This is a genomic window from Streptomyces sp. NPDC030798, assembly GCF_055572275.1.
This window is the reverse complement of record NZ_JBVIDR010000013.1, coordinates 112,944-228,286: the sequence shown is the minus strand read 5'-3', so window position 1 is coordinate 228,286 and position 115,343 is coordinate 112,944. Positions and strand designations below refer to the sequence as shown.

Here is a 115,343-nt window from a genome sequence, read left to right as displayed (position 1 = left end):
CCGCCGAAAGCGGGAACGAGGGCGAGGTCCGGGCCGCTGAGGCGGCGGACGGCGCCGAGGAGACGGAGAGCGAGGGCGACAGCGCCGCGGAGGGCGCGGTCGCCGTGCAGGAGGGTGCCGACACCCAGGGCGGTGCCGGCGGCACGCCGGAGCCCACGGGTGCCGGCGCGCAGGACGGCACGTCCGGGGACGGTGCGGCACCGAGCACGCCGGCCGGCGGCCAGGACGCGGCGCCGCCCGCCTGGACTCCCCCGCCCGCGCCGCACAACGGGGTGCCGCCGCTGCCCCCGTCGTACCATCCCGCCGCCCCCGCCCCGGCGGCCCAGTGGCCCGCGCAGGGGGCGCCGCAGCAGCCGGGGCCGATGCCCGGGCAGCCGCAGCCGGCCGCTGTGCAGGGGCCCGGGGGCGTGCCCGGGCAGCAGCCGCCGTTCCAGCCGCAGGCGCCGCAGCCCGCGCCTGCCGCGTGGAACCAGAACCAGACCGGGGCTCCCGGGCAGCAGGGCCAGACCGGCCAGACCGGCCCGGGCCAGGCTCCGGGAGCGCCCGGTGTGCCGGGACCGGCGGCGGGGCAGCCCATGCCTGCCGCCCCGCAGGTACCGCAGCCTCAGCCCAACGGCCCGATGCCGCACAGTGGTTACGGCTTCCCGCCGAACAACCAGGGCGCTCCCGTCCCGCAGCCCGGCGGCTACGGCTTCCCGCCCACCAACCAGGGCGCTCCCGTCCCGCAGCCCGGCGGCTACGGCTTCCCGCAGCCGGAGCAGCAGGCGGGCCCCAACGGCCCGACGCCGCCCAGTGGTTACGGCTTCCCACCCAGCAACCAGGGCGCCCCCGTCCCCCAGCCCGGCGGCTACGGCTTCCCGCCGAACGCCCCGGCCGCCCCCGTCCCCCAGCCCGGCGGCTACGGCTTCCCCCAGCCGGGGCAGCCGCCCGTCGCCGAGGGTGGGCCGGAAGGGCAGGCGCCGCCGGCGGCCGTCGATCCGCGGGCCGGTGCCGCCTGGCCGCAGCCCATACAGCACGACCAGCGGCAGCCCACCAACCCGGGCGCCGCGCCGCTCGGTTACACCGCGGCCGTGGAGCTGTCCTCGGACCGGCTGCTCAACAACAAGAAGCAGAAGGCGAAGAGCGGCCGGCCCGCCGCCGCCGCGTCCCGGTTCAAGCTGGGCGGGAAGAAGGAAGAGGCCGAGCGACAGCGGAAGCTGGAGCTGATCCGCACGCCGGTGCTGTCGTGCTACCGGATCGCGGTCATCAGCCTCAAGGGCGGTGTCGGCAAGACGACCACCACCACCGCCCTCGGCTCGACCCTCGCCTCCGAGCGGCAGGACAAGATCCTCGCCATCGACGCGAACCCGGACGCCGGCACCCTCGGGCGCCGCGTGCGCCGGGAGACCGGGGCCACCATCCGTGACCTCGTCCAGGCGATCCCGTACCTCAACTCCTACATGGACATCCGGCGGTTCACCTCCCAGGCTCCCTCCGGTCTGGAGATCATCGCCAACGACGTGGACCCCGCCGTCTCGACCACGTTCAACGACGAGGACTACCGGCGCGCCATCGACGTGCTGGGCCGGCAGTACCCGGTCATCCTCACCGACTCGGGCACGGGTCTTCTGTACAGCGCCATGCGCGGGGTGCTCGACCTCGCCGACCAGCTCATCATCATCTCCACGCCGTCGGTCGACGGCGCGAGCAGCGCCAGCACGACGCTGGACTGGCTGTCCGCGCACGGGTACGCCGACCTCGTCTCCCGGTCGATCACGGTGATCTCCGGGGTCCGCGAGACCGGCAAGATGATCAAGGTCGAGGACATCGTGTCCCACTTCGAGACCCGCTGCCGCGGGGTGATCGTGGTGCCGTTCGACGAGCATCTGGCCGCCGGTGCCGAGGTCGACCTCGACATGATGCGGCCGAAGGTGCGGGAGGCGTACTTCAACCTCGCGGCCATGGTCGCCGAGGACTTCGTACGGCACCAGCAGTCGCACGGGCTGTGGACCAGCGACGGCAACCCGCCCCCGGTCGCCGCCCCGCCGATGCCGGGCCGGCAGATGCCGGGTCAGCCCATGCCGGGTCAGCCCATGCCGGGTCAGCCGTATCCGCAGCAGGGTCCGGGGCAGCCGTATCCGCAGCAGGCTCCGGGACAGCCGTACCCGCAGCAAGGTCCGGGACAGCCGTTGTACGGCCAGGGGCAGCAGCAGCCCCATCCGCCGCAGCAGCCGGGACAGCCCTACCCGCAGGGCGTTCCCGGTCAGCAGCCGCAGCAGTCCCCGCAGGCGCAGCAGGCGCAGCAGCCCTATCCGCCGCAGCCCGGTTATCCGCAGTTCGGGCAGCCCCCGGCCCAGCCCCCGCAGGCTCCCCAGGAGCAGCCGCAGGGACAGCCGCCGGCGCAGCCTCCGCAGGCTCCGCCGCAGCAGTAGGACGGCAGGCAGCACACGCGAGGGCGGCCGGTGCGAGGAGCACCGGCCGCCCTTGCGTGTCGTACCCGGGGGGGCAGAAGGGAGGGACCTACTCCTCCGCCGCCACGATCTCGCGGCACCGCTTCACGTCCTCGGCGATCTGCTCCAGCAGCGCCTCGAGCGTCTCGAACTTCGCCTGGCCGCGTACGAAGGCCAGGAAGTCCACGGCGACGTGCAGGCCGTACAGGTCGAGGCCGACGCGGTCGATGGCGTACGCCTCCACCGTGCGCTCGGTGCCGTCGAACTGGGGGTTGGTGCCCACCGAGATCGCCGCCGGCATCGCCTCGCCCTGCGCGTGCAGATAGCCGGCGTAGACGCCGTCGGCGGGGATCGCGGTGTGCGGGAGCGTCTCGACGTTGGCCGTCGGGAAGCCCATCTCGCGGCCGCGCTGGGCCCCGCGGACGACCACGCCCTCCACCCGGTGCGGGCGGCCCAGGATCTCGCGCGCCCCGGCCACGTCTCCCTCGCCCACCAGGCGGCGGGTCAGCGTCGAGGAGAACGGCTCGCCGCCGCCTGCCTCGCCGGTGACGTACAGGTCGACGACCTCGACCTCGAAGTCGTAGATCTTGCCCTGCTCGGCGAGGAACTCCACGTTGCCGGCCGCCTTGTGGCCGAAGCGGAAGTTCGGGCCCTCGACGACCGCCTTGGCGTGCAGCTTGTCCACCAGCACCTTGACGACGAACTCGGCCGGCGACAGCTTCGAGAACTCGGTCGTGAAGGGGAGGACGAGGACCGCGTCGACGCCCAGACCGGCCATCAGCTCGGCGCGGCGGTGATGCGGCGCGAGCAGGGGCGGGTGGCTGCCGGGGCGGACGACCTCGCTGGGGTGCGGGTCGAAGGTGACGACGACGGCCGGTACGCCCAGCTCGCGGGCGCGGTCCACGGCGTGCTTGATGATCAGCTGGTGGCCGCGGTGGACGCCGTCGTAGGAACCGATGGTGACGACGCTGCGCCCCCAGTCCTGGGGGATGTCCTCCAAGCCACGCCAGCGCTGCACTGTGACCGCTCCTCGAACCCGTGTCCGTGTCTACCGTTGACCTCTTGTGCAGGTCTAAGGGTGCCATGCCGGGTGCCCCGGCCCCGCATCGGCATGGAGGCTGTGACCGGGCGCACGTCTCCTGGAGCCGGCCGGCTCAGGCGGGTACGCGGGCTCCCGCCAGATTCTCGATCATGCGGCGGGCGCTGGGGCCCACCACGGCCGCCCACTCCCCCGGGTTCTCGCTCAGCCAGCGGGACACCCGGGCGGCGAAGCCGGGCACGTGGCGGGCCAGGTCGACCAGGCCCCAGTCGAAGCGGGTGGCTCCCTCGGGAGTGCGGACGAGGAGGAGGCCGGTGCGGCGGACCAGGTCGTGGAGTTCCGCCTCCCGGTCTGCGGCGTCGGCTGCCGTCTTCTGTTCCGCCTCCGGGTCGTCTGCCTGCTGCGCCGCCGCGCGCAGGACCGCGTCGAGGACGGCCGGGTCCTGTTCGTGGGTGAGCAGGAAGTCCAGCAGTTCGCGGCGCAGGGGGCGGGACGCGGGGGCGCCGGGGGTCGCGAGGACCGTTGCCAGGGCCGCGCGGACCGGTTCCGGGCCGCCGTCGAGGAGGCCGGTGACGAGGGGGCGGAGTACGGAACGGGCGGCGGGGCCCTGGTCGAGGCGGCGGTCGACGTACGCGGCCACGTGACCGGCGGTGTCCGGCCGTAGCCCCACCGCCTCCCGTACGAGGGCGGCGATGCGGCAGGCGAGGGCCGGGCCGGTGACACCGGCGAGCGTGCGCAGCGCCTCGCCGGCGTCCGGGCCGCCGGCGAGGAGGCGGGCGCGGAAGGCGTCCAGGACCGGATCGGGGTGGGTGGTCAGCGCCGGGACGAGGGCCGCGGGCGGGAACCGCGGGTCGCCGGCGGAGAAGTGGCGCAGGGCCTCGGTGAGATACCGGTCCCGGGTCTGCGGGTCCCGGACGAGGAGGGCGAGGGCGCCGCCGTGCAGGGTGCAGTCTGCGGGGCGGGCGAGCAGGGCGAGGGCGGCGTAGCGCAGCAGCTCGCGGTCGGCCGCCGAGCGGACGTGGGGAGCGGCGCGCAGGCCGAACGCCACGGCGGCCACCCGGCGTGCGGGCCGCTCGTCGTGCGCCCAGCGGTCCACGGCCCGGCACACGGCCGACGGCTCGTCCTCGGCGAGCACGGCCAGCAGTTCGTCGGCCCTCGGGTGCGCGCTCTGCACGAGCACCTCGGTGAGATCGTCCAGCGCCCCGTGCCGATGCGTGTGCAGCAGCGCCTGCGCGGCGGTCGCCACGGTGGCGTCGGGGGTCGCGGGCAACGGCCGCTCGTCGTCGAACCACTGGACGAGCCGCGGCTGTACGACCCCGGGCTCGGCGGCGAGCAACCGCGCCACGGCGTCCAGATACCGCTCACCGCTCGCGGCCGTCACGGCGGGAGGGAGAGCGCGGACCGAGGCCGCGCCCGCATCGGCGGCAGGGCCGACCGAGGCCGCACCCCCACCAAGCCCGACGGAGTCGCCCGGGGCCGCACCCGCCCACGCACCAGAGCCGCCCCGGGCCGCACCCGCCCACGCACCAGAGCCGCCCCGGGCCGCACCCGCACCCCCACCAAGCCCGACGGAATCACCCGGGGTCACGCCCACGCCCGCAACGACGTCACCGGGGGCACCTGGGGCCGTGCCCTCGTCGCCCCGGGCAAACGGTGCTCCGGAAGTCCGGTCCGCGTCGTCGGCCGAGCCGGATCGGCACTGGTCCTCAGCGAATCCGTCCGCTGCCGCGGGTCCGGAGGAACCCGCGTCGCCCCAGGCCGCGCGCTCGCCCCGCGCCGTGCGTCCGGTGATCCCCCTGCGGTCTCCGGTCCCGGACGTCTCCTGGGGTGCGCCGTCCGCCAGGACCAGTTCCTGGAGCAGGGCGAAGCGGTCGGTCTGCGGGACCGGGAGGGACAGCCAGAAGGCGGGGCAGAGTTCGGCCGGTACGGGCCGCTGGTCGCGGCGCCAGGTGACGATGTGGGCGGCGAGGAGGCGCAGGACCTCGGTGTACGGCGTCGCGTCCGGGACCTCGAGAAGGGTCGCGGTGACGAGGTGGGCGGCCCACCAGGAGGTGGTGTCCAGGTCCAGGGCGTCCACCAACTCGCGCAGGCGCAGGGAGAGTTCGAGGGGGCCTTGCTGGCGGGCGAGGAGGAGCAGGGACTGGACGACCGGGCCCGCGCGGTGGTGCGGGACGGGGAGCGGCTCGGATTCCCGGGCGGTGCGGGGGCGGTGGACGAGGGCGTCCAGGGCCTCGTCCAGGTCGAGGTGCATGCCCTGGATCCAGTCGGCCAGTTCCTCGTGCGCGAAGCGGTAGCCGGAGCCCGCAGGGACCAGCAGGCCCTCGGCGAGGACGGCGGAGGCCCAGCCGGAACCGCCGCCGAGGCGGGCCGGGGCCGGACCCCAGGGGAACACCGCCTCGAAGGACTCCCGGTCCAGCTCCCCCTGCCCGGGGCCGAGGCTGCGCCGCGCGGCCTCGTGCACCTGTCCGGCCACGCGTGCCGCGAGCCGTCGTACGGCCGTACCGCGCAGCCCGTTCTCGGCGGCCAGGCGGACCGCGACGCGCAGGCACATCAGGTCGAGATGGGCGGCGAAGACCTCGTGCCGGTCGACGGGACCGGTGGGCGGGGCGTCGTCCTGGAGGGCGGTGCGGACCTCGCCGAGCAGGCGCAGGGTGAGCGGGTGCCGGGCGTCGCGGCCGGTGAGGGCGCCGTCGGGGATGCCGTGGGCGGCACGGGCCCGGCAAGCCTCCTCCGGGGTGAAGTCGTCCAGCCGTACGCAGGGCGCGGCGGCCCCGTCCTCCGGGGTGCGGAACCCGGCGCCGGCCCGCTCCCAGTACTCCTCCCGGCAGGCCACCACCAGCCGGGCCCCGGTCTCCCGCAGCCACTCCGCGGTTGCCCTGGTCCACTCGGGCAGCCGCTGGTCGAGCGCCGGCGGCATCTCCTCGGCACCGTCGAGCAGAAGCAGCAGCGGGCGGCCGGCCCGGTCGGCGAGGCGGGCCACGCGCTCGGGGGTGAGATCGCCGAGGTCGGCGGGGTGCACGGAGCGGGTGGCGGCGATGATGCGGGCGGCTCGGAGCAGCGTGCGCCGGGCGGCGTCGGCCACGGAGGCGTCGCCGTCCCGCAGGTCGGCGCCGCGCAGCCACAGGGTGGGGGCGGGCCGCTCGGCCCGGTGCCGGCGGGCGGCGAGGGCCGCGAGCTCGGTCGTACGGCCGCTGCCCGGAGCGCCGACGAGGCCGAGCGCCCTTCGGTGCCCTGCGGTGAAGGCGGTCAACTCCCGTACGGCCTGCGCGCGTTCGACCGGCTCCACGGGGCCGTCGGGCGGGCCGTCCTGGCCCACCGAGGTCGCGGTCAGCTCCAGGAGGCCGGCCAGGTTGAGGTCGGCGCCGTACGCGGGCACCGTGGCCGCGTTGCGGGCGAGCAGCTCGGCCAGCGGGCCCTTGGCCGGGCGCAGGGGCACCGCGAAGCCGGTGTCGCGCCGGTCGGTGTGCAGGGCGGTGCCGAGGACGCCGAGGACGGCGCCGGTGCGCGCGTCGAGCACCGGTCCCCCGGCGGCCCCGCCGCCGAGCCGGAGCGCGTCCTGGCCCGCCGTGCCGATGGCCAGCTCGAGGGCGTCCTCGATGAGGTGGAAGCGGTCGGTGGCGGTGTACGTCACCTGGGTGGCGGCCAGCACCCGCGCCTCGCGCCAGCAGCCGGCGGCGAGCCGGACGTAGCTGCCGGCCTCGATGCGGTCCCGGACGGTCAGCGGCAGCGGTGCCACGCCGAGGCCCTCGGTGCGGACCAGCGCCAGGTCGTGCGCGGGCAGCGGCGTCACGGCAGCGCCGTCGACCACGCACGTACGGTCCGGCGCGGCGTGCAGCACCAGCCGGGCGAGCCCGTCGACGGCCTCGTGGCTGGTGAGGAGCGTGCCGTCGTGATCGGCGAGGAAACCGACACCGCGCGGGCGTCCGGCCAGGTCGCGGATCTGGACGAGGGTCTCGGTGCGGGCGGCCGTGCGGGTGGCCGGCGGTTCCGTGGAAGCGGAGGCGGTGGCCCGGGGGCCGTGCAGTCCGGTCAGATCGCCGAAGACCGACCGGGTGCGGCCGAAGACGCTGGTGCGCGGTGCCTCGCCGCTCCGCTCCGCCATGGCCCTGCCTCCCCGCCCGTACACACGTGCCCTCGATTCGACGGTAGGGGCGTGATGATCAGCGGGACAGGGCGTGGGAGGAAAGCGCCCCCTTCCGCTCCCCCGGTTCACTCCGAGCGCCTGCCCGGTCGGGTGAATAGGCGGGGGCGGCTGGATACACCCTAGGGGTGGGGGAACCGAGGGGGGACCGTGGAGCGGCGGACAACGGCAGTACCCCGTGGCCGCCGCTCCACGGGCAGCGCCCTGAGGCAGTGCCTCGGGGCGGGGTGCCGTGCGGCGCGGTGCTCCTCGGGTCGGTGCGGTCAGCCGAAGACGGCCAGGCTCTTGGCCTTGCCCTTGTGGTGCTCGACCAGCGCGAGGAAGCGGCCCTCGGGGCCGAACACGGCGACGGGGCCGGCGCCCGCGTATCCGTCGGGCATCTCCAGCCGGACGCCGTTGAGCAGCAGCCGGGAGCGCCGGTCGTCCACCTCCCAGCGGGGGAACGCGGCGGCGGCCGCCTCGGCGACCGGCATCACCGTCAGCTCCTCCTGCAACTGGTCCAGCGTCTTGGCGGAGTCCAGCTTGTACGGCCCGACGCGCGTCCTGCGCAGCGCGGTGAGGTGGCCGCCGACGCCCAGGTCGGCGCCCAGGTCGCGGGCGAGGGCGCGGATGTAGGTGCCGGAGGAGCAGACCACCGAGACGATCAGGTCGAGCACGGCGGTGCCGTCCTCGGCGACGGCGTCCCGGACGTCGTAGACGGTGAAGGAGGACACGGTGACCGGCCGGGCCGGGATCTCGAAGTCCTCGCCGTCCCGCGCCCGCTTGTACGACCGCACACCATTGATCTTGATGGCGCTGACCTTGGACGGCACCTGCATGATGTCGCCGGTCAGCTTGGCGATGCCGGCGTCGATGGCGTCCCGGGTCACCTTGGCGGCGTCGGTGGAGGAGGTGATCTCCCCCTCGGCGTCGTCGGTGATCGTGTTCTGGCCCAGGCGGATGGTGCCCAGGTATTCCTTCTCGGTCAGGGCCAGGTGGCCGAGGAGTTTCGTGGCCCGCTCCACGCCGAGCACGAGGACCCCGGTCGCCATCGGGTCCAGGGTGCCGGCGTGGCCGACGCGGCGGGTGCGGGCGATGCCGCGCATCTTCGCGACCACGTCGTGCGAAGTGAAGCCCGACGGCTTGTCGACGATGACGAGGCCGTCGGGCGTGGTGTGCTTCTGCGTCATGCGGTGGCGTCGCCGTCCGTCTCGGTCGTCTCGTCCGCCTCGTCGTCGGCCGGCTTGCGGTACGGGTCGGCGCCGCCCGCGTACGTCGCCCCGGCGGAGGCCTCGCGGACCTGCGCGTCGGACTGCCGTGCCTTGTCGAGGAGGTCCTCGATGGTCCGGGCGGTGTCCGGGAGGGCGTCCGCGACGAAGGTGAGGGTCGGCGTGAACTTCACGCCGGCCGCGCGGCCGACCTCGGAGCGCAGGATGCCCTTGGCGCTCTCCAGGCCCGCTGCGGCGGCCTTCCGCTCCTCGTCGTCGCCGTAGACCGTGTAGAAGACGGTCGCCTCCCGCAGGTCACCCGTGACCCGGGTGTCCGTGATGGTGACGTGCGAGCCGAGCCGCGGGTCCTTGATCCCGCGCTGCAGCTTCTGGGCCACCACCTCCCGGATGAGGTCCGCCAGCCTTTTCGCCCGCGCGTTGTCGGCCACTGGTCCGTCTCCCGTTCTTGTCTCTTCTTGCGTTCTGTGGTCTGGTCGGCGTCAGTCGTCTTCGCCGTGGAAGCGGCGTCGGACCGACAGCAGCTCCACTTCGGGGCGGCCGGCGACCAGCCGTTCGCACCGGTCGAGTACGTCGGTGAGGTGCGCCGCGTCGCCGGAGACCATGGCGAGGCCGATGACGGCTCGCCGATGGAGGTCCATGTGGTCCACCTCCGCCGCGCTCACCGCGTACTTGCGCTGGAGTTCGGCGACGATCGGGCGGACGACGGAGCGCTTCTCCTTCAGCGAGTGGACATCGCCGAGGAGGAGGTCGAAGGACAGAGTCCCCACGTACATGTGTGTAGCCGGTTCACCCGCCGGTACGGGATCGATGGCCCCTTCAGCCGTGCGGCCGGGGTCATCAAGAACGGTACCGCGTACCTGCCGGAGGCTCGACAGGGTTTCCCGGCCCCGTGCACCGCCCGGGAACGGGGCGCCGGCCGGCGGAACGCATGTTCCGCCGGCCGGCGTCAGCCAGGGCTTACGCCCGCGGCTTCTCGCGCATCTCGTACGTCGCGATGACGTCGTCGACCTTGATGTCGTTGAAGTTGCCGAGGTTGATACCGCCCTCGAACCCTTCGCGGATCTCGGTGACGTCGTCCTTGAAGCGACGCAGGCCCTCGATGGTGAGGTTCTCCGCGACCACCTTGCCGTCGCGGATGAGGCGGGCCTTGGTGTTGCGGCGCACCTCGCCGGACCGGATGAGGACACCGGCGATGTTGCCCAGCTTGGACGACTTGAAGACCTCGCGGATCTCCGCCGTACCGAGCTCGACCTCCTCGAACTCCGGCTTGAGCATGCCCTTGAGGGCCGCCTCGATCTCCTCGATCGCCTGGTAGATGACCGAGTAGTACCGGACGTCCACACCCTCGCGCTCGGCCATCTGCGCCGCGCGGCCGGCCGCGCGGACGTTGAAGCCGATCACGATGGCGTCGGAACCCATCGCCAGGTCGATGTCGGACTCCGTGACCGCACCGACGCCGCGGTGCAGGACGCGGATGTCGACCTCTTCGCCGACGTCCAGCTGGAGCAGGGACGACTCGAGCGCCTCGACGGAACCAGAAGCGTCACCCTTGATGATGAGGTTGAGCTGCTGGACCTCGCCGGCCTTGAGCACCTTGTCCAGGTCCTCCAGCGAGACACGGCGCGTGCGCTTGGCGAACGCGGCGTTGCGCTCGCGGGCGGCGCGCTTCTCGGCGATCTGACGGGCCGTACGGTCCTCGTCGACCACCAGGAAGTTGTCGCCCGCACCCGGGACGTTGGTCAGGCCCAGGACCTGGACCGGCGTCGACGGGCCGGCCTCGGCGACGTTGTTGCCGTTGTCGTCGAGCATGGCGCGCACGCGGCCGTAGGCGTCGCCCACCACCATCGTGTCGCCGACCCGCAGGGTGCCGCGCTGGACGAGGACCGTCGCCACGGCACCGCGGCCGCGGTCGAGGCGGGACTCGATCGAGATGCCCTGCGCGTCCTGGGCCGGGTTGGCCCGCAGGTCGAGCGAGGCGTCCGCCGTGAGGATCACGGCCTCCAGCAGCGAGTCGATGTGCAGACCCTGCTTGGCGGAGATGTCGACGAACATCGTGTCGCCGCCGTACTCCTCGGCCACCAGGCCGTACTCGGTCAGCTGACCGCGCACCTTGGTCGGGTCGGCACCCTCGACGTCGATCTTGTTGACCGCGACGACGATCGGCACGTCGGCCGCCTTGGCGTGGTTGAGCGCCTCGACCGTCTGCGGCATGACGCCGTCGTTGGCCGCGACGACCAGGATCGCGATGTCGGTCGACTTCGCACCACGGGCACGCATGGCGGTGAACGCCTCGTGACCCGGGGTGTCGATGAAGGTGATCTTGCGCTCTTCGTCGTTGACCTCGGTCGACACCTGGTAGGCACCGATGTGCTGGGTGATGCCGCCAGCCTCGCCCGCGATGACGTTCGTCTTGCGGATCGCGTCGAGCAGGCGGGTCTTGCCGTGGTCGACGTGACCCATGACGGTGACCACCGGCGGACGGACGACCAGGTCCTCCTCGGAGCCCTCGTCCTCGCCGAACTCGATGTCGAAGGACTCGAGCAGCTCGCGGTCCTCCTCCTCGGGGCTGACGATCTGAACCGTGTAGTTCATCTCGCCGGCGAGGATCTCCAGCGTCTCGTCGGAGACGGACTGGGTCGCGGTGACCATCTCGCCGAGGTTCATCATGACCGCGACGAGGGACGCCGGGTTGGCGTTGATCTTCTCCGCGAAGTCGGTGAGCGACGCGCCGCGGGAGAGACGGATGGTCTCGCCGTTGCCGCGCGGCAGCATCACGCCGCCGACGCTCGGGGCCTGCATGGCCTCGTACTCCTGGCGCCTCTGCCGCTTCGACTTGCGGCCACGACGCGCGGGACCACCGGGACGGCCGAAGGCACCCTGCGTGCCACCGCGGCCACCGGGACCGCCGGGACGGCCGCCGAAGCCGGGACGGCCACCGCCGCCACCGCCGGGACCACCGGGACGGCCGGCGAAGCCGCCGCCACCGCCGCCGGGACCACCGGGACGGCCGGCGAAGCCGCCGCCGCCACCGCCGCCGGGACGACCGGCGAAGCCGCCACCCGGGCGACCGCCGCCGCCACCGGGACGACCGCCGCCACCGGGACCACGGCCACCGGGGCCACCGCCGCCGGGACGCGGGCCGGCAGCCGGACGCTGCGGCATCATGCCGGGGTTCGGACGCGGACCGGCCGGGCCGGGACGCGGGCCGCCCTGCGGGCGGGGCATGCCGGCCGGGCTCGGACGCGGACCGCCCGGAGCCTGCGGACGCGGACCGCCGCCCTGCTGGCCGGGGGCCTGCGGACGGGGACCGGCGCCGGGGCCACCGGGGCCGCCGGGACGCGGGCCGCCCTGCGGGCGCGGGGCCTGCGGGCGGGCCATGCCGGTGGAGCCACCGGAGGTGAAGGGGTTGTTGCCCGGGCGCGGACCGGCCGGACGGGCACCCGGACGCGGGGCCTGGCCACCGGGACGCGGACCGCCCTGGCCCGGACGGGCCGCCTGGCCCTGACCGGGACCGGCCGGACGGCCGCCGCCGGGCTTGGGAGCACCCGGACGGGCGCCGGGACGCGGACCCTGAGCGGCCGGAGCCTGCGGGGTCTGCGCGGCCGGGGCCGGCGGAGCGGTGAACTCCGGGGCGGCCGGGGCCGGACGCGGCGCGGGCTTGGGACCCGGCACCGGACGCGGGCCCGGGGCCGGCGCGGGCGCCGAGGGAGCCGACGGGGCGGGCTGCTGGGCCGCCGGAGTCGGAGGCTTGGGAGCCGGCGGCCGCGGGGCAGCCGGACGTGCCGCCTGCGCCGGAGAGGGCGCGCCGGGCTTGGGGGCGGCCTTGCGCGGGGCGGGCCGGCCTGCGGACTTGCCGTTGCCGCCGCCCTGGAAGGCGTCGGTCAGCTTGCGTACTACGGGCGCTTCGATGGTCGAAGACGCCGAACGGACGAATTCACCGAGTTCCTGGAGCTTGGCCATGACGACCTTGCTCTCGACACCGAACTCCTTGGCGAGTTCGTAGACCCGGACCTTAGCCACTTCGCTCCTTTGAGGTCCGGGTTGAAGCCGGACCGTCGCTAGTTCATGGGCGTACTCATCGCGTACTCATCGAGTGCTCATCGCAATCTCGACCTGCTTTCGACTCGCGAGGTACCAGGGCCGCACGGGGGCTTCCGCGCGGCACGTCTTACGGTGTTGCCTGCTCAGCAACGGTTGTCTGCTCGACAACTGTTGTCTGCTCGACGTATCGGCGCAACGCCTTTGTGTCGAGCGCTCCCGGGGCGCGCAGTGCCCGCGAGAACGCCCGGCGGCGTACCGCCTGGTCGAGACAGACCAGGGCGGGGTGCACATAGGCACCCCGGCCGGGCAGCGTACCGCGAGGATCGGGGACGCACGCGTCCTCGCTCCGCACGATCCGCAGCAGATCGTTCTTGGCCGCCCGCTCCCGGCATCCCACACAGGTGCGCTCAGGGCATGCTCGGGCGTGCGTCCGGCCAGACACGGTTAAGTCTACCTCCCCGCACCGACCTCACCCCTTCGGGGCAAAGATCGAACGACTGTTGTCGTAATTCAAGCGGCCTGCGGCCTGGATCTATTCCCCGGCCCGGTCGCCCGGTCACTCGGCGTGACCGGCGTCGGCTAGTCGGCCTGCTCGGTGTCCGGCCGGATGTCGATCCGCCAGCCGGTGAGCCGGGCGGCGAGGCGGGCGTTCTGGCCCTCCTTGCCGATGGCGAGCGACAACTGGTAGTCCGGCACGGTCACCCGGGCGGACCGGGCGGCCAGGTCCACGACCTCGACCTTGTTCACCCGGGCGGGTGACAGCGCGTTCGCCACCATCTCGGCCGGGTCGTCCGACCAGTCGACGATGTCGATCTTCTCGCCGTTCAGCTCGCCCATGACGTTGCGCACCCGGCCGCCCATGGGACCGATGCAGGCTCCCTTGGCGTTCAGGCCCGAACGGGTGGACCGCACGGCGATCTTGGTGCGGTGACCGGCCTCACGGGCGATCGCCGCGATCTCCACCGACCCGTCGGCGATCTCCGGCACCTCCAGGGCGAAGAGCTTCTTCACCAGGTTCGGGTGCGTGCGCGAGAGGGTGACGGAGGGGCCGCGGACGCCCTTGGCGACCCGGACGACGTACGACCGCAGCCGCATGCCGTGCGGGTAGGTCTCGCCCGGCACCTGCTCCTGCACCGGCAGGATGGCCTCGAGCTTGCCGATGTCGACGAGCACGTTCTTCGGGTCGCGACCCTGCTGGACCACACCGGTGACGATGTCGCCCTCGCGCCCGGCGTACTCGCCGAGCGTGGCGTCGTCCTCGGCGTCGCGCAGCCGCTGCAGGATGACCTGCTTGGCGGTGGTGGCGGCGATCCGGCCGAAGCCGGAGGGGGTGTCGTCGAACTCGCGGGGCTCCTGGCCCTCCTCGAGGTCCTCGGGGTCCTCCTTCGCCCACACGGTCACGTGCCCGGTCTCCCGGTTGAGTTCCACGCGCGCGTGGCGACGGCTTCCCTCGGTGCGGTGGTACGCGATGAGGAGGGCCGACTCGATCGCCTCGACCAGCAGGTCGAAGGAGATCTCCTTCTCCCGGACCAAGCCCCGCAGGGCGCTCATGTCGATGTCCACGGCTACGCCTCCTCCTCTTCCTTCATGTTCTTCGTGTCCGCCTTGTCCTTGCGGTTGAACTCGACCTGCACGCGCGCCCTGGCGATCTGGGGGAAGTCGAGTCTGCGGGTCGTGGCCCTGCGGCCCTTCACCCCGGGGACCTCGACGTCGATGCCGTCCTCGTCGACCTGCAGGATCCGGGCGACCAGGTCGCCGCCCTCGGTGAGTTGGAACCTCACCAGCCGGTCGGTGGCGCGCACGAAATGCCGGTGCTCGGTGAGGAGGCGCTCCGCGCCGGGGGTTCCGACCTCCAGGTCGTACGCGCCCTCGCCCATCGCGTTGGTCTCGTCGAGCTTCGCCGAGAGCGCGCGGCTCACATCGGCGATGGCATCCAGATCGGCTCCGGTGTCGGAGTCGACGACCACGCGCAGCACCCGCTTGCGTCCGACGGAGTCGACGGCGATCTCCTCGAGATCCAGCCCCTGGGAGGTGACGAGCGGTTCCAGCAGCTCTCGCAGCCTCTCGCTCTGGGTGGTGCTCATCCGGGTGACTCCTCGGCCGCGTGTGCTGTTGTGGGATGGGTCGCGTGTCTGGTCAAAGGGTATCCGGTCGCGGGGAGTGTTGCCGTCCACCTGTGTACGCGCGGTGCCGGTGAGTGGCGTCGGGACGGGGCGCGGGTACGGTGATCACGGGCTGCCCGCCTTTTCGTCCGCCCGCCCTTCCTGTCGTACGAGTTCCCCGAGGACGTCTGCAGTGCCGTACCCCCCGCCGCCGCGTACCCCCTCGGGGCCGCGCAGAAGATCCCTGCTCGCCTCCGCCGCCGGGTCCGCCCTGCTGGCGGGCTGCTCGGCCGGACCGGACTCCGCGAGCAGCGGCGGCAGCCCGTCGGTGACCGCGCGGGCACGCGCGCGTGCGGCCGAGGACAGCGCCAACCTGCTGGAGCGCTACGACACCGTGCTCGCCGCCCATCCGGCGCTGGCCGAGCGGCTGAAGCCGCTGCGGGCGCAGGTCGCGGCCCATGTGACGGCCTTCGGGGGGCGTTCGGCCACGGCGTCGCCGTCCGCGCCGGCGTCGGCCGCCCGCGGCGGGCCGTCCTCGTGGGCCACGGCGCCGCCGGCCGGGTCGGAACCGTCGAAGTCGGCTGCTGCCACGGGTCCCGCGGCCGAGAAGGACGCGCTCACCTCTCTCGCCGCGGCCGAGCGGGCCCTCGCCGACCGGCGGGCCAAGGCCCTGCTGGACGTGCCGGGCGAGCTGGCGCGGCTGATGGCCTCGGTGGCGGCGGCCGGGGCGGCGCACGCGTACCTGCTGACCGAGGGGGCCCGATGAGCACCCGGGGGCCCGGGAAGCCCGGGACGACGGGAGCGCCGGTGAAGGCCGAGCTGACCGCGCTGCAGGCGGCGCTGGCGGCGGAGCACGCGGCGGTGTACGGGTACGGCGTCGTCGGCGGGCGGATCGGTGGGCGGCGGCAGGCCGAGGCGCGGGCGGCCTACGACGCGCACCGGGCGCGGCGGGACGCGCTGGCGCGGGAGGTGCGCGATCTGGGCGGCGAGCCGGTCGCCGCGAGCGCCGCCTACGCGCTGCCGTTCCCGGTGCCGGACGCGACCGCCGCGGTACGGCTGGCCGCCCGGCTCGAGGAGCGGGTGGCCGGGGTGTACTCGGACCTGGTGCGCGCGGCGACCGGCGCGCGGCGCGCCGCGGCCGCGGCGGCGCTGCGCGAGGCGGCGGTCCGGGCGGTGCGCTGGAGCGGGGAGAGCGTAGCCTTCCCTGGGCTCGCCGAGCGGGCCGGCGACGAAGCGGGCGCGGCCGGACCGGACACCTCGGCGACTCCGACGACGTGACCGCGCGGTGGGCCGCACGGTGGGCCCGCGACGAGAAGACGGCACGTCCAGGGCCGGGAAGAAGGGAACGACTCGCGCATGGCTTTCGAACCGCCCCAGCGACTGGTGCGGGCGCTCGGTGAGACGGCGCCGGCCGGTGACGACTGGCTGGCGCGGCTGCCCTTGGCGGCCGAACGTGCGGTGGCCCGGCGCGAGTTGACGGTGGAGCGGGTCCAGGTGCCGGGCGGCCGCAGCAGCCTGGTGGTGCTGGTCCGGCGGGCCGACGGCACCCCGGCGGTGCTGAAACTGGCCCCGCCCCGGGCCCGGCCCGAGAGCGAACGGGCGGCACTGGCGCACTGGGGCGGCCTGGGCGCCGTACAGCTCCTGGAGGCCGACGCGGAGGAGGGTGTGCTGCTGCTGGAGCGGCTGCATCCCGATGTGTCGGTGCGCTCGCTGCCCGAGGCGAAGGCACTGCTGGAGGCGGCGGGGACGCTGCGCCGGCTGTGGGTCGAGCCGCCCTCCGGGCATCCCTTCGAGACGGTGGCCGAGCGGACCGGGCGGCAGGCGGAGGCGATGCGGGCGGGCGCGCGGACCGCGCCCGAGACGGCACCCCTGGTGAACGCGGCGCTGGCGGCCCGCGAGGAGCTGCTGGCCGCGCCGCCCGAGCACCGGCTGCTGCACGGCACGTTCCGGCAGAGCAAGGTGCTGGCCGGGGAGCGGACGCCGTGGCTCGCGGTGGGTCCGGATCCGGTGGCCGGCGAGTGCGCGTTCGACCTGGCGCGGCTCGTCCGGGACCGGGTCGAGGACCTGATCGCGGCGCCGTCCGGGGCGGCGGTCACCCGGCGCCGGATCAAGCGGCTGGCCGACTCGCTGGACGTGAACCTGGAGCGGCTGCGCGGCTGGACGCTGTTCCGGGCGGTGGAGTCGGGCGTGCGGGCCCTGCGCGTGGGACGGGACAAGGATGCGGAACTGCTGCTGGAGTTCGCCGGGTGGCTGTGAGCGCGTGATCGCCGAACGGGCCGGGCGGCCGTCGACACGATCCCGGGCATGACCGCGGACGAGCGAACAGAACAGGCCTTGCACCGCTACGAGCGCGCCGTCTTCGGGGGCGACAGCGGCGCGCTGGAGCCCGCGCACGAAGGACGGCACTGCCCGAGGGGTGTGGTGTCACACCCCTCGGGGAACGGTCGGTGCCCCGCCGGAGGCCGAACGGCCGGAGTGCCGGCGAGGCGGAGAGCTGTCAGGCCGTCAGGCGGGCGATCGCTTCCTCGACCGTCAGCTCCTCGCGCCGGCCCGTCCTGCGGTCCTTCAGCTCCAGCACGCCCTCGCCGGAGCGGCGGCCGGCCACCAGGATCTGCGGGACGCCGATCAGCTCGGCGTCGGTGAACTTCACGCCCGGGGAGACGCCCGCCCGGTCGTCGACCAGGACGCGGACACCGGCCGCCGCCAGCTTCTCGGAGACGTCGAGCGCCACCTCGGTCTGCAGCGCCTTGCCGGCGGCGACGACGTGCACGTCGGCCGGGGCGACCTCCTTGGGCCAGCACAGGCCCTGCTCGTCGGCGCTCTGCTCGGCGAGGGCCGCGACCGCGCGGGAGACGCCGATGCCGTAGGAGCCCATGGTGACGCGGACCGGCTTGCCGTTCTGGCCGAGGACGTCGAGCTTGAGGGCGTCGGCGTACTTGCGGCCGAGCTGGAAGATGTGGCCGATCTCGATGGCACGGTCCAGCTTCAGGCCGGTGCCGCACTTCGGGCAGGGGTCGCCCTCCTGCACCACCACGACGTCCACGTACTCGTCGACCTCGAAGTCACGGCCCGCGACGACGTTCTTGGCGTGCGTGTGCTCCTTGTTGGCGCCGGTGATCCACGCGGTGCCGGGGGCCACGCGCGGGTCGGCGATGTACTTCACCTTCTCGCCCAGGCCCTGCGGGCCGACGTAGCCGCGGACCAGGTCGGGGCGGCCGACGAAGTCCTCGGCGGTGACCAGTTCGACGGCGGCCGGGGCGAAGTGCGCCTCGACCTTGCCCAGGTCGACCTCGCGGTCGCCGGGCACGCCGACGGCGACGATCTCACCGTCCACCTTGACCAGCAGGTTCTTCAGCGTGGCGGAGGCCGGGACGCCGAGGGAGGCGGCCAGGGTCTCGATGGTCGGGGTGTCCGGGGTGGGGATCTCCTCGAGGGCGGGGACACCGGAGCCGTCGACGGGCTCGAGCTCGTAGGTGATCGCCTCGGTGTTGGCGGCGAAGTCGCAGTTCGGGCAGTCCGCGAAGACGTCCTCGCCGGCCTCGGCCGGGGCCAGGAACTCCTCGGACTTGGAGCCGCCCATGGCACCGGCGGTGGCCGCGCAGATGCGGTAGTCGAGGCCGAGGCGCTCGAAGACGCGCTGGTAGGCCTGGCGGTGCAGGGCGTAGGACCGCCCGAGGCCGTCGTCGTCCAGGTCGAAGGAGTAGGAGTCCTTCATCAGGAACTCGCGGCCGCGCAGGATGCCGGCCCGGGGGCGGGCCTCGTCACGGAACTTGGTCTGGATCTGGTAGAGGATCACCGGCAGGTCCTTGTAGGACGTGCACTGGTCCTTGACCAGCAGGGTGAAGATCTCCTCGTGGGTGGGGCCGAGGAGGTAGTCGCCGCCCTTGCGGTCCTTCAGCCGGAACAGCTCCTGGCCGTACTCGTCCCAGCGGCCGGTGGCCTCGTAGGGCTCGCGGGGCAGCAGGGCGGGCAGCGAGACCTCCTGGGCGCCGATGGCGTCCATCTCCTCGCGGACGATCCGCTCCACGTTGGCGAGGACCTTCTTGCCGAGGGGCAGCCAGGACCAGATGCCGGCGGCGGTGCGGCGGACGTAGCCCGCGCGGACGAGCAGCTTGTGGCTGAGGACCTCGGCGTCCGCCGGGTCGTCGCGCAGCGTCTTCACCATCAACTGGGACATGCGCTGGACCGGTGCGTTCGCCATGGCTCGTACTCCTGCCGGGATTAGGTGATGGCATGGAGGTTAGCCGGGCAGGCTGCGGGGGCGGAAATCGGTTATGCCGCTCGCCTACGTGCGGCGCAGCGGAAGGGGGGCGCCCATGACGGCGTACGGCCGCGGGGCGCTCGGGAAGTGGACCTGGCGGGCGAGGTCGACATAGCCGAGGGAGTGGTAGAGGCCGCGGGCGGGGCTGTCGGTGTCGATCGCGGAGAGGATCGAGCGGGGTTCGGCGGCGCCGTCGGTGATGCCGGTGATCAGGGCGCGGCCGATGCCCCGGTTCTGGTGGTCGGGGTGGACGTGCAGCTCGGTGATGACGAAGGAGTCGTCGAGCCAGAAGGCGTTGCCGTTGGCACGCAGATAGGGCTCGACGACGGTCGACCACCAGTGGGTACGGCTGTTGGGCATGCCGTAGACGAAGCCGGCGAGCCGGCCGTCGGAGGTGAGCGCGCCCAGGGCGCGGGCGCCGGGGTACTGCATGTGGCGCTGGACGATCTGCCTGCGTACGGCGACCTCTTCGGGGCCGAGTCCGAAGGCGACGGCTTGGACGGCGAGGGCCTCGTCGACGTGGGCCGACAAGTCCAGGGGGCCGATCACGAGGTCCATGCGGGGAGCGTACAGCCGATCACCCGATCCGTGCGGGGAGAGTGCGGGGCCTCAGAAGAGGATGCTCATGAAGGCGCCCACCTCGTGGAACCCCACCCTCTGGTACGTCCTGCGCGCCGCCGTGTTGAAGTCGTTGACGTACAGGCTGACCACCGGCGCCACGTCGGCCAGGGCGTAGCGCAGCACCGCCGCCATGCCGGGTGCCGCCAGGCCCCTGCCCCGGTACTCGGGGGCCACCCACACGCCCTGGATCTGGCAGGCCTGGCTGGTGGCCGCGCCGATCTCCGCCTTGAAGACGACCTTGCCCCGGTCGTCGAGGCGGGCGAAGGAGCGGCCGGAGCCGACGAGTTCGGCGACCCGGGCCTGGTAGAGCAGCCCGCCGTCGCCCGCCAGCGGCGAGACGCCCACCTCCTCGGTGAACATCGCCACGCACGCCGGCATGATCGTCTCCATCTCGTCCTTGCGGATGCGGCGGACGTAAGGATCCGGGGCGATGTCGGCGGGCATGCGGTCGGTGACCATGAGGGGCTGGTGGGCGCGGACCTCGCGGGCCGGTCCCCAGTGGGGTTCGAGCAGCCGCCACAGCTCGGCGGTCGGCCCGGCGGGCCCGACGACGGAGGAGCAGCGGCGGCCGGCCCTTCGCGCCCGGTCCGCGAAGGCCCGTACGGCGCGCGGGGTGGCGCAGATCGGCACGAGATTGGCGCCCGCGTAGCACAGGGAGGTGAGCATGCCGTCCTCGTACCAGCCCCACATCTCGCCGCCGAGCCGCCACGGGTCGAGGCCGGCCACCTGGACGCGGGAGGTCACGAAGGCGTTCGCGACCGGCTCGCGGTCGAGGACGGCGAGCGCGGCGTCAAGGTCGCTCGGTTCGAGCACCCGTGAGGTGGTCTGGGTCAACACTGCGGGGGGCCTCACGCTGGGGTTCTGCTGATCTCCGCACTGTACCCGCGGAATCCGGGCGGCGCCGCCCCCGGTGCGGGGCCGCGAAGGGGACGCGGACGGAGCGCCGTGCGGACGAGCGGCGCCCCGCTGAAGGTAAAAATGTCATGAAAGCTATTTTTTCGGGCTCCGTCGGGAAACCGGTGGGTGCGAGACCGGCACACCGGGCGGCCGTCCGGTACGACGACGAGGGCGTGAGGCCATGAGTGGGTCGGGCGCGAACCGGGAGCCCAGGTTCCCGGACGCCGTCCTGCACGACCTGGGCACCGGGGTCCTCACCATCGACCTCGCCGGCCGCATCACCTACGTCAACCCGTGGGCCGAGGAGGTACTGGGCCGGGCGGCCGAGGACATGATCGGCCAGGACTCGCACGACCTGCTGCACCGCCGCCCCGACGGCCGCCCGGTGCCGCGCGAGGGGTGCATGATGCGGGCCCCGCTGCGCGACAACCGGTCCGTGGAGCAGGGCAGCGAGGAGTATTTCCTGCGCGCCGACGGCACCACCGTGCCGATCATCTGGTCGACCACTCCGCTGCGCATGGAGGGTCGCCCGGCCGGGGTGGTGATCGTCTTCAGCGATTTCAGCCTGCACCGGGAGGCCGAGCAGCGGACGGCGGCCCGCACGGCCGAGCTGGAGGCGATGACGAACCGGCTGAACCTGGTGGCGGACGTCTCGTCGGTGCTGATGTCGGCGCTGAACCCCCTCAGCCAGCTCCGCCGACTGCTGCGGATGCTGGTCCCGGAGCTGGGCGACTGGGCCGCGGTGGCCCTGTGCTCGGACCGGACCGGGGCACTGGAGCGGATCGCCGTGCGCTGTCCCGCGCATCCGCACCGGGCGCGCCGGCTGCAGGGGCCGCTGCCGCCGCTGCCGTCCCGGGTGCGCCCGGCGGTGGCGAAGGCCATGGGCGGTGACAAGCCGGTGCTGCTGACCGCCGAGGCGCTGCGCGACCCCGACGCCCCGCTCGCCGCGACCCACGGCATGCTCTTCGAGCGGCTCGGCGGGCATTCGGCCGTGGTGGCGCCGCTGGGGGCGCGCCGGCACCACTACGGGATGCTGACCGTGGGGCGCACCGTGGACTCCCCCGCGTTCACCGACGCCGAGATCCGGCTGCTGTCCGACATCGGCCGGCGGGTGGCGCTGGTGCTGGACAACGCCCGGCTCTACGAGGAGCAGCGCAACGTCGCCGCGACCATGCAGCGCCAGCTGCTGGCCCCGCTGCCGCAGGTGGACCATCTGCGGATGGCGGCCCGCTATCTGCCCGCGCAGAGCGCGATGGAGATCGGCGGCGACTGGTACGACGCCTTCCTGCTCGGCGACGGGACCATGGCCCTGGTGATCGGGGACGTGGTGGGCCACGACCTGAAGGCCGCCGCGCACATGGCCGAGGTGCGCAACATGCTGCGCGGGCTGGCCTGGGTGCACCGGGAGCCGCCGAGTGTGATCATGCGCCGGCTGGACGAGGCGGTGACGCACACCAGCGACGCGCCGATGGCGACGGTCCTCTTCGCCCGGGTCGAGGGCCCCGAGGGCGGGCCCTGGCGGCTGCACTGGGTGAACGCCGGGCATCCGCCGCCGCTGCTGGTGACGAGCGACGGGGACGCCCGGTTCCTGACCGGCGGGCACGGTCCGCTGATCGGCATGAGCGCCACCCTGCACCTGGGTCTGAGCTGGCCGGACGCGTACGAGGAGCTGCCTGCCGAGAGCACCCTGCTGCTCTACACCGACGGTCTCGTGGAGAGCCGGGACCGGCCGATCGACGTGGGCATGGCCAAGCTGCGCCACCATGCGGAGGTGCTGGCACGCCGGCCGGGCGACACGACGGTGGACGACTACTGCGACGAACTGCTCAAGCGCATCGAGCCGAGCGGTGACGACGTGGCGCTGCTGGCGCTGCGCCTGCCGGAGTCCGGTCAGGGTGCCCCCGGCGACCACAGCCCGCCACCGCCACCGCAGGCCCCCTACAGCCCGGCGGCCCCGGACCGCGCCGCCCCCGGCTCGGTCCAGGAGGACGCACCGGTGGAGGACCCGACGCATCGGGAGGCGTGAGCCGGGAGTCGGGAGACGAGCCTGGGCTCCGACGCCCGAGCCCGGTGGTGCTCCGCCCGCGGCCCTCGGCCGCGGGCTCGAAACCGACGGCTCAGCCCGCGACCGACACGGTGGGCTCGCCGGAGGCGGTGCCCTCGGCCTCCATCTGGGCGGCGAGCTTCATGGCCTCCTCGATGAGGGTCTCCACGATCTTCGACTCGGGGACGGTCTTGATGACCTCGCCCTTGACGAAGATCTGGCCCTTGCCGTTGCCGGAGGCGACGCCGAGGTCCGCCTCGCGGGCCTCGCCGGGGCCGTTGACGACACAACCCATGACGGCGACCCGCAGCGGGACCTCCATGCCGGTCAGGCCCGCGGTGACCTCCTCGGCGAGCTTGTAGACGTCGACCTGGGCGCGGCCGCAGGACGGGCAGGAGACGATCTCCAGGCCACGCTGGCGCAGACCCAGCGACTGCAGGATCTGCAGCCCGACCTTGACCTCCTCGACGGGCGGCGCGGAGAGGGAGACGCGGATGGTGTCGCCGATGCCCTGGGAGAGCAGGGCGCCGAAGGCGACGGCGGACTTGATGGTGCCCTGGAACGCCGGCCCGGCCTCGGTGACACCGAGGTGGAGCGGGTAGTCGCACTGCTCGGCGAGCTGACGGTAGGCCTCGATCATGACGACCGGGTCGTTGTGCTTGACGGAGATCTTGATGTCCCGGAAGTCGTGCTCCTCGAAGAGCGACGCCTCCCACAGCGCCGACTCGACCAGGGCCTCCGGGGTGGCCTTGCCGTACTTCTGCAGCAGTCGCCTGTCCAGGGAGCCCGCGTTGACGCCGATGCGGATCGGGGTGCCGTGGTCCTTGGCGGCGCGCGCGATCTCCTTCACCTTGTCGTCGAACTGCTTGATGTTGCCGGGGTTGACGCGGACGGCGGCGCAGCCGGCCTCGATGGCGGCGAAGACGTACTTGGGCTGGAAGTGGATGTCGGCGATGACCGGGATCTGGGACTTCTTCGCGATGGTCGCCAGCGCGTCGGCGTCGTCCTGGGTCGGGCAGGCGACCCGGACGATCTGGCAGCCGGACGCGGTCAGTTCGGCGATCTGCTGGAGGGTGGAGCCGATGTCGGACGTACGGGTCGTGGTCATCGACTGCACCGACACGGGCGCGTCCCCGCCGACCGCCACGGACCCGACCTGGATCTGCCGGCTCTTCCGGCGCTCGGCGAGCTTGGTCGGAACGGACGGCATGCCGAGAGAAATCGCAGTCATCTGCTGTGCAACCCCAAGTCGTGGATCAAGGTCCGGCCCCATGAACGGCGGGCTCCAGGCTTCGAGATTACGGCACGGGTCCCGGCGCGGGCACATCCCACCCGGCAAACCCACCCGATGGAAGGCGGCCCGGAACAGGGTGTCCCGGGCCGCCGTGAACGCGGGGTGGCTAGGAGATTTTCACCGGGTTGACCACGTCCGCGATCAGGACGAGAACGGTGAAGCAGACGAAGATTCCCGCCACCACGTACGCCACCGGCATCAGCTTGGCCACGTCGAACGGACCGGGGTCCGGGCGGCGCATGACACGGGCCACGGCGCGGCGCAGCGACTCCCAGAGGGCGCCCGCGATGTGACCGCCGTCGAGGGGCAGCAGCGGGAGCATGTTGAACAGGAACAGGGAGAGGTTGAAGCCGGCCAGGACGAAGACGAACATGGCCAGCTGCTGCGAGGCGGGGATGTCCAGGGTGGCGATCTCGCCGGTGACCCGGGCCGCGCCGACGATGCCCATCGGGGAGTCCGGCTCGCGCGGGCCGTTGCCGAAGGCAGCGTCCCACAGGGCCGGGATCTTGCCGGGCAGGGCGACGAGGGAGTCGACGGCGTCGCCGACCCGGTCGGACATCCAGGTCACCGACTCGCCGAAGTCCTGCCGTTCGACGCCGGTCGCGGCACTGAAGCCGAGGAAGCCGGCCTTGACGTACTTGCCCTCGACGTAGTTGTCGCTCGAGTCCTTCTTGGCGACCTGGTTGGTGGCGATCGTGGCGTGCAGGGTGAGCTGCCGGCCGCCGCGCTCGACCACGATCGGGACGTTCTTGCCCGCGCTGTCGCGGATGAGGTCGGACAGCGTGTTCCAGTCCTTGGTCGGCCTGCCGTCGAAGGAGACGATCTTGTCGCCGTTCTTGATGCCGGCGGCCGCGGCCGGGGACGCGGGGTCGGACTTCTTGCAGCTGTCGCGGTGCTCGCTCTGCGCGATGACGCAGGGCGACACCGAGGCGACCGTGGTGGTCTGCTGCTGGATGCCGAAGCCCATCAGCACGGTCAGGAACAGGGCGATCGCGAGCACCAGGTTCATGAAGGGGCCCGCGAACATGACGATGACCCGCTTCCACGGCTTGCGCGTGTAGAACATGCGCGTCTCGTCGCCGGGCTTGAGCTCCTCGAAGGCGGCCGAGCGGGCGTCCTCGATCATGCCGCGCCACGGGGAGGTGGAGCGGGCGGAGACCCGGCCGGCCTCGTCGGGCGGGAACATGCCGATCATGCGGATGTAGCCGCCGAGCGGGACGGCCTTGATGCCGTACTCGGTCTCGCCCTTGTGCCGCGACCAGATGGTCGGGCCGAAGCCGACCATGTACTGCGGGACGCGGATGCCGAAGAGCTTGGCCGTGGACAGGTGCCCCAGCTCGTGCCACGCGATCGAGACGAGCAGGCCGACCACGAAGACCACTATGCCGAGGATGAACATCAAGGTCGTCATGCACGCGCCTCCGCGGTCGCCGTCGTGGCTGTCAGTTCCCGGGCCCGGGCCCGCGCCCAGGTCTCCGCTTCGAGGACGTCCGACACGGTGAGTGAAGTTCCCGTGACGGGGGTGCCGTGCTCCTCCACCACCCGGGTGACGGTCTCCATGATGCCGTTGAAGGGCAGTGCGCCGCTGCGGAAGGCCTCGACGCACTCCTCGTTGGCCGCATTGAACACCGCCGGGGCGGTGCCCGCGAGCTGCCCCACGTGCCGGGCGAGGTTCACCGAGGGGAAGGCCTCGTTGTCCAGTGGGAAGAACTCCCAGGTGGAAGCCTTGCTCCAGTCGAAAGCGGGCGCCGCGTCCGGAACCCGTTCGGGCCAACCCAGACCGATGGCGATGGGCCCGCGCATGTCGGGGGGCGTCGCCTGGGCGATCGTGGATCCGTCGGTGAACTCAACCATCGAGTGAACATACGACTGGGGATGCACGACCACCTCAATGCGGTCGAAGGGAATGTCGTACAGCAGGTGTGCCTCGATGACTTCCAGGCCCTTGTTGACGAGGGTCGCCGAGTTGATCGTGATGACCGGTCCCATGGCCCAGGTGGGGTGGGCGAGGGCGTCCTCGACGGTGACGTTCGCCAGCTCCTGCTTCGTACGGCCGCGGAACGGGCCGCCGGAGGCGGTCACCACCAGCTTGCGCACGTCCGCGCGGGTGCCCGAGGCGAGGGCCTGGAAGAGGGCGGCGTGCTCGGAGTCGACCGGGATGATCTGGCCGGGCTTGGCGAGCGCCTTCACCAGCGGGCCGCCGACGATCAGCGACTCCTTGTTGGCGAGCGCGAGGGTGCGGCCCGCCTCCAGGGCGGCGAGGGTCGGGGCGAGGCCGATGGAGCCGGTGATGCCGTTGAGCACCGTGTGACAGTCGGAGGCGGCGAGCCGGGTGGCCGCGTCCGGTCCGGCGAGGATCTCGGGGAGCGGCTGCCCGGCGCCGTAGCGCTCGGCCAGTGCCTCGCGCAGGGCCGGTACGGCGTCCTCGCGGGCGACCGCCACGGTCGGGACCCGCAGCCGGTGCGCCTGCTCGGCGAGCAGGGCCGGGCGGCCGCCGTTCGCGGAGAGGGCGGTGACCCGGAAGCGGCCGGGGTGGCGCAGCACCAGGTCGATGGCCTGGGTTCCGATGGACCCGGTGGAGCCGAGGATCACCACGTCCTTGGGGCCGTCGCCCGCGAGGGGGTCGTACACGAGGTGCGGGTCGGCGAGGGGTACGGGGCTGGCGGGACTGTCGGTCATCCCCCCATTGTCGCGTGCGACGGCCATGCTCCGAACAGCGCGTCCCCCTACGCCCCCGAGGGGCGGTGGCATCCTCGCCGGGCTCCGGGAGCGGCCGGCGCGTGTCCGCGCTCGGCCGGTCCCGGAGGGGAACCCCTATGCCCCGAAGGGGCGGCGGGCGTTTTCGTGGTTGCTGGGGCCCGGGGTGGCGTCGGCGATCCAGGGGCCCTCGGTCGAGGGGTCGAGGATGCCGTCCTCCAGCCATTCATAGGCGCCGCCGAGTACGCCCTTGACGACCTTGCGGTCCAGCTCGTCCGTGTTGGTCCACAGCCGGCCGAAGAGTTCCTCGACGCGGATGCGGGCCTGGTGGCAGAAGGCGTCGGCCAGTTGGTAGGCCTCGCGGCCGTGCTGTCCCTCGCTGCGCAGCCGCTCGGCGCGCACGCAGGCCGCGCTCATCGCGAACAGTTCGGCGCCGATGTCGACGATCCGGCCGAGGAAGCCCTGCTTGGTCTCCATCCGGCCCTGCCAGCGGGACATGGCGTAGAAGGTGGAGCGGGCCAGCTTGCGGGCGTGCCGCTCGACGTAGCGCAGATGCCCGGAGAGGTCGACCTCGTGCCGGAACTCGGCGTAGGCGGTGGGAAGTTGGCCCGGTCCGGCGACGAGTTTCGGCAGCCACTTGGCGTAGAAGACGCCCGCGTTCGCGCCCGCCCTCGCCTTGTCGGACAGGGGCTTGTCGGGGTCGATGAGGTCCCCGGCGACGGAGAGGTGCGCGTCGACGGCCTCGCGGGCGATGAGGAGGTGCATGATCTCCGTGGAGCCCTCGAAGATGCGGTTGATGCGCAGGTCGCGCAGCATCTGCTCGGCCGGTACGCCCCGCTCGCCGCGCGCCCTGAGGGACTCGGCGGTCTCGTAGCCGCGGCCGCCGCGGATCTGGACCAGTTCGTCGGCCATCAGCCAGGCCATCTCGGAGCCGTAGAGCTTGGCGAGGGCGGCCTCGATGCGGATGTCGTTGCGGTCCTCGTCGGCCATCTGGGAGGACAGATCGACGACGGCCTCCAGGGCGAAGGTGGTCGCCGCGATGAAGCTGATCTTGGCGCCGACGGCCTCGTGGAGGGCCACGGGCTTGCCCCACTGCTCCCGCTCGGCCGCCCACTGGCGGGCGATCCTCAGGCTCCACTTGCCGGAGCCGGCGCACATCGCGGGCAGCGACAGGCGGCCGGTGTTGAGGGTGGTGAGGGCGATCTTCAGGCCGGCGCCCTCGGGGCCGATCCGGTTGGCGGCGGGCACCCGGACCTGGTGGAAGCGGGTGACGCCGTTCTCGATGCCGCGCAGACCCATGAAGGCGTTGCGGTGCTCCACGGTGATGCCCTCGGAGGCGGCCTCGACGACGAACGCGGTGATGCCGCCCTTGTGGCCCTCGGACTTCGGCACGCGGGCCATGACGACGAGGAGGTCGGCGACCACGCCGTTGGTGGTCCACAGTTTCACCCCGTCGAGGACGTAGTCGTCGCCGTCGGGCACGGCCGTCGTCGCCAGGCGGGCCGGGTCGGAGCCGACGTCGGGCTCGGTGAGCAGGAAGGCGGAGATGTCGGTGCGGGCGCAGCGGGGCAGGAAGGTGTCCTTCTGCTCCTGGGTGCCGAAGAGTTTCAGCGGCTGCGGTACGCCGATCGACTGATGGGCGGAGAGCAGGGCGCCGACGGCGGGGCTCGCGGAGCCGACCAGGGCGAGGGCCTTGTTGTAGTACAGCTGGGTGAGGCCGAGGCCGCCGTACTTGGGGTCGATCTTCATGCCGAGGGCGCCGAGTTCCTTCAGGCCCGCGACGACCTCGTCGGGGATGCGGGCCTCGCGCTCGATGCGGGCGGAGTCGATGGTGCTCTCGCAGAAGGCGCGCAGTTTGGTGAGGAACTCCTCGCCGCGGCGCACGGCTTCGGCGTCCGGGAGCGGGTGGGGGTGGATGAGATCGAGCCGGAAGCGGCCGAGGAAGAGTTCCTTGGCGAAGCTGGGCTTGTGCCAGTCCTGCTGCCGGGCGGCCTCCGCCACCCGGCGTGCCTCGCGCTCGGTGACGGTGGTGCGTGGGGTGGTGGTGGCGGACATGGAGGCTCACCTCGCCGCGAAGAGGGATGATGCGGACCGTTCGTTACCGACCAGTGCTACTGGATCGTTGGTACCCGAAACGGGCCGACCCCACCACCCCTCGCGCGTCCGATCGGCCGAAAGCCCGCCGTCGACGCGCCCGGCGGAGCCCTTGAGCCACTGGAGGAAAAGCTGTCGAAGCGCTTCGACAGGCTATGGACACCCACCCGCGCTGGGGCTACTGTCAATACACCCTCACTCGCCCTTGTCAGCAATGCGCAGTGTCGAAGCGCTTCACAAAGCTTGGAGAGCTGGATGGTCACCCTCGCCGAGGTCGCCCAGCACGCCGGAGTCTCGGCGAGCACGGTGAGCTATGTCCTCAGCGGCAAGCGGTCCATCTCCGCCACCACCCGGCAGCGGGTCGAGCAGAGCATCCGGGAGCTCGGCTACCACCCGAACGCGGGCGCCCGCGCCCTGGCGAGCAGCCGTTCGAACATCATCGCGCTGGTGGTCCCGCTGCGCACCGACATGTACGTGCCGGTGATGATGGAGATCGCCATCGCGGTGGCCACCACGGCCCGTACGCACGGGTACGACGTGCTGCTGCTCACCGGTGAGGAGGGTCCCGACGCGGTGCGCCGGGTCACCGGCAGCGGGCTGGCCGACGCGATGATCGTGATGGACGTCGAGCTCCAGGACGAGCGGCTGCCGCTGCTGCGCGGCAGCCGCCGGCCGTCCGTGCTGATCGGTCTGCCCACCGACACCTCCGGCCTGACCTGCGTCGATCTTGACTGGGCGGCGACGGGCGCGCTGTGTGTGGAGCACCTGGCGGGGCTCGGCCACCGGGACATCGCCGTCGTCGGCGAGGCCCCGGCCGTCTACGAGCGGCACACCGGCTTCGCCGAGCGCACCCTGGACGGGCTGCGCGCCCGCGCGCGGGAGGCGGGCGTCCGGGTGCTGCACCGCCCCTGCGAGGGCGGGTACGACGCGATGGCCGTCACGCTGGCCCGGATCCTCGACGAGCGCCCGGGGACCACGGGGTTCGTCGTGCAGAACGAGTCGGCGGTGGAGCCGCTGCTCGCGCTGCTGCGCCAGCAGGGCCGGGCGGTGCCCGAGGACGTGTCGGTGGTCGCGATCTGCCCGGACCAGGTCGCGGTGCAGGCCTCGGTGCGGCTGACCTCGGTCGCCATCCCGGCGCAGGAGATGGGCCGGCACGCCGTGGAGCACCTGGTGGCCAAGCTGGACGGGCGAGGCGGCGACGAGGTCGTGCTGCTCGCGCCCGAGCTGACGGTACGGGCGAGTTCCGGGCCGGCGCCCGCCGCGTCCTGACGGCTCCTCCGGCCCACCGTGCCCCGCCCCGGGGGCACGCCGTACCGGCGGTTCCCTTCGCACAGCGCTCCGGCCGCCCGGGGCGCACCTCTGCCTGCCTTTCCTGTCTGCACCCCTGCACTCCTTCAGGAGCATGCCCGTGAACCAGCCTGCCGGAATTCAGCCCAAGGTCAGCCTCGCCCAGTCCTCCCCCACCGTCGGCACCTTCCGTGAGCGGGACGGCGCGCTGGAGTGGAGCGGGCGCCAGGAGACGGTACGGATCGAGCCGTGGGGGCCGGACGCGGTCCGGGTGCGCGCGCGGCTCGGCGGCCCGGTGCTCGAGGGCCTGCCGGGGGCCCTGCTCCCGGAGCGCCCGCCGGCGCACAGCACCGTCAAGGCCGGTGACGACGAGGGCCGGCTGACGGTCGGTGCGCTGACCGTCGAGGTGAACGCCGAGGGCCTGATCCGCTTCCTGCGCACCGACGACGGCGGCGAACTGCTCGCCGAGGAGCGGGCCCACTTCTGGTGGCCGGGCTCGCGCCTGTACACGGCGGTCGGCAACGGTCATCACCGGCTGGAGCAGCGGTTCGCCGCGTACGAGGGCGAGAAGCTGTACGGCCTGGGCCAGCACCAGCACGGGTGCCTGGACCAGAAGGGCATGGTGCTGGACCTGGTGCAGCGCAACGCCGAGGTGAGCGTGCCGGTGCTGGTGTCCAGCCGGGGCTACACGCTGCTGTGGAACAACCCGGCGATCGGCCGGGTGGAGCTGGCGGCCAACGGCACCCGCTGGGTGGCGGACTCGGCCCGGCAGCTCGACTACTGGGTCACCGCGGGCACTCCGGCCGACGGCCAGCGCGCCTACTCGGCGGTGACCGGCCGTACGCCGATGCTGCCGGAGTGGGCGGCGGGCTTCTGGCAGTGCAAGCTGCGCTACCGCACCCAGACCGAACTCCTCGCGGTGGCACGGGAGTACAGGCGCCGGGGCCTGCCGATCTCGGCGATCGTCTGCGACTTCTTCCACTGGACGCACCTCGGTGAGTGGAAGTTCGACCCGAAGGAGTGGCCGGACCCGGCGGCCATGGTCCGGGAGCTGGAGGAACTGGGCATCAAGCTGGTGGTCTCGGTGTGGCCGTCGGTGTCCCCGCTGTCGGAGAACCACGCGCTGATGGAGCAGCGCGGCCACTTCATCGGCACGCAGTACGGCCCGATGGCGCACGCCGACTGGCCGGACAAGGGGGTCGCCTCCACCGTGCAGGTGGCCTTCTACGACGCGACGAATCCCGAGGCGCGGGAGTTCGTGTGGTCGCGGGTGAAGGAGAACTACCTCGACCCGTACGGCATCACCGCGTTCTGGCTGGACGCCTGCGAGCCGGAGCTGAAGCCCGGCTTCCCGGAGAACCTGCGCTACTGGGCCGGTCCGGGCCTGGAGGTCGGCAACCTCTACCCGGCGGACAACGCCCGCACCTTCGACGAGGGGCTGCGCGCGGCCGGGGTGGACGAGGTGATCACCCTCAACCGCTCGGCGTGGGCGGGCAGTCAGCGGCACGGTGCCGCCCTGTGGTCCGGTGACATCGGCACCGACTTCGCGACCCTGCGCCGCCAGATCGCGGCCGGTCTCAACACCGCCCTGTCGGGCATCCCGTGGTGGAACACGGACATCGGCGGCTTCCACGGCGGCGACCCGGACAATGCGGCGTACCGGGAGGTGATGGTCCGCTGGTTCCAGTTCGGCGCGCTGTCCCCGCTGATGCGTCTGCACGGCTTCCGCGACCCGGGCATGGAGCTGGGCCCGGAGATGACCGGGGGCCCGAACGAGGTGTGGTCGTACGGCGAGGAGGCCGGCGCGATCATGGAGCGGTACCTGCGGCTGCGCGAGCGCCTGAAGCCGTACGTCCTGACCGTCATGCGGGAGGCGCACGAGGAGGGGCTGCCGGTGATGCGGCCGCTGTTCCTGGAGTTCCCCGGCGACGAGGCGGCCTGGTCCGTGGACGACGCCTACCTCTTCGGCCGCGATCTGCTGGTCGCCCCGGTGCTGACCGCCGGGGCCACCTCCCGCACGGTGCACCTCCCGGCGGGGGCGCGCTGGACGGACGCGTGGACGGGCGCGTCGTACGAGGGCGGTACGGCGGTGACGGTGGACGCGCCGCTGGAGCGCATCCCGCTGTTCCTGCGGGACGGGGCCGAGCTGCCGATCGCGGAATGAGCGGGGGGCCGGTCCCCGGGCGGGGACCGGCCCTTCTCGCCTGCCGCGCCGGCTCAGCCGCTGCTGACGCTCTCGCTGTTGACGGTGAAGTTCAGGCCGCCGGAGGACGAGGTGATCTCGAAGCCGAGCTGGAGGTCACCGATGGTCACGTTGCCGAACCAGCCCTTGGTGTCCTTGATCCACTTCAGGATCGGCAGGATGTTGACCGTGCCGGAGCTGGAGTTGGAGCTGCGGACGAAGGAGAACACCTCGTTGGAGCCGTTGTTGCCCTTGTAGACGGTCCAGGTGGAGCCGCCGAGGGACACGGTGCCCTGCGAGCTGCCGAGCGGGCCGACGGGTCCGCTCTTGTTGACCCAGAGCATGATCTCGTACTTGTAGTTGGTGTCCCAGATGTCGTACGCCGTCTCGTAGGCGCCGGACGACGGGACGCTGACGTTGTAGCTGCTGGTCAGCGAGGAGAGGGAGGTGATCGACTTGTTGATCACCTTCTTGGCGTCGGGGTAGGACTTGATGCCTCCGGTGTTGGGGTGGTCGGCCCAGACACCCCAGTTGGTACCGGAGTTGGCCCAGATGCACTGGCTGCCGGCGCCGGAGCCCCAGACGTCGTTGTAGAGGGTGTAGCCGTTCAGCGTGGTGCTGCCCCACCGGTCGCAGGAGCTCCAGACGGCGGCGGAGGCGGGGGCCGAGGCGAGACCGACGGTAGCGCCGAGGGCGAGTGCGGGGGCGATCAGGGCCTTGGCGACCCTGCTCAGGGTGGTGGTTGCCATGGTGTCCTTCCATGGGTGGGGGGAGTTCTTCCTCAGGTCACCGCGTCCCCAGGGTGAGGACGCGGTCGTGGGTGCGGCCGGGCCTCAGCACGGCTCGGGCGCCGTCCGGGCTCCAGGCGAGGTCGAGCCGGTTCGTGGTTCACGGCTTCAGCACCGCCACGCCGTAGCGGCCGAGGGTGACTTCGCCCGTGACGGCCGTACCGCCGAGCAGGTCCTGGTGGGTGCCCGGGACGGGGACGGTGACCGGTTCGCGACCGTGGTTGAGCAGGAACAGCAGGTCGCCCCGGCGCACCGCCTCGACGCAGGCCGGGAGCCCGTCGAGCACCGGGCGGAGGCCCGCCTCGGCCGCGATCCGGGCGAGCAGCGCGCGCAGCGCCTCGGGTTCGGGCAGCGTGGAGAGGTACCAGGCGCGTCCCCGGCGCAGCACGGCCGGCAGCCCGTCCAGTTCGCCGCCCTTGTATTCGGCCTCGGCCGAGGCGTCCTCGATCTTCTCGATCTCCTCGGACCACAGGGTGCCGCAAAAGCCGTCGGTCTCGGCCGTCTCCCCCGCGTCCAGCGGCCACCACTCGTGCAGGGTGCGGATGCCGAACAGCTCGCGGAGCCGGGCGTCCATGCCGCCGGGGCGGACCCGGTCGTCCTCGTCGGCGATGCCGGTGAGGAAGCCGCAGACCAGGGTGGCGCCGGCGCGGACGCAGGAGAGGAGGTTGTCGATCGCGGTGTCGGTGAGCAGGTAGAGCTGGGGGACGACGATCAGCCGGTAGGCCGACAGGTCGTGCTGGGGGTGGGCGAAGTCGGTGGTGAGGTGGGCCTCCCACAGCGCCCGGTGCCAGGCGTGCAGCACCTCGGGAAGCTCCACCTCGGTGGACGGCCGGCCCTCGTGGGCGCCGGCCCACCAGGAGTGCCAGTCGTGCAGGATCGCGATCTGCGCGCCGCTGTGCCGGCCCGCGATGTGCTCCCCGATCCGGGCGAGTTCACCGCCGAGCTGCTTCACCTCCTGGTAGGTACGGCCCCGCTCCCCCGCGTGGCCGACCATGCCGGAGTGGAACTTCTCCGCGCCCTGCCGGGACTGGCGCCACTGGAAGTAGCAGACGGCGTCGGCACCCCGGGCGACGGCCTGGAAGGACCACAGACGGTTCAGGCCGCGCGGCTTGGGGTGGTTCACCCCGCGCCAGTTGACGGGCCCGGCCGCCTGCTCCATCAGCATCCACGGGCCGCGCGCCTGCGACCGGGTGAGGTCCTGCACCAGCGCCCCGCGCCGGCCGCCGAGCGGGTCGCGCGGGTCGGGGTAGAGGTCGACGGAGACGACGTCCTCCTCCTCGGCCCAGCGCCAGGCGTCCTGCCCGAACCACAGCGGCATGAAGTTGGTGGTCACCGGGGTGTGCGGGGTGTGCCGGCGGACGATGTCCCGCTCGGCCGCGTAGCACTCCAGCAGCATGTCGGAGGTGAAGCGGCGGAAGTCCAGCACCTGGCCGGGGTTGTTCAGGTAGTGCGCGTGGCGCGGCGGCAGGATGCCGTCCCAGGTGTCGTAGCCCTGGCTCCAGAAGGCGGTGCCCCAGGCGGAGTTGAGGGCGTCGAGGGTGCCGTGCCGCTCGCGCAGCCAGCGGCGGAAGGCGGCGGCGGCCTCGTCGCCGTAGTCGTAGGTGCAGTACTCGTTGTTGATGTGCCACATGCGCAGCGCCGGGTGGCCGGCGTAGCGGGCGGCCAGGTCCTCGGTGATGGCGGCGGCGTAGCGGCGGTAGGTGGCGCTGGAGTGGGAGAAGTGCTGCCGGCCGCCCCACCACTCGGTCCGGCCGTCGGCGTCGCGGGGCAGGGTGTCCGGGTGCAGCCGGCCCAGCCAGGGCGGCGGGGAGGAGGTCGGGGTGGCGAGGACCACGCCGATGTCGCTGTCGTGCATCAGGTCCATGAGCCGGTCCAGCCACCCGAAGTCCCTTGTCCCGGGTTCGGGTTCCAGCCGGGACCAGGAGAAGACGCCCAGGGTGACGGAGTTGACCCCGGCGTCCTTCATCAGCCGGACGTCCTCGGTCCAGGTCTCCTCGGGCCACTGCTCGGGGTTGTAGTCGCCGCCGAAGAGGAGGCGGCCGCGGGTGGCGTCGGCGAGGCACGGCTTCACGCGGGCTCCCCGTACTGGATGCCGCGCCCGTTGGTGGCGACGTAGACCCGGCCGTACACGCGCGGGTCACCGGTGATGGCGTCGCCGATGTACCCCCACTGGTGGGCGTCGTCGTTGATCCGTACCCAGGTCTTCGCCTCGTCGTCGGAGCGGTACACGGCGGTGATCGTCCCGGTGGACCCGACCTGGTAGATCGCCGGATAGCCGGCGCCGTCGGCGGCCCGTCCGAAGCCGAGGACGTACGACGCCCGGCAACTGGCGACCCTGTCGAAGGTGGCGCCGCCGTCGCGGGAGCGGTACAGCCCGTTGTCCTTGGCGCTCAGCCACAGGTCACCGGTGCGCCCGGGGGCGGCGACCAGCTTGAACTGGCTGTCTCCGCAGGGCAGTCCGCTCGCCCGGGCGGTGAAGCCGAGGCCACCGTCCGAGCTTGCGTACACCGTTCCCGTGTCGGTGTCGTACGCGTAGAAGCGGGTCGGGTCGGCCGGGTCGGCGACCGGTGTGGCGCCCTTCGGGAAGGAGGAGACCTCGGTCCAGGTGGCGCCGTTGTCCGCCGAGCGGTGGGCGGCGTACTTGGTGCCGTCCCAGTGCACGAAGGACCACAGCAGCACGCCGGCGTCGGCGTCGACGGCGATGGGACCCGGCGCGTCGTGCGCGATGGCCGGCTGGGCCGCGAAGGGCGCCCAGGTCCGCCCGCCGTCGTCCGAGAAGGCGCCGTTGCCGTGGTCGCCCCAGCCGGCCCGCACGACGTACGACGGTTTCGCCGCCGCCTGCGCGAGTCCGGTGGCCGTGCCGAACACGGGGTCGGCGGCCATGCCCCGGGACGGCGACGCGGTGAGCCGCTCGTGGTACATCACGCCGATGTCGCCGCTCCCGCTGATCAGATGCGCCTCCCCGGCCGGGGGAGAGATCAGCTGGCGTACGGACGTCTCCTCCAGGCCCCGGATCACGGGCTCCCAGTGCCTGAGGTCGCGGGTGCCGTAGAGGGTGGCGCCGGTGCCGTAGACGATGTGCCGCGCGTCGTACGGGTCGACGGCGACGGTCTGCATCCACCAGCCGAACTTGGGCTCGTCGGCGCCCCACTTCAGGTACGGGGTCTCGGAGACGTCGAGGACGGCGGTGTTCTTCAGGGAGGTCCAGGTGCGGCCGGCGTCGGTGGAGCGGAACAGGGTGTCCACGGCGGACCAGCGGTTGTTGGTGGAGACGACGACGGTGCCGGGACGGCAGGCCGCGACGGCGACCCCGCCGTACCCGAAGGTGTCGGCGCCGCCGGGCGCGACCGGGGTGACGTCGGTCCAGGTGCCGGTGGTGGTGTCCAGCTTGTGCACGCTGCCGTCGGACTGGCCGTTCGGCCCGGGTGCGTCGGCGTACGTGACGTACAGCTCGCCGGTGTGCCGGTCGTGGGCGGCGCGGATCGGCACCTTGGCGGAGGTGCCGGTGGGCCGGCCCGGGACGGCCTCCCAGGTGGTCCCGTCGGTGGTCCGGAAGAGGTTGGCCGAGGTGCCGTCGCCGTCGCCCCAGCCGGCGTAGAGGGTGCGGCCGGCGGCGACGAGCAGGGTGACGCCCTGGCCGGAGGCGGTGGGGGTGGCCGGGAAGCCGGTGTCCCTGGCCCAGGTGGCGCCCCGGTCGCCGGACTTCAGCAGCCCGTCGTGCCGGGTGCCGAGCCACAGGGTGTCGCTGTCGCGCGGATCGACGAGCAACCGCTCACCGGCGCCCCGGCCGTCCTCGTTGGCGCCGAGCTTCACGGTGAGATCGGTGCGCTGCCAGGTCGCTCCGCGGTCCGCCGAGCGCAGGACGGCACCGTTGCCGGCCCAGTCCTGGCTGTAGGTCCCGAGGGCGAGATACAGCCGGTTCGGGTGCGATGCGTCGACCGCCATCGCCTCCACTCCGAGCAGGTTCCAGTCGTCCCAGCCGATGTGGTCGGTGAGCGGGATCCAGCGGGCGGTACGGGCGTCCCACCGGTACGCGCCGCCGATGTCGGTGCGGGCGTAGGCGAGGCCGGGGGTGGTGGGGTGGAAGAGGACACCGGTGACGAATCCGGTGCCGCCGATGACCGCGTTGCGCCAGCGGTACGCGGGGTGCCGGGCTTCGGCGGCGCCTGCCCGGGGTTGCAGAGCGGGCAGGCCGGTGAGAGCTGCCGCGGCTGCCGTTCCGGCGAGGACGGTTCTGCGGCTGGGGGTGGACGACATGGCTACCTCGCTGGGCGTGGGTGGGGTGGTGGACCGGTACTCGTGCGGGCCGGAGGGGGCCTGGCGCGCCGGCGCCGACGGGGTGCCGCCGCGCCCACCCGTGCCGCCCCGGGGCACCTCGCAGGCCGTTGAGGCAGGGGGGAGGCACGACTGCCCGCGGCTGTGCAGGCGTGCGCCGGCTGCGCCGACCGGAGGGGCGAGGGGACCTGCGCGACCGGCCGCGGACAACCCGCAGCCGCCGAACCGCAGAAGCTGCCCGCCCGGTGGGCGCCGTCGGTCAGCCCTTCACCGCTCCGGTGAGCATGCCCTTCTTGAAGTGCTTCTGGACGAACGGCGACAGCACGGCGACCGGCAGCAGCGCCATGACCATCACCGCCATCTGCACGGCCAGCCCGGACAGTTCCCCCGTCTTGATGGCCTGCCCCAGCCCGACCGGCGCCTCCTGCTTCTGCACCAGTTGGATCATGACGTTCTGCAACGGCATCTTGTTCTGGTCGTTCAGATACAGCGACGCGTTGAACCACGCACTCCAGTACCCGACGGCGTAGAACAGCGTGATCACCGCGAGCACCGCGCGGGAGAGCGGCATCGTGATCTGCCAGAGGATCCGGAAGTCACCGGCGCCGTCGATGCGCGCGCTGTCGATGAGTTCCTGCGAGATGCCCATGAAGAAGCCGCGCAGGACCAGGATGTTGAAGACGCTGATCGCGCTGGGCAGGATCAGGGCGAGATAGTTGTCGGTCAGGCCCAGGGACTGCACCAGCAGGTAGGTGGGGATGAGGCCGGCGCTGAAGAACATCGTGGCCAGCAGCACCATCAGGATCCAGCGGTGGCCCAGGGACCCGGTGCGGGACAGCCCGTAGGCGCACAGCACGGACACCGTCATCGAGAAGAGCGTGCCGACGAGGGTGACGAGGATGCTCACGATCGCGGCGCGGGTGACCTGGCCGCCGCTCAGCAGCTCCTTGTACGCGACGAACGTGATGCTCTTGGGGATCATCACCAGCCCGCCCGCCTCGTCGATCGTCTTCCGCGAGGACAGGCTGGTGACGACCACGATCCAGAGCGGGAAGAGGATCCCCAGGCAGGCCAGTGTCAGGACCAGGCCCTTGCCGGCGAGACCGGCCCTGGTGGGCTCCTCCTCCCACACCGGTCGGGGCGAGGCGGCCCACCGGGACCGCTCCGGTGCGGACGGCTTGTCGATCACGGCGGTCACTTCTTGTACACCCCCTGCTCGCCCATCAGATGGGCCACCTTGTTGGCGGCGAGGACCAGTCCGAGGCTGACCACGCCCTTGACGAGGCCGGCGGCGGCCGCGTAGCCGAAGTCCTGGTTGCGCACGCCGTTCCACCAGACGAAGGTGTCCAGGACCTCTGCCGCGCCCGGGCCGACGGCATCGCGTTGCAGCAGGATCTGCTCGAAGCCGACCGTCAGCGCGTCGCCCACGCGCAGCACCAGCAGCAGCGCGATCACCGGGCGCAGCGCGGGCAGCGTCACGTGCCAGATCCGCCGCCGGCGCCCGGCTCCGTCCATGGCCGCCGCCTCGTACAGATCGGGGCTCACGGACGCCAGCGCGGCGAGGAACACGATGATCCCCCAGCCCGCGTCCTTCCAGACGCCCTCCGCCGTGACGAGGAACTTGAAGGTGGACGGGTCGGTCATGATGTCCAGCCCGTTGTACCCGTGCCGGCGCAGCAGCTGGGACAGGATGCCCGCGCCGCCGAACAGTTGCTGGAAGACGGCGATGACCAGCACCCAGGAGAAGAAGTGCGGGAGATAGAGGACGGCCTGGGAGATCGCCCGTACCCGGGGCCTGACCACGCTGTTGATGAGCAGCGCGAGCAGGATCGGGATCGGGAAGTACAGCACCAGTTGCAGGGAGAACAGCACCAGGGTGTTCTCGACCGCGTTCCAGAAGGCCGAGTCCTCGAAGATCCGCTGGAAGTTCTCGAAGCCGACCCAGGGGCTGTGCAGCATCGAGACGATGCCGTTGTCACTGACGTAGGGGTCGTAGTCCTGGAAGGCGACGATGTTGCCGAGGATCGGCAGGTAGTTGAAGATCAGGACCAGCAGGACGGCCGGCATCGTCATCAGGAGCAGGACGCGGTCGCGTCTGAATCTCAGGCGCAGGCCCAGCTTTCCGGCGCGCGTCCTGCCCGGGGTCTTGGTGGCTTCGCCGGACGCCACCGGGGTCTGCTCCGACCTGTCGGCCGCCTCGGCCCTGCTGCGGGGCACCGTGCTGTGCGACACGGCGGTTCTCCTTGCCTCAGTGCCTGGTCAGCTCGCCGACGAACCGTTGTCGTCGAGCAGCTTCTTGTACCAGTCGCGCAGCTTGTCGCCGCCCTTGCTCTTCCAGTCGGAGACGGCCTGCTGCATGTCGCCGATCTTCTTGCGGCCGCGGGTGATGTCGTCCTCGAGCTGCTCGAAGTCGTTGCTGAGGTTGGTGTAGCGGGAGGGCTCGGTGATCATCTGGCCGTAGAAGCTGGACTTCTTGGTGAAGGAGCCCATCCGCTGCTGCCACAGGACCTGGGCCTTGGCGACCTCGGGGAAGTCGGGGTGGGCGATGGTGGCGGCGGGGCTGGCGACCATGACGTAGGCGTTCATGACCTGGTTGTTGCCCGCCGTGGTCTTCACGGGCACGCCGTCCTTGACGGTGTAGTGGGTGCCTTCGACGCCGTAGTTGGTCATCATGTATTCCTTGGTGCCGTACGGCGCGGCGGTGACGTTGGCGACGGCCAGCACGTCACGGATCACGGACTCCGGGGCCTTCTTGTTGATGAAGGCGAAAATGCCGGCGGGCTGCTCCGCCCAGAGCGTCGGGTCGCCGCCGTCGTGTCCGAAGATGTCCATGCCCCAGATCTTGAAGGCCGGGTTCTGGGTGGCCTGTTCGGCCGTCCGGCCCCACCACTGGCTGATGTTGTTGGCGTAGACGAGGAACTCGCCTGCCGCGAACTTGGGGCCCGGGTCGGGGGCGTTCTTGCCCAATTTGGCGTCAGGGTGAACGACACCGGCGGCGAACAGCTTGCGGGTCCACTCCAGCGCCTCGAGGTACTCCTCCGTCTCGATGCGGTTGACCAGCTTGCCGTCGACGAGGTTCCAGCCGAGCGGCTTCTCACTGCCGGAGAGCACGCCGAAGGCCTGGAACGCGGTCCACTTCATGTCCATGCAGGCCCAGCGCTTCGCCTTGGGATTGGTGATCTCCTTGGCCAGGGACAGGAACTCGTCCGCAGAGCGGGGTACGTCGTACCCCTCCTTGTCGAAGATGTCCTTGCGGTAGAGGGGCACGATGCCAGTGACGTACGGGGAGGGCTGCGGCAGGCCGCGCAGCTTGCCGCCGATGATGCAGCGCTGCCAGGCGTCGGTCGGGATGGCCGCGAGGTTCGGGTACTCCTTGACCTTGTCGCCCGACAGATACGGCCCGAGGTCGGCGAACTTGCTGATGATGGCGGTGGGTATCATGCCGCCCATGTTCCAGCTGGGGACGACCACCACGTCCGGCACGTCGCTGGAGGCGAGGACCGCGCCGAGCTTCTGGTCGTAGGTGTTGCCGTCCTGGTTCTGCCAGACGACGTCGACGCCGATCAGGTCGTTCATCCCCTGGTAGTAGGGGTTGTCCTGCTTGGGCGGGGAGCCCCAGAACGGCGACATGATGGTGATCTTGCCGCCCTTGCCGAGCTTCTTCGGGACCGAGGTCTTGAGGGTGGCGAGGTCGAGCTTGCTGGTGAAGCCGATCGCCGAGCCGTTCTTCGCGGGGATGTCCGGGGTCACCACGTTGTGCGCGACGTAGGCCGGCAGCAGCTTCTTCGCGCCCTTGCCCGAGGAGGAACCTCCGCTCGATCCGCTGTCCGAACCGCCGCAGGCGGTGAGCAGCGGCATCCCTCCCGCCACCGCCGCGGCGGCGACCGCGGTGGAGGCGAGGAAGCTTCTCCGGCTGGGTGCGGAGGAGGCGGCGTTCGGCGTCATTGCGTCAACCCTTCATGGCGCACCAGGACACCCGGCGGTGGGCCGTCGGCTGCGGTGTCTCGAGTGGAATCGGCTGAGCTGAAGCGCCTTCCGGACTCAGTCGAAGCGCTTCGATGTTGCTGCGAGGTTAAGTGAACACCTGGGGGTGCACAAGGGTCGATCCCAAGATTCCTCGGATGCGGAAAGGAACCCGCCTGCCCTTTCCCTCCTTGCTGTGCCGGTGAGAAGTCCGGCCCGATTCGGCCCAGCGCCTTGACACCCACCCGGTGCCGGAATGAGCATCGAAGCGCTTCGAAAGCGCCCTGCCGCTCCACCCAAGGGGAAACCGCCCGTGACCGTTCACCCGCCGCCCACGCCGCCTTTCCGTGATCCCCACCTGCCGTTCGCGAAGCGCATCGACGACCTGTTGGCACGGCTCACCCTGGACGAGAAGGTGGCCTTCCTGCACCAGTTCGCGCCCGCCGTCGAGCGCCTGGGCGTCGCCGCCTTCCGCACCGGCCAGGAGGCCCTGCACGGCGTGGCCTGGATGGGCCCGGCGACGGTGTTCCCGCAGGCGGTCGGCCTCGGCGCGACCTGGAACCCGGAGCTGGTACGACGCGTCGGCGAGGCGGTGTCCAAGGAGGTCCGGGCGATGCGCGCCCGCGACGACCGGGTGGGCCTGAACGTGTGGTCTCCGACGGTGAACCTGCTGCGCCACCCGCTGTGGGGCCGCAACGAGGAGGGCTACTCGGAGGACCCGAGGCTGACCTCGGCGATCGCGACGGCGTACACGCACGGCCTGCGCGGTGACCACCCGCTCTACTGGCGCACCGCGCCCGTGCTCAAGCACTGGCTGGCGCACAACAACGAGACCGACCGGGCCACCTCGTCGGCCTCCGTCCGCCCGCGGGTGCTGCACGAGTACGATCTGCGCGCCTTCCGGGACACGGTGGAGGCAGGGGCGGTGGCCGGGGTGATGCCCGCGTACAACCTGGTCAACGGCCGACCCAACCACCTCTCCCCGTACCTGCGCTCCCACTTGCGCGCCTGGACCGAGGAGGACCTGCTGGTCTGCTCGGACGCGGGCGCGCCGAGCAACCTGGTCGACGCCGAGCACTACTTCGACACGCACGAGGAGGCCACCGCGGCCGCCCTGCTGGCCGGCGTCGACAGCTTCACCGACCACGGCACGGACGGTTCGCAGATCACCGCGCGCGTCAGAGGAGCGCTGGACCAGGGGCTGCTGACGGAGGCGGACATCGACACCGCGGTCCGCCGCCAGCTCTCGGTCCGCTTCCGCCTCGGCGAGTTCGACCCGCACCACGACCCGCACCTCACCGGCGAGTTCGACACCCCGGCGCACCGGGCGCTCGCCCAGGAGGCCGCCGAGCAGGCCGTCGTCCTGCTGAAGAACGACGACGCGCTGCTGCCGCTCGCGCCCGGCACCCGGATCGCGGTGGTGGGCCTGCTCGCCGACGAGTGCAAACTCGACTGGTACAGCGGCAGCCTGCTGCACCGCTCCACCCCGCTGGAGGGCCTGTACGAGCGGTTCGGCGCCGAGCGCGTGGAGTTCGCCGAGGGCGTGGACCGGATCCGGCTGCGCACCGAGGACGGGACCTTCCTGCACGTGCCCCCGTCGGACGCCCCCGACGAGGCCCCCGGCGCGGAGGGCGCCCTCGACCCGGCGCTGCTCGCCGGCCGCACCGACCTGCCCCCGCTCACCACGGACCCGTTCGGCACCGAGTTCGCCCTGGTCGACTGGGGCGGCGGCGTCCTCACCCTGCGCGCCCCCGACGGCCGTTACCTCTCCGTCGCCGAGGACGGCCACCTGCGGGCCGCCGCGGACGAGCCGGGCGGCTGGGTCGTCCAGGAGACCTTCCGCCTGGAACCCCACCGGAACGGTCACCTCCTGAAGCACCTCGGCACGGGTCGTCACGTCTGTGTCGGCGCCGACGGCGCGAAGGTTGCCGACACCGGCGAGGTCTTCGAGGTGGTGACGGTCGAGCGCGGTGAGGACGCGGTCGCCCGGGTGGCCGGCCGGGCGGACGTCGTCGTGGTGGTTGCGGGCAACGACCCGCACATCAACGGCCGCGAGACCGAGGACCGGACGACGCTGCGGCTGCCCGGCCACCAGGAACGGCTGCTGCGCGCGGCCCGTGCCGCCAACCCGCGCACGGTGCTGGTCCTGACCTCGGCGTATCCGTACGCGGTGGACATGACGCGGCTGCCGGCCGCCCTGTGGACCGCGCACGGCGGCCAGGCGGCGGGCACGGCGCTGGCCCGGGTCCTGGCCGGCGACGTCTGTCCCGCCGGGCGGCTCCCGCAGACCTGGTACGAGTCCGACGCCGACCTGCCCGACCTGGGCGACTACGACGTGATCGGCGCCCGGCAGACGTACCTCTACTTCGAGGGCACCCCTCTCTTCCCCTTCGGGCACGGCCTGTCGTACACGAGCTTCGCCTACGGCGACCTGTCGGTCCGGGTCGCGGACGCCTCGGTGCACGTGTCCTGCACGCTCACCAACACCGGCGACCGGACGGCCGACGAGGTCGCCCAGCTCTACGCCCGGGCCGTGGACCCCTCGGTGCCCCGGCCGCGCCGCGAGCTGCTCGGGCACCACCGGGTGACGCTGGCGCCCGGCGAGCGCACGACGCTGGACTTCGGCGTACCGCTGTCCGCGTTCGCTTTCTGGGACGTGGCCGGGGGCGGGTGGTGCCTGGAACAGGGCCCGTACGAGCTGCTGCTCGGCGCGTCCAGCGAGGACGTCCGCCTGCGGACGACCCTCACCCTCGGCGGGGAGGAGCGTCCGGCCCCGCGCCCGGTGATCCGGCGGGGTCTGGAGGCGGCCGGCTTCGACGAGCAGTCCGGCGTCGCGATCGTGGACCGCACGAAGACGGCGGGCGACGCGGTGACCCCGGCGGCCGACGTCTCGGGCACAGTGGTCTACCGGGCCTGCGACTTCGCTGACGGCGTGCGCGAGGTGACCGCCCAACTGGCGGGCGAGGGCAGCCTGCAGCTCTCCCTGGACGGCGGCCCCGTCCTGGCCGAACTGACCCTGGTCACCCCCACGGCGGACCCCTACACGTACACCACCGTCACGGCCGGCCTCCCGGCCACCGAGGGCGTGCACGACGTCCACCTCAGGCTGCGCGGCCCCCTGCGGCTCGCGCACGTCGGCTTCTCCGGTTGAGGGTCCGGAGAGGCCCGGCACCAGGGAGGGGCCCGGCACCGGAAGGCAGCGGTGCCGGGCCCCATCGGGCGGAGCGGGCGCTCAGTGCACGGAGAACCCGCCGTCGACGAAGACCGACTGACCGGTGACGTAGGCGGAGGCGGGAGAGGCGAGGAAGACGGCGGCGCCGGCGAAGTCCTCGGCGAGGCCGTTGCGCCCGACCATGGTCCGGGCGGCGAGGGCCGCGACCTTCTCGGGGTCGGACGACAGTTGGGCGTTGAGCGGCGTCATCACGAAGCCCGGCACCAGGGTGTTGCAGGTGACCCCGTACGGCGACCAGGCCTCGGCCTGCGACCGGGCCAGCGACTCCAGCGCCCCCTTCGAGACGCCGTAGGCACCGCTGCGCACGAACGCCCGGTGCGCCTGCTGGGAGGTGACGTGGATGATCCGCCCGTAGCCCCGCTCGGCCATCCCCGGCCCGAACCGCTGCCCCAGCAGGAAGGGCGCGTCCAGGTTCACCGCCATGGTGGTGTCCCAGACCTGCTCGTCCAGCTCCCCCATCGGCGGCCGCAGGTTGATCCCGGCGCAGTTCACCAGGATGTCCGGCTCGCCGAACACCCCGACAGCCTCCTCGGCCGCTTCCCGCACCCCGGCCCGCGTGCTCAGGTCTGCGCCGAGCCAGCCGGCCCGACATCCGGCGCTCGTCAACTCGTCCACGGTTTCCCGGAGTTGCTGCTCCTTCCGCGCCACGATCAGCACCGCCGCACCGGCCCGTGCCAGCGCGCCGGCGATGCCCCGGCCGATGCCGGAGCTGCCACCGGTCACCAGGGCGACCCGGCCGTCGAGGGAGAAGAGATCGGAGAGGTAGGCCTGTGAAGTCATGCCCGAAGCGTACGGACGGCCCGGGCGGACCCGGGCCGTCGCGGGGAGGCGGTCAGGCTGCCGCGCTCCCTCAGCCCCGGTGGCCGGGGTCGGCGAGCGCGGTCACGAAGCGGAGGGCGTCCACGGTGCCGACGCCGGTGGCCATGTCGTAGCCCTTGACGGCCTGGTAGCCGGTGACGTCGGAGTAGCTGTTGTCGGTGCCGTCGTTGACGTCGACGATGCCGGTGCCCCTGTGCCGGGAGAGGGTGTACAGCGCCTTGTCGATGTTGCCCAGCCGGTGGCCGGCCGCCTGGTCGGCGAGGGCGACGATGCCCGAGAAGAGCGGGCTGGCCTCGCTGGTGCCGCCGGTGACGTCCCAGCCGGTGGCGGTCGGGTCGAAGCTGGAGTAGATCCAGGCGCCGCCGTTGACCGCGGCGGCCAGCGACACGTCCGGGGTGCCGCGGCGGGAGCCGACGACCTTCTTCACACCGTTCTGGAAGGCCGGGCGGGAGAACACGTGGGACTGGCCGCCGCCGCCCGCGCCGTAGTCGTTGTAGACGCTGTCCGGCCTGACGCGCTCGCCCTTGTCGTTCAGGTGGAGCTGGGTACCGCCGACGGAGGTGACCAGCGGGTCCGAGGAGGGCCAGGAGTTGACGCGCTTCTTGTAGTACGTCTTGCCGTCCGCCTTCAGGTCGGTGGCGCCGCCGTCGCCGGAGGAGGCGAGAACGGTGACGTGCTTCCTGGCCGCGGCCCGGAAGGCGTAGCGCAGGTTCTTGATGCTGGAGAAGTCGCCCCTGGCGAAGCCGGGGAAGGTGTTCTCGGTGGCCCCGAAGCTCTGGCTGATGACGTCGCCGGTGCCGTGGTCGATCAGGTACTTCTCGGCGTCCATCATCTCCGGCAGCCCGGTGGTGCCCTCGGTCTCCGAGACCGCCGTCTCCACCAGGACGATCTTCGCGCCCGGCGCCACGGCGTGGGCCATCTCGACGTCCAGGGTGCTCTCGCCGGCCCAGCCGGTCATGTCGGAGTTCTTGGGGTCGAAGGCGGGGACGTGCCCCCACCTGACCACCTTGACCTTGGTGCTGGGCAGGCCGAACTGCTTGCTGTAGACGTCGAGGTCGTGCTGGATCGTCGGGGAGCCGAAGGAGTCGACGATGACGATGGTGCGTCCCTTGCCCGTGATGCCCTTGCGGTACAGCGGGTTGAGGTTGTAGGCCGTGCGGTACTGCAGCGGGTTGTAGCAGGCGATGTGCCACTTGGCCTCGCACTGCCCGATGGGCAGCGGGCTGGACACGCCGTGGACCAGGGTGTGCCCCGCTATGGCCGGCACCGCCTTGGTGTGCGGTACGGCGGCGGCCGCGCTGGTGACGCCGGCCGGTGAGGTGGTCGCCAGGGCGGCGGCGACGAGGGCGGCGGTGGTGGCCGCGGAAGCCGCGACGCCGCGCCCGGTACGGGCAGTGTGCATGAATTCCCCTGAGAGGTCCGCGATCGGACGAGTGGTCGACTCGCATCCCATCGAGTGAGTCATGCACAGAACAAGGCTGTTGACCGGTCGATGCCGAATCCTTTACCCGGCAACAGGAAACGGCCGGAGCCCCCGCACAGTGGGCTCCGGCCGTTCGTCGACCTGTCCGTGGCAGGTCAGAGCGCGAGCCCGGTGAGGACCAGCACGCGCTCGTATGTGTAGTCGTCCATCGCGAACCTGACGCCCTCGCGGCCCACGCCCGACTGCTTGGCGCCGCCGTACGGCATCTGGTCGGCGCGGTACGACGGGACGTCGCCGACGACCACGCCACCGACCTCGAGGGCGCGGTGGGCGCGGAAGGCGACCTGGAGGTCGTGCGTGAACACGCCTGCCTGGAGGCCGTACTTGGAGTCGTTGACCGCGGCGAACGCCTCGGCCTCGCCGTCCACCTTCTGCACGGTCAGGACGGGACCGAAGACCTCCTCGCAGGAGAGGGTCACGTCGGCCGGCACCTCGGTGAGGACGGTCGGCGCGTAGGAGGCGCCGTCGCGCTTGCCGCCGGTGAGGAGCTTGGCGCCCGCCGACACGGCCTCGTCCACCCACGACTCGACGCGCCGGGCGGCGTCCTCGCTGACCAGCGGGCCGACGTCGGTCGCGGCGTCGCTCGGGTCACCGGTGACCTGGGCCTCGACGGCGGCGACGATGCGCGGCAGCAGGCGGTCGTACACGGAGGCGTCGGCGATCACGCGCTGCACGGAGATGCAGGACTGGCCGCCCTGGTAGTTGGAGAAGGTCGCGATGCGGTTCGCGGCCCAGTCGAGGTCGGCGTCGCTCGCCCAGTCGGCGAGGACGACGGCCGCGCCGTTGCCGCCCAGCTCCAGGGTGCAGTGCTTGCGCGGCACCGAGTCCATGATCGCGTAACCGACCTTCTCGGAACCGGTGAAGGAGATGACCGGCAGCCGCTCGTCCTGGACGAGGGCCGGCATCTTGTCGTTCGGCACCGGGAGGATCGACCACGAGCCGGCCGGCAGGTCGGTCTCGGCGAGCAGCTCACCGAGGATCAGGCCGGACAGCGGGGTGGCCGGGGCCGGCTTGAGGATGATCGGGGCACCCGCGGCGATGGCCGGGGCGACCTTGTGCGCGCACAGGTTCAGCGGGAAGTTGAACGGCGCGATGCCGAGCACGACGCCCTTGGGGAAGCGGCGGGTGAGGGCGAGCCGGCCCTGGCCGCCCGCGTCGGTGTCGAGCCGCTGGGCCTCGCCGCCGTTGAACCGGCGGGCCTCCTCGGCGGCGAACCGGAAGACGGAGACGGCGCGGCCGACCTCGCCCCGGGCCCACTTGACCGGCTTGCCGTTCTCGGCGGAGATCAGCTGGGCGATCTCCTCGGCGCGCTCGGCCAGCCGCTTGCTGACGTGGTCGAGGGCGGCGGCGCGGACGTGGGCCGGGGTGCCGGCGAAGTCCTCGCGGACGGCATACGCGGCGGCCACGGCCTCCTCGACCTGCGCGTCGCTCGGCACGCCGACCGTGCCGACGAGACGGCCGTCCCACGGGGAGGTGACGTCGAAGCTGTCCTCGCCGGTGACCTGGCGGCCGGCGAGCCAGAAGGCGTGGGTGGAAGTCATGTCTGGAGTCCCGGCCCTTCCGCGTTGGGGGTGTCGTTCGGTTCGAGCTCCACGGTAGGGCTGGGGAGGGCGGCGGGCGCTTGTCCGAGCCGTAGCAGTTGGGGGCCGGGTCACTACGGTTTGGCACAGTGGCCGGAGTCACCTCTCACGCCGGTGAGCGAGGGACGGTCCGTCACTCGCCCGACGTCGCCTTCAGGGCGAGCCACAGCTCCATCCGTACGTCCGGATCGTCCAGCGACCGCCCCAGGATCTCCTCCACCCTCCGCATCCGGTAGCGCAAGGTGTGCCGGTGGACGCCCAGATCGGCCGCGGCCGCGTCCCACTGGCCGTGCCGGGACAGCCAGGCCCGCAGCGAGGCGACCAGGTCGCCCCGCCCGGTGGCGTCGTGTTCGTGCAGCGCCCGCAGCAGCCCGTCCGCGAACGCCTTCACCGCGTCGTCGGCCAGCAGCGGCAGCACCGAACCCGCCGCGAGCTGCTCGTGCTCGACCAGCATCCGCCCCCGCCGCCGGGCCACCGACAGCGCCTGCTCGGCCTGCTTGTAGGCGGCGGCCGCGGCGATCGGCCCGGCGGGCGCGGACAGGCCGACCACCAGTTCGTCGTCCTCCTCCGCCGCCGGCTGCTCCGGCGCGGACCGGGCCCCCTCCAGAGCCGCCGCGTACGCGGTGCACGCGCCCACCGCCGCTCCCCCGTCCGCGGCCAGCACCACCAGCCGCTCCCCCTCGGGCACGACGAGCACGGCCTCCCCGGAGCGGGCGGCGGCCGACTCCACGGCCTCGGTGAGCCCGCCCAGCGGGTCACCCCCGGACACCGCCTCGGCGACGATCACCCGGAACGGCGCGTCGAGCAGCCCGCCGTACAGGTCCCCGGCGACGGCCCGGGCGTGGTCCGGCTGCCCGGCGAGCAGCATGCGCAGCACGGCGGCGCCGATGCGCTGCTCGGCCGCGTGCAGGGAGCGGGAGCGCTCGGTGGTGAGGGTGAGCAGGGCGATGGCGGAGTGGACCGCGTACCGTTCGGCGGTGCCGAGGGCGGCGGCCGTGCCGACGGCGAGGGCGGCGCGCGGGCGCCGGCCGGTGCCCAGGGAGTGCAGCTCGACGCGGTCCTCGTTGTCCGGTCCGCCGACCACCGAGGAGGCGGGCGCGGGCCGCTCCCGGAGCCGTTCGACGTCGGCCGTCAGCCGGGCGGCCCGGCGGCCGGCCCACTCCGGTGCGGTGGCGACGACGGCGCCCGAGGCGTCGTACAGCGCCGCCCAGCCGTCGACCTGCGCGGCTAGCGCGGCGAGCAGCCCCTCGGGGCCGTGGTTCAGGGCCTGCCGGGTCAGTTCGCGCTGGGCGGCGAAGCCGGCCGTCACGGCCCGGTACTGGTCGGCGGCGATCGCGGCGGAGACCGCCTTGCTGATGGCGAGGAAGGGGGTGCGGCGGGGCACCTCCAGCAGCGGCAGCCCCTCGTGCTCGGCGGCGTCGACCAGGGCCCGCGGCACCTCGTCGTAGTTGACGCCGACGGCGAAGCCGAGCCCGACGACACCGGCGCCGACGAGCCGCTTCACATACCGCCGCATGGCCTCCGGATCCTCCGCGTCCAGCTTGAGCGCGGTGATCAGCAGCAGCTCGCCGCCCTCCATGTAGGGCACGGGGTCGGCCAGCTCGCTCACATGGGCCCAGCGCACGGGCACGTCGAGCCGGTCCCCGCCCGCCCGCACGGTCAGCTTGAGCGCGGAGTGGTGGACGAGCGAGGCGAGCGTCGGGGGCATGGTGCCTTCACGGTGAGGGAGATCCGGTGATCGTGGTGATCATTTGGCCGCCGCGTATGAACGACCTATGCCGATTCTGCCTCACCGTACGGTCCGGTGATGACCCGACGGCGCAACCGGGCCTCCTCAGCCCCGCAGGTCCACCAGCAGCGGCGGTGCGTGCTCCCCCCGTACCGTCGTCAGCGACAGCACCGCGTGCCCCGGCGGCACGCCGTGCGCCAGTTCGGAGGCCGACCAGCGCTCGCGCTCCACCTGGCGGACGGTGACGGCACGGGCGGTGGGTGCCTGGCCGGTGATGACGCGGCGCAGCATGTGGACGGCCTTGCCGGCCGGGGTCTCGGCGATGATCTGCCGGTCGGTGACGTCCCGGGTCTCGGTCCACTCCTTGCCCCACACCTCGGCGAAGTCCTGCCCGTCCCAGGGGGTGAGCCCGGACAGCGCCATCCGGCACCCGGTGGCGCCGAGCAGCGGGCCGCGCAGCGGCCGGGGGGCGTCGTCCAGGGTGCGCAGGGTCAGCACGGCACCGGCGTTCACCGACCGCAGCCGCTGGATGCCGCGCACGGCCTCCGGGGTGACGACACCGGAGGCGTCGTCCAGCAGCAGGCAGGCGAAGAGCGAGCGGTCCTCCCGCACCGTCACACCGGCCGTGAACTGGGCGAGCACCAGCCGGGCGAGGATCCGGGAGGCGTCGGCGTGCCCGCGCTGGGGCAGGTCGATGCGCACCCGGACGGGGTGGTCGAGGGCCTTGAGGGAGAACGGCCGGGACTCTCCGGAGGTGTCGAAGAAGGAGGCGAAGGCGGGCCGGTCGAGCAGCGCGATCCGGTCGGCGAGTACGGCGCCGACGTCGCCGGGGTGGGCCATCTGCCGCTCCCGGGCGTCCAGTTCGCGCAGCAGCGACTCCTGGCCGGTGTCGGTGAGCCCCTTGCGCAGCGCGGCCAGCGGGCCGGGCGTGCCGTCGAGCAGCTGGCGCAGCTCGGGCACGGACGGGAAGCGGTCGTGGACGGCGTGGAAGGGCCCGAGCAGCTGGGCGAGGACGGTGGTGGAGCGGCGGCTGTCACCGCCGGGGTGCGGGTCGGCGAGGTCGCCGACGAGGGCCTCGGCGAGTATGGCGGCGGCCTCGTCGGGATCGGTGGTGCCGCCGTACAGGTCGAGGTCGTAGACGGAGTCCGGGTGCCCGATGCGGACCACGACGTCGTACGACTCGGCCGGCCCGAGCCCGGCGCCCGCCGCGCCGACGACGACCACGGCGGCGCGTCCGGCGAGGGCGTGCAGGCAGAGCGACTCGGCGAGCGGCCGGACCACGGAGCCGGTCTTGCCGGAGCCGGCCGGTCCGACGGCGAGCAGCGAGGTGCCGAGCAGATCGGGGCCGAGGGCGAGGCCGGCGCCCCGGTAGTGGTACGGGTTGCGGGGGTCGTCGGCGGCGGTGCCCACCCGGACCTGGCCGGTGAGCAGGTCGTGCCGGGCATGCCGGGCGGGCAGGTCGCGCTCGCCGGAGGGGTGCAGACACGCGGCGGCACCGTCCCTGAGCACGGTGCCGGTGAAGGTGGCGAGACTGTGAGTGCCGGACCGTACGCCCTGCCAGGCGCGGCTGATCCGGGCCAGGTCGACGTCGCGCATGAGCCCGGCCCGGGCGTCGGCGGCCAGCCGTTCGGCGGCCTCGTGCGCCCCGGCCCGGCGCAGCTCGGGCCACTCGGCGGGGTCCTGCTCGGGGGCGGGCGGCGGTGCGGCGGCGGGTTCGGCGGGACGCCAGGCGGGCGGGCCGTAGCGGCGCCAGACCTCGCCCCAGCGGCCGAGCCGGCCGACGACCAGCATGATCGCCAGGGCGATGAGCGTGTAGTACGAGTACCAGAGGACGGCGTTGCCGATACGGTCGTTGCCCTGGCGCCAGGAGTCGGGAGTGAACAGTTCGAGCGGCAGCACCCACCAGCCGCCGAGGTAGCCGTTCCACAGCAGCGACCACACCAGCCACCCCACCAGGAACGCGATCAGCGCCCCGCTCAGCAGCTGCCGGGCCGGGATCAGCTCGGGTTCCTGGTCGGGGCGGGGCCGGTGGTCGAGGCGCCACACGCCCGGTGCCGCCTCCGGGCGGGGCGCGCGCAGCCAGGCGAGGAACGCCGCGCCGTCCGGCCTCGGCGGCGCGCCCGGGGGGGCCGGGGGCATGGGCGGCACCGCCGCGGCCTCCCGGGGCACCGCCGGGCGCGGCACAGGGTTCGCATGCGTGCCGCGCACGTCCCGCGTCCCGTCGCTGTCCATCTCGGTTGCCCCCTGACCAGCCGTTCCGTCCACCATCAGCGAGCCAATCTAACGCCCCGGGAAGGGGAGTTCACCGCTTACGCGGCCGAGAGGAAGGCCCGTCCGGGCGTATCGCGGTCCGGCTGCTATGTCCACCACGGACAACCGGCCTCGACGACAACGCCCACATGGAGCATGCCCACCCCCCGGTGGCCGTCCTAGCCTGCGAGAAAAGAAGGAAAGCGTCCGTAATACCCCCAGGAGCCCCGCATGACCGCACTTCCGCAGGAGCGCCGCGTCGTCACCGCCATTCCCGGCCCGAAGTCGCAGGAGCTGCAGGCCCGCCGTACCGCCGCGGTCGCGCAGGGCGTGGGCTCCGTGCTGCCGGTGTTCACCGTGCGCGCGGGTGGCGGCATCATCGAGGACGTCGACGGCAACCGGCTGATCGACTTCGGTTCCGGCATCGCCGTGACGAGCGTCGGCGCCTCCGCCGAGGCCGTCGTACGCCGCGCGAGCGCCCAGCTGGCCGACTTCACCCACACCTGTTTCATGGTCACCCCGTACGAGGGCTACGTGGAGGTCGCCGAGGCCCTCGCGGAGCTCACCCCGGGTGACCACGCCAAGAAGTCCGCGCTGTTCAACTCGGGCGCCGAGGCCGTCGAGAACGCCGTCAAGATCGCGCGTGCGTACACCAAGCGCCAGGCGGTCGTCGTGTTCGACCACGGCTACCACGGCCGGACCAACCTCACCATGGCGCTGACCGCGAAGAACATGCCGTACAAGCACGGCTTCGGTCCGTTCGCCCCCGAGGTGTACCGCGTGCCGGTCGCCTACGGCTACCGCTGGCCGACCGGCCCGGAGAACGCGGGCCCGGAGGCCGCCAAGCAGGCCATCGACCAGATCACCAAGCAGGTCGGCCCGGACAACGTGGCCGCGATCATCATCGAGCCGGTGCTCGGTGAGGGCGGCTTCATCGAGCCGGCCAAGGGCTTCCTGCCGGCGATCCGCCAGTTCGCCGCCGACAACGGCATCGTGTTCGTCGCCGACGAGATCCAGTCCGGCTTCTGCCGCACCGGCCAGTGGTTCGCGTGCGAGGACGAGGGCATCGTCCCGGACCTGATCACGACCGCCAAGGGCATCGCGGGCGGTCTGCCGCTGGCCGCCGTGACCGGCCGCGCCGAGATCATGGACGCCGCGCACGCGGGCGGCCTGGGCGGCACCTACGGCGGCAACCCGGTGGCCTGCGCCGGTGCGCTCGGCGCCATCGAGACGATGAAGGAGCTGGACCTCAACGCCAGGGCGAAGAACATCGAGGCGGTCATGAAGTCCCGCCTCACCGCCATGGCCGAGAAGTTCGACATCATCGGCGACGTCCGCGGCCGCGGCGCGATGATCGCCATCGAGCTGGTCAAGGACCGCACCACCAAGGAGCCGAACCCGGAGGCCACCGCCGCGCTCGCCAAGGCCTGCCACGCCGAGGGCCTGCTGGTCCTGACCTGCGGCACCTACGGCAACGTGCTGCGCTTCCTGCCCCCGCTGGTGATCGGCGAGGACCTGCTGGGCGAGGGCCTGGACATCATCGAGCAGGCCTTCGCGCGGATCTGAGTCCGCCCTTCGCGGGCCCGGGTTCGCGCATCTGAGCGAGTGGTCCGCACCTGTGGAGGTGGCCTGCGGCAGGCCGTGTGAAGAAGGTGTGCGAGGTGGATGTCGGGACGCGAATACGTCTGCCCAAGCGCCTTCGCCTGTCGTAGGTTCTTCCCCAGATGAGAGATACACCCCGCCCACAGGGGACTGTGGGCGATCTCAGGCCGGGGCCTCCCCAGCTTCGACCTGGTCGTGCCCTCGCGCACACCGGGGCCTGACGGCTCCGGGATCTCCTCACCGATCGGACGGTCGCCGCCCCAAACCCCCCGGGGCGAGCGACGTTCCGATCCGGACGGCCGCCCCGGAACCACCCCCCCTGTTCCGGGGCGGCCGACCTCCTTCCTCTTTTTCCTCTTCTTTCGGATGCCGTCGCATCGGGGCGGGACCTGAGAAGCTGGTCCCCGTGACCTCAGCGCCCGTCCGCCGCCCGCTCCTCCTCGGTGTCCCGGCCGTCCTCTTCGCCGTTATCACCTGGCAGGTCGTCACAGCCGGCCCGCTGCTGCGCGTGGACGCGCGGCTGAGCCGGGCGCTCATCCATCCGGACCCCTTCTCCCAGCTCCTGTCCGACCTCGGTGACGTCCGGGTCGCCCTGCCCGTGCTGGCCGTCGTCGCCGCGTACGCCGGCCGACGGGGCCGTGCCACCGGTACGGACCTGTGGTGGGTCCCGCCGGTCGCCGCGGTCGCGGTGATGGCGCTGGTCCCGGCGATCGTCGTTCCGCTGAAGGACTGGACCGCCCGGCCGGGGACACCCGCGATGCCCCCGGCCGTCGGCTACTTCCCGTCCGGGCACACGGCGACGGCGGGGGTCGCGTACGGCTGCGCGACCCTGCTCCTGCTGCCCTGGCTGCGCTCGGCCCACGCCCGCCGGGAGCTGGTCATCGGCTACGTCCTCGTCACTGCCGGCGTCGGCTTCGGTCTGGTCCGCCAGGGCTACCACTGGCCCCTGGACGTCTTTGCGAGCTGGTGCCTGACCGCGGTCCTGCTGACCGCCCTCTCCGTCGCCCTCGACCGGGGCGGCGAACTCGCCCTCAGCCGAAGTACGCGTCGAACGTCTTCTGGAACTCCCCGTTCGCGTAGCGATCCCAGTTCACCGACCACGTCATCAGACCCCGCAGCCCCGGCCAGGTCCCGTGGGTCGCGTACGAACCGCAGTTCGTCCTCTTCGTCAGGCAGTCCAGAGCCTTGGTGACCTCGGCCGGGGGGACGTAGCCGTTGCCCGCGTTGGTGGACGCCGGCATGCCGATGGCGACCTGGTCGGGGCGCAGCGGCGGGAAGACGTTGCCCGGGTCGCCCGCGACCGGGAAGCCGGTGAGCAGCATGTCGGTCATGGCGATGTGGAAGTCGGCGCCGCCCATGGAGTGGTACTGGTTGTCCAGGCCCATGATGGGCCCCGAGTTGTAGTCCTGGACGTGCAGCAGCGTCAGGTCGTCGCGCAGGGCATGGATGACGGGGAGGTACGCCCCGCAGCGGGGATCCTGGCCGCCCCATTTGCCGCTGCCGTAGTACTGGTAGCCGTTCTGCACGAAGAACGTCTCCGGCGCCATGCTCAGCACGAACCGCGAGCCGTACTTGGCCTTGAGGGTCTTCAGGGCCGAGATCAGGTTGACGATGACGGGGGTCGTCGGGTTCCTGAAGTCCGTGTCGCCCGCGTCCAGGGACAGGGAGTGCCCCTCGAAGTCGATGTCGAGGCCGTCCAGGCCGTAGTCGTCGATGATCTTCGACACCGAGGAGACGAAGGTGTCCCGGGCGGCCGTGGTGGTCAGCTGGACCTGGCCGTTCTGGCCGCCGATCGAGATGAGCACCTTCTTCCCGGCGGCCTGCTTGGCCCGGATAGCCGCCTTGAAGTCGGCGTCGCTCTCCACGGTGGGGCACTCGGTGGCCGGGCAGCGGGTGAAGCGGATGTCGCCGGAGGTCACGGAGGTGGGTTCGCCGAAGGCGAGGTCGATGACGTCCCAGCTGTCGGGCACGTCGGCCAGGCGCGTGTAGCCGGAGCCGTTGGCGAAGCTCGCGTGCAGGTAGCCGACCAGGGCGTGGGTGGGCAGGCCGGGGGTGTTGCCGCCGGTGCCGGCACCGGTCGTCGCGGTGACGGCGGCCGACTTCGCGGACTCCCCGGCGTCGTTGCTCGCGGTGACCTGGAAGTTGTACGCCGTCGACGGGGACAGCCCGGTCACGGTGGCCGACGTGCCGCCGGCCGTCTGGACCCTGACCCCGTCGCGGTAGACGGCGTAGCCGGTGGCGCCGGTCACCGGCGACCAGGACAGGGCGACGGAGGACGAGGTGACCGTGCCGAGCTTCAGCCCGGCCGGTGCGGCGGGCGGCTGTCCCGTGCTCGCGCCGGGGCCGAGCAGCGAGATGTCGTCGGCGTGGTAGGCGCCGGTGCCGTACCAGCCGTGGGTGTAGAGCGTGACCCTGGTGGTGGCGGCGCCGGTGGTGAAGGTGGTGCTCAGCTTCTGCCAGTCGGGGGCGGACTGGGTCCAGGTGGAGACGTCGGTGGTGCCGGTGCCGGTCGCGCCGAGGTAGACGTAGGAGCCGCGGACGTAACCGGTGAGCGTGTACTGGGAGTTGGGCTGGACGGCGACCGTCTGCGTGCACTGCGCGTTGTCGCTGCCGGCCGGGGTCGCCCGCAGCGCGGAGCTGCCGCTGTGCACGGGTGAGGTGACGGTCGTGCCGGCCGTGCACGTCCAGCCGTCGAGGCCGGACTCGAAGCCGCCGTTGCGCACGGCGTCCGCGTCGGCCGCACGGGCGGCCGACGACAGCGCGGTCGCGCCGGTCACGGCCAGGGCCATGACCGTCACGAGGGCGAGCAGGGGTCTGGGGCGTGGGGAGTGGTCCACAAAGGCCTCCGGGCAGGGGGGAGTTGGAGGGTGGAGCGCACTCAACTTGGTCCAGACCAATCGGCTTGTCAAGGTGTCCGGGCGTCATGCTTGCCCGGGCGGTCCCGCCGCCGCCTCGTGCATCGCCAGTTCCAGCAGCGCCGGGTCGGTGAGCGCGCCGGAGCCGTCCGGTGGTACCAGCCAGCGCACCCCCCGGACCGCCCGGCCCGGGTACGGCACGACGATCCAGGTGCCGGGCCCGGCGGTCCGGATGCCGGTGCCGAGCCAGCGGGCCGCGGTGCCGGGCGGCACGAAGAAGCCGACCCGGCCGTCACCGGAGTCGGCCAGCACCGGGCCGGGCCGGCCGAGGACGCGCAGGAGCACGTCGAGGGTCGGGCGGCCGAGGCCACCCGGCAGGATGAGCACGTCCCAGGCCCGGCCGGCGGGCAGCAGGGCGACCCCGAGGGGGTTCCGCTCCCATTCCCAGCGGCAGGCCTCGGGGTCCGGCGCGACGGCTGCCAGCCACTCCACCGCGGTCTTCGCCCCAGTCATCGCAAAGAGCCTCCCTCTCCCTCGTCGACGCGGGTCGCGTCATGAGGGAGAGGGAGGCTCCACGGGGGGCATTACGCGGGTTTCCCGACTTCTTTCGGACGAACCCGCCGATGCCCGGCGGGCTCAGCTGTCGAAGCCCAGACCCAGCCGGTCCATCGTCCGCAGCCACAGGTTGCGCCGGCCTCCTTGCGCGTCCGCGCGGGCCAGCGACCACTTGGTCAGGGCGATGCCGGTCCAGGCGAACGGCTCCGGCGGAAAGGGCAGCGGCTTCTTGCGGACCATCTCCAGCGCCGTCCGCTCCGTGTGCTCCCCGTCCAGCAGATCCAGCATCACGTCGGCGCCGAAGCGGGTCGCGCCCACGCCCAGGCCGGTGTAGCCCGCCGCGTACGCCACCCTGCCCTGGTGGGCGGTGCCGAAGAACGCCGAGAAGCGGGAGCAGGTGTCGATCGCCCCGCCCCAGGCGTGCGTGAAGCGGACGCCCTCCAGTTGCGGGAAGCAGGCGAAGAAGTGCCCGGCGAGCTTGGCGTAGGTCTCCGGCCGGTCGTCGTACTCGGCGCGGACCCGGCCGCCGTACGGGTAGATCGCGTCGTAGCCGCCCCACAGGATCCGGTTGTCGGCGGAGAGCCGGAAGTAGTGGAACTGGTTCGCCGAGTCGCCGAGGCCCTGCCGGTTCTTCCAGCCGATCTCCGCGAGGCGGTCGGGCCCCAAGGGCTCGGTCATCAGCGCGTAGTCGTAGACGGGCACGGTGTACGACCGCACGCGTCGCAGCAGGCTCGGGAAGATGTTGGTGCCGAGCGCGACCCGCCGGGCGCGGACCTGGCCGTACGGGGTGCGTACGGCCATCCCGGCGCCGTAACTCTTCAGGGTCAGCGCGGGCGTGTGCTCGTACACCCGCACGCCGAGCCTCAGGCAGGCCTTCTTCAGGCCCCAGGCCAGCTTGGCGGGGTGCAGCATGGCCACGCCCCGCCGGTCCCAGAGGCCCGCCTCGAAGGTGGGCGAGTTCACCTGCTCGCGCACGGCGTCGGCGTCCAGGAACTCGATGCCGTCGGCGAGGCCCTTGGCCTCCAGCTCCCGGTGCCACTCCTTGAGTTCCCGGGCCTGGTAGGTCTCGGTGGCGACGTCGATCTCGCCGGTGCGCTCGAAGTCGCAGTCGATGCCGTGCCGGGCGATCGCGGCCTCGATCCCGTCGAGGTTGCGCCGGCCCAGCTCCTCCAGCTTGTGGATCTCGCCGGGCCAGCGCGCCAGGCCGTTGGGCAGGCCGTGGGTGAGGGAGGCGGCGCAGAAGCCGCCGTTGCGGCCCGAGGCGGCCCAGCCCACCTCGCGGCCTTCCAGCAGGACGACGTCCCGCTGCGGGTCGCGCTCCTTGGCATTGAGCGCGGTCCACAGTCCGCTGTAGCCGCCGCCGACGACCAGCAGGTCGCAGGTCTCGGCGGTGGTGAGGGCGGGCTCGGGGCGGGGCTTGCCGGGGTCTTCCAGCCAGTACGGGACCGGCTGGGCTTCGGACAGAGCGGAGATCCAGTTGTCTTTGCCAGGACTCATGGCGCTTGGGGCCATGATTTCAACTCCCTACAGAGCTCAGGCCTTCTTGCTGTTGCGGCGGTTGCTGATGACCATCGAGGTCAGGACGAACAGCACGGCGACCAGGAACATGGCCGTGCCGATCACGTTGATCTGGACGGGCGTGCCGCGCTGCGCCGATCCCCACACGAACATCGGGAAGGTGACGGTGGAGCCCGCGTTGAAGTTGGTGATGATGAAGTCGTCGAAGGAGAGCGCGAAGGACAGCAGCGCGCCGGCGGCGATGCCGGGTGCGGCGATCGGCAGCGTGACCCTGAGGAAGGTCTGCACCGGGCCGGCGTACAGGTCCCGGGCGGCCTCCTCCAGGCGCGGGTCCATCGACATCACGCGCGCCTTGACGGCGGTGACGACGAAGCTGAGGCAGAACATGATGTGCGCGATCAGGATCGTGAAGAACCCCAGCTGAGCGCCCATGTTGAGGAACAGGGTGAGCAGCGAGGCCGCCATGACGACCTCGGGCATCGCCATCGGCAGGAAGATCAGCGAGTTGACGGCGCCCCGCGCGCGGAAGCGGTAGCGGACCAGCGCGAAGGCGATCATGGTGCCGAGGATCGTGGCGCCGAGCGTGGCCCAGACGGCGATCTGGAGGCTGACGGACAGCGAGCCGCACATGTCGGCGACGCCGCACGGGTCCTTCCAGGCGGAGGTGGAGAACTGCTGCCACTCGTAGTTGAAGCGCCCCTTCGGCTTGTTGAAGGAGAACACCGTGACGATGACGTTCGGCAGCAGCAGGTAGGCGAGGGTCAGCAGACCCGCGATGACGACGAGATGGCGCTTGAGCCAGGTGACGAAGGGCATTTAGACCAGATCCTCCGTCCCGGAGCGGCGGATGTAGATCGTGACCATGGCCAGGATCGCGGCCATGAGGATGAAGGACAGGGCGGCCGCCGTCGGGTAGTCCAGGATCCGCAGGAACTGCGTCTGGATGACGTTGCCGATCATGCGGGTGTCGGTGGAGCCGAGGAGTTCGGCGTTGACGTAGTCACCGGCCGCCGGGATGAAGGTCAGCAGCGTGCCGGAGACCACGCCCGGCATCGACAGCGGGAAGGTGACCTTCCGGAAGGTGGTCCAGGGCCTGGCGTACAGGTCGCCGGCCGCCTCGTGCAGCCGCCCGTCGATCCGCTCCAGCGAGGTGTACAGCGGCAGGATCATGAAGGGCAGGAAGTTGTACGTCAGTCCGCACACCACGGCGAGGGGCGTGGCGAGCACCCGGTCGCCGGCCGTCCAGCCGAGGGCGTTGGTCAGGTCCAGGAGGTGCAGCGAGTTCAGGGTGTGCACGACCGGGCCGTTGTCGGCGAGGATCGTCTTCCAGGCCAGGGTGCGGATCAGGAAGCTGGTGAAGAACGGCGCGATCACCAGGATCATGATCAGGTTGCGCCAGCGGCCGGCACGGAAGGCGATCAGATAGGCCAGCGGGTAGCCGAGCAGCAGGCACAGCACGGTCGCGGCGGCCGCGTAGAGGACCGAGCGCAGGAACTGCGGCCAGTACTCGGCGAGCGCGTCCCAGTAGGTCGCGAAGTGCCAGGTGACCTTGTAGCCCTCCTCCAGGGAGCCCGTCTGCACGGAGGTGGAGGCCTGGTAGATCATCGGCAGGGCGAAGAAGACGACCAGCCAGAGGAGGCCGGGCAGCAGCAGCCAGTACGGGGTGAAGCGGCCCCGTCTGCGCGGCGGCTTCTGCACGGGTTCGGCGGGGGCGAGGGGCGGGGGCGCCTCTTGGAGCGTCGACATGGTCAGGCGGCCTCTTCCTCGACGGTCTCCACACCGGCGTCGATGTCCTGCGCCGCGTCCAGGCCGAAGGTGTGCGCCGGGTTCCAGTGCAGGACCACCTCGGCGCCGGGGACCAGACGGCCGTCGCGCTCGACGTTCTGGACGTAGACCGCGAGCTCGTCGCAGACCGGGCTGTCGATCACGTACTGCGTGGAGACGCCGATGAAGCTGGCGTCGGCGATCGTGCCGGTGAGGCGGTTGCGGCCCTCGGGGATCGTCCCCGCGTCGTCGGCGTGCGTGAGGGCGATCTTCTCCGGGCGGACGCCGACCAGCACCTTGCCGCCGGTGGCCGCCGGGGCGGAACAGCGCGCCGCGGGCAGCACCAGTTTGCCGCCGCCCGCCTTCAGCACGATGTCCTCGCCGTTCCTCGTGTCGACCTCGGCCTCGATCAGGTTGGAGGTGCCGAGGAAGTTCGCGACGAACGTGGTGTTCGGGTTCTCGTACAGGTCGGTGGGCGAGCCGAGCTGCTCGACGCGGCCCGCGTTCATCACGGCGACCGTGTCGGCCATGGTCATGGCCTCCTCCTGGTCGTGCGTGACGTGGATGAAGGTGATGCCGACCTCGGTCTGGATGCGCTTGAGCTCGAGCTGCATCTGGCGGCGCAGCTTCAGGTCGAGGGCGCCGAGCGGCTCGTCCAGCAGCAGCACCTTGGGGTGGTTGATCAGCGCGCGGGCGACGGCCACGCGCTGCTGCTGGCCGCCGGAGAGCTGGTGCGGCTTCTTGCGCGCCTGCTCACCGAGCTGGACCAGCTCCAGCATCTCCTCGACCTGCTTCTTCACGCTCTTGATGCCGCGCCGGCGCAGGCCGAAGGCGACGTTCTCGAAGATGTCGAGGTGCGGGAAGAGTGCGTAGGACTGGAAGACCGTGTTCACCGGCCGTTTGTACGGCGGCAGGTGCGTGACGTCCTGGTCGCCGAGGTGCACGGTGCCGCTCGTCGGCTCCTCCAGGCCCGCGATCATGCGCAGGGTGGTGGTCTTGCCGCAGCCGGAGGCGCCGAGCAGGGCGAAGAAGGAACCCTGCGGCACGGTCAGGTCCAGCGGGTGCACGGCGGTGAAGGAGCCGTAGGTCTTGCCGATGCCGGTGAGGCGGACGTCGCCGCTGTTGTCTGTCGTCGTCATCGTCGTCACGCCCCTGTGAGCTTCGAGAACTTCTGCTGGTAGGCGGTCTCTTCCTTCTGCGTCAGGGCGCGGAAGGCATGGGACTTCGCCTGCATGGCCTTGTCGGGAAGGATCAGCGGGTTGCTGGCCGCCGTCTTGTCGATCTTCGCGAGGTACGGCGCGACTCCCGCGACCGGGCTGACGTAGTTGACGTAGGCGGCGAGTTCGGCGGCCGGCTCGGGCTCGTAGTAGAAGTCGATCAGCCGCTCGGCGTTCGTCTTGTGCCGCGCCTTGTTGGGGATCAGCATGTTGTCGGTCGACGTCATGTAGCCGCTGTCGGGGATGACGTAGCCGACGTCCGGGTTGTCCGCCTGGAGCTGGACGATGTCGCCGCCCCAGGCGACGCACGCGGCGAAGTCGCCCTTGGTGAGGTCGGACGTGTAGTCGTTGCCGGTGAAGCGGCGGATCTGGCCCTTGTCGACGGCCTTCTGCAGACGGGCGATCACCTTGTCGTAGTCGTCGTCGGTGAACTTGCCCGGGTCGATGCCCATGTCGAGCATGGTCATGCCGATGCTGTCGCGCATCTCGGTCAAGAAGCCGACGCGGCCCTTGAGCTTCGGGTTGTCGAGCAGGTCGGAGACCGACTTCACCTCGATGCCGTCGAGCGCCTTCTTGTTGTACGCGATGACGGTCGAGATGCCCTGCCAGGGGTAGGAGTAGGCGCGGCCGGGGTCCCAGTCGGGCGCCCTGAACTGGTCCGACAGGTTGGCGAAGGCGTGCGGCAGGTTGGCCGGGTCCAGTTTCTGGACGTACCCGAGGCGGATCATGCGGGCGGCCAGCCAGTCGGTGAGGACGATGAGGTCCCGGCCGGTGTCGTGGCCGGCGGCGAGCTCCGGCTGGATCTTGCCGAAGAACTCGTCGTTGTCGTTGATGTCCTCGGTGTACTTGACCTGGATGCCGGTCCGCCGGGCGAACGCGTCGAGCGTGGGATGCCGCTTGCCCTTGTCGTCGACGTCGATGTACTCGGGCCAGTTGGAGAAGTTGACGACCTTCTCCTTGGCCGAGTGGTCGTCGGCGGACACGCCTCCCTGCGTCTTCGTCGCCGCGGGGATCCCGCAGGCGCTCAGCGCCCCGAGTCCGCCTGCCGCGAACGCGCCACCGGCGGAGGCGCGCAGCAGCGACCGGCGGGTCAGGGCCGCCCGCCCGGTGCGGAGGCTGCGCCGTATGGCGGCCGCTTCGGCCGGTGTCGGACGGTCGGGCTCGTACTGCTCCATGCGCGTGGTGCCCTTTCGGAGGGATCGGCCCAGGTCACGGGCCGGGTCGTGGCTAGCGGTCCCCGAAGATGGTGCGGTGCCAGTCCTTCCTGGCCACCGCGGTGTTGTCGAACATTACGTGTTTGACCTGCGTGTACTCCTCGAACGAGTACGCCGACATGTCCTTGCCGAAGCCGGAGGCCCGGTAGCCGCCGTGCGGCATCTCGCTGATGATCGGAATGTGGTCGTTGATCCACACGCAGCCCGCCCTGATCTCGCGGGTGGCGCGGTTCGCGCGGTAGACGTTGTTGCTCCACGCGGAGGCGGCGAGGCCGTACGGGGTGTCGTTGGCCAGCCGGATTCCCTCATCATCACTGTCGAACGGCAGCACGACCAATACCGGGCCGAAGATCTCGGACTGGACGATCTCGCTGTCCTGGGCGGCGCCGGCGATCAGGGTGGGCCGGTAGTAGGCGCCGTTCCTCAGCTCGCCCTGCGGGGCCTCGCCGCCGGTCACCACGCGCGCGTACGCGCGCGCCCGGTCCACGAATCCGGCGACGCGGTCGCGCTGGGCGTGCGAGATGAGCGGCCCGAGGTCGGTGCCGGCGGCGAACGGATCACCGAGCCGCACCGTCTCCATCAGCGCGGCCGTCTGCTCCACGAAGGCCTCGTACAGCGGCCGCTGCACGTACGCGCGCGTGGCGGCCGTGCAGTCCTGCCCGGTGTTGATGAGCGCGCCGGCGACGGCCCCGTGGACGGCCGCCTCCAGATCGGCGTCGTCGAAGACGACGAAGGGCGCCTTGCCGCCCAGCTCCAGATGCAGCCGCTTGACGGTGGCGGTGGCGATCTCGGCGACACGCCTGCCCACCGCCGTGGACCCGGTGAAGGAGGTCATGGCGACATCGGGGTGTCCGACGAGGTGCTCGCCGGCCTCCTTGCCGGTCCCGGTGACGATGTTGACGACACCGTCCGGGATCCCGGCGTCCGTGGCGGCCTGGGCGAACAGCAGCGAGGTGAGCGGGGTCAGCTCGGCCGGCTTCAGCACGATCGTGTTGCCGGCGGCGATCGCCGGGAGGATCTTCCAGGCGGCCATCTGGAGGGGGTAGTTCCAGGGCGCGATGGATCCCACGACACCGATCGGCTCGCGCCGGACGTACGACGTGTGGTCGCCGGAGTACTCACCGGCGGACTGCCCCTGCAGATGCCGGGCGGCACCGGCGAAGAAGGCGGTGTTGTCGATGGTCCCCGGCACGTCGAACTCGCGCGTGAGCTTCAGTGGCTTGCCGCACTGCAGGGACTCGGCGCGGGCGAAGTCCTCGGCTCGGTCGGCGAGGACGGCGGCGAACCGGTGCAGGGCGTCGGAGCGCTCGCCGGGGGTGGCGGCGGCCCACTGCGGGAAGGCCTCGCGAGCCGCGGCGACGGCGGCATCGACGTCGTCGCCGCCGCCCAGCTCATAGCGGTACACCTCGTCGCCTCCGGCCGGGTCGACCACGGCGTGGGTGCGGCCCGAGGTGCCCTTGGTGAGGCGGCCGGCGATGAACTGCGCACCGCCGGCGAACCGGTCCTGCGCGGGAAATCGTTCCGGGGTGGTGCCCGGGTTGTGCATGTCGCTCTCCTCCGCCGTGCGTCCCGTCCCGGGGGGTGGGTGGCGTAGCTCCAGCTCGATTTGAGTGCCGATCCTGACAGAGCAGGCGCACTCCAACAAGTGATTCCGTTGTTGCCTTTTGGTTACGCGACGGAATCTGTCGACCAGGTGTCGAGTGGGGGCGGAAAAGGGCGGACGGAGTGTCAGTGGTGCGTGCCAGACTCGCGTGCATGGGGAAGATCGACGGGGTGGAAGCCCTGATCAGAGAGGTCCGGTCAGGCACTCGGATCACATACCTCCACTTCTGGGGGCACCGCCCGCACCGGGACGGCAGCATCGGCCCGAGCTGTCTGAGTCAGTGGTGGCCGTCACCGTTCGTGGTGGAGGGGGTGCGGTACGCGACGGCGGAGCACTGGATGATGGCCGGCAAGGCGCGTCTGTTCGGTGACGCCGAGGCGGAGCGCCGGGTACTGGGGGCCGCGCACCCGGCGGAGGCCAAGAAGGCGGGGCGCCTGGTCCGGGACTTCGACGAGGAGACGTGGGCCCGGGAGCGCTTCCGCATCGTCGTCGAGGGCAGCATCCACAAGTTCGCCTCCGACGACGACCTCCGCGGGTTCCTCCTGGGCACGGGCGACCGCGTTCTCGTCGAGGCCAGCCCCGTCGACCGCGTCTGGGGCACAGGCCTCGCCGCCACCGACGAGGCCTCCTTGGACCCGACCCGCTGGCGAGGCCTCAATCTCCTGGGCTTCGCACTGATGGAGGCGAGGGAGCACTTGGCGGGGGCCGGGGCGTAGCTCCCTGGTACGTCAGGGGAAGCGGGGGCGGGTCTTCAGCTGTAGTGGGCGATCGCGAACGCCGCCAGCCCGAAGATCAGTACGAGGCTCGTGGAGCCACAGATGATGCCGGCCAGCGCCACACCGGGGTTGGTCGCCTCCCCCCTCCGCGCCTTGCCCCGTCCCAGCGCCCCCAGCACCACCGCCACGATGCCCATCACCAACGCCAGCGGCCACGCACAGAAGCCGACCGTCGCCAGGATGCCCAGCACCAGCGACGCCGTCCCCATCCCGTTGTTCGGCTGCGGTGCCATCCCGGGCCAGCCGTATCCGGGCGGCCCGGCAGGGTAGGGCGCGAAGCCGGGAACGCCGTACCCCGGCTGAGGCTGCGGCGCCGCGGGGTACGCGTACGCGGGCGAAGGGCCGCCGGGATGGCCGTAGGGCACCTGCCCGGGCCCGTCGGGCGAGATCGGAGGCGGGGGCACCGCCTCCACCGCCGGGACGACGGGCGCACCGGGCGGCGCGTACGGACCCACGGGCGCACCGACGGGAGGCGCGGCAGCGACAGGGGCGACGGGACCGGCGGCCGGAGGCGCGAAGGGATTCACCGGCGCAGCGAACGCCGGCTGAGCCGGCACCCCCGAGCCGGCCCCCTGCTGAACCGGCGGGGCCGCCGGGCTCGCCCAGGCCGGGGGCACCGCGTCCGCGGGCTCCTCGGAGGTCGGAAGAGAGGTGACCGTCTGGTGGTCGTGGAGGGTGGGATGCGGCCCGGAGGGTCCCGGCGCCGGAGCCGGCCACTGCCCGCCCCCACCGGGCTGCGCGTCCGCCCCCTTGTCCAGGGACACCCGATGCTCCGGTGGTGTCGGCTGTGCCGCCTCGTCGGACATGCTGCGGGCCCCCCTCTGCCGGCCGTCCTGCTCCTGGCCGTCCCTCTGCTGAACGTCTCTGTGCCGGCCGTCCCTCTGCGCCGGACGTCCCGTCATGCTACGGGCCGTCCACGGCCACCCGGGCGGCGGGCCTACGATGATCCCGAGTCACCGATCAGCCGATCACCCGCGCCCGCACCCCGGCCCCAGGCCCGCGTGCGGCGCGCCGTTCCCGGGGAGGAACCTTGACCGACCGCAGCGCACACTCCGGCGCCGTACCCGCCGAGGGCACCGCCGACCGCGATCTGCGCACCTTCATCGCGGGCCTGCCCAAGGCCGAGCTGCACGTCCACCACGTCGGCTCCGCCTCCCCCCGCATCGTCTCGGAACTGGCCGCCCGCCACCCCGACTCCAAGGTCCCCACCGACCCCGAGGCCCTGGTCGACTACTTCACGTTCACCGACTTCGCGCACTTCATCGAGGTGTACCTCTCGGTGGTCGACCTCGTCCGCACCCCGGACGACGTCCGGCTGCTGACGTACGAGGTCGCCCGCGACCTGGCCCGCCAGCAGGTGCGCTACGCCGAGCTGACGATCACCCCCTTCTCCTCCACCCGGCGCGGCATCGACGAGAAGGCCTTCATGGACGCCATCGAGGACGCCCGCAAGGCGGCCGAGGCCGAACTGGGCACCGTGCTGCGCTGGTGCTTCGACATACCCGGCGAGGCCGGCCTGCACTCCGCCGAGGAGACGGCCCGGCTGGCCACCGACGACCGGCTGCGCCCTGAGGGCCTGGTGTCGTTCGGGCTGGGCGGCCCGGAGATCGGCGTGCCCCGGCCGCAGTTCAAGCCGTACTTCGACCGGGCCATCGCCGCCGGCCTGCACTCCGTCCCGCACGCCGGGGAGACGACCGGCCCGGAGACGGTGTGGGACGCGCTGACCGAGCTGCGCGCCGAGCGCATCGGGCACGGCACCAGTGCGGCCCGGGACAAGAAGCTGCTCGCGCACCTCGCCGAGCACCGCATCCCGCTGGAGGTCTGCCCGACCTCGAACATCGCCACGCGGGCCGTGCGGACGCTGGACGAGCATCCCCTCAAGGAGTTCACCGGCGCCGGGGTCCTCGTCACGATCAACTCCGACGACCCGCCGATGTTCGGCACCGATCTGAACAACGAGTACGCGGTCGCCGCCCGCCTCCTCGGCCTGGACGAGCGGGGCCTGGCCGACCTCGCGAAGAACGCCGTGGAGGCGTCCTTCCTGGACGCGGCCGGCAAGGCGCGGATCAGTGCCGAGATCGACACCTACACCAGCACCTGGTCGGCCGCCGGCTGAGGCGTCGCACAATGGGCGCCATGCAGACCGTGACCGCCGTCGCCCACCGCGGCGCCCCCTACCGCTTCCGCGAGAACACCCTCGACTCCCTGCGTGCCGCGCTCTCCCTGGGCGCGGACGCGGTGGAGGTCGACGTACGGCTCACCCGCGACGGCGTCCCCGTGCTGCTGCACGACGAGACGCTGGAGCGGCTCTGGCGGGTCGACCGGCCGGTGCTCGCGCTGTCGGCCGAGGAGCTGCGGGGGCTGACGGACGGCCGGGTGCCGACGCTGGAGCAGGCGCTGGCGGCGACGGACGGCAGCCGGATGATGCTGGACCTGTGCGGGCGGCCGGACCGCCGGACGGTCGGGCGGATCATGGACGTGGTCCGGCAGAGCGGGGCCGGGGAGCGCGTGTACTACTGCGCGGGGGCGGAGGCGATGCTCGCCGTCCGCGCCGCCGACCCGGCCGCCGAGATCGCCCTGACCTGGACGTCGCTGGCCCCGCCCCGGCCCGCGCTGCTGGACGCGGTGCGCCCTCGCTGGCTGAACTACCGCTTCTCGCTGGTCGACCGGGATCTGACGGCCCGCGTCCACCGGGACGGCTGTCTGCTGTCGGCCTGGACCCCGGACACCCGCCGCTCCATGCGCCGGCTCCTCGACCTGGGCGTCGACTCGATCACCACGAACCGGGTCGACGCCCTGCACGAGCTGCGCAGCGGCACCGCGGCACCGGGAAGTCGGACCCGCGAGCGCTGAGCCACCGTCGCCGGGTCGGCCGGGGTGGCACGGGTGGGGTACTGCGGAACCGGGGTGTCGTCCGTGCCGGTGTCCCGGACCAGGCCGTAGCGCACGGCGCCCTGGGCGGGGCCGGTGGTGATGTCCTTCTCGACCGCGTCCCAGGTGGTCGGGAAGAGGCTCAGCCCGTAGCCTCCAGCGCCCGTCCCCGCCCTGGGCGGCGGCGACGGTGGCAGACCACTCCCTCCCTGCCACCTCCGTCCTCATGCCCGCACCTTCTCGCCCCGGGCAGCCCTGTACGGCCGAGCTACTCGAGGAACCGCCAGAGGTAGAGCGTCGCCGCGAGACACCCCGTGGCCGACAGCCCGCACCACCACAGGACAGCGGTGTTGAGCTGCACCTTGAGCCAGGGCTTCTGCTCCTGCTCCAGGATGTCGGCCGCGACCCGCTTCCTGACCGGCACCAGCATGATGACGAACATCAGCAGGACGCTGCAGTACAGGTACAGGGTGAAGGAGACGGAGTAGCCCTTCACCGCGGCGTTGGGGACCAAGAAGACACAGCCGGCCAGCGGGGCGAAGGACATGCGCCGCTTCGCGTGGGGCGTCGGCATGCACCAGCGCATCGCGGCCACGTGGATCAGGCTGACGACGGCGGCGATGAGCCACCAGTCGACGGTGGACACATGGACGGACATGCCGGCGGCCCCTCCTCGGGTGGAATGCGACAAGATCTTTCCTCGGCACGCTCACTATGGCGGCCCGGCACCCCGACCTGTACGGCGACGTCCGGCATGAAACTGCCGCCGAACTCTGCCGCCTTCCGGCAACGACCCGGATACCCCTCGGGGTCGACCCTGACAACTCCCGCCTCTTTCAGGGCGGTCGACCAGGGACCCGGTCAGGGTCGGCCCCCTCCTCGCCGACGATCCGCCGGGCGGCCACGCCCGCCGAGGATGATCGCGAACCTTCGGACATCCGCGATCCTCCAGGGAGAACCCGCATGCGACGCACCACCCGCCGTTCCACCACCCTCCTGGCCGCCGGTCTCGTTCTCGCGCTGGCCGGTGGCCCGCTGGCCGCCCCCGCGTTCGCCGCCCCCGAGCGGACCACGGCCCGTACGACGGCCGGTCCCGACGCCGAGGCCCTCGCCGCCGCGATCGCCGGTCTCCCCGACCACGACGCCACCGCGGCACTCGTCCGCGTCGGCGGCAACGGGACCTGGCGCGGGGCGGCCGGGGTACGGGACGTCAGGACCGGCGCGCCGGTGCTGGAGAACGCGCGTTTCCGGGCCGGCTCTGTGACGAAGGTGGTCACCGCGGCGATCGTGCTCCAACTGGCCTCGGAGGGCCGCATCTCCCTCGACGGCACCGTGCAGCAGTATCTGCCGGGCCTCCTCACCGACGACTTCGCCCCGATCACCGTCCGACAGCTGCTCAACTACACCAGCGGCCTGCACGCGGGCGCCTCCCTCGGCGACACGGTCGAGGACGGCTACGCGCACCGCTTCGAGACGCTGACACCCCGGCAGGTGGTGGCGGCCTCCGTCGCACAGGGGCCGGCGTACGCACCGGGCACCCACCAGGAGTACGACAACATCCACTACACCGTCCTCGGCATGCTCATCGAGAAGGTGACCGGCGACTCGTACGCCCACCAGGCGGCGGTGCGGATCTTCCGGCCGCTCGGCATGCGGGACAGCTCCTTCCCGGCCGGCCCGGACCCCCGCATCCACGGGCCGCACAACCGGGGGTACGACTGGATCGACGGCAAGCTGGTGGACGTGACCGACTGGAACATGTCCGACCGCTTCGCCGCCGGTGACCTGATCTCCACGACCGCCGATCTGCAGCGGCTGCTGGTGGGGCTGTTCCGCGGCCGGGTGGTGCCCGAGCCCCAGCTGAGGGAGATGTTCACCCTGCCCGACGTGCCCGGCGCCCGCTACGGCGCGGCGCTGGAGCGCTTCGAGCTGGGCGGCAAGGTCATCTGGGGCAAGACGGGCTCGCGGCCCGGCTACGCCACGGTCATCGCCGCCACCCGTGACCTGTCCCGCACCCTGGTCTACTCGGTCAACTCCACCGACGCCAAGGGCGACGGCCAGGGCACGGCCGAGCGCTTCGGCTACCCGGCGTTCAACCGCTGACGTACGCCGGGCCGATCCGCTCCAGCCGCTTGATCTTCTTCCGTACGACGTACAGCGGCACCACTCCGATCACCCCGAACGACATGTCGATCAGGCTCCACCAGAACGGGATCCCGCGCACCGGTCCGCACACCAGGGCGAGCGGGATGATGCCGGCGCAGGCGATCATCCCGAACTCCACGACCCAGATGTTGCGGACCGGGTCGCGGTACGGCCCGTAGAAGGCGACCGCGATGACGAGGTGCGCGAAGGCCAGCCAGTCCGTGCCGTAGAGCACGAACGGGTACTCGGCGTCGACGGTGTCGAGCCCGTCCCGCACCCGGGAGATCCACCCCATGAGCCCCGGCAGGTACTCGGGCACCGACAGCGCCCGCAAGGCCCCCTCGGTCCACCGCAGTTCGTGGACGAGTGGAAAGGCGGTGGCGCCGCTGAGCACGAGGCACACGACGAAGAGGGCCAGCCACACACGGATGCCCTTGAGCAGGGCGGCTCTGTCGCTCATGGCATGAGCGTACGCCCTTACTTGAACGTGTTCAAAAACGCCGACCAGGCGGACGGCGTGAAGACGACGGCGGGACCGGTGGGGTTCTTGCTGTCACGGACGGGGATGCGGGCGGGGGCGGCGGCGTCGTCGACCTCGAGGCAGTCGCCGCTACTGCCGCCGCTGTAGCTCGATTTGCGCCAACGCGTCGGGGTGGATGCGTCAGGAGTACTGTGCCCGTGCTGCTTCATGCTCGTAATCCTCCGCAACCGACCTGATCAGCGCCAGGGACTTACGGTGCGACAACGCGTCGCCCAGCGCATGATCGTAGGCGACCTGGCATTCACGGACCGCGGACGGAAGTTCCAGGATGCGGCCCGACTTCAGGCCTTCCGCGTAAGCGATGGGCGGCAGGTCCTCGAACCACATGAGCGAGACGAACCCCTCCAACAGGGCGTGGTAGCCGACCGAGAAAGGCAGGACGTGCACGCGGATCCGGTGGCTCTCCCCCAATGCCGCGATGTGCCGGAGTTGCTCGCACATCACTTGCGCGCCGCCGACCTTCCGCCGCAGGACCGCCTCGTCGAGCAGCATCCAGACGTGGGGCGTGTGGAAGTTCTCCAGGATCCGGGCGCGCTCAAGACGTGTGGCAAGTAGCTCGTCACGTTCCTCGGCGGTCTTCGGCGAGGCACCGGAACTGAGCACCTCGCGGGCGTATGCCGGCGTCTGAAGGATGCCGGGCACCAACTTGGGCGCGTACTCCCGGATCTCGGTCGCCTTGCTCTCGAACTCCAGCGCCTCGGCGAAATGCTCCGCGACCTTCCTGCCGTCCAGCGTCGGCAGGAACCGCTCGAAGAACCCCCCGGCCCCCAGCACCTGGTCCAACCGCCGCGCATCCTCGATGTCGGGGCGCCGGCGCCCCGCCTCGATGTGCGCGATGTGCGTGCGCGACATCACCGCACGCTGACTCAGCTCCTCCTGCGTGAGTCCGGCGGTCTCCCGCCTCCGCTTCAGCTCCTGCCCGTACTGCTCCCGCGACCGCGGATTGTCCTCGATGGCCACCGGCTCGACTCCCCCTGGTGCACACGCCGTTGTCACGCTCGGTCATCTACCGAAGCTACCCCGAACCACATCACTCTGTGCATGCATCACCACGGAAAGTGAAAGGCGACGGCATGCACGACGAGGACGAGGGCGGGCTCATCAGCGCGTACCTCACATTGAGGGTCTCCCGGGACAGCGGCCGGACATGGGGCCCCACGGCGACGTACCGACCGCCCAAGGACGCCGCACCCCTGGACCTGTCGGGCCGCTTCCCACCGTGCGCGTGCCCTCGATGCCGGGAGAAGCAGGCGCGGTAGCGAGTTCGGTCAGGGCAGGTCGTCGCCGACCCGCCCTGATCCACGGAACTGTCGGTGGACGGGGTCAGTTGCAGAGGATGACGATGACCCCCTCGCAGTCGTCATCGTCGTCGCCGTAACCGCCGCTGCCGGTTTCGTGGGCCGGGGCCGTGCGGGCGGTCGTGGTCTTCGCAGCGGTGGGGGGTGCGGGCGCGGCGGAGGCGGTGGTGGCCGCGCCGGTCGCCCAGGCGACGGCCAGGGCGGCGCTCAGGGCGAATACGCGCGGTATGCGGGCCACGATCCGCGCGGAGTGGTGCGGATGGTCGCGGGGGGCAAGCTGTGCAGTGTTCATGCCCTCACCCTGCACACCCTTCCCCCCACTTTCTCCCCGAGCGCGGCCGATCGGATGAGTCACGCGGAACGGGCCGGATCCCCGCCGGCCGGCCCCCTCCACCCCTGGCCCAGCGCCAGCACGCTCAGGCCGAACATCGAGACGCCCAGGGGCACATGGACCGCCGGGACGTGGGCGATGCCCAGCACCACCTGCACCGAGGCGAGGACCAGGAAGCCGGAGGCGTACAGGATCGGCCGGGCCGGCCCGCCGCCCGGACGCCACGCCAGGATCGCGGCGAGCAGGTACAGCATCGACGCGCCGTACATCACGCGCGCCCCGACGCTGTGCAGTACCTCCCCGTGGGACGAGGCCAGCAGCAGCCCGGCGGTGACCGCCTGGAAGAAGAGGGCCAGGGTCTGCAGGGCGACCGCCACCCGGAGGTACGGGAAACGGTTCTGCTGTGTCGTCGTCTGTGTGGCCATGTCGCGGCTTCCTCTTCTGCCTGGCGGCCGTGGATCGGCAGCGTCTCGCCGATACGACGACACGGCCCGGTGAAATGTGAGGCGGTGCGGAGCAGAAGCAGGGAGCATTCGCCACCATGAGCACCCCATCCGAGCCGGACCTGAGCCAGGTCGTCGGCGAGCGGCGTCATCTGATCAACCTCGCCTACCGGCTGCTCGGTTCACTGGCCGAGGCCGAGGACGCCGTCCAGGAGACGTACGTCCGCTGGTACGCGCTGCCCCGGCAGAAGCAGGACGCCATCGACTCCCCCGGCGCCTGGCTGACGACGGTGGCCACCCGCATCTGCCTGGACCTGCTGGGCTCGGCGCGGGTACGGCGCGAGCGCTACGTCGGTACGTGGATACCGGAGCCGCTGCCCGACCGTACGGAGTGGGTCGGCGGGGCGGCGCAGGGCCACCGGGCCGACCCGGCCGACTGGGTCACCCTGGACGAGTCGGTGAACATGGCCTTCCTCGTCGTCCTGGAGGCGATGACGCCGGCCGAACGCGTGGCGTTCATCCTGCACGACGTGTTCCGCTACCCCTTCGCGGAGGTCGCCGAGATCGTCGGGCGGACACCGGCCGCCTGCCGGCAGCTCGCCTCCTCGGCCCGCCGGCGGATCCGGGACGCGCAGGCCCCGGTGGGTCCGGTGGCCGGGCAGGCGGGTGTGGTGCGGCACTTCAAGGAGGCGTGGGAGGCCAAGGACATCGAGGCACTCGTCGGTCTCCTCGACCCCGACGCCACGATGATCGCCGACGGTGGCGGGCTGGTCGGCACCGTCCTGCGGCCGGTCGAGGGCGCCGGTCCCATCGCCCAGTACCTGCTCCACATCGCCGGCAAGGCGCCGGGGCTGACCCTCCTGGAACGGACGGTCAACGGCCTGCCCGGCCTGGTCGCGCAGCACGCCGGTGTCACGGTGACCGTGGCGGCGTTCAGCCTGACCGACGGCCGCATCACCCGGATCTGGGCCGTCCGCAATCCGGAGAAGCTCCGCCCGTGGAGCGACGGTTGAACTCAGCCTGACGGGCCGGGCCGGCGCGCGTCACTGGCCCACCCTGCCGTCGATCCGCTCGCGCAGGAGGTCGGCGTGGCCGCAGTGCCGGGCGTACTCCTCGATCCGGTGCACCATCAGCTCCCGGACCGCGATCCGGTCCTTGCCGACCCGCTCACCGAGATCCCGGTGCTCGGCCAGCGCCGCGTCGGTGGCGGCCTGCTCGCGCGCCAGATCGGCGTACGCCGCGTCGACCACGGCCTGCTCGGCGACCGCTCCGTCGAAGTCCGCGTCCCGCGCGCCGTACAGCTTCGGCAGCGGCTCGCCGTCGGTGATCCAGTTCCGCCAGTTGCGCTCCACCTCGGCGAGGTGGCGCAACAGGCCGAGCAGCGACATCGTCGACGGCGGCACCGATCGGCGGGCCAGCTGCTCCGCGTCCAGGCCCTCGCATTTCATCCGCAGGGTCATGCGGTAGTTCGCCAGGAAGTCCTGCAGTGTCGGAAGTTCCCCGTCCGGGCTGACTCCGTCGCTGTTACGGGGGTCGTCGTCCGGGTCGGACCACATGTCGGGGTAGACGGTCGCCTGAGTCCATCGCGCGGGTTCGTCGGTCATGGGCTCCATGGTCGACCGCGGGGAACGCGGCTCGCATCTCGTTTAATACCCCGCCGCCGTGGGCGAGTCCGTGGAAATTGGCCCGATATGCCAGTACATTTCCGCCCACCGCTTGGAGATGTCACTTGCTGTCACTTCGAGATGTCACCGGCAGACGGGCAAGGCACGGGATGAGCACGGAACGCCGCGGTGCGGTGTGGACCGGGATGGCGCGGCTGTGTGCGTCGCCGGGGCTTGCCGGACGGGGGCGGCTCGGGCTGGTGACCAACCACACCGGCGTACTCCCCGACCTGCGGCCGGCCGCGCCCGCGCTGCTCGACGCCGGAGTACGGCTGGTGGCGCTGTTCGGTCCCGAGCACGGGCTGTACGGGAGCGGTCAGGCCGGGCAGGCGGAGGAGGCGCGGACGGACCCCGTCACCGGTCTTGCGGTGCACGACACCTACCGGTGCGACGGCGAGCGGCTCGACAAGCTGCTGATCGACAGCGGCGTCGACGCACTGGTGTACGACCTGCAGGACATCGGGGCCCGGTTCTACACCTACGTGTGGACGATGTTCGACCTGATGGTCTCGGCGGCGCGCACCGGTGTGCGGTTCGTGGTCGCCGACCGGCCCAATCCCCTGGGCGGGCTCGTCAGCGAGGGGCCGCTGCTGGACCCGGCCTGGGCGGGCTTCGTCGGACGGGCGCCCGTACCCGTCCGGCACGGCCTCACCTGCGGTGAACTCGCCCGGCTCTTCAACACCTCCACCGTGCCCGAACTGGCGGGCCGTCCCGTCGAGTTGACCGTCCTCGACCTGGTCGGCTGGGAACGTGCCATGAGGGCGGAGGCCACCGGGCTGCCCTGGGTCGCGCCCTCGCCCAACATGCCGACGCCCGCCACCGCCGCCGTCTACCCCGGCACCTGCCTGTTCGAGGGAACGAATCTCTCGGAGGGCCGCGGTACCACGCAGCCCTTCGAGATCGTCGGGGCGCCGTACCTCGACGGGCGGTTCGCACCCGCGCTCGCCGAACTCGGGCTGCCCGGCGTGCGCTTCCGTGATCTGCGGTACGTGCCGACCTTCCACAAGTACGCCGGGCAGCCGTTGCGCGGGGTCCAGCTCCACGTCACCGACGCCGAGGCGTTCGCTCCCGTGCGGACCGCCGTCGCGATGCTCGCCACGCTGCGGCGGCTGCACCCGGACGACTTCGCCTGGCGCACCGGGGACGACGATGCGCAGGACATCGAACACGGCCGTCACTTCATCGACCTGCTGTGGGGGTCCGACCGGCTGCGGCGCGCCGTCGACGCGGGCGACGACCCGCTGCCGCTGTGCGACCCGCCGGCGCCGCCCGGCCGGTGGGCCGGTGACGACGTGCTGCTCTACTCCTGAGACCGGGAAGGACGACCCTGTCGATGACCGACCGCACGACGACATCCCGGGCCGGGGTTCGTGGCTTTCGCGTGGGTGACGGGCCGAAGGTGGTGGAGGTGTGGCGCCGGAGTGCGCCGGCCGACCCCATCACCCCGGACCGGTTCCGCTCCCTGGTGCTGCTCGACGCCAACTTCGATCCGGAGGGTCTTCGCATCGCCGTAGAGGATGACCGTGTCGTCGGCGCCGCCTACGCGGTGCGCCGGCTGACGCCGCTGTACGGCACCGATCCGGAGCCGGAGCAGGGCTGGATCCCGTTCTTCTTCGTCGACCCGGCCGCCCGCGGGCGCGGCCTCGGACGCCGGCTGCTGACCGACGCCCTCGACTGGCTGCACGGCCACGGCCGGACCCGGGTGGACTTCTCGTCGTACACGCCGAACTACGTCCTGCCGGGGCTGGACGCCGCGACGTACCCGGAGGCCGCGAAGCTCCTCGAATCGCTGGGCTTTCGGACGCTGTACGAGGCGGCGGCGATGGACCGTGGTCTGGTCGGCCATCGCCTCCCGGACGATGTCGCGGGGCGCCTCGCGGAACTGACGGCAGGGGGTTACCTGTTCGCCACCCCCTGCGACGACGACCTGGTGGAACTGGTCGCGCTCGCCGGGGGCCACTTCAGCCCGGATTGGGCCCGCGCCATCCGGGAGTGTCTGGCCGCCGGTACGCCGCTCGACCGGATCGTCGTCGTACGGGACCCCTCGGGCCGGCTGGTCGGCTGGGCGATGCACGGTGCGTACGAGTCGGTGGACGAGCGGTTCGGTCCGTTCGGGGTGCTGGAGGAGATGCGCGGGACCGGGCTCGGCAAGGTGCTGCTCCATCTGGTCCTGGAGCGGATGCGGGCGCGTGGGGCGCACTCGGCGTGGTTCCTGTGGACCGGCGAGCGGTCACCGGCGGGGCACCTGTACCGCTCGGCCGGTTTCACCACGACCCGGGTGTTCCGCGTGCTGCGCCGGGAGGCCTCCCGGTGACATCGTCATGCCGTACCGGCCGGCTGAGCCGTCGCCGCTTCGCCCTCGCCCTCCCGTCGGCGCTGCTCGCCTCCGGATGCGCCGCGCCGCACCGGGGTACCGGACGGCCCGGCGATCCGATCGTCCTCACGCTCCTCTCCCACTACGCGAGCGGGGCGCTCAAGGAGGCCCTGCAGGGGCCGGTGGACGAGTGGAACGCCACGCACGAGCGGGTCAAGGTGCGGACGACGGCCGTCGAGTTCACGGATCTGCTGACCACGTTCATGGTCCGGCAGGCCGCGGGGCAGGGCGCGGACATCCTCCACCCGTACTGCCTGTGGAACGGCCAGCTCGTCCGGGCCGGCGTCCTGCGGCCCGCGCCGTCCGAGCACGCCGAGGAGATCCGGCGGAGCTACAGCGCGGGCGCGGTCGGCTCCGCCTCGGTGGGCGGCCGGGTCTACGGCTATCCGACCGAGGCGCAGACGTACGCCCTCTACTACAACAAACGGCTGCTGCGAGCCGTCGGCATCGGCCGTCCGCCGCGCACCTGGCGGGAGCTGGAGGAGACCGCCTACCGGACCAGCAGGCGGGACGGGTACGGCAACACACTGGTCCAGGGGTTCGGGCTGTCGACGTACGACGACTCCACCACCGTCGGTCAGACGCTCGCCCTGCTGAGCGCCGCCGGGGGAACGTTCCTGTCGGCGGACGGCAGGCGCACCGCCCTCGACTCGTCGGCCGGCCGGGCCGTGCTCGGCCTGGAGCACCGGCTCGTCACCCGCGGTGCGAGCGCCCCCGGTGTCAACGTCTACCAGGCGTTCCCGTCCGGGCAGGTGGCCATGGTGATCGGCGCCGGGTGGTGGACCGGCAGCCTGAAGGAACTGATGGGCAAGGAGTACGGCGATGTCGGCGTCGCGCCCGTGCCGGTGCCCGAGGCGGGCCACCGGCACGGCACGCTCGCCACCGGGTTCATGCTGGGCGTCAACACGGCCAGCAGGTACCCGCGGGAGGCCTGGGAGTTCCTGCGCTGGCTCAACGCCGAGAAGGTGCGGGGCGCCAGCCGGATGAGCCGGCTGCAGGTGTCGGTCGGCTCCCTCACCGGGCGCTCCGACGACATGCGGACGCTTCTCGGCCGGGGCGGCGATCCGCGCCTGCGCCCGTTCCTGGACGCGCTGGCGTACGCCGTACCGGAGCCGAACGGGCCCGGTGCGCAAGCGGCGAAGTCGCTGCTGCGCAAGAACATCGAGGCGCTGTGGACCGGTCAGCAGTCGGTCGCCGAGGCGCTGCGCACCACCCGCCGTCAGGTCGATCAGGAGGTGGCGCGCTCGTGGTGAACACCCTGGCGCCGGAGGCGACCGAGCGGCCGGCCCGCGACCCGCGGACCGCCGGGGCCGCCGTCGACGGCCACCGCCGCACCCGGCGCCGCCAGGCCGTCGTCGCCTATCTCTTCCTGGCCCCGACGCTGCTGTTCTTCGCCCTCTTCCTGATCCTGCCGCTCGGCTTCGCGCTGCTGCTGTCGCTGTCCCACTGGGACGGGTTCAGGCTCGGCGACATCGACCCGGCCGGCCCGGACAACTTCACCGGGCTCTTCGCCGACGGGTCCACGTTCCTGGCGCCGATCCTCACCAACACGCTGCTGTTCGCCCTGGGCACCGTGGCCCTCGCGCTCGCGGGCTCCGTGGTCGTCGCGACCTGTATCGAGAATCTGCGGTTCCAGGGGGTGTGGCGCACCCTGTACTTCCTGCCGATCGTGACGACCGTCGTCGCCGTCGGCAACGTGTGGAAGTACATGTACGAGCCGGGCGGCCTGGTCAACGGCGTGCTGAACGCCCTCGGGCTCGGCTCGGTGGCGTTCCTGCAGGATCCGGGCACCGCACTGCCCTCGGTCGTGGTCGTCCAGGCCTGGGCCTCGGTCGGTACGGCGATCCTCGTCCTGACCGCCGGGCTGAAGTCCATCCCCGAGTCCTACTACGAGGCCGCCGCGCTGGACGGCGCCGGGCCGATCACCGTCTTCCTGAGGATCACTCTGCCGCTCCTGCGGCCGTCCCTGCTGCTGGTGTGCGTCACCCAGTTCCTCACCGGGCTGCAGTCGTTCGGGCTGATCATCGTGATGACCAGGGGCGGCCCGGGGGACGCGACCGACGTGGCCGCGCTGGAGATGTACCGGCGGGCCTTCGGCTACGGCGACTGGGGTACGGCGAGCGCGGCCGCGTTCGTGCTGTTCCTGGTGGTCCTCGCGGTCACGCTGGCGCAGTTGTGGCTGTTCCGGCGCAGGGGGGAGGACGCGTGAACCGCCGCCGTTTCCCGTGGCTGTCGTATCTGGTGGTCGTGACCGGCGCCGTGCTGACGGTGGTGCCGTTCCTCGACATGGTGATGACGTCCTTCAAGGGCCCCGGTGAGGCGGGCAGGCTGCCGTACCGGTTCCTGCCCGAGGCGTTCGACCCGGCCAACTACCGCGCCGCGATCCACCAGCTCGATCTGCCGGTGCTCTTTCGCAACAGCGTCGTCGCCACCGCGCTCATCACCGGATCGGTGCTGCTCACGTCGTCGCTCGCCGGGTACGCGCTCGCCAAACTGCGCTTCCCCGGGCGGGAGTTCGTCTTCCGTCTCGTCCTGGCGACGATGATGTTCCCGCCGTTCCTCTTCTTCGTCCCGCGCTTTCTGATCCTGGTGCACTGGCCGCTGGCGGGCGGCAACGACCTGTTCGGGCGCGGCGGCGCGGGACTCACCGTGAGCATCGTGGCGCTCGCCATGCCGTTCCTCGTCAACGGCTTCGGGATCTTCCTGATGCGCCAGTTCATGGTCTCGATCCCGGACGAAATCCTCGAGGCCGCGCGCATCGACGGGGCCGGTGAGTTCGCCCTGTGGTGGCGGATCGTGGTGCCGCAGACCACGCCGGTGCTGGTGACGCTGGGGCTGCTGACCTTCGTCGACGCCTGGAACGAGTACATCTGGGCGCTCCTCGTGTCCACCGCCGACCCGGACGTGATGACCCTGCCCGTCGGCATCCAGTTGCTGCAGGACCATGTCGACCCGGCCCGCACGATGCCGATCGTCATGGCCGGCCTCGTCCTGAGCACCCTGCCGGTGCTGCTCCTCTTCCTGCTGCTGCAGAAGTACTACATCCGCGGGGTCATGCTCAGCGGCCTCAAGTGACCCGCGCACGCGCGTGCTTCGGCACGCGATCCGGCAGCGTCGCGTCACGCCGTGGGCGGAGCAGTACGCAGTCGAGTCGACGGCGTCACTGGAGGACGCTCGCCCGGCGTACCGCCAGGAGCGCGACGCGGACGTCGGCCGCCGCCCGTGGATCGGACAGCGAGCGGGCCGTGAGCTCCTCGACGCGCCGCAGCCGGTAGCGGACGGTGTTGGGGTGGACGAACAGGCTGCGCGCCGCGTCGGTGGCGGAGCCTGCGGCGGCGTACCAGTGCTCCAGGGTCTCCACGAGGCGGGCACGTTCCGCGGCGGGGAGATCGAGCAGGGGCTGGAGGACCACCTCCACCAGGTGCGCCGCCTCGGCCGGGGCCGCGGCGACGACCATGGCCAGCGGGTCGTCGTCGAACCGCGCGACGCCGGGGCCGGTGCCCGGGAGGCCGGCCAGAGCAAGACGGGCGAAGCGCAGAGCCTGGGGGGTGTCCCGCAGCGAGTGGAAGCACGGGCTGATGCCCACGCGGGCGCCCGCCCGGCGCAGGATGCGCAGGCAGGTGCTCTCCGCGATCTCCGTGGGCACGGCGGCCAGGCCGATCTGCTGGTCGGGCAGCAGCCGCCAGGCGAAGTGGACCTGGGCCTGACGCAGCGCCGCTTCCGACCCGGCCAGCGGCTCCTCTCCGGGAGCGCCGGTCGCCGCGGCGGCGACGATGTAGGGGCCGCGGTCGGGCAGGCCCAGCTCGCGGGCGGCCTCCCACAGCGTGCGGTCGGCGATGGCGCCGGTGAACAGCGCCTCCACCAGTGCCGAGCGGCGCGCCTGACGCCGCGAGGTCAGCTCGGCCGTCGTCTCCCGGTAGGCCGCCGCGACCGCCTCCGCGTACCTGCCGAACAGGGCCCAGATCTGCGCGGACTGGGAGACCAGTTGGGCGTCGGTGACCTCCGGATGGGTGCGCGCCTCGCCGAGGATTTCCGTCCACAGGAGCTCGAAGCCGATCCGGTACGCGTGCAGGGTGTCCGCCAGCGGGACGCCCTGCTCGGCGCGGACGCGGCCGGTCTCCCGGGCCGGGCTCGGGTCCTGGGCTTCCGCGCGGCCGAGCTGTCGCAGAAGCAGGTCCGCGTTGGCGGTGCACGAGCGGCGCAGCGAGTCGTAGGGGATCAGCGACTCGTCCTGATAGGCATCGACGTCCGAGCGGATGCGCTGCGCCATCCGCTCGCCCAGTTCCGGAAGCCTCGCATGAAGCGCCGCGATCACCCCTGAGAGGTTCATTCCCGCAGCGTAACGCCCGCTTTTTGTTTCTGGGAACAATCCGGGTGGGCAGACGCTGTCCTGCCACACATAGGTCGTCGCCACGGACCTCTGCACGATGTCGTCAACGTGAACGGCGGATTTCGACGGCGAGTTCGTGGAGGCGGTCATGGCCAATCTGGCTCAGTTCCTGGTGGAGACGGCACAGCGGCAGCCGCAACGTCCCGCGCTGCGGCTGGGGGACCAGGTCACCAGCTACGCGGAGCTGGACGAGCGCAGCGCCCGAGCCGCCGCGCTGCTGCGGGCCGAGGGCGTACGACCGGGAGACCGCATCGCCCTGATGCTGCCGAACGTCCCCGAATTCGTCGTCCTGTACTACGGGGTGCTGCGCGCGGGAGCAGTCGTCGTACCGATGAACCCGCTGCTCAAGACCCGGGAGACCGAGTACCACCTGCGTGACTCCGGCGCGGTGCTGCTCTTCGAGTGGCACCAGGCGCCGGGCGAGGGCGCGCAGGGCGCGGCTGCCGCCGGAGTGCGGCACCTGGCCGTCGAGCCGGCCGCCTTCGCGGACCTGCTGACCGGTCACGACCCGCTGCCCGAGGTGAGCGAGCCGGACGGCGAGGACGTGGCCGTACTGCTGTACACCTCCGGCACCACCGGCCGCCCCAAGGGTGCCACGCTCACCCACGCCGGGCTGCGGCACAACACCGAGGTCAACGCGGTTCATGTCCAGCAGATGACGGCGGAGGACGTGGTGGTGGGCTGTCTGCCGCTGTTCCACATCTTCGGCCAGATCTGCACGATGAGCGTGACCGTCCGCGCCGGTGCCTCGCTCATCCTGATCCCCCGCTTCGACCCGCAGACCGTCCTGGACGCCATCGCGCGCGACCGCGCGACGATCTTCGAGGGGGTACCGACCATGTACGCGGCGCTGCTCCAGCACCCGTCCCAGGCCGACGTGTCCACGCTGCGGATGTGCGTCTCCGGCGGAGCCTCGCTGCCGGTGGAGATCCTGCGCGACTTCGAGCACCGCTTCGGCTGCGTGGTGCTGGAGGGCTTCGGCATGTCCGAGACCAGCCCGGTGGTCACCTTCAACCACCCCGACCGGCCGCGCAAAGCGGGATCCATCGGCACCCCGATCAAGGACGTGGAGGTGCGGCTCCTCGACGACAAGGGCCGGGACGTGGCACCCGGCGAGATCGGCGAACTGGCCGTCCGCGGACCGAACGTGATGAAGGGTTACTGGAACCGCCCGGAGGAGACGGCGGCCACCATCCCGGACGGCTGGCTGCGCAGCGGAGACCTCGCGCGCCAGGACGACGACGGCTACCTCTACATCGTCGACCGCAAGAAGGACATGATCATCCGCGGCGGTTACAACGTCTACCCGCGCGAGATCGAGGAGGTGCTCCACGAACACCCGGCCGTCGCGCTGGCCGCGGTGGTGGGCGTGGCCGACGCGCATCTGGGCGAGGAGATCGCTGCCGCCGTGGTGCTGCGCCCCAAGGCCCGGGCGACGCCCGCCGAGCTGCAGCAGTTCGTCAAGGAGCGCGTGGCGGCGTACAAGTACCCGCGCCAGGTGTGGCTCGTGGACACGCTGCCGACCGGCCCCAGCGGCAAGATCCTCAAAAGGGAGATCACCGCACCGACGCACCCCGTCACCTCGACCGACCCGGTGGGATGATCTCCCGGTCGATCGAAAGGGGCACGAGAACAATCTCGACCCGGTTTCACACCCCGGGTGGTCAGAGCCCCACGATCGCGTTCCACCGCTTGGCGAACTCCACCCGCTCCGTGGATGTGATGTCCCGGGCGATGGCGAGGCGTTGCCGCATTCCGGCGTCCGGGAAGATCAGCGGGTTGTCCGCGAGGGACGCGGTGTCCTTGTCCTTCGAGGCGGCCAGGACCTCCCGGGCCGCCGGGACAGGGCAGACGTAGTTGACCCAGGCGGCGAGCCGGGCGGCGACCTCGGGGTCGTAGTAGTAGTCGATCAGCCGCTCCGCGTTGCCCTTGTGGCGGGCCCTGTCGGGGATCATGAGGGAGTCCGACCACAGCTCGGCGCCCTCCTCGGGGACGACGAAGCGGATGTCGGGGTTGTCGGCCTGGAGCTGGATCACGTCGCCGGAGTACGCCTGGCAGGCCAGGACGTCGCCGCTGACCAGGTCCTTGGTGTAGTCGTTGCCGGTGAAGCGGCGGATCTGGCCGCTGCGGACCTCCCGCGCCACCTGGTCGCAGACGGTGTGGAAGTCGTCGGCCGTCCACCGGGTGATGTCCACGCCGTTACCCTGCATCAGCAGCGCGAAGGCCTCGTCCAGGCCGGAGAGAAGGGTCACCCGGCCCCTCAGGTCACGTGCCCAGAGGTCCTTGACGTGCCGTATCTCCCGGCCCAGCTTCCGGCGGTTGTACGCGATGCCGGTGATCCCCGACTGCCACGGCACCGTGAACCTGCGGCCGGGGTCGAAGGCGGGTGAGCGCAGGAGGGGGTCCAGGTGCTCGGCCACCTGGGGCTGGCGGGCGCGGTCCATGCGCTGCACCCAGCCGAGGCGTACGAACCGCGCGCACATCCAGTCGCTGATGACGATCAGATCCCGGCCGGTCGACCGGTGGTTCATCAGCGCCGGGCTGATCTTGCCGAAGAACTCGTCGTTGTCGTTGATCTCCTCGACGTAGTCGACGGAGATCCCGGTGCGCTTCTCGAACGCCGCCAGCGTGGGCCGCCGGTTCGGGTCGTCGTCGTCCGTGTCGATGTACAGCGGCCAGTTCGCCCAGCTGAGCCTGCGGTCGGCGGCGGACTCGTCGGCCACGGCCCGGTCGCCGGGCTCGACGTAGGCCGCGGGCACCCCGCACCCGGACAGAACGCCGAGCGCGGCGGTGCCCCCGGCCGCGCGCAGGAGGGACCGGCGGGACGACGAGGGCGCGCGCGAAGGAGTGTGAGCCACCCCGGCAGCATGCCCCGGCCCCCGGCCCCCGGACAATCGACGCTGCGTCGACCGGACCCGCGCCGAACGGACACGTTGTCGACGCCCCGAACGCACGGCGCGCACGGGGCGTTGACGGCGCCTCAGTCCAGAGAGGTCATCACGTGCTTGATGCGCGTGTAGTCCTCGAACCCGTACGCCGACAGGTCCTTGCCGTAGCCGGACTTCTTGAAGCCGCCGTGCGGCATCTCGGCGACCAGCGGAATGTGGGTGTTGATCCACACGCAGCCGAAGTCGAGCTTCTTGGACATGCGCATCGCGCGGCCGTGGTCCTTGGTCCACACCGAGGAGGCCAGCGCGTACTCGACGCCGTTGGCCCACTCGACGGCCTGGTCCTCGTCCGTGAAGGACTGGACGGTGATGACCGGGCCGAAGACCTCGTTCTGGATGATCTCGTCGTCCTGCTTCAGGCCTGAGACGACGGTCGGGGCGTAGAAGTACCCCTTGTCGCCGACCTGGCTGCCGCCCGCCTCGACCTTGGCGTGGGCGGGCAGGCGCTCGATGAAGCCGGAGACCTGCTTGAGCTGGTTGGGGTTGTTCAGCGGGCCGAAGAGCACGTCCTCGTCGTCCGGCTGCCCGGTCTTCGTCTCGGACGCGGCCTTGGCCAGCGCGGCGACGAACTCGTCGTGGATGGACTCCTGGACCAGGACGCGGGTCGCGGCGGTGCAGTCCTGGCCGGCGTTGAAGAAGCCCGCCACGGAGATGTCCTCGACGGCCTTGGCGATGTCGGTGTCCTCGAAGACCACGACGGGGGCCTTGCCGCCCAGCTCCAGGTGGACCCGCTTGACGTCCTTGGAGGCGGACTCGGCGACGGACATGCCCGCGCGGACGGAACCGGTGATGGAGGCCATCGCCGGGGTCGGGTGCTCGACCATCATGCGGCCGGTGTCGCGGTCGCCGCAGATGACGTTGAAGACGCCCTTGGGGAGGATCGAGCCGAGGATGTCGGCGATCAGGACGGTGGAGGCGGGGGTGGTGTCCGACGGCTTCAGGACGACCGTGTTGCCCGCCGCGATCGCCGGGGCGAACTTCCACACGGCCATCATCATCGGGTAGTTCCACGGGGCGACCTGCGCGCAGACGCCGACCGGCTCGCGGCGGATGATGGAGGTCATCCCGTCCATGTACTCACCGGCCGAGCGGCCCTCGAGCAGCCGGGCCGCGCCCGCGAAGAAGCGGATCTGGTCGACCATCGGCGGGATCTCCTCGGAGCGGGTCAGCCCGGTCGGCTTGCCCGTGTTCTCCACCTCGGCCGCGATCAGTTCCTCGGCGCGCTCCTCGAACGCGTCGGCGATCTTCAGCAGGGCCTTCTGGCGCTCCGCCGGGGTCGTGTCGCGCCAGGCCGGGAACGCGGCGGCGGCGGCCGCCATGGCGGCGTCCACGTCCGCCTGTCCGGACAGCGGAGCGGTGGCGTACGCCTCGCCCGTCGCGGGGTTGACCACCTCGGTGGTCCGTCCGTCGGCGGCGTCCCGGAACTCACCGTCGATGTAGTTGCGCAGACGACGCAGCTCGGTGCTCACTGCCGGCCTCCTGATCTGGTTCGAGGGTTCGAGCTGTCCAGCCCGGGCAGCCGGGTGCGGCTGTCCAGAAGCTGAGACACCCCACCCTAATCGGCGTTCCCACGTTTTCAACACCCCCGTCCGCACCAGTTCTGCGAAATCCGCAAGACTGGAACCCGTAGACAACGAAATTCATCGATACGGCCTTGCGAAACTGTCGAGACGTCGTGCACAGTGAGGTCGTGGCCAGTCGAAGCGCAGACCAGAGGGACTCCTCCCGCGAGTCCAGGAACGGCACTCCCCAGCTGGATGCCGTCTCCCTCGCCATCATCCAGCAGCTCCAGGAGGACGGCCGCCGGCCGTACGCCGCGATCGGCAAGGCCGTGGGCCTGTCCGAGGCGGCCGTGCGCCAGCGCGTGCAGAAGCTGCTGGACCAGGGCGTCATGCAGATCGTCGCCGTCACGGACCCGCTTACCGTGGGCTTCCGCCGGCAGGCGATGGTCGGCATCAACGTCGAGGGCGATGTCGAGTCGATCGCGGACGCGCTGACCGACATGTCGGAAGTCGAGTACGTGGTGATGACCGCGGGCTCGTTCGACATCCTCGCCGAGATCGTCTGCGAGGACGACGACCACCTGCTGGACGTCATCAACAAACGCATCCGCGCCCTGCCCGGGGTGCGCTCCACCGAGAGCTTCGTCTACCTGAAGCTGAAGAAGCAGACCTACATGTGGGGAACCCGATAACCGTGAGCCAGAAGGACCTCAGCCGCACCGCGTACGACCACTTGTGGATGCACTTCACCCGCATGTCCTCGTACGAGAACTCCCCCGTCCCGACCATCGTCCGGGGCGAGGGCACCTACATCTACGACGACAAGGGCAAGCGCTACCTCGACGGTCTCGCGGGTCTGTTCGTGGTCCAGGCCGGACACGGCCGCACCGAGCTGGCCGAGACCGCGTTCAAGCAGGCCCAGGAGCTGGCGTTCTTCCCGGTGTGGTCGTACGCCCACCCCAAGGCCGTGGAGCTGGCCGAGCGCCTGGCCGACTACGCGCCGGGCGACCTGAACAAGGTCTTCTTCACCACCGGCGGCGGCGAGGCCGTCGAGACCGCCTGGAAGCTCGCCAAGCAGTACTTCAAGCTGGTCGGCAAGCCCACCAAGCACAAGGTCATCTCCCGCGCGGTCGCCTACCACGGCACCCCGCAGGGCGCCCTGTCCATCACGGGCCTGCCGGGCCTGAAGGCTCCCTTCGAGCCCCTCGTGCCCGGCGCGCACAAGGTGCCCAACACCAACATCTACCGCGCGCCGATCTTCGGCGACGACCCCGAGGCCTTCGGCCGCTGGGCCGCCGACCAGATCGAGCAGCAGATCCTCTTCGAGGGACCGGACACCGTCGCCGCCGTCTTCCTGGAGCCGGTGCAGAACGCCGGCGGCTGCTTCCCGCCGCCTCCCGGCTACTTCCAGCGGGTCCGCGAGATCTGCGACCAGTACGACGTGCTGCTCGTCTCCGACGAGGTGATCTGCGCCTTCGGCCGCCTCGGCACCATGTTCGCCTGCGACAAGTTCGGCTACGTCCCGGACATGATCACCTGCGCCAAGGGCATGACCTCGGGCTACTCCCCGATCGGCGCGTGCATCATCTCCGACAGGCTCGCCGAGCCGTTCTACAAGGGTGACAACACCTTCCTGCACGGCTACACCTTCGGCGGTCACCCGGTGTCGGCGGCCGTGGGTCTCGCCAACCTCGACCTGTTCGAGCGCGAGGGCCTCAACCAGCACGTCCTCGACAACGAGGGCGCGTTCCTGTCGACCCTGCAGAAGCTGCACGACCTGCCGATCGTCGGCGACGTGCGCGGCAACGGCTTCTTCTACGGCATCGAGCTGGTCAAGGACAAGAACACCAAGGAGTCCTTCAACGACGACGAGACCGAGCGCGTCCTGTACGGCTTCCTCTCCAAGGCGCTGTACGACAACGGCCTGTACTGCCGTGCCGACGACCGCGGCGACCCGGTCGTCCAGCTCGCCCCGCCGCTGATCTCCAACCAGGAGACGTTCGACGAGATCGAGCAGATCCTGCGCGCGACGCTGACCGAGGCGTGGACGAAGCTCTGAGCCACGTACATCTGATCAGCTGATCAACACCGGCCCCGGTGCCCTCCGTTCGAGTGAGAACGGCGGCCCGGGGCCGTGTGCTGTCCGGACTCCGGCGGGACGCCTGCCTAGCGTGCCAGTGACCGATCGGCCCAGCCTTCGTTCCCCCGGAAGAGGGATCAGGCACCGGGAAACACGGATCAGAACGAGGTGTACGCCCATGGAGGCCCCGCCGGACAACGACGTGCTCTGGGCACGCTCCCTGCACTTCAGACACCAGGACGGCTCCCCCGGGCTGGCCGGGGTCTCGCTCGGCGTGCGGGTGGGTGAGATCCTCGCCGTCACCGGCCCGCGCGGCAGCGGCAAGACCACCCTGCTGCGGTGCCTGTCCGGTCTGGTGCGGGCGCAGGAGGGCGAGATCTGGTTCAACAGCGCGCCCGTGCACACCCTGGGTCCGATGGCCCGGGAGCGGCTGCGGCGGGACCGGTTCGGCTGGATCGACCCGGCCCCCGCGCTCGTGCCGGAGCTGAACGTCTGGGAGAACGCCGCGCTGCCGCTGATGCTGCGCGGCACCGGCCGGCGGCGGGCCAAGGTGGCCGCCGTGGAGTGGCTGGAGCGGCTGGACGTCGGCGACCTCGCCCGCAAGCGCCCGCACCAGTTGCGCCAGGCCGAGCGGCAGCGGGTCGCGATCGCCCGGGCGCTCGCCCCCGCGCCGACGGTGCTCTTCGCGGACGAGCCGACGGCGCCGCTGCACCGCGCCGACCGCGCGCACGTCCTGCGCACGCTCACCACGGCGGCCCGCTCGCACGGCATCACCGTCGTCCTGGCCACGCACGACGCGGAGACCGCGGCGCTCGCCGACCGTACGGTGTCCCTGCTGGACGGGCGGTGCGTGCGGACCGTGCATCTGCCGGAGGCACCGGAGACGGAGGGCCGGGCCGCGTGCTCGCTCTCCGTCTGACCCGCGCGGCCCGGCCCGCCGTCCAGCTGCGCCGCCTGCTGGTGGCCGCGGCCTCGGCGGGCACCGGTTTCCTCCTCCTCGCCTCCCTCGGCCACGCGCTGGACCATCCCGGGAGGCCGGACGGAGCGGTGCTGCGCCTGGCCTGGTGCGTGCTGCCGCTCGCCGCCACGGTGTACTTCGCGCTCGCCGTGGCCCGCACCGACCCCGGCACCCGGCCCCGCCCCGGGCTGTCCGCCGTCGGCCTGGGCCCGGCCCGCCTGATGGCCGCCTGCGCGCTGACCACCGCCCTGTCCTCGACGCTGGGCTCGCTGCTGGCGCTGCTGGTCTTCCTCCACCTGCGCGGCGACCTCACGGGGCTGCCCTTCGACCGCGCGGGCGCCTCGTTCCTGGCCCCCGGCCGGCCCCTGCCCCTTCCCGGTGCGCTCACCCTGCTGGCCCTGGTCCCGGTCCTCACCTCGGCCGCGGTGGCCCTCACCCTCCGCCCCCGGGACCCCCGCCCCACTCCCCAGGGCCCGCGCGGCTACGGCCGCTTCGGCGCGTACGGCCACACGGCGGCCCGCGAGACGTTCGGCACGTACGGCAGGTTCGGGGCGCGACGCGGGAGCGGCGACCGGAGGAACCGTACGACCGGGGGTACCACCGACACGGCGCACACCGACCGGGCCCCGGGCGACGGCGACGCCCGTCCGAACCGCCAGGCCCCCGGCCTCCCGCCCCCGGGCACGGCCGCGGACACCGACGCGTCGCCGCTCCTGGACTCCGCCCAGCGCCGTACCGCACGGTCGTCCGTGCCCGAAGAGATGCCCCTGGCCCCGGGCGCCGAGGCCGGCGGCACCGGCGACCTCCCGGCCCCGGGCACGGGCGCCGAGTGGGATGAGGTCCTGCCCAGCCCGTCGGAGGCCCGTGAGACGCCCGTGGGGCTGCCCTGGGGGGTGGCCCTGCTGGCCGGGGGGCTCGCCGTGCAGTCCCATGCCGGTCGTCCCGGGGCCGCTCCCGCCCTCGCCGAGCTGCCCGTGCAGGCCGTTGCCGTGCCGGCCGGGTGGGTGCTCACCGCCGCCGGGCTGGTCCTCGCCTCGCCCGGCCTCGCCCACCTGTGCGGGCGGCTGCTGCAGTGCACCCGCCCGGGCGCCCTCAGGCTGCTGGCCGGGCGGGGGCTGATGGCGGAGGCCACCCGGATCGGCCGGCCGCTCGGCGTCGTCTGCGCGGTCGCCTCCGCCGCGTACGCCATGACCGCCCTGTACGGCGGCCCCGCGCCCTCCTTCGGCCCGCTGACCACCCTCGCCGCGCTCGTCGTCGCCGGCTGCACGGTGGCCACCCTGCTCACCGCCGCCGTGGAGGCCCGCCAGTGCCGGGCCGAGACCACCGCCGCCCTGCTGCGGCTCGGCGCCCGCGCCGGAATGCTGCGCGGTGCCGCCGTCCTCCGCGCGGCCGCCCTGCTGGCCCTGTTCGGCCCGCTCACCCTGCTGATCGCCCATCTGTCGGCGCTGCCGTCGGTCCGCTGAACGTGCGTGAAAAAAATCCGCCGGGCGCCGATGAGTTCTCCGGCGGTCCGCCGTCTACCCCAGCGAACGGCAGCAAGCGCACCGACCGAGGGAGAGACATGTACCAGCAGATGGTTTTCGTGAACCTGGCCACCGACGACGTCGAGGCGTCGAAGAAGTTCTTCACCGAACTCGGCTACACGCTCAATCCCCGGTTCAGCTCCGACGACTGCGCCTGCGTCGTGATCAGCGACACCATCGTCGCGATGCTGCTGAGCAAGCAGCACTACGCCAACTTCACCAAGAAGGAGATCGCCGACTCGCGCACGACCAGCGAGGTGCTGATCTGTCTGAGCGCCGAGAGCCGCGAGAAGGTGGACGAGCTGGTGGAGAAGGCGATCGCGGCCGGCGGCAGCGCGAGCGGCGAGACCCAGGACCACGGCGTCATGTACGGCCGCGCCTTCGACGACCTCGACGGCCACACCTGGGAGGTCATGTGGATGGACCCGGCGGCGGTTCAGGGCTGACCCCACCCGGGGCGAACATCCGTGCCTAGCATGGGCGGGTGCATCCGACACCCGCCCAGCCGCACCGGGCCTCCCACGACCGTGAGATCGAGTCCCTCGCCGAGTTCGACGAGGTGGTCGCCGCGCACGGCACGCTCGCCCGGTTCCGCGTACAGGCCGTCGACCTGACGGCCCGCAGCAGCGCGTTGCTCGAACTGGACGCCTCCGGCGCCGTGTTCCTCGGCTGCCCCATGGAACCCGAGGCCGCGGCCCATGTCCGCTCGTCCGGCGCCCTGGTGTTCCCGCCCGTCCCGGGGCTCCCGTTCGACCCGTACCGCGGGTTCGTCTACACGCCCGACGAGTTGTACGCCTCGCTCGGCGAGGGCTACGAGGCGACACCCGACGCGCGCGCCTACGGCTGGTTCCAGCACACCAGGGCCGACGGTGACGTCTTCGCCTCGATGCTGCGCGCGATCCACGACGAGGCCGTCTCCGACGCCCTGGACGAACTCCTCGCCGGCGACCGGGTGGTGGGCGTGATGGGCGGCCACGCGATGGCCCGCGGCAGCGACGCGTACGCCGGTGCGGCCCGCCTCGGGCGCGAGCTGGCGCGTGCCGGGTTCACGGTCGCGACCGGCGGCGGACCGGGTGCGATGGAGGCCGCGAACCTCGGTGCGTACGCCGCCCCCTTCGAGGACACCATGCTCGAGGAGGCCCTTCGACTCCTGGCGAAGACCCCCTCGTTCAGGCCGTCCGTGACCGAGTGGGCGCGGGCCGCCTTCGAGGTGCGCGAACGGTGGCCCGGCGGCGGGGAGTCGGTGGGCATCCCGACCTGGTTCTACGGCCACGAGCCGCCGAACGCCTTCGCCGCGCACATCGCCAAGTACTTCGCCAACGCCCTGCGCGAGGACGGCCTGCTGGCCCGCTCGAACGCGGGCGTGGTGTTCCTGCCCGGCGCCGCCGGCACCGTACAGGAGATATTCGACAACGCGACGCCCAACTACTACGAGTCGCGGGGCGATTCCACGCCGATGGTCCTGGTGGACGAGCGGCACTGGACGCGCGAGCTGCCGGCCTGGGACTTGCTGCGGTCGCTGGCTCGGGGCCGGCGAATGGAGTCCCGTATCGCCCTGGTTGACCGGATCGAGCAGGCTGCGGAGGCGTTGAAACGTCTCTGCAGTTAAAGGGCAGGCAAAGCCAAGGGCGGTGAGGGGCATATGCGTTGACACTCCTTATGGAGCGCTTATAAACCTGTGAGCCTCGTGGGGGTGCTGGGACTTCACCTCGCAAGGTGTCCCAACTCCCTCTCAACCCCCCGCAGTTATGCACTCTGAAAAGGACAAACGTGTCCATAACTCGCCGCAACGCACGACGTTCCGTGCGCATCCTGGGTGTCGCCTCGGCTTCCGCAGCTCTGGCGCTGGGCCTGTCCAGCACCGCCTTTGCGTGCAACATCCGTGACTTCAAGGCGGAGCCCGGCTGCGTCGGTGACAAGGGCCAGATCACGGTCACCGACACCGACGCCTCCGGCACCAACGCCACCATCACCGTCTTCGAGAAGACCGACGCCGGCGAGACGCAGGTCGGCCAGGGAGAGGTCAAGGGTTCCAAGGAAGGCACCCCGGTCTCGATCGACGTGGACTGGAAGGCCAGCACGACCTACCGCGTCCACGTGAAGACCGACCGGTTCAACGTCGACCAGGACATCAAGCCCGACCTGCAGACCCCGGCCACGGCCTGCAAGAAGGAGGAGTCCTCCTCCCCGTCGCCGTCGGCCTCGCCGTCGCCGTCGAAGTCCACCCCGGCCGAGTCCGCGAGCCCGACCCCGTCGGCCTCCGAGTCCAGCTCCGCCCCGGCCGGCAAGCCGAGCAACGCGCCCTCCCCGGCGACCGGTGACTCGAACCTCGCCGAGACCGGTGCGAACTCCAACACCGGCCTGATCGCCGGTGTCGCCGGCGCCCTCGTGGTCGTCGGCGGTGGCGCGGTCTTCTTCGGCATGCGCCGTCGTGGGGCCAACAGCGGTCGCTGACGCCTCGCTTCGTACACCGCTCGTACACACCGCGGCTCGTCCCCGTATCCCCGGGGGGCGGGCCGCGGCCGTGTTCCACCGAAGCCGGGCCGCCGCCGGCTCGATGGCTCAGCCGAGCACGACGATCTCGGCCGCGTCGAACACGGCCCCCACCTCGTCCCCGGCCTCCGGCGCCTCGCGGAGCGCACAGGCCGCCTCCAGGCGCGGGCCACCGTCGCGGGGCCTGAGGTGCACGGCCACATGAGTACCCCGGAAGGTCCGGGCGGTCACCGTGCACGGCAGGCCCTCGTCGGCCGCCACGAGCCGTACCCCGGCGGGCCGCACCAGCAGCGGCCGGCTGCCGCGCGGGGAGCCGTCGGGCACCGGGAGCTTGCCCCAGGGGGTGTCCGCGGCCGTGTCGCCGACGCTCGCCGGCACCACGTTGTCGAAGCCGAGGAAGCGGGCCACGAACTCGTCCGCCGGCCGCTGCCAGACCTCCAGCGGCGTCCCGGACTGGGCGATCCGCCCGTCCCGCATCACCACCACCCGGTCGGCCAGCGCGAACGCCTCGCCCTGGTCGTGGGTCACGGCGAGTACGGTCGTACCCAACCGGCCGAACAGCTCCCGGAGTTCCACCACGAGCCGCTCCCGCAGCGAGCGGTCGAGCTGGCCCAGCGGCTCGTCCAGCATCAGCAGCCGGGGCCGGGGCGCGAGCGCCCGGGCGAGGGCCACGCGCTGCTGCTCACCGCCGGACAGCCCGGCCACGGCCCGCCGCGCGGCCCCCGGCAGCCCCACCAGCTCCAGCAACTGCGCGACCTGCGCGTCCCGTTCGCCCCGGGACACCCCGTGCATGCGCAGGCCGAAGGCCACGTTGCCGCCGACGTCACGCTGCGGGAACAGCTGGTGATCCTGGAACATCAGGCCGACGCCCCGCTTGTGCGCGGGCACGCCCGCCTGGTCCCGGCCGTCGAGCAGCACCCGTCCACAGGCCAGCGGCTGGAGCCCGGCCACCGCCCTGAGCAGCGTGGACTTGCCGCTGCCGCTCGGCCCGAGGACACACACCACCTCGTGCTCGGCAACATCGAGACCGACCCCGTCGAGCACGGGCCGGCCGCCGAGGCGCACGGTCGCGGCGTCGAGGCTCAGCAGCATCAGAACTCCCCCGTCCGGTCGGTGCGGAGCCGCTCCAGGACCAGCAGGGCCGCCGCGCACACCACCATCAGAATCGTGGACAGGGCCATCGCCTGCCCGTAGTTGAGGTCCCCGGGACGGCTCAGCAGCCGGGCCACGGCGACCGGGAGCGTCGGGTTGTCGGGGCGGGCGATGAACACGGTGGCGCCGAACTCCCCGAGCGACACCGCGAACGCGAACCCGGCGGCGATGAGCAGCGCCCGGCGCACCAGCGGCAGATCGACCTCGCGCCACACCCGCCAGGGCGAGGCGCCGAGCACGGCCGCCGCCTCGCGGAGCCGTCCGTCCACGGCGCGCAGCACGGGCAGCATGGTCCGTACGACGAAGGGGGCGCCCACCAGGGCCTGGGCGAGCGGGACGAGGATCCAGGACTGGCGCAGGTCCAGCGGCGGCCTGTCCAGGGAGATCAGGAAGCCGAAGCCGACGGTGACGGCCGAGACGCCGAGCGGCAGCATCAGCAGCGCGTCGAAGCCCCGCACCAGCCGTCCCGCATCCCGGCGGGCCAGCGCGGCGGCGGCGAGACCTCCGATCAGCACAGCGATCGCGGTGGCGGCGACGGCGTACTCCAGCGAGGTCCACACGGCGTGCACCGGCGCCACCAGGAAGGTGCCGCCGTCGGTGTGCGTGAGCGCCCGGTAATAGCCCAGACCGGGTGCGTCGAGGGAGCGCCGCACGAGCACGCCGAGCGGCAGGACCAGCAGCAGGACGATGGTGAGGAGCACCCCGGCGAGCAGCGCCCACTGCCCGCCGCCGCGCGGCCGGCGGGCGGTCGCCGCCGGGTCGACGAGCCGCAGGGCGCTCTCCCGCCGCCGTACGGTCCAGGTGTGCACGGCGAGAATCGCGCCCACGGCGGCGAACTGGACGAGGGTGAGGACGGCGGCCGTGGACAGGTCGAAGACCTCGGAGGTCTGCCGGTAGATCTCCACCTCGACGGTGGAGAAAGTGGGTCCGCCGAGGATCTGGACCACGCCGAAGGAGGTGAACGTGAACAGGAACACCATCAGCGCGGCGGCGGCCACGGCCGGCCCGAGCGCGGGCAGGGTGACCTTCCGCCAGGCGGCGAGCGGGGAGCAGCCCAGCACCCGGGCGGCCTGCTCCTGCTGCGGGTCGAGCTGGGCCCAGAGGCCGCCGACGGTCCGTACGACCACCGCGTAGTTGAAGAAGACGTGCGCCAGCAGGATCGCCCACACCGTGGTGTCCAGCCGTACGCCCCACAGCCCGTCCAGCAGCCCGCCCCGCCCGACCAGCGCCAGGAAGGCGCTGCCGACCACGACGGTCGGCAGCACGAACGGCACCGTGACGACGGCCCGCAGCACCTGCTTGCCCGGGAAGTCCAGGCGGGCGAAGACATGGGCGGCGGGCAGCGCGGCGAGCAGGGTGAGCGCGGTGGAGGCGAGCGCCTGCCAGGTGGTGAACCACAGCACGTGCCGGATGTCCGGCTGCGTGACGACGTCCGCCATCCGCCCGAACTGCCAGACGCCGTCCACCTTCAGGCCGCGCGCCACGATCGCGGCGACGGGCCAGGCGAAGAACACGGCGAAGAACGCGACGGGCAGGGCCATCAACCCCAGCCGCGCCGCGCTCCCGCGCCTGCGGATCTTCGCTACTTCAGTACGAGCGACGTCCACGACTTGACCCACTGGTCACGGTTGGCGGCGATCTTCTCGGGCGCCATGGTCGCGGGGTGCGCGGCGGCCGGCCCGTACTTGGTGAAGTCGGCGGGCACGGCTGCGCCCCGCACGACCGGGTAGACGAACATGTTGAGCGGCATGTCCTGCTGGAACTCCTTGGAGAGAAGGAAGTCGATGAACGCCTTGCCGCCCTTGGTGTTCTGCGCGTTGCTCAGCAGCCCGGCGAACTCGATCTGCCGGAAGCAGGTGCCGCTCGACACCCCGGTCGGGGCGGTGCTGGGCCGCTTCTTCGCGTAGATCACCTCGGCGGGCGGGGAGGAGGCGTACGACACCACGAGCGGCCGGTCGCCACCCGCCTTCTTCCCCTCGGAGGAGCCGGAGAAGTCCTGGTAGTAGGCCTGCTCCCAGCCGTCGACGACCTTGACGCCGTTGGCCTTCAGCTTCTTCCAGTAGCCCTGCCAGCTGTTGTCGCCGAACTGCGCGGCGCTGCCGAGCAGGAAGCCGAGACCGGGCGAGGAGGTGGCGGCGTTCTCGGTGACGAGGAGGTTCTTGTACGCGGGCTTGGCGAGGTCGGCGTAGGACTGCGGCGGGGTCAGCTTGTGCTGGCTGAAGTACGCCTTGTCGTAGTTGACGCAGATGTCGCCGTAGTCGATCGGCGTGACGCGGTGCTTGTCCTTGTCGAGCTGGTAGGCGGCGCCGACGGTGGCGAGGCCCTTCGCCTCGTACGGCTGGAAGAGGCCGTTGTCGAGGGCTCGGGAGAGCAGGGTGTTGTCGACGCCGAAGAAGACGTCGCCCTGCGGGTTGTCCTTGGTCAGGATGGCCTTGTTGACGGCCTGCCCGGCGTCGCCGTCCTTGAGGACGCGGACCTTGTACCCGGACTTCTTCTCGAAGTCCTCGAGCACGTTCTTGGACACGGCCCACGAGTCGTGGCTGACCAGGGTCACGGTCCTGGAGCCCGTCGAGCCCTTGGCGTCCGTCGAGCCCTTGGCGTCCGTGCTGCCGCACGCCGTCAGCGTGGACAGGGCGACGAGGCCGAGCCCGGCCGCCATGGCCACGAAGGTCTTGGTGTGCACTGGATGTCCTCCTGGGGTTGGCCAGGAAGAGACGCGGCCCTGCCCGGGCTCCGCGAGGGAGGCCCGGGCAGGGCGCAACAGCTTGAGTGATGACCGAACTTCCTACCCAGAATGACCTGGGCGAGGTTCAGAGGGTCTGCGGCCCTGTCCGCCGCACTCTCAGCGCTGTGGCGCTCCCCTGTCGGAATATGCAGATGTGATGACGATGATGACGCGGTCAGATTATCGCTCGGTGGCCGCCAGCTGACCACAGGCCCCGTCGATCTCCTGTCCCCGGGTGTCCCGGATGGTCACCGGCACACCATGGGCCGCGATCGCCTCGACGAACGCCTTCTCGTCCTCCGGCCGCGAGGCGGTCCACTTCGACCCCGGCGTCGGGTTCAGCGGGATGAGATTGACGTGCACGGGCTTGCCCTTGAGCAGCCGCCCGAGCCGGTCGCCGCGCCAGGCCTGGTCGTTGATGTCACGGATCAGCGCGTACTCGATGGACAGCCGGCGTCCGGACTTCTCCGTGTACTCGAACCCGGCGTCCAGCACCTCGCGCACCTTCCAGCGCGTGTTCACCGGGACGAGGGTGTCGCGCAGCTCGTCGTCGGGGGCGTGCAGCGAGATCGCGAGGCGGCACTTGAAGCCCTCGTCGGAGAACCGGTGGATGGCGGGCACCAGCCCGACCGTCGACACCGTGATCCCTCGCTGCGACAGCCCGAGCCCGTCCGGGGCGGGATCGGTGAGCGCGCGGATGGCACCCACCACCCGCTTGTAGTTGGCGAGCGGCTCTCCCATCCCCATGAAGACGATGTTGGACAGCCGCGCGGGCCCGCCGGGCACTTCCCCGTCCCTGAGCGCCCGCATCCCGTCCACGATCTGGTGCACGATCTCCGCGGTGGACAGGTTCCGGTCCAGCCCCGCCTGCCCGGTCGCGCAGAAGGGGCAGTTCATGCCGCACCCCGCCTGCGAGCTGATGCACATGGTGACCCGGTCCGGGTACCGCATCAGCACCGACTCCACCAGCGTGCCGTCGAACAGCCGCCACAGCGTCTTGCGGGTCGTGCCCTGGTCCGTCGACAGATGCCGGACGACGCTCATCAGCTCCGGGAACAGCGCCTCGCGCAGCTTCTCCCGCGAGCCGGCCGGGATGTCGGTCCACTGCTCGGGGTCGTGCGCGTACCGCGCGAAGTAGTGCTGCGCGAGCTGCTTGGCACGAAACGGCTTCTCCCCGACCTCGGCCACCGCCTCCTTGCGCTCGGCAGGCGTGAGATCGGCAAGATGCCGCGGCGGCTTCTGCGCTCCGCGCGGCGCGACGAAAGTGAGTTCTCCGGGCTTTGGCATAACCCTTCCAGTGTCGCAGATCCAAACGGGTGACCTGCGGCTGTCGGGCGCTACGACTGTCGGTAGTGGTCGTCGTCGGTCGCTGTTGGGCGGCCTCGGACGGCCCCGGGACGGCCCAGGGGCAGCGCGGGATAACGCGTTGACGTGGCTGTGGCGGCTGCGGTGCGATCACCCTATGGGTTCTGGCAACAGCGAGACGGGTGCCGGCGTGGCCGACGACATGATCGTCGCTGGGCGAATCATCCTGGGGCTGAAGGCGCTACGTGATCACCTCGGCTGCTCTCTGCATGAAGCCCTCGACGCCTACGCTGCACGCTACGAGGTGTTGCGACGGGAACGTCCGGCCGCCTTCACCAAGAGTCACGAGGAGTACTGGGCGAACTTCTACTCATGACCCAAGCGACGCGATATTGAAAACCGTCGTGACAGCGATGTCACCGTGGGTTCAAATCCCACCGCCTCCGCTCACTGAGCAGTGAGAACGGCCCCTGACCTGGATCTCCGGGTCGGGGGCCGTTCTCTTGCCCGGACGCCGGGACTTACCGTCATTCCCCTTGGTTTCCCGCTCGTTGGGGAACGTGGGGGGGCACGGACCCTCACGCCGTACGCTGCGCCCATGCGCTTTTTGGTCGAGACGTTCGCTGTCGGTGCTCTGCGGCGTGGCCAAGGGATTGAGCAGTTCCTCGGGGCGGTGGAGGGGGCAGAGACACCGGCCATTCGCTGGGTCGGCATCGAGTCCACCAAGCGCGGGTACGAGGTGACGCTGCACGTCGTAGAGGACGTGGGCAGCGAGACTTTCTGTGATCTCCTGGAGTTCCCGCCGCTAGACCCTGATGACGAGTTCGGCCAGACGCTGGCTGTTACCGGTGATGCGGCAGGCGCGATGGCTGAGGCTGAGCGTCAAACCGGGGCTGTGCGTCACTGTTGGGTGAACGCTGGCATGGCCGGAGACGAGTACCTCGACTACCTCCGCGCAGGGCGCCCTGCAACGTGAGGTCGAAGGAGTCTCAAGGATCGTGCCAAAGCGACGGGCGCCGGCCGATGGTGCGGCTGGCGCCCGTACTGTCAGGGCTTTGTGGTCTGGCCTCATCCTTATCAGGTCGATCATGGGCTAGCTGTCGTACAGGCAGTGCCAGGTGACCCGGAAGCTCAGCGGTCGCCTTGGACCACAGAGATCCAGCTCCGTTCGCCGCTGTTGGTGTCAGTCGTTGATGTCACATCCCGGCTGGCCGCTTGGCACATCATCGCTGCTGGTGGCCAGCCCTTACAGCTTGAAGAACAGATACATCAACGCAAAGCTGGCGACTCCGACACCGACACATATGACGGCATTCCTGACCGCATGCGGCCCATCCCGTTCCGGAGTGCCCCATATCTCGACGGACGCAAAGAAGAAGGCAAGCACTCCGACCACGGAGAAACTGCCCCCGATGAGCCAGAACAAGAAACGCATCATGGTGTCCCCCCACCGATTCAGGCAGGGAGAGGCTACAAGGTCAACATAGTTTCCGCTGCCCAGTCGGCCAGCCTTGATCCCGCCGCCCAGCCCATTACCCGCCCCAGCTCCCATCCCGTACGCCGTCGACCCACACACCGTGGAGCGGGCGTGGTTCCTGGCGTCCAGGTGGAGCGCGCCACTGTACGAACGACCTGGACGCCAGGGGCCACGTCTGCTCGGCTCTGCCTGGGTCGATGGTGTGCGGGATGGGAGCCCCCAGCATCCGCCACGATGGACCCGCGGGCGGCGACGGCGCCCCCTCCATCCCGGTGCCGGCCGATCCCCCGCCGGAGGCCCTGTCCTGACCGTGGTCGCGCTCGCGGTGCTCGACTCATGGGGCCGTAGTTCTGCTGCGGCCCCAGGGGGCCGGCCCCTGCGCCGAAGGCGTGTGGGGGCCGGGCTCCAGGGGCCAGCCCGCGCCTTGCGCGGGCACTTGATGAGGTAGAGAAACCTGTAACAACCCAGGTCACGCGTCGAAGTCGTACTCCAGGATGTACGAGGCGGCGTCGAGCGTCATCTCGTTGATCTCGACGGGGCGGCCTTCGTCCGCAAACGCGGTGCGGCAGATGAGGATGACCGGCGTGCCTGCGGCCATGCTCAACTGTGCTGCCTCATCCTTCGATGGCATGCGTGAGCGGATCTCTTCGCGGAAGTGCGCTGGCTTGTAGCCGAGTTCGGCAAGCCTGGCGTACGTCCCGCCTGGTCCCGTGTCCTCCTGAGTGATAGCGGACCCCGCAACCACTGACGTGGGCAGACAGCTCGTCGCGAGTAGGACGGGCTTCCCCTCCAAGACGAAGCGCCGTCGCCTCACGCACACCGTCTCGTCGTCGGCCAGGTCCAGAACCGCGCTGATGCGGTCGGGCGCGGCCTCCTCGGACACGACGACCTTGTCCACCTCGAGTGCGCGGTTCTCGATGTCCGCAGACCAGATGGAACGGCCGCTGCCCCACTGCTGCTGGGAAAGCCGCTGGATCCCCCGGCGTCGAAGCGGGCGGAACGCTCGGACGAACACACCGGCACCCTTACGGGCCTCGGCGACGCCTTCGTCTCGGAGCACGCTCAACGCCTGTCGGGCGGTCATGCGGGCCACGCCGGGGAGCGGCGTCGGACAGGCCGCCCCTTGCCAACGCGGCCCACAAAGGGTGGCTTCACCCTTCGCCTCAAGGGGCACACGGCCAGTGAGACCCACGGAGGTACAGAGATGAGCGCCGGAGAACGGGCCAAGGCAAAGGCCGAACAGATCGTCGGAAAGACCGTGCGGACGGCGGCCCACGCGATGCACAAGGAGACCCTCGCGGCGAAAGGCGCCGCTCTCGAAGCACGAGGCAAGATGCGGGGCACGAAGGAACAGACCAAGGGCTCGTTCAAGCGCTGAGCGCGCTGCCACAGGCTTGAACCCGTCCCAGGAACGGCTGAAGGCCCAGGGAGAGGGAAACAACCTCTTGCCTGGGCCTTCGGCGTTCGAACCTGCGTAGCCAGCGCTGACCACGGAGGCGCTGACCTGGGTGTTTCCAGCGCAGTCGCCGCGACTCCACCGCTGCCCCCCGAAACGGTCATAAAATCTGCACGTCCGGGCGCAAGCAGGCATGAAACGGGCTAAACTGGGCGCTGCGCAGCCAAGGGGCGCATCACCGGGACAGTCCCGACGCCACAGGAGAATCTCAATGACCCACGGAACGATGGCCGCTCCCGAGGCCAACCCCCGCGCCAACGCCGCTTTGGCTGCCGACTGCGAGGTGTGCAACGGCTGGGGAACCGTGATCACTTCCCAGGGGCGGCACGAACTGTGCCAGGTCTGCCAGTCCCCCACCGAACCCGAGTGCCACGACAGCGGCTGATCGCATGCCCGTGATCACCGCCACCCCCCGCATCCTCTGGTGCTTCCCGGGCTCGGGCAGGGTGGAAACCCGGTTGGTCGGGGGCGCGGGGGTTTCTACGCTGGGTGCATGTCTCATGGCAAGACCTCGTACGTGTGCCTGTCGTGCCGGGTGTCGTACAAGCAGCCGTACGACCCGTCGCGGGAGCGTGTCTGTCCGCGCTGCGCGGGGGCGCTGCGGTACGCGGGCTCGGCGTTCGCGGCGCCGCCGAAGCGGGACCGGGATGCCTGGCGGACGCTGACGGTGCTGCTGAACGCGGGGGTGCGGTTCCACAAGAGCTGCTGCGGCGGGCCCGGCTACCGGCCGCGCACCCGGCGCGAGGTGCGGGAGCGGCTGCGGCACGCGCGGCGGAGCGGCGAGCCGGCGGCGCGGGCGCTGGTGCGGGTCGTCGTGCCGTGACCGGCCTGGAGGCGCTGTCGCGGATCGTGCCCCCGCCGGCCGACCCGGTCGATGCCCGTGGTGACTGGGGCGTGGCCGAGGAGCGGCTCGGGGTGCGGCTGCCCGGTGACTACCGGGTGCTGGTCGAGACGTACGGGTGGGGCGAGTTCTGTGACTACCTGTATCTGCGGACGCCGTTCGGGACGAGCCCGTACAACGGGCTGGAGTGGTACGACGGGCTGCTCGTCTGGGGCAGCACCATGGACGCCGACCGGCTGTGCTGGCGTACCGAGGGGGCGCCGGAGGAGTGGCCGGTGGTGCTCGTGGGGCGGAGCGTGGGGCGCGAGGAGTTCGCTGCGGGTGCCGCCGGGTTCGTCGAGGGGTGGGTGACAGGGCGGCGGCAGTCTGCCGTTCTGGTCGACATGGAGCCGGATCTGGCGCCCTGGTTCAACACGTTCCGGACCCGGTCGTACCGGTGTCTGCGGCTGTCCGAGGGCCCCCGGCCGTACGCCGAGCGGTTGCGGATCCTGCGGGACGTGCTGGCGCCGACCGTCGACCGGGGGTCGTGGCAGTCCGAGGACGGCGCGCACGGGCAGGACCACTTCGCGACCGCGGACACGGACTGGCACCTCACCTACGACCGCTCCCGCCCGCACCAGATCCGCGTCGCCTTCCCGCCCGAGGACACGGTCGCGGCCCGCGACCGCCTCTTCGGCGCCGTGCGTCTCATGGGCTGCACGGTGTTGGAGATCACCACGGCCCGGGGACGCCCGACGGCCGACTGGGACGCCTGAACCGACTGGGCGACGGCGGTACGACGCCGGGCCCCGCCCTGTGATCAGGAGGGGGCCCGGCGTCCGTGCTCACGCGACGTGGCTCAGGCCGAGCCGACGAACACCACCATCAGCAACCACACCACCGGCGCCGTCGGCAGCAGGGAGTCCAGGCGGTCCATGATGCCTCCGTGGCCCGGGAGCAGGGTGCCCATGTCCTTGATGCCCAGGTCTCGCTTGATCATGGACTCGCCGAGGTCGCCGAGGGTGGCGCTGGCGGCGACCGCGAGGCCGAGCAGCAGGCCCTGCCACCAGGCGCCGTCGTCGATCAGGAACTGCATGCACAGCGCGCCCGCGACCATGGCGAAGAGCACCGCGCCGAGCAGGCCCTCCCGGGTCTTGCCGGGGCTGATGCGCGGCGCCAGCTTGTGCCGGCCGAAGCGCCAGCCGACGGCGTACGCGCCCGTGTCGCTGACGACCGTGAGCAGCAGGAAGGTGAGGACCCGCCAGGGGCCGTCGCCGGCGGCGAGCATGAGCGCGACGAACGTGGCCAGGAAGGGGACGTAGAACGCCGCGAAGACACCCGCCGTGACGTCCTTGAGGTAGCCGTCGGGTGGTTCCGTCATCCGCCAGACCAGCACGGCCAGCGCCGTCAGCGCCATGGCGACCCAGGCGCCCTCGGCGCCCCGGACGTACCCGGCGATCACCATCGCGGCGCCGCCCAGCGCGAGCGGCACCAGCGGCGCCTTGATCTCCTTGCGCTCCCGCAGCCTGCTGGTCAGCTCCCACAGGCCCACGACCACGGCGACCGCGATCACCCCGACGAACACGGCCTTGACCACGAAGAGGGAGGCGATGATCACCACACCGAGTCCGACCCCGACCCCTATGGCCGCGCTCAGGTCGCGGCCCGCGCTCTTCTTCTTCGGCGCGGGCGCGGGCGCCGGCTGCGGGGCGTCGGGCATGGGCTCCGGATTCTGCTGCACCGCCCCGTGGGACGGCGCCTGCTGCATGTCGTCTCGGAACAAGGGGCCGTTCAGCCGAGCGGCCCCCCGCTCGTCGTCCTGGTTCCCGCCGTACGCGGGTCCGTCGGGCACGATGGGCATGGGGCGAGTCTGCTGCGCCTCAGGCGCATCGTACGCGGGACCCGCCGGGGCAGCCCCCTGAGCGGGTCCCTGGTCGGACGGCCCCCAGTACCCGGCCGGTGAACCGGTGTGCGGCGGCGCTCCCCAGGAAGAGTCGTTCATCAGACCTCGAGCAGCTCCGCTTCCTTGTGCTTCAGGAGCTCGTCCACCTGCGCGACGTACTTCGCGGTGGTGTCGTCCAGCTCCTTCTCCGCACGGCGGCCCTCGTCCTCGCCGACCTCGCCGTCCTTGATCAGCTTGTCGATGGCGTCCTTGGCCTTGCGGCGCACCGAGCGGATGGACACCTTGGCGTCCTCGCCCTTGCCCTTGGCCACCTTGATGTACTCGCGGCGGCGCTCCTCGGTCAGCTCCGGGAACACCACTCGGATGATGTTGCCGTCATTGCTGGGGTTGACGCCCAGGTCGGAGTCGCGGATCGCCTGCTCGATGTTGCGCAGCGCGCTCTTGTCGAACGGGGTCACGACCGCCATGCGCGGCTCCGGCACGGAGAACGAGGCCAGCTGGTTGATCGGCGTCGGGGCACCGTAGTAGTCGGCCACGATCTTGTTGAACATCGCGGGGTGCGCACGGCCGGTGCGGATCGCGGCGAAGTCCTCCTTGGCGACCACGACGGCCTTCTCCATCTTCTCCTCGGCCTCGAGGAGGGTCTCTTCGATCACCACTTGCTCCTGCGTGTCTTGAGTAAGGCCCGGCTGCGATTCCTCGTTCGGGGCGGCGGCCGGCTGCGTCGCGTCTTCTTCCTGCACGGTTCCCGACCGGCAGGACATTGTCCATCCCCCGGCCCTGGTCCCGCCCCCTTACGGGGCCGCGCACCACCGGCCGGGTTGCCGCCGGGTCAGCCCCGGCCGGCCTGGTCACCCACCAGCGTGCCGATCTTCTCACCCTTGACGGCCCGCGCGATATTGCCCTCCGCCAGCAGCTCGAACACGAGGATCGGCAGCCTGTTGTCGCGGCACAGGGTGATCGCGGTGGCGTCGGCGACCTTCAGGTCGCGGGTGATGACCTCGCCGTAGCCGAGGGCGTCGAACTTGACGGCGTCGGGGTTGGTCTTGGGGTCGGAGTCGTAGACCCCGTCCACGCCGTTCTTGCCCATCAGCAGCGCCTCGGCGTCGATCTCCAGGGCGCGCTGGGCGGCGGTGGTGTCGGTGGAGAAGTACGGCATGCCCATACCGGCGCCGAAGATGACCACGCGGCCCTTCTCCAGGTGGCGCACGGCACGCAGCGGGATGTACGGCTCGGCGACCTGGCCCATGGTGATGGCGGTCTGCACCCGGCTGTCGATGCCCTCCTTCTCCAGGAAGTCCTGCAGGGCGAGGCAGTTCATCACGGTGCCGAGCATGCCCATGTAGTCGGAGCGGGCGCGGTCCATGCCGCGCTGCTGCAGCTCGGCGCCGCGGAAGAAGTTGCCGCCGCCGATGACGACCGCGATCTGCGCGCCGTCGCGGACGACGGCCGCGATCTCGCGGGCGATCTTGTGCACCACGTCCGGGTCCACGCCCAGGCCCCCGCCACCGGAGAAGGCCTCTCCGGACAGCTTCAGCAGAAACCGGCCGCGTACTTTGCCGTCGTCGCTCTTCTGGGCCTTGGTGGTCATGGAGATCCCGCCTCTTTCAGGTGTTGCACATACGAAGAAGGCCACTGCCGGTTGGGGTCGCTTTTCGCTCCCATGCGCGGCAATGGCCTCCTCGTCAGATCTGCTGCCGTCCGCCACGTGCCCGGGTGTGGCGGTGTGCGCGGACGACTGCTGTCGACCCTATCGGGATTTCTCCACGGGTCGCGCGTCGATCGCGGTACGGACTCAGATGCCGACCTTGATGCGCGTGAAGCGCTTCAGGGTGACACCGGCCTCGTCCAGCACCTTCTGGACCGACTTCTTGTTGTCGAGCGCGTACGGCTGGCCGAGCAGCGTCGCGTCCTTGAAGAAGCCGTTCAGGCGGCCCTCGACGATCTTGGCGACCGCGGCCTCGGGCTTGCCCTCGGCGCGGGTGGTCTCCTCGGCGATGCGGCGCTCGGACTCGACGACGTCGGCCGGCACGTCCTCCTTGGCGAGGTACTTCGGCGCGAAGGCGGCGATGTGCTGCGCGATGCCCTTGGCGACCTCGGCGTTCGGCTTGTCGAGCTCGACCAGGACGCCGATCTGCGGGGGCAGGTCGGGCATCGTGCGGTGCATGTAGGCGGTGACGTAGCCGTCGGCGAACTGCGCGAAGCGGTCGAGGACGATCTTCTCGCCGAGGTTGGCGTTGGCCTCGTCCACGAACGCCTGCACGGTCTTGCCGGCCTCGATCTCGGAGGCGAGCAGGGCCTCGAGGTCGGCCGGGGCGGTCTTGGCGACGTGCTCGGCGATGGTCTTGGCCACGGCCTGGAACTTGTCACCCTTGGCGACGAAGTCCGTCTCGCACTTCAGCTCGACCAGGACGCCGGAGGAGTTGTCGTCGGCGATGATGGAGACCACGGCGCCGTTCTCGGCGGAGCGGCCCTCGCGCTTGGCGACGCCCTTCTGGCCCTTGATGCGCAGCGCCTCGACGGCCTTCTCGACGTTGCCCTCGGCCTCGTCCAGAGCCTTCTTGCAGTCCATCATGCCGGCGCCGGTCAGCTCACGGAGCTTCTTGACGTCGGCGGCGGTGTAGTTCGCCATGAGTCTGTGAGTCTTTCTCGAAGTCTGGAAGATCTTCAGGTCGGCACGGTCGCGCTCCACGGGTGAACGCGGAGCGCGTACGGCATGCCGGCCTACGGGTGAACAGCGGGGGCGGACGTCATGTCACTGCCCCCGCTGTCGACGCTGCGTCAGGCCTGCTCGCCCTCGGCGGCCTTCTCGCCCTCGGCCGGGGCGGCCTCGGCGGCCGGAGCCTCGGCGGCCGGAGCCTCCGCAGCCGGAGCCTCGGCGGCCGGAGCGGCGGCCTCGTCGGCCTTCTTCTCACCCTCGAGCAGGTCGCGCTCCCACTCGGCGAGCGGCTCGCCCGCGGCCTTCTCGCCCTTCTCACCGGCGGCCACGCCGGAACGGGCGATGAGGCCCTCGGCGACGGCGTCGGCGATCACGCGGGTGAGCAGGGTGACGGAGCGGATCGCGTCGTCGTTGCCCGGGATCTTGTAGTCGACCTCGTCGGGGTCGCAGTTGGTGTCGAGGATCGCGACGACCGGGATGTTCAGCTTCCGGGCCTCACCAACGGCGATGTGCTCCTTCTTGGTGTCCACGATCCAGACGGCGCTGGGCACCTTCTGCATCTCGCGGATACCGCCGAGGGTCTTCTCCAGCTTGGCCTTCTCGCGGGAGAGGACCAGCAGCTCCTTCTTGGTCAGACCGGAGGACGCGACGTCCTCGAAGTCGATCTGCTCCAGCTCCTTCAGGCGCTGCAGACGCTTGTAGACGGTGGAGAAGTTGGTGAGCATGCCGCCCAGCCAGCGCTGGTTGACGTAGGGCATGCCGACGCGGGTGGCCTGCTCGGCGATGGCCTCCTGCGCCTGCTTCTTCGTACCGACGAACATGACCGTGCCGCCGTGGGCGACGGTCTCCTTGACGAACTCGTAGGCGCGGTCGATGTACGACAGCGACTGGAGCAGGTCGATGATGTAGATGCCGTTGCGCTCGGTGAAGATGAAGCGCTTCATCTTCGGGTTCCAGCGACGGGTCTGGTGACCGAAGTGGACGCCGCTCTCCAGCAGCTCCCGCATCGTGACGACGGCCATGGCCGTATCTCCTTGAATTTCTCGGTTGTGCCGCGACAGCCGGCCGGCCGTCGCGCCTGACGCCCGCGATGCGCCGTGCCGCTAGGGACCGAGGGGCGCTTGGCAGGAACCCTTGCCGGGTGCCGTACCGGGGCGTGCGAAGTCGACCCGGTGACCCGGATCGCCAGAAGAAGTGTACGGGACCGGCGGGGCCCCGGGTGACGCCGCTGTCCACAACGCGTCAGTAGTCCACAGATCCCGGCCATGATCGGCGTGGCCGCGGGAGCCTGTGCGGCATGCGACGAGCGATCCGATGTACGGCGGTGCGGGCGGCGTGTCTCCTGGCCCCGGCCCTGGCCGCGCTTTCTTCCCTGGCCTGGGCGGACACCCCGCCGCCCGCTCCCCCGCCGGCCGGTGGGACACCGGTTCCGGCCATCGGCCGTGCCTGGCCGGTGGGCGTCCGGCCTCCGGTCCTGCGCGGCTGGGAGCCGCCTGCGACGCCGTACGGCCCCGGCCACCGCGGCGTCGACCTCGGCGCCCCGCCCGGCTCACCGGTTCGCGCGCTCGCCCCCGGCCGCGTCACCTTCGCGGGCCGGGTGGCGGGCCGGGGCGTGGTCTCCCTGCACCTGACGGGAACCGACCTGCGGACGACCTACGAGCCGGTGACGCCGTCGGTGAAGGAGGGGGATGCGGTGGCGGCGGGCGAGGTGGTGGGCACGGTCGAACCCACGGGCTCCCCCTGCCCGGCCGTGTGCCTGCACTGGGGCCTGCTGAGGGGCGGGACCTACCTGAACCCGCTGGCCCTGCTCCCACCGTGGCTGCTGCACCGGGGCCCGTCGAGGCTGCTGCCGGTCCTGGGAGTGCCCCCGGCCCAGGACCTTTCGTCTGGATCGGGCCGGATCAGGCGCCAGGGGCCCGCGAGCCCGGCATGATCCGAACGAGGAGGCCAGGGAGGCGGGGCTCAGCCCCGCACGCCTCGCAGCGCCATGGCGACCGCGGCGTCCGTCACCACCGCGGGATCCTCCGCCGCCCCCAGCTCGATCCGCCGCACCGCCGCATCGACGACGCCCTGCAGCAGCATCGCCGCCAGCCGGGGCTGCTCGTGCCCCATCTCCGCCAGCGCCTCGACGACCATCGCGACCAGCCCGCCGTGCGCGGCCCGGATCTTCTCCCGCGCCCCCGCGTCCAGCTCGCTCGCCGAGATCGCCACCACGGCGCGGTGCCGCCGGTCCCCGACCAGCGCGAGCTGCTGCCGTACGTAGGCCTCGACCTTGCCCTCGGCCGACGGGGCCCGCTCCATGGCCGCCGCGACCTCCGCCGCCCACACGGGGAAGTCGACCTCGCACAGCTCCTCGACCACCGCGGCCCGCGACCGGAAGTACTCGTACACGGACGACCGGGCCAGTCCCGTCCGTTCGGCCAGCGCGGGGAAGGTCAGCGCCTCCGTCCCGCCCTCGGACAGCAGGGACCGTGCCGCGTCCAGCAGGGCGGCTCGCTGCATCGACCGGTGCTCGGCCACGGAGGCCGCTCGAATCCTTGGCACGTCAACACTTTACGGACGGACCCCCGCGCAGGGGAGCGACTCAGCGGCCGAAGCTCGCCAGCTTCGCCCTCAGCTGCAGCACCGACTTGGTGTGGATCTGGCTGACCCGGCTCTCGGTGACCCCGAGCACATGGCCGATCTCGGCGAGGGTGAGCCCCTCGTAGTAGTACAGCGTGACGACGGTCTTCTCCCGCTCGGGCAGCGTGTTGATCGCCCGCGCCAGGAACCGTCTGAGCTCCCGGTCCTCGGCCACCTCCACCGGGTTGTCGGCGGCGGTGTCCTCCAGCGTGTCCATGAAGCTCAGCCCGTCGCCGTCCTCGCCCCCGACGTGCAGCAGCTCCTCGAGAGCCACCACGTTGGCCAGCGACAACTGGCTGAACACGGCGTGGAGTTCCTCGACCTCCATGCCCAGCTCGGCGGCGACCTCCCCTTCCGTCGGGGTCCGACGCAGCCGCGCCTCGAGGGTGGCGTAGGCCCGTTCCACATTGCGCGCCTTCTGCCGGACGGACCGGGGGATCCAGTCCAGCGCCCGCAGCTCGTCGATCATGGCGCCCCGGATCCGGGTGATGGCGTACGTCTCGAACTTGATCTCCCGGCCGATGTCGAACTTCTCGATCGCGTCGATCAGCCCGAACACGCCCGAGGAAACGAAGTCCGCCTGTTCCACGTTGGGCGGCAGGCCCACGCTCACCCGGCCCGCCACGTATTTGACGAGCGGCGAGTAGTGCAGGATCAGCTGCTCCCGCAGCCGGTCGTCCCCCGTCGCCTTGTACGACCGCCACAGCTCGTCGAGCGTCGAGGGAGCGGGCGGCCGCACGCTGCCACCGTCGCGGGCGGCTGGGGGGAGCGCCGCCCGGTCGGACCCGGAGGTGTGCTGGGGCATTCGTCGCCTTGTGCCGTTCTGCCGTGAAGTGCCGTGATGTGCCGTGTTGTGCTGCGCAGTGGGGGAAGTGAGCGGAGGTGGGATGTGGTGGGGTGGGACGGGGGCCGAGGGGTGAAGTGGGGTACCTGGGTGAGCTGTCGGTCTGGTGTCGAGTTGGCGCGTTCTGCGCCCGGACTTTCGTGAGCGTAGCGTGACTGAGGAGTCGCGGTGTGCGAACAGCCCGGCTCCACCCGTGCGCGGAGCGGTTCCGCCGGCCGCACCACCTCGCCCCGCCCCTCGCTCTGCGTGACCGGCCGGTGAGGCCAACTCCGGGAAATCCCAAGGGCGTAGGGGTTCCCCCGGACGGCCGAACACGCTGGGTCAACATGGACCCCGACCGCCTCGGGCCGAGATCACGGCATGGCGTGTCAACTTCCAGCCATCGCCGTGTCGTTCGACGTAACCAAGTGCTCGGAGTTCGTACAGCCTCGCGATCGCGTCGTCCGGCGTGGTGCGCGCACCGGCCGCGATCTCCGCGACGGGGGCCGCGCGGTCGCCGGGGAGGGCGGCGAGGACGGCGCGGGCGGCCGGTTCCAGCAGGTCGCGGGGGAGGACGGGGCCACGCCGGGGCGGCGCGAGTTCACCCATGTCGCCCACGAGTTCGACGACGTCCGCGGCGTCCGTGACGAGGACGGCCTCGGCTCGCAGCAGTTCGTGCACCCCGGCGGAGAGCGCGCTGGTGACGGGGCCCGGCACGCCCATGGTGAATCTGCCGAGACGCTGGGCGGCCCGCGCGGTGACCAGCGAGCCGCTGCGGCAGGCGGCCTCCACGACGACGGTGCCCCGGGTGAGGGCCGCGATCACCCGGTTGCGCAGGATGAACCGGCTCGGGGTCGGGTGATCGCCCGGGGGCAGCTCGCCGATCACCAGTCCCTGCTGCGCGATGCGGTGGAGCAGTGCGGTGTGGCCGCGGGGGTAGGGCTTGTCGACGCCGCAGGCCAGGACGGCGACGGTGGCTCCGCCGGAGGCCAGGGCACCGCGGTGGGCGGCGCCGTCGATGCCGTAGGCGCCGCCGGAGACGACGACCCAGCCGCGCTCGGCCAGGCCCGAGGCGAGGGAGGCGGCCACGTGGGTGCCGTACTCGGTGCAGGCGCGGGCGCCGACGACGGCGACGGAGCGGAGCGCCCACATGCGCAGGCTGGGCGCCCCGCGCACCCACAGCCCGATGGGCCGGGCGTCGCCGAGGTCGTCGAGCTGGGCGGGCCACTCCGCGTCGCCGGGGCGCACGAACCGCATCCCGGCAGCCCGCGCGACCTCCAGATCCCGCTCGGGCTCGGCCCGCCGGGCCCGGGCCACCAGCCCGCCCCACCGGGTCCCGCTCACCCCGGGCAACGGCGTCTCGCCGTCCCGGAGCCGCCGCACCACCTCCGCCACCCCGAACTCCCGCAACCACCGCCCCCCGGCCTCGTCCCCGGGCTCGACGACCCGAGCAAGAAACACCCGGGCCACGAGCTCGTCGTCCGCCGTCACGTCAGGGCCTCGATCGCCATGGGGACACCGCGCGGGACCCCGGTGCGCAGTTGCAGGGCGAGGGCGACGTCGGTGGCGTCCGGCCGGTCGTGCCCGACGAGATCGGCGACCGTCCAGGCCACGCGCAGCACCCGGTCGATCCCGCGGGCCGTGAGCACGCCCCGTTCGAGGCTGCGTTCGGCGTCGTCCATCGCGCCGGCGGCGGCGTGGAAGCGGCTGCGCAGCTCCCGTCCGGGCACCTCGCTGTTGGTGCGCCAGGGTGTTCCGGCGAGCCGCGCGGCCGCCCGTTCCCGGGCCGCCCCGACCCGGTCGGCGACGGCCGCCGTGGACTCGCCCCGGGCGCCGGGCTCGGTGAGCTGGGCGCGGGTGACGGGGTCGACCTCCACTCGCAGGTCCACCCGGTCCAGCAGCGGTCCGGACAGCCGGGCCTGGTAGCGGCGGATCGCCGAGGGCAGGCAGTCGCACAGGGAGTCCCGCTGGGAGAAGCGCCCGCAGGGGCAAGGGTTGGCCGCCAGGACCATGAGGAATCTCGCCGGGAACCGGACCACTCCCGCACTGCGCGCGATCACCACATGCCCGGACTCCAGGGGCTGCCGCAGGGCGTCCAGGGTCTGGCTGTGGAACTCGGGAGCCTCGTCGAGGAACAGCACGCCCCGGTGGGCCAGGGAGACGGCGCCGGGCCGCGCCACGCCCGGGCCGCCGCCGACCAGTGACTGCATGGTGGCCGAGTGGTGCGGGGCGCAGTAGGGCGCGACGTCGATGAGCGGCTTGCCGGGAGGCAGCAGCCCGGCCACCGAGTGGACCGCCGTGACCTCCAGCGACTCCTCCCGGGTGAGCCGGGGCAGGACGGCGGGCAGCCGCTCCGCGAGCATGGTCTTTCCCGCGCCGGGCGGGCCCTCGAGGAACAGATGGTGTCCCCCGGCGGCGGCCACCTGCACGGCGGTGCGCGCGGAGAACTGGCCCACGACGTCGGCCAGGTCGTGGTCCTGGTCGTGCTGCGCGGCGCCCATGCTGTGCATGCCGGTGGCCGCCCCCGTGCCGGGCACCCGCAGGCCGGCCAGAAGGGGGTCCGGGCGCCCCTGGTACTCCGGCTCCTCCTCGGGGACCGGCTCGTCGGTCAGGACGGCGATCAGCTGCCGCAGGCTGCGCACGCCGAGCACCGACACACCGGGGACGAGTGAGGCCTCGGCGGCGGCGCACTCCGGCACGACGACCTGTTCATAGCCGGCGTCGGCGGCGGCCAGCACCGCGGGGAGGATGCCCCGCACCGGCCGCACCCTGCCGTCCAGGCCCAGCTCGCCGATCATGACGATGTCGGCAAGCACCCTGGGATCGATGCGCTCGGCGGCACCGAGCACCGCGCAGGCGACGGCCAGGTCGAACCCCGAGCCGGCCTTGGGCACCGAGGCGGGGCTGAGCCCGACGGTGAGCTTCTTCTGCGGCCACTCGGCCCCCGAGTTCACCACCGCCGCCCTCACCCTGTCGCGGCTTTCCGTCAGGCTCTTGTCGGGGAGGCCGACCAGGGTGAAGGCCGCCACTCCGGGTTCCAGGTCGGCCTGGACCTCGACGACCACTCCTTCGACGCCGACCAGGGCGACGGAGCACGTACGGGCGAATCCCATGTCAGGCCACCCCCCGCGCGTGCTCGACGCAGGGGCCGCCCCGGCGGGGCAGGAGGACGCCGACCAGGTCGATGCGGACACCTCCGGGCGGCGCTCCCCCGTGGCTGTGGATCCAGCGTTCGGCCAGGCCCAGCAGACGCTGGGCCTTCCTGGGGGTCAGCGCGGCCATCGGGTGCTGGAAGTCGCCGCCCCTGCGGGTCTTCACCTCGCAGACGACCAGCGTGCTCCCGTCCCGCGCCACGATGTCGATCTCGCCGGTCCGTCCCGCGCGCCAGTTGCGCTCCAGGATCGTCATCCCGGCCTCGGCCAGCCGCCGCGCGGCCAGATCCTCGCCGTACCTGCCGAGTCCCTTGCGTGCCCTGCTCATGTCGGCACCACCTCCGGCGCCAACGGTCACGCATCCGCCCGACAGTTGTTGATCTTCGTGGACCACTCCGAGGTTGTGGAAAACTCCGTCACCCGCCCGGGAGCTCCAGATCGCTCTTGTTCAGCTCCTCGATGTTCACGTCCTTGAACGTGAGCACGCGCACCTGCTTGACGAAGCGGGCCGGCCGGTACATGTCCCACACCCAGGCGTCTGCCATGGACACCTCGAAGAACACCTCGCCCTGGACCGAGTGCACCTGCATCTCGTAGTCGTTGGTGAGATAGAAACGCCGCTCGGTCTCGATCACGTATTTGAACAGACCGACGACGTCGCGGTACTCCCGGTAGAGCTTCAGCTCCATCTCGGTCTCGTACTTCTCGAGGTCCTCGGCGCTCATGGCATGTTCCCCTTCAGCCGTGCGATCCCCCCATTGTGCGCCAGTCCGACGAGCCCTCAGACGATTTCGGTGTCGAGGGTCACGGGCCTGGCCGGGGGACCTTCGTCGAGCAGCGTGCGCAGCAGCCCGGCGAGTCTGGTCGGATACACCGTCTCACGTGCCCGGCCCAGTTCCCGACACGTCCACCAGCGCGCTCCGGCGACACTGCGCCGCTCCAGCTCGGTCAGGCCCTGGGCCGCGGTCGCCGTCTGGGTCGTACGGGCCAGGTAGTACCACTCGTCCTGGTCCCAGCGGCGGCCCGCGAACGGGAACGAGCAGCGCCGGCGCCACAGCACCGGGCCGAGGTCGACCTCGGTGATGCCGGTCTCCTCGGCGAGTTCCCTGAGCGCGGCCTCTTCGCGCGTCTCGGTGCCCTCCACGCCACCCCCGGGGGTGAACCACCAGTCGTCGGACGGATCGTCCGGCTCGTGGCCGTGCAGCAGCAGGATGCGGTCATCGGGGTCGAGCAGGACCACCCGGGCCACCCTGCGCAGGCCGCCCTGCTGGGCGTCCTCGCCCGTCGGCACGGGCTCAGCGGACACCGGCGGTCTCCGGGCCGCTGCGGCGGCGGGAGCGGCCCAGGCGTCCCGCGATGGGGCCGTAGGCGCCGCCCGCGAGGACCAGCACACCGCCGGCGGCGATGACCAGCTCGATGGTCCGCAGCGGGCCGGGCCGGGACAGTGGGCCGAGGGCCTCGAAGCCGGTGGGCCGCTCGAGCCCGCCCTTCAGGGGCCAGACCACGGCGTCGACGCGGGCGGAGACGGCGCCCCGGGACACCGTGCCCTTGGCGGCGTCGGTGAGGTGGGCGGTGGAGTCCAGGGAGCCCTGGCGCTCGTCGCCGAGGAGGAAGAGCCGGCCCTTGGGCACGGTCACCGTCGGGAAGTTCGTGAGCTCGGCCAGGCTGCCCTTGGGCAGATAGGGCTCGTCGATCTGCTTGCCGTTGACGGTGAGCTTGCCGTCGGTGCAGCAGGAGACGGTGTCGCCGCCGACCGCGACGACCCGCTTGACCACGTTGGCGTTGGTGACCCAGCTCTGGTCCCGGAAGACGACGACGTCGCCGCGGCGGACGTCGGCGCCGTCGACGCGCTCGGCCAGCACCCGGTCGCCGGCGTCGATCGTCGGGGTCATCGAGCTGGTGGGCACGGTGTACGGCCGGTACAGCACCGCTCCCCAGACGAACCCGCCGAGGAACAGCACCAGGCCCAGCGCCACGGCCAGCCCGGAAAGCCGCTGACGTGTCCGGCTGCCGCCGGTTTTTGCCGTGCCCGCGCCCGCGCGCTGCGGGGCCGTACGCGTCGTGCTCTCGCCCATGGACCCGCACCCTACCCGGCGGTACGAGTCCGGCCCACCCTCCGGCCGGACTG

The 115,343-nt window shown here is 71.8% G+C and carries 97 protein-coding genes and 3 pseudogenes (1 of these 100 only partly in view); 35 read left to right on the top strand and 65 right to left on the bottom strand.

Annotated features, from left to right (window positions below; genetic code table 11):
• Nucleotides 1-2,411 carry the 3' portion of an SCO5717 family growth-regulating ATPase gene (locus ACZ404_RS28180; RefSeq protein WP_468444594.1) on the top strand. The gene continues 922 nt to the left of window position 1, outside the view, so only the last 2,411 of its 3,333 coding nucleotides appear in the window; the start codon falls outside the window, past its left edge; its stop codon occupies nt 2,409-2,411.
• Nucleotides 2,412-2,499: 88 nt separating this feature from the next.
• On the opposite strand, the gene ACZ404_RS28175 is transcribed toward ACZ404_RS28180, so the two are convergent.
• The 9 genes from ACZ404_RS28175 to rimP all read right to left on the bottom strand — a co-directional run bounded on the left by ACZ404_RS28175 (nt 2,500) and on the right by rimP (nt 14,942).
• The gene (locus tag ACZ404_RS28175) at nt 2,500-3,447 is read right to left on the bottom strand and encodes a bifunctional riboflavin kinase/FAD synthetase (RefSeq protein ID WP_468444593.1); all 948 of its coding nucleotides are present in this window, start codon (nt 3,445-3,447) and stop codon (nt 2,500-2,502) included.
• 136 nt (nt 3,448-3,583) lie between these two features.
• Nucleotides 3,584-7,570, bottom strand: coding sequence for a serine protease (locus ACZ404_RS28170; RefSeq protein WP_468444591.1), 3,987 nt, complete (start codon nt 7,568-7,570; stop codon nt 3,584-3,586).
• Nucleotides 7,571-7,872: 302 nt separating this feature from the next.
• Nucleotides 7,873-8,778 (bottom strand): tRNA pseudouridine(55) synthase TruB, encoded by a 906-nt coding sequence (gene truB / locus ACZ404_RS28165; RefSeq protein WP_468444589.1) that lies wholly within the window; start codon nt 8,776-8,778, stop codon nt 7,873-7,875.
• Entirely contained in the window at nt 8,775-9,245 is a 471-nt protein-coding gene (gene rbfA, locus ACZ404_RS28160; RefSeq protein WP_468444587.1) for a 30S ribosome-binding factor RbfA, read from the bottom strand. Before rbfA ends, truB begins: the two co-directional genes overlap by 4 nt.
• A gap of 51 nt (nt 9,246-9,296) precedes the next feature.
• Nucleotides 9,297-9,590, bottom strand: a complete 294-nt coding sequence (locus ACZ404_RS28155) for a DUF503 domain-containing protein (protein WP_030216812.1) — start codon at nt 9,588-9,590, stop codon at nt 9,297-9,299.
• A gap of 184 nt (nt 9,591-9,774) precedes the next feature.
• On the bottom strand, nt 9,775-12,837 hold the full coding sequence (infB, locus tag ACZ404_RS28150; protein ID WP_468444585.1) for a translation initiation factor IF-2: 3,063 nt from the start codon (nt 12,835-12,837) through the stop codon (nt 9,775-9,777).
• A gap of 148 nt (nt 12,838-12,985) precedes the next feature.
• On the bottom strand, nt 12,986-13,300 hold the full coding sequence (locus ACZ404_RS28145) for a YlxR family protein (protein ID WP_468444583.1): 315 nt from the start codon (nt 13,298-13,300) through the stop codon (nt 12,986-12,988).
• Between the two features lie 137 nt (nt 13,301-13,437).
• On the bottom strand, nt 13,438-14,421 hold the full coding sequence (gene nusA, locus ACZ404_RS28140) for a transcription termination factor NusA (RefSeq protein ID WP_468444581.1): 984 nt from the start codon (nt 14,419-14,421) through the stop codon (nt 13,438-13,440).
• A gap of 2 nt (nt 14,422-14,423) precedes the next feature.
• Nucleotides 14,424-14,942: a ribosome maturation factor RimP gene (rimP, locus tag ACZ404_RS28135; protein ID WP_468444579.1), complete on the bottom strand. Its 519-nt coding sequence runs from the start codon at nt 14,940-14,942 to the stop codon at nt 14,424-14,426.
• Between the two features lie 211 nt (nt 14,943-15,153).
• Here rimP and ACZ404_RS28130 point away from each other — a divergent pair, with 211 nt between their 5' ends.
• From ACZ404_RS28130 to ACZ404_RS28120, 3 genes are all read left to right on the top strand, one after another.
• The gene (locus ACZ404_RS28130; RefSeq protein WP_468444577.1) at nt 15,154-15,726 is read left to right on the top strand and encodes a hypothetical protein; all 573 of its coding nucleotides are present in this window, start codon (nt 15,154-15,156) and stop codon (nt 15,724-15,726) included.
• Nucleotides 15,723-16,238: a DUF4439 domain-containing protein gene (locus ACZ404_RS28125; protein WP_468444576.1), complete on the top strand. Its 516-nt coding sequence runs from the start codon at nt 15,723-15,725 to the stop codon at nt 16,236-16,238. The genes ACZ404_RS28130 and ACZ404_RS28125 overlap by 4 nt, the downstream gene beginning before the upstream one ends.
• Before the next feature lie 78 nt (nt 16,239-16,316).
• Nucleotides 16,317-17,216, top strand: coding sequence for an aminoglycoside phosphotransferase family protein (locus tag ACZ404_RS28120; RefSeq protein ID WP_468444574.1), 900 nt, complete (start codon nt 16,317-16,319; stop codon nt 17,214-17,216).
• Nucleotides 17,217-17,457: 241 nt separating this feature from the next.
• On the opposite strand, the gene ACZ404_RS28115 is transcribed toward ACZ404_RS28120, so the two are convergent.
• The 3 genes from ACZ404_RS28115 to ACZ404_RS28105 all read right to left on the bottom strand — a co-directional run bounded on the left by ACZ404_RS28115 (nt 17,458) and on the right by ACZ404_RS28105 (nt 20,679).
• A complete protein-coding gene (locus ACZ404_RS28115) occupies nt 17,458-19,161 on the bottom strand; it encodes a proline--tRNA ligase (RefSeq protein ID WP_468444572.1) in 1,704 nt (567 codons plus the stop codon).
• A gap of 84 nt (nt 19,162-19,245) precedes the next feature.
• Complete coding sequence (locus tag ACZ404_RS28110) at nt 19,246-19,779, bottom strand: GNAT family N-acetyltransferase (protein ID WP_468444570.1); 534 nt, start codon at nt 19,777-19,779, stop codon at nt 19,246-19,248.
• 51 nt (nt 19,780-19,830) lie between these two features.
• Nucleotides 19,831-20,679 carry a GNAT family N-acetyltransferase gene (locus ACZ404_RS28105; protein WP_468444655.1) on the bottom strand — a complete coding sequence of 283 codons (849 nt, stop codon included), beginning with the start codon at nt 20,677-20,679 and terminating at the stop codon, nt 19,831-19,833.
• A gap of 241 nt (nt 20,680-20,920) precedes the next feature.
• On the opposite strand from ACZ404_RS28105, the gene ACZ404_RS28100 reads away from it, so the two are divergent.
• Nucleotides 20,921-22,765, top strand: coding sequence for a SpoIIE family protein phosphatase (locus tag ACZ404_RS28100; RefSeq protein ID WP_468444568.1), 1,845 nt, complete (start codon nt 20,921-20,923; stop codon nt 22,763-22,765).
• 91 nt (nt 22,766-22,856) lie between these two features.
• Here ACZ404_RS28100 and ispG read toward each other — a convergent pair whose 3' ends face one another.
• The 4 genes from ispG to ACZ404_RS28080 all read right to left on the bottom strand — a co-directional run bounded on the left by ispG (nt 22,857) and on the right by ACZ404_RS28080 (nt 28,829).
• Nucleotides 22,857-24,014, bottom strand: a complete 1,158-nt coding sequence (ispG, locus tag ACZ404_RS28095; RefSeq protein WP_468444566.1) for a flavodoxin-dependent (E)-4-hydroxy-3-methylbut-2-enyl-diphosphate synthase — start codon at nt 24,012-24,014, stop codon at nt 22,857-22,859.
• A 169-nt stretch (nt 24,015-24,183) separates the two neighbouring features.
• The gene (locus ACZ404_RS28090; protein WP_468444564.1) at nt 24,184-25,488 is read right to left on the bottom strand and encodes a M50 family metallopeptidase; all 1,305 of its coding nucleotides are present in this window, start codon (nt 25,486-25,488) and stop codon (nt 24,184-24,186) included.
• Nucleotides 25,485-26,756 (bottom strand): 1-deoxy-D-xylulose-5-phosphate reductoisomerase, encoded by a 1,272-nt coding sequence (dxr, locus tag ACZ404_RS28085; RefSeq protein WP_468444562.1) that lies wholly within the window; start codon nt 26,754-26,756, stop codon nt 25,485-25,487. Before dxr ends, ACZ404_RS28090 begins: the two co-directional genes overlap by 4 nt.
• 135 nt (nt 26,757-26,891) lie before the next feature.
• Nucleotides 26,892-28,829 (bottom strand): acyl-CoA dehydrogenase family protein, encoded by a 1,938-nt coding sequence (locus ACZ404_RS28080; protein WP_468444560.1) that lies wholly within the window; start codon nt 28,827-28,829, stop codon nt 26,892-26,894.
• A gap of 294 nt (nt 28,830-29,123) precedes the next feature.
• Between ACZ404_RS28080 and ACZ404_RS28075 the strand changes: the two genes are divergently transcribed.
• Nucleotides 29,124-30,137, top strand: a complete 1,014-nt coding sequence (locus ACZ404_RS28075) for a LacI family DNA-binding transcriptional regulator (protein WP_468444558.1) — start codon at nt 29,124-29,126, stop codon at nt 30,135-30,137.
• 139 nt (nt 30,138-30,276) lie between these two features.
• Nucleotides 30,277-32,319 carry a glycoside hydrolase family 31 protein gene (locus ACZ404_RS28070; RefSeq protein ID WP_468444556.1) on the top strand — a complete coding sequence of 681 codons (2,043 nt, stop codon included), beginning with the start codon at nt 30,277-30,279 and terminating at the stop codon, nt 32,317-32,319.
• A 53-nt stretch (nt 32,320-32,372) separates the two neighbouring features.
• Here ACZ404_RS28070 and ACZ404_RS28065 read toward each other — a convergent pair whose 3' ends face one another.
• The 6 genes from ACZ404_RS28065 to ACZ404_RS28040 all read right to left on the bottom strand — a co-directional run bounded on the left by ACZ404_RS28065 (nt 32,373) and on the right by ACZ404_RS28040 (nt 41,345).
• Nucleotides 32,373-33,086 (bottom strand): glycoside hydrolase family 12 protein, encoded by a 714-nt coding sequence (locus ACZ404_RS28065; protein ID WP_468444554.1) that lies wholly within the window; start codon nt 33,084-33,086, stop codon nt 32,373-32,375.
• Between the two features lie 139 nt (nt 33,087-33,225).
• Nucleotides 33,226-35,196, bottom strand: coding sequence for a beta-galactosidase (locus ACZ404_RS28060; RefSeq protein ID WP_468444552.1), 1,971 nt, complete (start codon nt 35,194-35,196; stop codon nt 33,226-33,228).
• Nucleotides 35,193-37,382: a 1,4-beta-glucanase gene (locus ACZ404_RS28055; RefSeq protein ID WP_468444551.1), complete on the bottom strand. Its 2,190-nt coding sequence runs from the start codon at nt 37,380-37,382 to the stop codon at nt 35,193-35,195. The genes ACZ404_RS28060 and ACZ404_RS28055 overlap by 4 nt, the downstream gene beginning before the upstream one ends.
• A gap of 277 nt (nt 37,383-37,659) precedes the next feature.
• Nucleotides 37,660-38,598, bottom strand: coding sequence for a carbohydrate ABC transporter permease (locus ACZ404_RS28050; protein ID WP_468444549.1), 939 nt, complete (start codon nt 38,596-38,598; stop codon nt 37,660-37,662).
• The gene (locus tag ACZ404_RS28045; RefSeq protein WP_468444547.1) at nt 38,595-39,632 is read right to left on the bottom strand and encodes an ABC transporter permease; all 1,038 of its coding nucleotides are present in this window, start codon (nt 39,630-39,632) and stop codon (nt 38,595-38,597) included. The genes ACZ404_RS28050 and ACZ404_RS28045 overlap by 4 nt, the downstream gene beginning before the upstream one ends.
• A gap of 27 nt (nt 39,633-39,659) precedes the next feature.
• The gene (locus tag ACZ404_RS28040) at nt 39,660-41,345 is read right to left on the bottom strand and encodes an extracellular solute-binding protein (RefSeq protein WP_468444545.1); all 1,686 of its coding nucleotides are present in this window, start codon (nt 41,343-41,345) and stop codon (nt 39,660-39,662) included.
• Between the two features lie 331 nt (nt 41,346-41,676).
• Here ACZ404_RS28040 and ACZ404_RS28035 point away from each other — a divergent pair, with 331 nt between their 5' ends.
• A complete protein-coding gene (locus ACZ404_RS28035) occupies nt 41,677-44,514 on the top strand; it encodes a glycoside hydrolase family 3 C-terminal domain-containing protein (protein ID WP_468444543.1) in 2,838 nt (945 codons plus the stop codon).
• An 81-nt stretch (nt 44,515-44,595) separates the two neighbouring features.
• Here the strand turns inward: ACZ404_RS28035 and ACZ404_RS28030 are convergent, their stop codons facing one another.
• The 5 genes from ACZ404_RS28030 to ACZ404_RS28010 form a co-directional block, all read right to left on the bottom strand.
• On the bottom strand, nt 44,596-45,375 hold the full coding sequence (locus tag ACZ404_RS28030) for an SDR family NAD(P)-dependent oxidoreductase (RefSeq protein ID WP_468444541.1): 780 nt from the start codon (nt 45,373-45,375) through the stop codon (nt 44,596-44,598).
• A 70-nt stretch (nt 45,376-45,445) separates the two neighbouring features.
• Entirely contained in the window at nt 45,446-46,816 is a 1,371-nt protein-coding gene (locus tag ACZ404_RS28025) for a S53 family peptidase (RefSeq protein ID WP_468444539.1), read from the bottom strand.
• 176 nt (nt 46,817-46,992) lie between these two features.
• On the bottom strand, nt 46,993-48,438 hold the full coding sequence (locus ACZ404_RS28020) for an aldehyde dehydrogenase family protein (RefSeq protein WP_468444537.1): 1,446 nt from the start codon (nt 48,436-48,438) through the stop codon (nt 46,993-46,995).
• A gap of 172 nt (nt 48,439-48,610) precedes the next feature.
• Nucleotides 48,611-50,185: a PucR family transcriptional regulator gene (locus tag ACZ404_RS28015; RefSeq protein ID WP_468444536.1), complete on the bottom strand. Its 1,575-nt coding sequence runs from the start codon at nt 50,183-50,185 to the stop codon at nt 48,611-48,613.
• 126 nt (nt 50,186-50,311) lie between these two features.
• On the bottom strand, nt 50,312-52,438 hold the full coding sequence (locus ACZ404_RS28010) for an ATP-binding protein (RefSeq protein WP_468444534.1): 2,127 nt from the start codon (nt 52,436-52,438) through the stop codon (nt 50,312-50,314).
• 249 nt (nt 52,439-52,687) lie between these two features.
• Here ACZ404_RS28010 and gabT point away from each other — a divergent pair, with 249 nt between their 5' ends.
• The gene (gene gabT / locus ACZ404_RS28005) at nt 52,688-54,022 is read left to right on the top strand and encodes a 4-aminobutyrate--2-oxoglutarate transaminase (RefSeq protein ID WP_468444532.1); all 1,335 of its coding nucleotides are present in this window, start codon (nt 52,688-52,690) and stop codon (nt 54,020-54,022) included.
• A gap of 727 nt (nt 54,023-54,749) precedes the next feature.
• A pseudogene (locus ACZ404_RS28000) lies at nt 54,750-54,998 on the top strand (phosphatase PAP2 family protein); the annotation flags it as partial.
• 91 nt (nt 54,999-55,089) lie between these two features.
• Here the strand turns inward: ACZ404_RS28000 and ACZ404_RS27995 are convergent.
• From ACZ404_RS27995 to ACZ404_RS27960, 8 genes are all read right to left on the bottom strand, one after another.
• Nucleotides 55,090-56,847, bottom strand: coding sequence for a chitinase (locus tag ACZ404_RS27995; RefSeq protein ID WP_468444653.1), 1,758 nt, complete (start codon nt 56,845-56,847; stop codon nt 55,090-55,092).
• Nucleotides 56,848-56,979: 132 nt separating this feature from the next.
• Nucleotides 56,980-57,426 (bottom strand): hypothetical protein, encoded by a 447-nt coding sequence (locus ACZ404_RS27990; protein ID WP_468444530.1) that lies wholly within the window; start codon nt 57,424-57,426, stop codon nt 56,980-56,982.
• Between the two features lie 123 nt (nt 57,427-57,549).
• Nucleotides 57,550-58,980 (bottom strand): NAD(P)/FAD-dependent oxidoreductase, encoded by a 1,431-nt coding sequence (locus ACZ404_RS27985; protein WP_468444528.1) that lies wholly within the window; start codon nt 58,978-58,980, stop codon nt 57,550-57,552.
• Between the two features lie 21 nt (nt 58,981-59,001).
• Nucleotides 59,002-59,802 (bottom strand): ABC transporter permease, encoded by an 801-nt coding sequence (locus ACZ404_RS27980; RefSeq protein ID WP_468444526.1) that lies wholly within the window; start codon nt 59,800-59,802, stop codon nt 59,002-59,004.
• Nucleotides 59,803-60,732, bottom strand: a complete 930-nt coding sequence (locus ACZ404_RS27975; RefSeq protein ID WP_468444524.1) for an ABC transporter permease — start codon at nt 60,730-60,732, stop codon at nt 59,803-59,805.
• Nucleotides 60,733-60,734: 2 nt separating this feature from the next.
• A complete protein-coding gene (locus tag ACZ404_RS27970; RefSeq protein WP_468444522.1) occupies nt 60,735-61,898 on the bottom strand; it encodes an ABC transporter ATP-binding protein in 1,164 nt (387 codons plus the stop codon).
• On the bottom strand, nt 61,895-63,142 hold the full coding sequence (locus tag ACZ404_RS27965; protein WP_468444520.1) for an ABC transporter substrate-binding protein: 1,248 nt from the start codon (nt 63,140-63,142) through the stop codon (nt 61,895-61,897). Before ACZ404_RS27965 ends, ACZ404_RS27970 begins: the two co-directional genes overlap by 4 nt.
• Nucleotides 63,143-63,194: 52 nt before the next feature.
• Nucleotides 63,195-64,727: a gamma-aminobutyraldehyde dehydrogenase gene (locus ACZ404_RS27960; RefSeq protein ID WP_468444518.1), complete on the bottom strand. Its 1,533-nt coding sequence runs from the start codon at nt 64,725-64,727 to the stop codon at nt 63,195-63,197.
• 209 nt (nt 64,728-64,936) lie between these two features.
• Here ACZ404_RS27960 and ACZ404_RS27955 point away from each other — a divergent pair, with 209 nt between their 5' ends.
• On the top strand, nt 64,937-65,500 hold the full coding sequence (locus tag ACZ404_RS27955; protein WP_468444517.1) for an NADAR family protein: 564 nt from the start codon (nt 64,937-64,939) through the stop codon (nt 65,498-65,500).
• 35 nt (nt 65,501-65,535) lie between these two features.
• On the opposite strand, the gene ACZ404_RS27950 is transcribed toward ACZ404_RS27955, so the two are convergent.
• Nucleotides 65,536-66,366 carry a DUF4190 domain-containing protein gene (locus ACZ404_RS27950; protein ID WP_468444515.1) on the bottom strand — a complete coding sequence of 277 codons (831 nt, stop codon included), beginning with the start codon at nt 66,364-66,366 and terminating at the stop codon, nt 65,536-65,538.
• 224 nt (nt 66,367-66,590) lie between these two features.
• Here ACZ404_RS27950 and ACZ404_RS27945 point away from each other — a divergent pair, with 224 nt between their 5' ends.
• Nucleotides 66,591-67,676 carry an adenosine deaminase gene (locus ACZ404_RS27945; RefSeq protein WP_468444513.1) on the top strand — a complete coding sequence of 362 codons (1,086 nt, stop codon included), beginning with the start codon at nt 66,591-66,593 and terminating at the stop codon, nt 67,674-67,676.
• A gap of 20 nt (nt 67,677-67,696) precedes the next feature.
• Nucleotides 67,697-68,413: a glycerophosphodiester phosphodiesterase gene (locus tag ACZ404_RS27940; RefSeq protein ID WP_468444511.1), complete on the top strand. Its 717-nt coding sequence runs from the start codon at nt 67,697-67,699 to the stop codon at nt 68,411-68,413.
• On the opposite strand, the pseudogene ACZ404_RS27935 reads toward ACZ404_RS27940, so the two are convergent.
• Nucleotides 68,398-68,583: pseudogene (locus tag ACZ404_RS27935) on the bottom strand (sigma-70 family RNA polymerase sigma factor); the annotation flags it as partial. The gene ACZ404_RS27940 and the pseudogene ACZ404_RS27935 sit on opposite strands and share 16 nt — an antisense overlap.
• A 116-nt stretch (nt 68,584-68,699) precedes the next feature.
• Nucleotides 68,700-69,089, bottom strand: a complete 390-nt coding sequence (locus ACZ404_RS27930; RefSeq protein WP_468444509.1) for a hypothetical protein — start codon at nt 69,087-69,089, stop codon at nt 68,700-68,702.
• A 305-nt stretch (nt 69,090-69,394) separates the two neighbouring features.
• Between ACZ404_RS27930 and ACZ404_RS27925 the strand changes: the two genes are divergently transcribed.
• Entirely contained in the window at nt 69,395-70,534 is a 1,140-nt protein-coding gene (locus tag ACZ404_RS27925; protein ID WP_468444508.1) for a serine hydrolase domain-containing protein, read from the top strand.
• Here ACZ404_RS27925 and ACZ404_RS27920 read toward each other — a convergent pair.
• The 5 genes from ACZ404_RS27920 to ACZ404_RS27900 all read right to left on the bottom strand — a co-directional run bounded on the left by ACZ404_RS27920 (nt 70,524) and on the right by ACZ404_RS27900 (nt 73,171).
• Nucleotides 70,524-71,036, bottom strand: coding sequence for a hypothetical protein (locus ACZ404_RS27920; RefSeq protein ID WP_468444506.1), 513 nt, complete (start codon nt 71,034-71,036; stop codon nt 70,524-70,526). The two genes, ACZ404_RS27925 and ACZ404_RS27920, sit on opposite strands and share 11 nt — an antisense overlap.
• Nucleotides 71,037-71,053: 17 nt before the next feature.
• On the bottom strand, nt 71,054-71,266 hold the full coding sequence (locus ACZ404_RS27915) for a DUF397 domain-containing protein (protein WP_468444504.1): 213 nt from the start codon (nt 71,264-71,266) through the stop codon (nt 71,054-71,056).
• Entirely contained in the window at nt 71,238-72,077 is an 840-nt protein-coding gene (locus ACZ404_RS27910) for a helix-turn-helix domain-containing protein (protein ID WP_468444502.1), read from the bottom strand. The genes ACZ404_RS27915 and ACZ404_RS27910 overlap by 29 nt, the downstream gene beginning before the upstream one ends.
• 363 nt (nt 72,078-72,440) lie before the next feature.
• A complete protein-coding gene (locus tag ACZ404_RS27905) occupies nt 72,441-72,707 on the bottom strand; it encodes a hypothetical protein (RefSeq protein WP_468444500.1) in 267 nt (88 codons plus the stop codon).
• 59 nt (nt 72,708-72,766) lie between these two features.
• Nucleotides 72,767-73,171: a hypothetical protein gene (locus ACZ404_RS27900; protein ID WP_468444498.1), complete on the bottom strand. Its 405-nt coding sequence runs from the start codon at nt 73,169-73,171 to the stop codon at nt 72,767-72,769.
• A 116-nt stretch (nt 73,172-73,287) separates the two neighbouring features.
• On the opposite strand from ACZ404_RS27900, the gene sigJ reads away from it, so the two are divergent.
• A complete protein-coding gene (gene sigJ, locus ACZ404_RS27895; RefSeq protein WP_468444496.1) occupies nt 73,288-74,202 on the top strand; it encodes an RNA polymerase sigma factor SigJ in 915 nt (304 codons plus the stop codon).
• Nucleotides 74,203-74,232: 30 nt separating this feature from the next.
• Here sigJ and ACZ404_RS27890 read toward each other — a convergent pair whose 3' ends face one another.
• On the bottom strand, nt 74,233-74,793 hold the full coding sequence (locus tag ACZ404_RS27890; protein ID WP_468444494.1) for a DinB family protein: 561 nt from the start codon (nt 74,791-74,793) through the stop codon (nt 74,233-74,235).
• Between the two features lie 170 nt (nt 74,794-74,963).
• Between ACZ404_RS27890 and ACZ404_RS27885 the strand changes: the two genes are divergently transcribed.
• The 5 genes from ACZ404_RS27885 (at nt 74,964) to ACZ404_RS27865 (ending at nt 80,302) form a co-directional block, all read left to right on the top strand.
• The gene (locus ACZ404_RS27885; protein WP_468444492.1) at nt 74,964-76,163 is read left to right on the top strand and encodes an exo-beta-N-acetylmuramidase NamZ family protein; all 1,200 of its coding nucleotides are present in this window, start codon (nt 74,964-74,966) and stop codon (nt 76,161-76,163) included.
• Nucleotides 76,164-76,234: 71 nt separating this feature from the next.
• Nucleotides 76,235-77,167 carry a GNAT family N-acetyltransferase gene (locus ACZ404_RS27880; RefSeq protein ID WP_468444490.1) on the top strand — a complete coding sequence of 311 codons (933 nt, stop codon included), beginning with the start codon at nt 76,235-76,237 and terminating at the stop codon, nt 77,165-77,167.
• Nucleotides 77,164-78,480, top strand: coding sequence for an extracellular solute-binding protein (locus ACZ404_RS27875; protein WP_468444489.1), 1,317 nt, complete (start codon nt 77,164-77,166; stop codon nt 78,478-78,480). Before ACZ404_RS27880 ends, ACZ404_RS27875 begins: the two co-directional genes overlap by 4 nt.
• A complete protein-coding gene (locus ACZ404_RS27870; protein WP_468444487.1) occupies nt 78,474-79,436 on the top strand; it encodes a carbohydrate ABC transporter permease in 963 nt (320 codons plus the stop codon). Before ACZ404_RS27875 ends, ACZ404_RS27870 begins: the two co-directional genes overlap by 7 nt.
• Complete coding sequence (locus ACZ404_RS27865; protein ID WP_468444485.1) at nt 79,433-80,302, top strand: carbohydrate ABC transporter permease; 870 nt, start codon at nt 79,433-79,435, stop codon at nt 80,300-80,302. The genes ACZ404_RS27870 and ACZ404_RS27865 overlap by 4 nt, the downstream gene beginning before the upstream one ends.
• An 85-nt stretch (nt 80,303-80,387) precedes the next feature.
• Here the strand turns inward: ACZ404_RS27865 and ACZ404_RS27860 are convergent, their stop codons facing one another.
• Nucleotides 80,388-81,542 carry a PucR family transcriptional regulator gene (locus tag ACZ404_RS27860; protein WP_468444651.1) on the bottom strand — a complete coding sequence of 385 codons (1,155 nt, stop codon included), beginning with the start codon at nt 81,540-81,542 and terminating at the stop codon, nt 80,388-80,390.
• A gap of 163 nt (nt 81,543-81,705) precedes the next feature.
• Here ACZ404_RS27860 and ACZ404_RS27855 point away from each other — a divergent pair, with 163 nt between their 5' ends.
• Nucleotides 81,706-83,220, top strand: a complete 1,515-nt coding sequence (locus ACZ404_RS27855; protein WP_468444483.1) for a long-chain-fatty-acid--CoA ligase — start codon at nt 81,706-81,708, stop codon at nt 83,218-83,220.
• Nucleotides 83,221-83,281: 61 nt separating this feature from the next.
• Here the strand turns inward: ACZ404_RS27855 and ACZ404_RS27850 are convergent, their stop codons facing one another.
• Complete coding sequence (locus ACZ404_RS27850) at nt 83,282-84,475, bottom strand: polyamine ABC transporter substrate-binding protein (protein WP_468444481.1); 1,194 nt, start codon at nt 84,473-84,475, stop codon at nt 83,282-83,284.
• A gap of 122 nt (nt 84,476-84,597) precedes the next feature.
• On the bottom strand, nt 84,598-86,034 hold the full coding sequence (locus tag ACZ404_RS27845) for a gamma-aminobutyraldehyde dehydrogenase (protein ID WP_468444479.1): 1,437 nt from the start codon (nt 86,032-86,034) through the stop codon (nt 84,598-84,600).
• 206 nt (nt 86,035-86,240) lie between these two features.
• On the opposite strand from ACZ404_RS27845, the gene ACZ404_RS27840 reads away from it, so the two are divergent.
• From ACZ404_RS27840 to ACZ404_RS27810, 7 genes are all read left to right on the top strand, one after another.
• On the top strand, nt 86,241-86,759 hold the full coding sequence (locus tag ACZ404_RS27840) for an Lrp/AsnC family transcriptional regulator (RefSeq protein ID WP_039656427.1): 519 nt from the start codon (nt 86,241-86,243) through the stop codon (nt 86,757-86,759).
• Nucleotides 86,744-88,126: an aspartate aminotransferase family protein gene (locus ACZ404_RS27835; protein WP_468444477.1), complete on the top strand. Its 1,383-nt coding sequence runs from the start codon at nt 86,744-86,746 to the stop codon at nt 88,124-88,126. Before ACZ404_RS27840 ends, ACZ404_RS27835 begins: the two co-directional genes overlap by 16 nt.
• 199 nt (nt 88,127-88,325) lie before the next feature.
• On the top strand, nt 88,326-89,066 hold the full coding sequence (locus ACZ404_RS27830; protein ID WP_468444475.1) for an ABC transporter ATP-binding protein: 741 nt from the start codon (nt 88,326-88,328) through the stop codon (nt 89,064-89,066).
• A complete protein-coding gene (locus tag ACZ404_RS27825; RefSeq protein ID WP_468444473.1) occupies nt 89,048-90,568 on the top strand; it encodes a hypothetical protein in 1,521 nt (506 codons plus the stop codon). The genes ACZ404_RS27830 and ACZ404_RS27825 overlap by 19 nt, the downstream gene beginning before the upstream one ends.
• Before the next feature lie 98 nt (nt 90,569-90,666).
• On the top strand, nt 90,667-91,074 hold the full coding sequence (locus tag ACZ404_RS27820; RefSeq protein ID WP_468444471.1) for a VOC family protein: 408 nt from the start codon (nt 90,667-90,669) through the stop codon (nt 91,072-91,074).
• 38 nt (nt 91,075-91,112) lie between these two features.
• Nucleotides 91,113-92,237 carry an LOG family protein gene (locus tag ACZ404_RS27815; protein WP_468444469.1) on the top strand — a complete coding sequence of 375 codons (1,125 nt, stop codon included), beginning with the start codon at nt 91,113-91,115 and terminating at the stop codon, nt 92,235-92,237.
• Nucleotides 92,238-92,398: 161 nt separating this feature from the next.
• The gene (locus ACZ404_RS27810; RefSeq protein WP_468444467.1) at nt 92,399-93,082 is read left to right on the top strand and encodes an LAETG motif-containing sortase-dependent surface protein; all 684 of its coding nucleotides are present in this window, start codon (nt 92,399-92,401) and stop codon (nt 93,080-93,082) included.
• Between the two features lie 108 nt (nt 93,083-93,190).
• Here ACZ404_RS27810 and ACZ404_RS27805 read toward each other — a convergent pair whose 3' ends face one another.
• The 4 genes from ACZ404_RS27805 to rlmN form a co-directional block, all read right to left on the bottom strand.
• A complete protein-coding gene (locus tag ACZ404_RS27805; RefSeq protein ID WP_468444465.1) occupies nt 93,191-94,213 on the bottom strand; it encodes an ABC transporter ATP-binding protein in 1,023 nt (340 codons plus the stop codon).
• Entirely contained in the window at nt 94,213-95,814 is a 1,602-nt protein-coding gene (locus ACZ404_RS27800; protein ID WP_468444464.1) for an ABC transporter permease, read from the bottom strand. The genes ACZ404_RS27805 and ACZ404_RS27800 overlap by 1 nt, the downstream gene beginning before the upstream one ends.
• Nucleotides 95,815-95,855: 41 nt before the next feature.
• Nucleotides 95,856-96,956 (bottom strand): thiamine ABC transporter substrate-binding protein, encoded by a 1,101-nt coding sequence (locus tag ACZ404_RS27795; protein ID WP_468444462.1) that lies wholly within the window; start codon nt 96,954-96,956, stop codon nt 95,856-95,858.
• 222 nt (nt 96,957-97,178) lie between these two features.
• On the bottom strand, nt 97,179-98,285 hold the full coding sequence (rlmN, locus tag ACZ404_RS27790) for a dual-specificity RNA methyltransferase RlmN (RefSeq protein ID WP_468444460.1): 1,107 nt from the start codon (nt 98,283-98,285) through the stop codon (nt 97,179-97,181).
• 319 nt (nt 98,286-98,604) lie between these two features.
• Here rlmN and ACZ404_RS27785 point away from each other — a divergent pair.
• Together ACZ404_RS27785 and ACZ404_RS27780 are read left to right on the top strand one after the other, a co-directional pair.
• A pseudogene (locus ACZ404_RS27785) lies at nt 98,605-98,749 on the top strand.
• Between the two features lie 152 nt (nt 98,750-98,901).
• Entirely contained in the window at nt 98,902-99,279 is a 378-nt protein-coding gene (locus ACZ404_RS27780; RefSeq protein WP_468444458.1) for a hypothetical protein, read from the top strand.
• A 970-nt stretch (nt 99,280-100,249) separates the two neighbouring features.
• Here ACZ404_RS27780 and ACZ404_RS27775 read toward each other — a convergent pair.
• Nucleotides 100,250-100,972 (bottom strand): GntR family transcriptional regulator, encoded by a 723-nt coding sequence (locus ACZ404_RS27775; RefSeq protein ID WP_468444456.1) that lies wholly within the window; start codon nt 100,970-100,972, stop codon nt 100,250-100,252.
• A gap of 12 nt (nt 100,973-100,984) precedes the next feature.
• On the opposite strand from ACZ404_RS27775, the gene ACZ404_RS27770 reads away from it, so the two are divergent.
• From ACZ404_RS27770 to ACZ404_RS27755, 4 genes are all read left to right on the top strand, one after another.
• Nucleotides 100,985-101,158, top strand: a complete 174-nt coding sequence (locus ACZ404_RS27770) for a hypothetical protein (protein ID WP_199840890.1) — start codon at nt 100,985-100,987, stop codon at nt 101,156-101,158.
• A gap of 289 nt (nt 101,159-101,447) precedes the next feature.
• Entirely contained in the window at nt 101,448-101,621 is a 174-nt protein-coding gene (locus ACZ404_RS27765) for a hypothetical protein (protein WP_468444454.1), read from the top strand.
• A 108-nt stretch (nt 101,622-101,729) separates the two neighbouring features.
• The gene (locus ACZ404_RS27760; protein WP_468444452.1) at nt 101,730-102,059 is read left to right on the top strand and encodes a deoxyxylulose-5-phosphate synthase; all 330 of its coding nucleotides are present in this window, start codon (nt 101,730-101,732) and stop codon (nt 102,057-102,059) included.
• Nucleotides 102,056-102,832 (top strand): SMI1/KNR4 family protein, encoded by a 777-nt coding sequence (locus ACZ404_RS27755; RefSeq protein ID WP_468444450.1) that lies wholly within the window; start codon nt 102,056-102,058, stop codon nt 102,830-102,832. Before ACZ404_RS27760 ends, ACZ404_RS27755 begins: the two co-directional genes overlap by 4 nt.
• Before the next feature lie 83 nt (nt 102,833-102,915).
• On the opposite strand, the gene ACZ404_RS27750 is transcribed toward ACZ404_RS27755, so the two are convergent.
• The 5 genes from ACZ404_RS27750 to rpsB form a co-directional block, all read right to left on the bottom strand.
• Nucleotides 102,916-104,058: a phosphatidate cytidylyltransferase gene (locus tag ACZ404_RS27750; RefSeq protein WP_468444448.1), complete on the bottom strand. Its 1,143-nt coding sequence runs from the start codon at nt 104,056-104,058 to the stop codon at nt 102,916-102,918.
• Complete coding sequence (gene frr, locus ACZ404_RS27745; RefSeq protein WP_014675285.1) at nt 104,058-104,615, bottom strand: ribosome recycling factor; 558 nt, start codon at nt 104,613-104,615, stop codon at nt 104,058-104,060. Before frr ends, ACZ404_RS27750 begins: the two co-directional genes overlap by 1 nt.
• Before the next feature lie 176 nt (nt 104,616-104,791).
• A complete protein-coding gene (gene pyrH, locus ACZ404_RS27740; RefSeq protein WP_468444446.1) occupies nt 104,792-105,550 on the bottom strand; it encodes a UMP kinase in 759 nt (252 codons plus the stop codon).
• Nucleotides 105,551-105,754: 204 nt separating this feature from the next.
• A complete protein-coding gene (gene tsf / locus ACZ404_RS27735) occupies nt 105,755-106,591 on the bottom strand; it encodes a translation elongation factor Ts (RefSeq protein WP_468444445.1) in 837 nt (278 codons plus the stop codon).
• 149 nt (nt 106,592-106,740) lie between these two features.
• Nucleotides 106,741-107,640 carry a 30S ribosomal protein S2 gene (gene rpsB / locus ACZ404_RS27730; RefSeq protein ID WP_468444443.1) on the bottom strand — a complete coding sequence of 300 codons (900 nt, stop codon included), beginning with the start codon at nt 107,638-107,640 and terminating at the stop codon, nt 106,741-106,743.
• A gap of 350 nt (nt 107,641-107,990) precedes the next feature.
• Here rpsB and ACZ404_RS27725 point away from each other — a divergent pair, with 350 nt between their 5' ends.
• Entirely contained in the window at nt 107,991-108,551 is a 561-nt protein-coding gene (locus tag ACZ404_RS27725; RefSeq protein ID WP_468444649.1) for a murein hydrolase activator EnvC family protein, read from the top strand.
• A gap of 29 nt (nt 108,552-108,580) precedes the next feature.
• Here ACZ404_RS27725 and ACZ404_RS27720 read toward each other — a convergent pair whose 3' ends face one another.
• The 8 genes from ACZ404_RS27720 to lepB all read right to left on the bottom strand — a co-directional run bounded on the left by ACZ404_RS27720 (nt 108,581) and on the right by lepB (nt 115,290).
• Nucleotides 108,581-109,138, bottom strand: coding sequence for a TetR/AcrR family transcriptional regulator (locus ACZ404_RS27720; protein WP_468444647.1), 558 nt, complete (start codon nt 109,136-109,138; stop codon nt 108,581-108,583).
• A gap of 64 nt (nt 109,139-109,202) precedes the next feature.
• The gene (gene whiG, locus ACZ404_RS27715) at nt 109,203-110,045 is read right to left on the bottom strand and encodes an RNA polymerase sigma factor WhiG (RefSeq protein WP_468444441.1); all 843 of its coding nucleotides are present in this window, start codon (nt 110,043-110,045) and stop codon (nt 109,203-109,205) included.
• Nucleotides 110,046-110,405: 360 nt separating this feature from the next.
• The gene (dprA, locus tag ACZ404_RS27710) at nt 110,406-111,554 is read right to left on the bottom strand and encodes a DNA-processing protein DprA (protein ID WP_468444439.1); all 1,149 of its coding nucleotides are present in this window, start codon (nt 111,552-111,554) and stop codon (nt 110,406-110,408) included.
• A complete protein-coding gene (locus ACZ404_RS27705; RefSeq protein ID WP_468444437.1) occupies nt 111,551-113,176 on the bottom strand; it encodes a YifB family Mg chelatase-like AAA ATPase in 1,626 nt (541 codons plus the stop codon). The genes dprA and ACZ404_RS27705 overlap by 4 nt, the downstream gene beginning before the upstream one ends.
• Before the next feature lies 1 nt (nt 113,177).
• Entirely contained in the window at nt 113,178-113,573 is a 396-nt protein-coding gene (locus tag ACZ404_RS27700) for a YraN family protein (protein ID WP_468444435.1), read from the bottom strand.
• Between the two features lie 58 nt (nt 113,574-113,631).
• Nucleotides 113,632-113,940, bottom strand: a complete 309-nt coding sequence (locus ACZ404_RS27695) for a DUF2469 domain-containing protein (protein WP_003965949.1) — start codon at nt 113,938-113,940, stop codon at nt 113,632-113,634.
• 56 nt (nt 113,941-113,996) lie between these two features.
• The gene (locus ACZ404_RS27690) at nt 113,997-114,521 is read right to left on the bottom strand and encodes an NUDIX hydrolase (protein ID WP_468444433.1); all 525 of its coding nucleotides are present in this window, start codon (nt 114,519-114,521) and stop codon (nt 113,997-113,999) included.
• The gene (lepB, locus tag ACZ404_RS27685) at nt 114,511-115,290 is read right to left on the bottom strand and encodes a signal peptidase I (protein ID WP_468444431.1); all 780 of its coding nucleotides are present in this window, start codon (nt 115,288-115,290) and stop codon (nt 114,511-114,513) included. Before lepB ends, ACZ404_RS27690 begins: the two co-directional genes overlap by 11 nt.
• Between the last annotated feature and the right edge of the window lie 53 nt (nt 115,291-115,343).

Bases quoted from the DNA above. Each gene is read 5' to 3' on its own strand.
- ACZ404_RS28100 (WP_468444568.1), top strand. From the start codon at position 20,921: ATGAGTGGGTCGGGCGCGAACCGGGAGCCCAGGTTCCCGGACGCCGTC.
- ACZ404_RS28155 (WP_030216812.1), bottom strand. From the start codon at position 9,590: ATGTACGTGGGGACTCTGTCCTTCGACCTCCTCCTCGGCGATGTCCAC.
- ACZ404_RS27900 (WP_468444498.1), bottom strand. From the start codon at position 73,171: ATGGCCACACAGACGACGACACAGCAGAACCGTTTCCCGTACCTCCGG.
- ispG (WP_468444566.1), bottom strand. From the start codon at position 24,014: ATGACTGCGATTTCTCTCGGCATGCCGTCCGTTCCGACCAAGCTCGCC.
- ACZ404_RS27780 (WP_468444458.1), top strand. From the start codon at position 98,902: ATGCGCTTTTTGGTCGAGACGTTCGCTGTCGGTGCTCTGCGGCGTGGC.
- ACZ404_RS28065 (WP_468444554.1), bottom strand. From the start codon at position 33,086: ATGGCAACCACCACCCTGAGCAGGGTCGCCAAGGCCCTGATCGCCCCC.
- rpsB (WP_468444443.1), bottom strand. From the start codon at position 107,640: ATGGCCGTCGTCACGATGCGGGAGCTGCTGGAGAGCGGCGTCCACTTC.
- ACZ404_RS28020 (WP_468444537.1), bottom strand. From the start codon at position 48,438: ATGACTTCCACCCACGCCTTCTGGCTCGCCGGCCGCCAGGTCACCGGC.
- ACZ404_RS27800 (WP_468444464.1), bottom strand. From the start codon at position 95,814: ATGGCCCTGCCCGTCGCGTTCTTCGCCGTGTTCTTCGCCTGGCCCGTC.
- ACZ404_RS28115 (WP_468444572.1), bottom strand. From the start codon at position 19,161: ATGGCGAACGCACCGGTCCAGCGCATGTCCCAGTTGATGGTGAAGACG.
- ACZ404_RS28110 (WP_468444570.1), bottom strand. From the start codon at position 19,779: ATGGACCTCGTGATCGGCCCCCTGGACTTGTCGGCCCACGTCGACGAG.
- ACZ404_RS27975 (WP_468444524.1), bottom strand. From the start codon at position 60,732: ATGTCGACGCTCCAAGAGGCGCCCCCGCCCCTCGCCCCCGCCGAACCC.
- ACZ404_RS27985 (WP_468444528.1), bottom strand. From the start codon at position 58,980: ATGGCCCCAAGCGCCATGAGTCCTGGCAAAGACAACTGGATCTCCGCT.
- ACZ404_RS27750 (WP_468444448.1), bottom strand. From the start codon at position 104,058: ATGAACGACTCTTCCTGGGGAGCGCCGCCGCACACCGGTTCACCGGCC.
- ACZ404_RS27955 (WP_468444517.1), top strand. From the start codon at position 64,937: ATGGGGAAGATCGACGGGGTGGAAGCCCTGATCAGAGAGGTCCGGTCA.
- ACZ404_RS28030 (WP_468444541.1), bottom strand. From the start codon at position 45,375: ATGACTTCACAGGCCTACCTCTCCGATCTCTTCTCCCTCGACGGCCGG.
- ACZ404_RS28120 (WP_468444574.1), top strand. From the start codon at position 16,317: ATGGCTTTCGAACCGCCCCAGCGACTGGTGCGGGCGCTCGGTGAGACG.
- ACZ404_RS27765 (WP_468444454.1), top strand. From the start codon at position 101,448: ATGACCCACGGAACGATGGCCGCTCCCGAGGCCAACCCCCGCGCCAAC.
- ACZ404_RS28090 (WP_468444564.1), bottom strand. From the start codon at position 25,488: ATGACGACCTTGATGTTCATCCTCGGCATAGTGGTCTTCGTGGTCGGC.
- pyrH (WP_468444446.1), bottom strand. From the start codon at position 105,550: ATGACCACCAAGGCCCAGAAGAGCGACGACGGCAAAGTACGCGGCCGG.
- ACZ404_RS27995 (WP_468444653.1), bottom strand. From the start codon at position 56,847: ATGGCCCTGGCCGTGACCGGCGCGACCGCGCTGTCGTCGGCCGCCCGT.
- ACZ404_RS27885 (WP_468444492.1), top strand. From the start codon at position 74,964: ATGAGCACGGAACGCCGCGGTGCGGTGTGGACCGGGATGGCGCGGCTG.
- ACZ404_RS27855 (WP_468444483.1), top strand. From the start codon at position 81,706: ATGGCCAATCTGGCTCAGTTCCTGGTGGAGACGGCACAGCGGCAGCCG.
- ACZ404_RS27905 (WP_468444500.1), bottom strand. From the start codon at position 72,707: ATGAACACTGCACAGCTTGCCCCCCGCGACCATCCGCACCACTCCGCG.
- ACZ404_RS28040 (WP_468444545.1), bottom strand. From the start codon at position 41,345: ATGACGCCGAACGCCGCCTCCTCCGCACCCAGCCGGAGAAGCTTCCTC.
- rlmN (WP_468444460.1), bottom strand. From the start codon at position 98,285: ATGCCAAAGCCCGGAGAACTCACTTTCGTCGCGCCGCGCGGAGCGCAG.
- whiG (WP_468444441.1), bottom strand. From the start codon at position 110,045: ATGCCCCAGCACACCTCCGGGTCCGACCGGGCGGCGCTCCCCCCAGCC.
- ACZ404_RS27965 (WP_468444520.1), bottom strand. From the start codon at position 63,142: ATGGAGCAGTACGAGCCCGACCGTCCGACACCGGCCGAAGCGGCCGCC.
- ACZ404_RS27950 (WP_468444515.1), bottom strand. From the start codon at position 66,366: ATGTCCGACGAGGCGGCACAGCCGACACCACCGGAGCATCGGGTGTCC.
- ACZ404_RS27920 (WP_468444506.1), bottom strand. From the start codon at position 71,036: ATGAGCGACAGAGCCGCCCTGCTCAAGGGCATCCGTGTGTGGCTGGCC.
- ACZ404_RS27820 (WP_468444471.1), top strand. From the start codon at position 90,667: ATGTACCAGCAGATGGTTTTCGTGAACCTGGCCACCGACGACGTCGAG.
- ACZ404_RS28080 (WP_468444560.1), bottom strand. From the start codon at position 28,829: ATGTCCGCCACCACCACCCCACGCACCACCGTCACCGAGCGCGAGGCA.
- sigJ (WP_468444496.1), top strand. From the start codon at position 73,288: ATGAGCACCCCATCCGAGCCGGACCTGAGCCAGGTCGTCGGCGAGCGG.
- ACZ404_RS27980 (WP_468444526.1), bottom strand. From the start codon at position 59,802: ATGCCCTTCGTCACCTGGCTCAAGCGCCATCTCGTCGTCATCGCGGGT.
- truB (WP_468444589.1), bottom strand. From the start codon at position 8,778: ATGACGCAGAAGCACACCACGCCCGACGGCCTCGTCATCGTCGACAAG.
- ACZ404_RS28075 (WP_468444558.1), top strand. From the start codon at position 29,124: ATGGTCACCCTCGCCGAGGTCGCCCAGCACGCCGGAGTCTCGGCGAGC.
- ACZ404_RS27770 (WP_199840890.1), top strand. From the start codon at position 100,985: ATGAGCGCCGGAGAACGGGCCAAGGCAAAGGCCGAACAGATCGTCGGA.
- ACZ404_RS27940 (WP_468444511.1), top strand. From the start codon at position 67,697: ATGCAGACCGTGACCGCCGTCGCCCACCGCGGCGCCCCCTACCGCTTC.
- ACZ404_RS27830 (WP_468444475.1), top strand. From the start codon at position 88,326: ATGGAGGCCCCGCCGGACAACGACGTGCTCTGGGCACGCTCCCTGCAC.
- ACZ404_RS28010 (WP_468444534.1), bottom strand. From the start codon at position 52,438: ATGGACAGCGACGGGACGCGGGACGTGCGCGGCACGCATGCGAACCCT.
- ACZ404_RS27990 (WP_468444530.1), bottom strand. From the start codon at position 57,426: ATGACTGGGGCGAAGACCGCGGTGGAGTGGCTGGCAGCCGTCGCGCCG.
- ACZ404_RS28125 (WP_468444576.1), top strand. From the start codon at position 15,723: ATGAGCACCCGGGGGCCCGGGAAGCCCGGGACGACGGGAGCGCCGGTG.
- ACZ404_RS27705 (WP_468444437.1), bottom strand. From the start codon at position 113,176: ATGGGATTCGCCCGTACGTGCTCCGTCGCCCTGGTCGGCGTCGAAGGA.
- ACZ404_RS27890 (WP_468444494.1), bottom strand. From the start codon at position 74,793: ATGACCGACGAACCCGCGCGATGGACTCAGGCGACCGTCTACCCCGAC.
- ACZ404_RS28015 (WP_468444536.1), bottom strand. From the start codon at position 50,185: ATGCCCCCGACGCTCGCCTCGCTCGTCCACCACTCCGCGCTCAAGCTG.
- ACZ404_RS27805 (WP_468444465.1), bottom strand. From the start codon at position 94,213: ATGCTGCTGAGCCTCGACGCCGCGACCGTGCGCCTCGGCGGCCGGCCC.
- ACZ404_RS28025 (WP_468444539.1), bottom strand. From the start codon at position 46,816: ATGCACACTGCCCGTACCGGGCGCGGCGTCGCGGCTTCCGCGGCCACC.
- ACZ404_RS27695 (WP_003965949.1), bottom strand. From the start codon at position 113,940: ATGAGCGCCGAGGACCTCGAGAAGTACGAGACCGAGATGGAGCTGAAG.
- ACZ404_RS28055 (WP_468444551.1), bottom strand. From the start codon at position 37,382: ATGTCGTCCACCCCCAGCCGCAGAACCGTCCTCGCCGGAACGGCAGCC.
- ACZ404_RS27930 (WP_468444509.1), bottom strand. From the start codon at position 69,089: ATGTCCGTCCATGTGTCCACCGTCGACTGGTGGCTCATCGCCGCCGTC.
- ACZ404_RS27760 (WP_468444452.1), top strand. From the start codon at position 101,730: ATGTCTCATGGCAAGACCTCGTACGTGTGCCTGTCGTGCCGGGTGTCG.
- ACZ404_RS27915 (WP_468444504.1), bottom strand. From the start codon at position 71,266: ATGAAGCAGCACGGGCACAGTACTCCTGACGCATCCACCCCGACGCGT.
- ACZ404_RS27960 (WP_468444518.1), bottom strand. From the start codon at position 64,727: ATGCACAACCCGGGCACCACCCCGGAACGATTTCCCGCGCAGGACCGG.
- ACZ404_RS27925 (WP_468444508.1), top strand. From the start codon at position 69,395: ATGCGACGCACCACCCGCCGTTCCACCACCCTCCTGGCCGCCGGTCTC.
- tsf (WP_468444445.1), bottom strand. From the start codon at position 106,591: ATGGCGAACTACACCGCCGCCGACGTCAAGAAGCTCCGTGAGCTGACC.
- gabT (WP_468444532.1), top strand. From the start codon at position 52,688: ATGACCGCACTTCCGCAGGAGCGCCGCGTCGTCACCGCCATTCCCGGC.
- dxr (WP_468444562.1), bottom strand. From the start codon at position 26,756: ATGACCGACAGTCCCGCCAGCCCCGTACCCCTCGCCGACCCGCACCTC.
- rimP (WP_468444579.1), bottom strand. From the start codon at position 14,942: ATGAGCACCACCCAGAGCGAGAGGCTGCGAGAGCTGCTGGAACCGCTC.
- lepB (WP_468444431.1), bottom strand. From the start codon at position 115,290: ATGGGCGAGAGCACGACGCGTACGGCCCCGCAGCGCGCGGGCGCGGGC.
- ACZ404_RS28170 (WP_468444591.1), bottom strand. From the start codon at position 7,570: ATGGCGGAGCGGAGCGGCGAGGCACCGCGCACCAGCGTCTTCGGCCGC.